This is a genomic window from Streptomyces sp. NPDC001922, assembly GCF_042891165.1.
Classification (GTDB): Bacteria; Actinomycetota; Actinomycetes; order Streptomycetales; family Streptomycetaceae; genus Streptomyces.
The window spans coordinates 167998-276074 of record NZ_JBIASV010000008.1 but is presented as its reverse complement, the minus strand read 5'-3'; the positions used below and the strand labels follow the sequence as shown (position 1 = coordinate 276074).

The window sequence follows — 108077 nt, the reverse complement described above, 5'->3', positions numbered from 1 at the left end:
GGGGGGCGGCGCCCCGGGTTTTTTTGGGGCCCCCCCCCGGCCCATTAAAATTCCGCCCCCCCCCCCCCCCCCCCCGCCCCCCCCACCCCCGAAACCCACCACACACCCGCACCCAACAAGCGAGGCCCGCACAAACGAACCGCAAGAACCCCCAGCGCACGCCGCATGGCGATCACGCCGCCTGCCCCTGCGCATCCAACCGCGCCCCGAACTCCCGCACCACCGCCTCATGCCGGAACGGCTCCAGCCGCTGCTGCAGGTCCTCCAGATACTCCGCCCCCCGGTTCGACCGCAGACCGGCCAGCAGATCCAGCGCCTGCGTACCCGTGTGGCACGCCTGCTCGACCTCCCGCAGCTGCACCTGCGCCGACGCCAGCAGCACCAGATCGATCGCCCGCCGCCGCACCCTCGACTCCGGGTGCCCGCTCAGCGCCTCCTCCGCGCGCCGCTGCGCCGGCTCCGCCTGCCCCAGGTCCCGGTGGCAGTGGGCCAGTTCGTCGGCGAGATAGGCGTGGTCGAAGTGGGCGATCCACGCCGGGTCGTCCCCCGAGGCCGACCCCTCGGCCGCACCGGACACGTCCTTCTCCACCTCCCCCGCCCGCTCCATCGCGGCGAGCGCCTGCCCCGCCACGACCTGGAAGGCGCGCCCGTCCCCCAGCAGCGCGTGCCCCCGCGCCTCCGCGGCGTAGAACATCGCCTCCGCACGCGGCGTGACCCGCCCCCGCGCCCCCTCCTGGGCTGCCCGGGCGAGTTGCGCGATCTCCCGCGGGTTGCCGAGGGACGCGGCGAGGTGGCTCATTCCGGCGGCGAGCACATATCCGCCGTAGCCACGGTCGCCCGCCGCCTGGGCCAGTCGCAGGGCCTGGATGTAGTACCGCTGTGCCAGACCGGGCTGGCCGGTGTCCACGGCCATGTAGCCGGCGAGTTCGGTCAACCGGGCGACGGCGGCGAAGAGTTCACGGCCGACGGACTCCCGGTAGGAGCCGCCGAGGAGCCCGGACACCACGCTGTTGAGGTAGTGGACGACCACGGGGCGGACCCGGCCGCTGCCGAACCGGTGGTCGAGTTCGACGAGGGCCTCGGTCATGGCCCGCACGGCGTCCACATCGGCGAGCCCGACCCGGGCCCCGGCGGTGCGCGCGACCTGTGTGTCGACACCGGTGATCAGCCAGTCGCGGCTCGGCTCGACCAGGGCCGAGGCGGCGACCGTCGCCCCGCTCAGGAAGTCGCGCCGGCCGACGTCGCTGCGCCACAGCTCGCAGACCTGCTCGATGGCGCCCAGCACGGTCGGGGCGAACTGCAGGCCCACGCCGGAGGCGAGGTTCTTGCCGTTCGCCATCCCGATCTCGTCGATGGTGACGGTCCGGCCGAGCTTCCGCCCCAGCGCCTCCGCGATGATCCCGGGGGCGCGGCCGCGCGGCTGCTGCCCGCGCAGCCAGCGGGCGACCGACGTCTTGTCGTAGCGCAGGTCGAGACCGTGCTCGGCACCGCACATGTTGACCCTGCGGGCCAGACCCGCGTTGGAGCAGGCAGCTTCCTGAATGAGCGCCTGCAACCGTTCGTTGGGCTGACGCGCTACAAGCGGCCTGGCGGCCATGGCACTACCCCCTTGGTCGACGCCCCTGTTCTCTGCCCAGTCCGAATCCTGGGAATTCGTGCTATTTCTGCTGTTCATCGTCTTGCAAGGCGATTCGGCGAGATTTCCGGAAGAAAACTGCGCGCCCCGGGGACCGCGGCGTCCCAGCCGCCGCGCACCGCCACGCGCACACCGCACACCGCCGCGCCCGGACGCCCCGCCGCACGCGGCGCCACCGCCACTGCTCCCGACCGCCCTCGCGCACGGCGCGGACCGTCGCGCGGGAATCGGCGCGCACGCCCGGTGTCCGCTGCCCGATGAGCGCGCCCGTGCCCCGCACGCGCCGCCGCGGTGGGCCGTCGCCGCGCACATCGGCCGCCGCACACACGCCACAGCGCCGGACTCACCACCGGCACACCACCGCGCACACCCCGCCGCGTATGCACTACCCCGCCCCCACACCCCTTCTTCCGCGCGCCCCCGCCGATGCGCCCATGCGCCCCGGATGCCAAAACGATGCGCCTCGGGCACGCCCGTGTGGCCCGTAACCCTTGCGGGGAGGGGGAGTTGTGCTGCGTGTGGAAGAGACCATTGGAGTGACCGGAACCGATGTCCCTCATATCCCTCAGCAGCGCGGGGACGCCCTGCTCGACACCGCCGTGCGATACGTGGAGGAGCGCCACTGGGACGTGCTCCCGGGCACCTGGCTGGAGCCCGCCGACGATGGTGCCGAGCGCTGCTCGTGCGCCGCACCGGACTGCCCCGCTCCGGGGGCGCACCCGGCCCGCACCGACTGGGCGGCGCAGGCGACGGGCAGCGCGTCGGTGGCCCGGCGGCTGTGGGGGAAGCAGCCGCGGGCTGCGATCCTGCTGCCGACGGGGCGGACGTTCGACGTCCTGGACGTGTCGGAGGCGGCCGGGTGCCTGGCACTGGCCCGGATGGAGCGGATGGCCGTGCCACTGGGGCCGATCATCTGCACCCCGGACCGCCGCATGCTGTTCCTCGTACTGGCCGGGGCGGCGCCCAAGGTGCCGGACCTGGTGAGGCGGCTGGGCATGCCGCCGCAGAGTCTGGATCTGGTGGCCCGCGGGGAGGACGACTGCGTGGTGGCACCGCCGACGCGCATCGGCTCGCGGGGCGCCGCGCAGTGGGCCCGGCGACCGACGGCCACGAACCGGTGGCTGCCCGACGTGGCAGAACTGATCAGTCCGCTGGTGTACGCCTGCGGGCGGGAGGCCGCCGAGTCGCGCGGCCACTGAGCCGAGCCGCCCGACGTCCTGGGGGCACCCGCCGCAGGGCGCTCCGGCGTCCCGGCGTCGACGTTCCGGCGTCCTGAGCCACCGGAGTCCGTGCTCCTGTGCCGGGTGCGGTGCCGCCCGGCCGATCGGCGGGCCCTGCAGGGCGCCGCACGGGCCGCGGGTAGTTATCCACAGGGTGCCGCGGCCCGTCCCCTTCGCCCGTATCGTGTTCGACGGATGGGGGGGCGCAGGGCGCTCCCACGGGGACGTCGAGAGGCACCACTGTGTCAGTGGAACGAGACGAGAAGGACCGGGCGGCGGACACCGCAGCCCGGGAGCGGGCCGACAGGCCCGCCGCCGAGACCACCGCGCCCGCCCTGGCGGAAGCGCCTGCGGACGCTCGTACCGAAGACCGCGCCGGAGCCGCGGGGGCCGTGCAGCCGCCCGCGGTGCGCGTCCAGGGCCTGTGGAAGCGCTTCGGGGAGCAGGTCGCCGTGGCGGGGATCGACCTGGAGCTGCCCGCCGGACAGTTCGTGGGCCTCGTCGGCCCGAACGGCGCGGGCAAGACCACCACGCTGTCGATGGTGACCGGTCTGCTGCGGCCGGACTCCGGCCGGGTCGAGATCGACGGTCACGACGTGTGGCAGGACCCGGTCGCGGTGAAGTCGCGGATCGGCGTGCTGCCGGAGGGGCTGCGCCTCTTCGAGCGGCTCTCCGGCCGGGAGCTGCTGGCCTACACCGGGCGGCTGCGGGGGCTGCCCGGTGAGGAAGTGGACCGGCGCGCCGCCCAGTTGCTGGACGTGCTGGATCTCGCCGGCTCACAGCACAAGCTCGTCGTCGACTACTCGACCGGCATGCGGAAGAAGATCGGGCTGGCGTCGGCGCTGCTGCACAACCCCCGGGTGCTCTTCCTGGACGAGCCGTTCGAGGGCGTGGACCCGGTGTCCGCCCAGACCATCCGCGGCGTGCTGGAGCGCTACACCGCGTCGGGCGCCACCGTGGTGTTCTCCAGCCATGTGATGGAGCTGGTGGAGAGCCTCTGCGACTGGGTGGCGGTGATGGCGGCGGGCCGGATCCGGGCCCGGGGGACGCTGGCGGAGGTGCGCGGCGACGCTCCCTCGCTGCAGGCCGCCTTCCTCGAGCTGGTCGGTGCGCACGCCGGGGCGTCGGGGCAGGATCTGGAGTGGCTCGGCGGCGCCCGGTGAGCGCCGGCACGGCGTCGGCGACGCCCGTAGCCCCCGCCCTCACCCCGGTCTTCGTCCGGCTGAAGCTGTCGCTGCTGCGCAACGGTCTGCGCCAGTCGTCCGGCCGCCGGGTCGTGTATGTGGCGTCCGTCGTGGTGACGCTGCTGTTCGCGGCACTGCAGCTGCTCGGGCTGATCGCACTGCGCGGCAACGCGCACGCCGCGGCGCTCACCATCGTCGTCGTGGCGCTGCTGGCGCTGGCGTGGGCGGCGATGCCGCTGTGGTTCCCGGGCGGTGACGAGACGCTGGACCCGACGCGGCTGGTGATGCTGCCGCTGCGGCCCCGGCCGCTCGTCAGGGCGCTGCTGGTCAGCTCGTTGATCGGCATAGGCCCGCTGTTCACCCTGACACTCGTCATCGGCTCCGTGATCGCCGTGGCGGACGGCGCGGCGGGGGTGGTGGCCGGAGTGCCGGCGGCGGCGCTGGTGGTGCTGGTGTGCGTGGCGCTGTCGCGCGCGGTCGCGGCCGCCAACATCCGGCTGCTGACCAGCCGCAAGGGGCGCGACATGGCGCTGCTGAGCGGCCTGTTCATCGCGATCGGGCTGCAGTTCGTCAATCTGGGGGCGCAGAAGCTGGCCGAGCCCGACGGGCTGAAGGTGCTGGAGCCGGCCTCCGAGGTGCTGCGCTGGCTGCCTCCGGCGTCGGCGCTGGACGCGGTCCGGGCCGCCGGGGACGGCGCGTACGGCCAGTGTCTGGCCCAGTTGCTGGCGAACGCCGTGGTGCTGGTGCTGCTGCTGCGGTGGTGGCAGCGGAGCCTGGTGCACCTGATGACCGCGCCCGACGGCTCGACGCTGCAGGCGGTGACGCAGGAGCAGCAGAAGGAGGGCCGGAGCGCGGGGCTGGCGGGGCTGTTGCCGGCAGGCCGTACCGGAACGGTCATGCTGCGCACGCTGCGGTACTCCTGGCGTGACCCCAAGTCGCGTGCCTCCTGGGCGACATCGCTCGGGATGGGACTGCTGCTCCCGTTCATCTCGGCGCTGCAGGGCAACGCCAGTGTGTACACGGCGTGCTGGGCGGCGGGCCTGCTGGGCCTGCAGATGGGCAACCAGTTCGGGCAGGACACCTCGGCGTTCTGGATGGTGGCGCAGACGATCGCCTCTCGCCGCGACGCCCTGCTGGAGCTCCGTGGCCGGGCGATGGCGCTGGGAGTCGTGGGACTGCCGTTCGTGCTGCTGGTGACGGTGGGGACAGCGGCCTTCGCCGGTCAGTGGTCGGCGCTGCCGGAGGTACTGGGCCTCTCGCTGACGCTGCTGGGCTCCCTGGTGGGGACGGGCGCGCTGGCCTCGGCCCTCTTCCCGTACTCGATTCCGCAGGACAGCGGCTACAAGAATGTTGCGCCGGGGCAAGCGGGGCTGGCCTGGCTCAGTTTCGCCGCCGGGCTGCTGGCGGGGCTGGTCCTGGGCGCGCCGGTGCTGGGGCTGACGATCTGGCTGCATCTGGCCGGCGCGCACGCCTGGCTGTGGCTCGTCCTGCCACTGGGCGCGGCGTACGGGCTGACGCTGGTGACGCTCGGACTGCGGCTCGCGGCACCCCGGGTGTCGGGGCGGCTCCCGGAGATCCTGGCGGCGGTCAGCAAGGGCTGACCGGGCACGGGGCGGGGCACGGCGCCGGCGCGTCGCGAGGGCGGCGCGCCACCTCCGGGAGCGCCACCCTCGGATCTGTGAGGTTCCCGTCCGCGTGCCGGTGTCCTTGACTGGTCATCACCGGGCACCGCGAGGGGTGGCCGGGTCGGATACCGAACGACCAGTACTACGGGGGCACATCGTGCGCTTCACGAGGAACACTTTCGCCGTCGGCATCGCCGCCACCCTGTCCGCTGTCGCCTTCGGGCTCACCGCGCCGGTGGCACAGGCGGCTGAGTCCGCCACCCCGGGCGGGGTGGACTGCGACGGCTGGACCCACGCCAACAACCCCGACCACGGCATCGCGGGCTGCACCAACAACACCGACCACCCGGTCACCTTCCGCGCGGAGATCGTCTGCGGGCGGGCCCCGGACGTCTCCGGTCAGTGGGTGACCCTGGCTCCGGGGCAGTACTCGGAGTCGCAGGGGGTCTGCGCCTTCTACAGCAGCGGCGTCGGCCGGGTCGGCTGGACCATCCAGTAGAACGGTCCGGCCCGGCGGCCACCGCACAGCCGGTGGCCGCCGGGCCCGGGCGACGCCGCTGTCCGTCCGGCGGCCGCGGCGGTCCTGCCGGGTGACGGTCCGGGCCGAGTGACGGTCGGGGCCAAGTGGCGGTCGGTGCCTAGTGGCGGTCCGAACTGGTCCCCGGCTCGGACCGGTTGGCGGCCCGGACTGCGGATCCGCCGGACCGGCTCCGCCGCACTGTCGGCGGATTCGCCGAGGGGGTGGCCCGGCGCGGTGGGGGGTTCCGCGCCGGGTGCCCACACAGCGGCTGGGGCCGGAGTCCTGTACGGACTCCGGCCCCAGCCGTGTTCTGTGGTGTTCCGCGCCGGGCGGCACGGTGTCAGCCGGTGGCCGCCTCCGTGCCGCGCCAGGACGGCAGCAGTTCGTCGAGCAGGGCCTCGGTGCGCGGCGGCAGGCCCCGCGCACCGCCGCTCAGGGCGTTGTTGTGGGCGATCAGGGACTCCACGGTGGACTCCAGCAGGGCCGGGTCACCGGTGGCGTGGGCCGCCCGGAGCTGCTCGTTCCACAGCCGCTCGTCCGACGGTGCCGACGGCAGCGCGGTGTTGAGGGCCTCGATCGCCTTCTCCGGGTGCTCGGCGCCCAGGTGGTGTTCGGAGAGCGCGAGCGCCACGTCCGCGACGAGCAGCGGCAGCCGGGCGTCGATGATCTCGTGGGAGAGCCAGCCGTAGCGGCCCGCCGGCCGGTCCGCCAGGAGCGGGCCCCGGACCAGCGCGAGGGCGTCGGTGAGCAGCCGTTCCCGCACGGAGGCCCGCCGCGAACCGCTTCCCGCGGTCGCCTCGTGGTGGAGGGTGCGCAGCACGTCCAGGTCGGAGACGACGGACTGGGCGAGCGTGAGCCGTCCGGTGTCGTCCGTGGCCAGCCGGGGGGTGCCGTCCGGGTCGTTGCCGAGCCAGCCGCGCAGCCGCTCGATGAGGGAGTCGCGGACGTCCTCGGTGGCGCCGCGCGGCCACAGCGCCGACGCCAGGACGCGCGGGTGCACGCCCTCCCGGTGCAGCAGCAGCATGGCGAGCGCCTCGTGCAGCAGCGGGCTGCGTTCGCCATCGGGGTCGTCGAGGCCCATCACCTCGTACGGGCCGACCAGGCGGGCGTAGACGGCGGGGCGGCCGTGCTCGCTGATGTCCACCATGAACGGCATGCGGGCCCGGTCGGGCTCCCGCTCCTGGCCCTCGGGTGCCGGGTCGGCGTCGGTGAACAGCTCGACGACCGCCGCGTGCAGCTCCTGCGGCAGCTGCTGCGCCTGGAGTTCCAGGCCGAGCAGCGGGGCCAGCAGCCGGCCGTCGGAGGTGATCTCCAGTTCCCAGGTGGCGCCCGGCAGGCCGGTGGACCCGGCTCCCACCAGGTAGCCGATGCCCAGCCGGCCGGAGTCGGAGGCGAGTTCGGCGATCTGTGCCGCCTCCTCCTCGCCCGGCTGCTCGGCGAGCAGCACCAGGTGCGGTGCCCACTGGGTGTGCCGGGCCGGTCCGGTGCGGCCGGTGAGGACCGAGTCGTGGCCCGCGTTGCCGAGGGCGCGGCGCCGCTGGTCGGTCTCGGCGCCCATGGTCTCCAGCAGCGCGGCGGTGTTCTCGAGGTGCCGGATGCGGGTCGGGGCCAGGGCTCCGAGCTCCTCGCCGAAGCCGACGAGGGTCACGGTCAGCCGGTCCGACCAGCCGTTGGTGGCGAGTTCGGCGGCGACGGACGCCAGGACGGCCGTACGGTCCGCGACGGCACCGGACAGCGAGACGATGCCCGGCACGGCCTCCAGGTTGAGCATCAGGCGCGCGTCGTCGAAGGAGCCGAGGCTGACCAGCCCCGGGTACGGGGCGGCGCCGTCGGCCTCCGCCCCGTCGATGTCGGAGCGCAGGATGCGCCAGAACGTCTGGTCCTGACCGAGCTGCCACGGCGCGGGCGGCTGCCCGGCGGGGTGGGCGAGCTGGAGGTGCAGTTCGCTGTCGGTGAGCCAGGCGGCGTAGACCGTGGGCAGGGTGCGGTTCTCCGCGCCGAGGGCGGCGGCGAGGCCGCGCAGGGCCCGGTCGAGGTCGCGGACGGCGTCCGGGTCGGCGCCGACGAACAGCGCGTCCTGGACGTCCGCGGCGGCGCCGGTGGGCGTCATCAGGTCCGGGGTGCGGCCGCCGACCGCGCGCATCGCCGACTGCCAGAGGGCGGCGCGGCGACGGCGGCCGAGTGCCCCGAGCAGACCGGCGGCGAGCAGCGGAGCGCCCATGAGGGCGTCGGAGAGGCCGAAGGAGGACGACTCCTGTGCGGGCGTGGCCTGTTCGGCGGCGGGCGCCGGTCCGGTCTCGGCCGGGCGCTCGACGGAACCGTCGGGTGCCTGGGGGACGACGGAGATGGGCTGGGTGATCTGGTCGCCGGCCGCGTCGAGGCCGCCGCCCTGCTGCCCCGAACCGCCCTGCTGCCCCGAACCGCCCTGCTCTGCGGCACCGCCCTGGTGTCCGGAACCGCCCTGCTGCCCCGCGCCGTCCTGCTGCGCGGTCGGGCTGGACTTGGTGTAGTCGCTGATCTGCTCGCGCACGTCCTCGGAGACCTTCGGCGATGCGTCGGGCATCTCCACGAGTTCGCCGCCGTGGGCGTCCGCGGGCATCTCCATGATCCAGCCGGGGCGGATCAGGCTGGCCTGGGAGAGCTGCGAACCGTCGGGCTGCAGCCGGTCCTTGTTGAGCTCGTAGATCTCGTGGTAGCGGCGCCCGTCGTCGAGGTGGCGCTGCGCTATCTCCCAGAGCGAGTCGTGGTGGCGGCCCTCGGGCGGCTGGATGCGGTAGAACTTCGTGCCCTGCTCGGCCGACTGGCCCCCCTTGGCCTCGGTCTGCTCGGCCTCCTTCGCGATCCGCTCCGCGGCCTGCTGGGTGGCCTGGACGGCGAGGTCGCCGGGGGTCTGCTGCGCGGCGGCGGCCACCGTCGGCCGGTGGTTGTCCTCGTAGGTCTGGCCGAGCTGGGAGAGGCCGGGCGTGAAGCTCGCGGCGGTCGCGCCGACGAGCAGCAGCGCGGCGACGAGCTGCCGGGCGAGCAGCTGGCTGGGGCCGGCGCCCGGAATGCGGGTGGGGACGCCGACCCCGGACAGCTCGGCCTTGGCCTCGACGAGCACACAGGCCGTGAACTGCGCCCATGCCACCCAGACGACCACCGTCAGGACCTTGATGAAGACCGTCGTGGTGATCTCTTGCTGGAGGGTGGCGAGAGAGGGCATCTCGTTCGGCAGCGGCCAGCCGACGAAGGACGCGAGCGCCGCCGGAACGCCGACGACGAGCCCGGCCAGCGCGATGAACGCGAGGAAGGCCTTGACGAAGTCACCGGCGGTCCGGCGGCCTCGGGGAAGGGGCCTCGGCTGGGGGGTCGAGGTGGGGCCGGTGCGGGCTGTGCGCGCCATGGCGGATGTCCTATGCCTTTGCGGGTCGCCTGGGTGGTGGGAAGTACCGACCCCCCGAGCCTAGTCAGCGGGCCCGGGGGTGTCGAAGGACGGGAGGTCTCCCGTGACCGGTGTGTGCGGTGCCGTGGTGCGCCGCCGGTCAGCGGTTGATGGCCTGGATCTCCTTGACGGTCACGTCCTGTTCGAACGTCGACAGACCGTCCGGCAGGGCCGGCTGCTGTGCCGGTCCGTCCGGGTCCGCCGAGTCGGTCCAGGTGACCTTCCAGGTGATCTGCGCCTTCAGCGGGTAGGTGCCGTCGCCCGAGGACTTGCGGTAGGTGACGTTGCAGCCCTTGTCGCCCGAGTCGACCTCGTAGCCGTCACCGTCCTTGCGCAGGTCGTAGGTGCAGGACTGCGGGTCGGCGAACTCCGTGCCGGCGTCGATCTTCAGGGCGACCGGGGTGGCCACCGTGGTGGCGGCCACGTTCACGCCGAAGTCGTCGAAGGTCGCGGTGACCCAGACCCGGTCGAGGGGCGCGTCGAACTTCACCTTGGTGTCGAGGTTCACGATCTGCCGGTTCGCCGCCGGGCTCAGCTTCACCGGCGCGGCCGGCAGCTTCATGGCCTTGAACGCGATCCCGGAGAGGATCTCCGGCGAAATGGCCTTCTGGGGCTTGGGGTCGCCCTCCGGCACCCAGACGATTCCGGGGAGGCCTGCGCAGGCCTCCATCCGCTTCGGGGTGTCCGGGTCGCCGCTCATGATCTGGTCCCGGTCGTAGGTCCGGTACCACCAGGCGCCCTTGTCGTTCTCGTGGAAGTCCTTGCCCTTGTCCCAGCCGGGCAGCGGCTTGCCCGTCTTCGGGTCGCGGAGGGCGGTCTTCTTGCTGTCCGCCTTGTACTCCTTGCCGGAGAACTTGGGCTGGGTCCAGCACAGCGGCGGGGTCCAGTTCGTGTCGGCGGGGGTGACCGGCGACGTCCCCGCCTTCGCCTTGAGGTTCGTACGGACCTTCACCCCGGCCGCGATCGTGCCGCTGCCCTGGTCGGAGGAGCCGCTCTGCTCGGTACCGCTGCCGCCCTGGGTGTATCCGGTGCCGGCGTAGGCCGGGGCCGCGAGGCCGAGCACCAGCGCGGCGGCGACCGGTATCCCGGCCAGGCGATTCCGGTGATTCAGGTGATGCAGGTGATTCGGATGCTTCACTGGCATGCGGCAGCTCCCCGTTCCGACTTCGAGGTGAGGACGCGCCAGCTTCCGCCCGTCCTCTGCAACGCCTCGGTGTACGCGATGTAGTCCTGGGCACTCGGCTCGGTCCTCTTGACCTTGCCCGTCCCGACGTTCCTGCTGAAGGCCTTCGACTGGTCCTCGCAGTAGGTGACCTGTGCGATGTCCTTCCGGACCGACGTCACCTTCCGCTGGTAATAACGGAAGGTGCCGGTGACCGTCTCATTCCGCGCGTCGGCCTGCTCCGCCTGGTCCACCAGCGGCGGGCGGGCGGTGTCGTCGACGTAGCGGCCGATGGCCGGGGACTTCGGGTCCCGGCCGGTGAGGTACTCCAGCCGTCCCATGAGGGTCTTGGCGTGCCCCTCGAGGACGGCGTCCTTCGCCTTGTCGCCCGTGGTGTCCGCCTCGACGGCCACCGTGACGTCCTTCGGCAGGTCGAAACCGGCCGTGGACACCCGGCGCTGGTCCGTCGAGTGCGAGGGAGCGGGCTCGCTCGCCCCCTGCCCGGCACCCTCGATCTTCCCCGAGCCCTTGGATTCCTCACTGCTGCAGCCGGTGAGCAGCAGCGCCGTCGCGACCGCGAGGGCCACGCCGACGCCCGTGGGAGCGATGCGTTCGATCATGTGAGGGGAGAACCTCCGTTTTCTGAACGGTGTGGGGGGAGGAGTGATGCCGGACCGTGGGGTCAGCCCGTGCGGATCTCGGCCCGGGACTCGCCGTGCACGGTGATCTCACGGTCGTAGAACAGACCCGTGAGAATCGGCCGGTACGTCAGCTGGATGTCGACCTCGACGAAGTCCACATCGCCCCCGGTGCACCGGGCCCGCGCGGCGTCCGGGCCGCTGAGCCCCGCCTCCTGCGCGAACTCGCGCACCCGCTGACCGCAGTTGGCGTAGTTGATGGGTGCGGCCCCGCCGCGGTTCTCCCGGACGGCCTCGATGTCGATGTCGTTGGCCGCGTACCGGGCGGCCTGTTCCGCGATGTCGGCCGCGCGCTCGCGCTGCGAGATGGACAGCCCGCCGTCGATGACGAAGCCGGCCAGCGCCAGGAACAGCACCGCGAAGATGATCACTGCGCCAGCGCCGGAGCCCCGGTCGTCCAGCCGTCCCGCGTACCGGGCCCGGCAGCGTGCGCGCAGCGCCGTCGGCTCTCTCATGCCGCCCTCCGGAAACGGTCGAGCGGCGAAGTGGAGGTGCCGGTCAGCTGGGTGGGAATGTCCAGGCCGAGCATGTCCAGCCCGCGGACCTGGCAGCTGACCTCGACGGTGAAGAATCCGCCCGGCTTGAAACCGGCGCTCGTCTTCCGCACCGTCACGCCGCCGGCGCACACATCGGCGAGGTCCGACTCCGCCGCCTTCCGCGCCTCGGACATCGCCAGCCCGGAGTCCTTCTGGATCGAGCCGGCGCGGGCCGCGTCGCGGGCCGCGCCGTCGACCGCGCCACGCCCGTCGACCAACTGCCCGAAGGCGACGAGCACCAGGATGAACAGGATCATCACCGGCGCCAGGATGACCACCTCGACCGTGGACAGGCCGGCGTCCCGGCCCACCGAACTCCCGCGGCGCGCACCGGTGTCCCCGGTGCGCCCGGGGAACCGGACCGCGTCCCGCGGCTGTGCCGCGGCGTGCTCCCGCGTCATCAGCCCTCCTCTTCCACGAAGCGCTCGACCGGTCCCTGCGACTGCGCGTGGACCGTCAGGTTCAGCCCGGGGAAGACCGACGGCACGTCCGCCTCGATCTCCACGCCCACCATGTTCTGCTCGGACTGCACGGCCTTCACGGCCGGTGAGGTGAGGAGCTGCGGCCCGAGCTGGTCGATGTAGCCCTGCGCCTTGGACGTCGCCTTGCCACGCCAGCCGCCCGGGTTCTCGTCCGCCTCGGCGCGCGCCTCGCGCGCGCCCGCCTGCGCCGCCGCCTGAGCGACATGATCCGCGAAGAAGTACAGCGCGAACTGCACCGAAGCGAAGATCATGAAGAACAGGACGGGCGTCAACAGCACGAACTCGATCGCGGTCATGCCCCGATCGCGGCCCGTACGCCCCCGGCGGTCGCCGGAACCGCTGTCGCCGCGCGCGGCGTCCAGCCGGCGTCGCACGCCCCGGCGCAGCGCGGTGCCGCCCGGCAGCGATCCGCGGCCGGGTGCGACGTTCGTACGTCTCATGCTGTGCGTCCCCGTGGAAGTTCGTCGGCCGGTGGACCGGCCCGTCAGCAGGTTCCGGTGGCCTTGGCGCCCTCGATGCAGTCGCCGACCTTCTTCGCGCCGTCCTTCAGCGCGGCGTTGATGAGACCGGCGACCACGCCGACGATCGCCACCACGACCGCCGAGATGATCACCCACTCGACGGCGGAGGCGCCGCGGTCGAGCTCGCCGGAGCGGGCGCGCTGGATGCGGCCCTGGAGGAAGGTCAGCAGGAAGTCGACAGCCGGGTGGCTGATCCGGGATCCGAAGTTCATGGTTGGTGTCCTCTCGAATGAGTGGGGTTGGGGAGAAGGGTCAGACCTGGAACACGCGCATCGCCGCCGGGAAGATCAGGAAGACCAGGAAGCCCGCGCACAGCAGAAGCTGCGCGACCAGCATCGACTGCGACTTCTCGCCAGCGCTGCCCTCGATCTCCGCCATCTCCCGGTGCCGCATGGTCTCGGCCCGGGAGGCCAGGGATTCCCGCACCTTCGCGCCGTCGTCGGCCACGAGCGCCAGCGACGACGAGAGGTCCTTGAGCTCTTCCACGCCCAGCTCCTCGCCGAGCCGTCCGAGCGCCTGCCACTGGCTCGTACCGGTGATCCGGGCGTCCGACAGGCAGTTGCGCACCCGTCGCAGCGCCCAGCCGTCACTGATCTCGGCCGCCGCCATCAGGGCCTCCGGGAGGCCCCGGCCGCCGGCCAGGTTCATCGACACCAGGTCCAGATACGCGCCGATGACCCGGCGGAGGTCCCGGCGCTTGTCCGCCGCGTCCCGCCGGACCTCCAGGTCCGGGAGCATGAAGAAGATGCCAGCGAAGAGCAGCGCCAGCCAGACCGGGACGATCGGGCTGCTGCCGACCCCGAGCACCCAGGCGACGGCGAAGAGCAGCGGGCCGAAGAACAGCCCCGCCGCGGCGAGCAGCACCTTCGTCGCCAGGAACGACTCCCAGCTGCGATCGAGCACCGCCAGGTCCGCGCGCAGCGACCGCTGTTCCCACCCCTGCTGGAGGTAGAAGTCCGCGACCCTGCGGCCCACGTCGGAGCGGAGCCCGCCCAGCCGGCCGGAGTCCGCGGTGGCGTTCTGCGCGCTGTGCGAGACGCCGCGCGCCCGCATCCGGTCGATCTCCGCGAGGGTGGACAGGGAGCTGCGCCGGGTGGGGACCAGGGCCCGCACCAGGATGTAGACGCCGAGTCCGAAGACCGCTCCGATCAGCACTGTCGTCGTCATCGCGACGCCACCTCCTCCTGCTCGGAACGCGGACGTACGAACGTCACCGCCGGCTGGTCCCGGGTCAGGAAGCGGGCCGGGGTGTCGATGCTGGACAGCTTGCGCAGCCACCAGAAGCCCATCGCGAACAGCCCGCACACCCCGGCCAGCACCAGCTGACCGACCGGCGAACCGTAGGGCTCGACGAACTGCGGGTTGAAGATCGACAGACCGAGCACGAACGCCACGCTGACGCCGACGACGATCTGCACACTGCGCCGGGTGCTGGAGCGCTGCGCCATGACGCGCTGGCGCATGTCGACCTCCTCACGGGCCGACTTGGCGAGCGCGCCGAGCACCTCGCGCAGACCGGGCCCGCGCAGCCGGGCGTTGAGCATCAGGGCCGCGATGATGATGTCCGCGGAGGCGTCGTCGATCTCGTCGGCGAGGTGCTGGAGGGCGTCGGGCAGCGGCGTACGCGCCCGCAGCCGGTCCACCAGGGCGTCGAGGTGGGGACGCAGGGCGGGCGTCGCGGCGCGCGCGGAGGCGGGGATGGCCTGTTCCAGGCCGACGGCGCCGGCGATGGTGTCGCGCAGCGACTCGGTCCAGGCGGCGAGCGCCTCGACCCGGCGCATGGCGGACCGTTCCTCCTTGGCGCCGCCGAACAGCCGGTCCCAGACGAAGACCAGGACGCCGGCGGCGAGGCCCGCGACCGCCCAGCGGGTGAGCAGCAGGACGACCAGGCCGACACCGGCGGCGAGCGAACCGCGGCGGCTGGCGAAGCGCGCCAGTTCCGCCGCCCGCTCGCTCGCCTTCGCCTTCTCGTGTTCGGGCTTGGCGGGCAGCCCGCGCACCGCCACGATCAGCAGCGCCACGCCGCCTCCCACGACGACGCCGGACAGCAGTGCGTACAGCACGGGCAGCGAGAAGATGCCGCCCAGGGCAGAGATTCCGTTCATACGGCCGTGGTCACCCCCAGGTCCCGGACGGCCGGTAGCCGTGGACGGTCAGTTCATCGAGACAGGCGATGGGAGCGTGCGGCACGACCCGCCCGTCGGGCATCTCGGCGAACACCTCGCTGGACAGCACGCGGCCGTCGACACCGTTGACCTCGCGGACCGAGGTCACGGTGCGGCTCAGCCGCCCGCCGCTGTGGAAGTTGTTGCGGCGCTCGATGAAGACGACGAAGTTGATGGCTCCGGCGATGAGCATCTGGCTGGCCTCGATGGGCAGCCGCTCACTGGCCTGGAGCGCGTAGGTGGAAATGCGGCTGAACACCTCGCTGGAGCTGTTCGCGTGGATCGTGGACAGGGAGCCGTCGTTGCCCTGCGACATCGCGTTGAGCATGGTGACGATCTCGTCGCCGAGGACCTCACCGACGATGACCCGCGAGGGGTTCATGCGCAGCGAACGGCGCACGAGCTCGGCCATGCTGATCGAGCCCAGTCCCTCGGAGTTGGGCAGCCGCTCCTCGAACGCCACCACGTTGGGGTGCAGTTCGGAGAACTGGTCCAGCCCGAGCTCCAGGGCGCGTTCCACGGTGATCAGGCGCTCGTGCGGCGGGATCTCGTTGGCGAGGGCCCGCAGCAGGGTGGTCTTGCCGGCGTTGGTGGCCCCCGCGATCATGATGTTCTTGCGGGCGCGCACGGCGCAGGCCAGGAAGTTGGCGACCTCCGGCGAGATGGTCCCGTTGCCCACCAGGTCGGCCATGAAGACCTTGCCCATCCTGGCCCGCCGGATGGACAGCGCCGGGCGGCGGGTGACCTCCATGACCGCGGAGAGCCGCGAGCCGTCGGGGAGCCGCAGGTCGAGCTGGGGGTTGGCCGAGTCGAAGGGGCGGGACGACAGACCCGAGTAGGCGCCGAGGACCTGGATGAGCTCGACGAGTTCCTCATCGGTCTCGGCGACGGCGTCGCCCTGCACCTCACGGCCGTCTGCGTATCCGACGAAGACGTGGTCGCAGCCGTTGATGTCGATGTTCTCGACCTCGGGGTCGTCGAGCAGCGGCTGGAGCCGGCCGACGCCGAACAGCGCCGCGTGCACGGCCGCCGCGTACGCCTCCTCGGTCTCGGCGTCCAGCGGCGACCGGCCCGCGTTGATCTCGGCCCGGGCGTACTCCTCGAGGATCTGGGCTATGACCGCGCGGGCGTACTGCCGTTCGTCCTCGGTGGACATCGGGGCGACGCCGGACGTCTGGTCCAGACGGCGCTGTTCCGCGATCCGGTCACCGGCCTCCTGCCGGAACCGCTTGACGAGGGAGTGGTCGACGACGCTGTGGGCCGGCTGCCCGGGAGAGCCCCCCAGGGTGTGTCCTCCGCCCAGGGTGCCGCCACTCACTGCACGGCTCCGGTGCCCGGCATCGCCGGCCCGGCCCACGCGGAACCGAACTGCTGGTGCAGATCGCCGACGACCTTGCGGGCGGAGCGGATCAGCAGGGACTTCTCCACCCGGCCGCGCTTGCGGCCCGACAGCTGCCCCGCGCCGACGGCGTCCTCGGCGATCACACCGACGACCCGCGCACCGGTCTGCGAGGCGACGAGCATGTCGTTGACCTGCCCGGGAAGCCGCGTGTTGCCGGGGTCCGCGATGAGCAGCACACCGATCAGCGGCAGCCCGAGCTGCGCGGCCCCGCGCTGCGCACCGTGCAGCTTGGCCGAGAGCGCGGCGGCCCGGTCCCGGACCCGGGCGAGGTGCTCGGGTTCGGTACGGGAGAGCAGCAGGACCAGCGCGGCCTGCGAGAGCATCTCGGAGACAGCCGCGTCGGGGCCGATGCGGCCGCAGTCGGCGATGACGTCGGCCGGCTGCTGGGCCGTCTCGGCGAGGCCGTTGAAGGCCCTGCCGAGCGTGGGCCAGAGGCCGGCGAGGCCGACGGCCTGCTCCGCGTTGCCGAGACCGACGACGACGTCGAGGCCGCCGGACATCGGCTGGGCGTGGTCCCAGAGCTGTTCCGCGGCGAGTCCGCGACGTGCGGTGGCCGCGATGGAGAGCATGCCGATGTTGGGGTCGAGCGGACCGCCGTGCGCGGCCGCGCTGCGGTAGACCAGATCCCCGCCTGCCGGGTCGGCCTCGGCCAGCAGCACACGGCGCGGCCAGACGGCGGAGAGTGCGACAGCCGTGGTGGTGACGCCGGGCGAACCCTTGTCCGCGGCGAGAGCGATGAGCGCCATATTCCTTTACGTCCCTACCTGCCCTGGGAGACCCGCGTGGATCGCAGGGCCAACGAGTCCGGCATCAACCGGCGTTCTTGGGCACGAGCACGACCGCGACCTGACCGCCGGCGGCCGCCTGTGCCAGCGCCTCGGCCTCGTCCTGGTTGACGAGGAGGGAGACGGGCAGGTCCGAGCTGCTGATGGTCTCACCGGTGGCGGCGGTGACGTCGTCCACCTTGGCGTTCTGCGCCAGGGGGGTACCGGCGGAGCCGGCGGAACCCGCCGAACCGGAGGAGGGCTTGGAGGCGGACGTCTCAGTGCCGACGCGGTACGCGGACACGGTGTCCCCGTTCTTCAGCCCCTTGGGGAACTGCCCGGCCTTGAGGGAGAGTCCGACGACGACCTTGCCCGCGGGAACGCCGGAGTCGTCCGACAGCATCGAACCGACGAGCAGGGAACCCTTGGTGAGATCGGTGGCGGCACGGTATTTCGTGCGAGCAAGATCGCGCTCTTCCCACTTCACGTATTGCACGCCGGAATCCTCGGCGACCATCACGGAAGCCATCGCGGACTCCGGCACCGGCTTACCTGCCGGAACATCACGCGTAATCTTCACAACTTCTATACGTTCCCCGGCTCGCAGCACGAGGACCGTCGCCCCGAGCGCACCGACGAGGATGAGAAGAACTGCGAGAGCGGCAAGCGCGGGCTTACGCTCACGAGGCGCAGAGGGAAGCCTGTCCCCCATTGGCTGACCAGCCCCCGAAGCCCTGTGGCCCCCCGCCGCCGTCCGCTCCTGGACCTTCACGCCACAACTCCCCGCACGTCGTCTTCAATTTCGGGCATTCGCGCCAAACCAGCCCCACCCGCGCGAATACGTCGCTGGCATGAAGCTGTCAAGTCATCGCACCGTATCAGCAGCCGATAAGCACCTCAAAGCCTGTCAGTGATCGTGAACTTCGGGCGAACACCCCGCAATCCACACGCAAAGCATGACTCGGGATCACTCTTCGCGTCCATGTCATCATCGATGGGCATCCAGGATCCAGACACCCGAGGTGAGTCGACACCCCCACCTCACAGGACCTTCGGGATGCTCGATGACACCACCGGACAAGCACAGCCGAGAGAGTCCGAGTAGCGTTCTGCCGACCTAAGCACCCTTCTTTGTAATGGAGTTGACACCCGTGCCCCGCCCCCTCCTGCTCACTGCAACCGCGCTCTCCGCAGGCGCTGCACTGCTACTGACCGCCTGCGGGGCCAGCAAGGATGAGCCCGAGAACGACGACAAGATCGCAGGCGCCCAACAGAACGACAAGCCATCAGGCGAGCCGACCCCAGAATCGACGAATTCCGTTCGCCGTCCGGACATCAAGATCCCCAAGAGCTTCGAGATGTCTTTCGTCGGTTGGACTTCCAGCGACGCAAGGACCCAGGCAGTCCTGCAGGACGGCAAGGAGCGCGTCCGCTCTCTCCACGCCGCCATCATGGAGGGAAACCCCGAAGCTTCGTACGTTCCCTTCTACTCCCGCGGCAGCGGCCTCTTGACGGGGCAGCAGTGGATCAAGGGCTTCGTCAAGAAGAACCTGACCCTGACCGGGTCCGCTCGTTTTTACAACCCGCAGGCGAGCGTACGCAAGGACGGTTCGGCTCAGCTCGACTACTGCGCCGACCAGAGCAAGGGCTACTCCAAGGACCTCAAAACAAAGAAGGTCAACAAGGAGCCGGCTTCGAGTGACGACTACGTTCTCTACAAGACAAAACTCGAGAAGGACCGGCAGGGAGTCTGGCAGACCACGGCTGTGATGACCATGGAAGGATCCTGCAAGCCATGAACCGGTATCTGAAGCTCGCCGCGGCTTCCCTGGCATCTGCCACCGCTCTCGCGCTCCTCCCGGTCAACCCGGCATATGCCGGGTACGGTGACGACGGCGGTTCGGGAGAATCCTCCGGGTCGGGCAGCGGAGACGAGCTGGGTGCCTCCGTGAAGCAGACACGAGTCAAGATCACTACGTCCGGCGGAAGTGCGTCGCCCGGCAAGGGGAACATCAGTTCCGTTGACCCGAATTGGACTCCGCCGGTTTGCTGGTACGAACCAGTCGCCTCTCCGAAGCAATTCAAGGCCAGTGTCGAGAATCTCAAGAAGAAGGAGAGTCTCGCTCCAGTCGCTACGTACCTGCAATGGAACTCGGACCTGTTCGAGGAACACTACGGAAAGAAGTCCGAGGAGAGCCCGTACGACAACTACAATATCGCTCAGCAAGGAAAAGGGATGTGGTGGCGGGGCGTCATCAACCCCAACCGTGAGGATGAATGGGGATGGGAGGACTGCATGAAGTTGATGTTCTGGGTTCCCAACGGAAAGACTCCTGACGCACCCGAGGCAATTTCCTCCAAAGTCCTTGCGGAGTACGCATACGACTCGGTCCGTGTGCCGGACACTCAGATCGACATGAACCCTGACGGCAAGCAGACCGTCAACGTCCCCACTTGGATATGGCTGGACAGGGCAAAATTCAAGCCGATCAAGGTCACCGCATCACTTCCTGGAACGGGACTGTGGGCCACTACCACGGCCACACCTGTGAGTCTGCACATCGATCCGGGAACGACCGACGCCGAAGTCTTTCCCAAGTCGGGCGACTGCCCGCTCAATGACGACGGAACCATCGGAACTCCCTACACCAAGGGCAAGGGGTCGCAGGATCCCCCTTGCGGAGTCACCTATCTGCGCTCGACTCAGAACTCTCAGGCGCACGACCTCAAGGCCACCCTGACATGGAAGATTTCCTGGAAGGGCTCGGGAGGCACTGGCGACGAGCTACCCGATGGCACCTTCGGAACCACGACGCCGGTCACCGTCCAAGAGTTTCAGGCGATCAACCGCTGAGTCGCACTTTCCCCTCCGCACTCCGAGTCCTTCCGGATGCGGGGGCTCCACCCCGACCTCTCCTGGGTCAGAAGAGCCGTGCCCCACCGTCGCAAATGGACCAGCCGAACCATCGAGCCCCACGGGCCAGGGAGACCGGAACGGCCCGCAGGACCCCCTCGGGCTCCGTCCGCCAGTCGACGCATTCACTGCTAAGAGTGCACGTCACGCTGTCCACCGAGCCCGTACCCCGCTGCAGAAGCCCCGGCACGGCCTGTGAGGACCTCAGCCCCCACAGGCCGCCACCACCCCTACAACGGCAACGTCACCGCGAAGAACTCCCCGCTCCCCAGGTGCATCAGCCCCCGGCCCGGGGTGACCGGGTCGCCGACGTTGCTGCGGGTGATGCGGACGCCGATCAGTTCGCCGCTCGAGGAGTCCTGCGGGGAGAGCAGCACACCGCGGCGGCCCTTCTTCATGTCGACCTGCCAGCCGCTGAAGCCGGAGCAGACGTCCTCCTCGTCACCGGCGATGACCAGGGCGAGGCCGCGTTCGTTGCCGCGCTGGACGAGCCGCTTGAGTTCGCCTTCCGCGTCGCAGTCGTCGAGCATCTCGCCGTCGTCGATCAGCACCACCACCGGCTGTTCCGGGGAGGCCGTGCTGATGGCCTCGGTGAAGTCGTCCGTCTCGATGTCGTCGTCGGTGAAGACCTGGAGCACCCCGTCGTGGCCGGCCAGTTCCCGGAGCGGGGACGGCCGCGGTGCCGCCACGACCAGGCGTACGCCGCGGGCCAGGTAGGAGCGCGCCATGTTCATCAGGACCGTGCTGCGGCCGGACTTCGCCGGGCCGGCGATGACGAACGTCGGGGTGCCCTGACCGAGGTCGGGGCCGAAGCCCATGAGTTCGTCGCCGCCGATGCCCACCAGGCTCCACAGGTTCGACCGGGCGGCCTCCTGGTCCCGCAGCCCCCAGGCCTCCTCGAAGGAGATCCGGCTGGGCAGCACGTCGACGCGGAACGGGCGCTGGGCCCGGGGCACGGCCGCGTCGCGCGCGATCGCGGTCTCGCCGATGGCGGTCAGCGCGGCCGCCTGCCCCTGGCCGGTCGCGTCCTCGGACAGCAGGGCGAACTGGGTCTCGGTCGCCGTCTCGTTCCGGAAGGCGCGGCCCGGCGGGAACTCCTCGGGCACCTTCCGGTGGTTGATGCCGAGCATCGAGAAGTCGGATCGGTCGGCGAGGCGCAGACCGTACTTGTCCTCGGTCAGCGAGCTGATCCGGCCGACGAGCAGCTGGCGGTCACCGGTGATGACGACGTGGATGCCGACGCTCGCGCCCTCCCGCATCAGCACCATGAGCTGGTCGGTCAGTTCGCCGTGGTTGAGCTCGCCGAGGGTGGGCAGCCAGCCCTCCCAGCGGTCGAGGAGCACCACGATGTGCGGCAGTCGCTCCTCGGCGGGGGCGCCGGCGCGCTGTTCGCCGATGTCCGCATAGCCGTGTTCGGCGAGGCGCTCCTGGCGGCGGGTGGCCTCGGCCATGAGCCGGTTGACCAGGCGCACCGCCCGCTCGGTCTGGTTGCGGCCGACCACGGCGCCGCAGTGCGGGAGTTTGGTGAGCGCGTTGAGCGCGCCGTTGCCGCAGTCGATGCCGTACAGATGCACATCGGCGGTCGAGTGGGTGCGGGCCAGCGAACCGGCGATGGTGCGCAGCACCTGGGAGCGGCCGGTCCGGGGCGCTCCCGCGAGCAGCAGGTGGCCGAAGGTGGCGAAGTCCACCGCGACGGGGCGCCGCGCCTGGTCCGCGGGCAGGTCCTCCATGCCGTAGGGGGCGGGCGGCAGGGCGCCGGCCCCCTGCACCGCGGGGATGTCGTCGAGCAGCAGCGTCTCGTCGAGGGCCGGGAGCCAGGGGCTGTGCTGGGACGGGATGCCCAGCTGTTCGTTGGCTTCGCGGACGGCGTCCACGAGCACCTTGAGGTCGGTGATCTCCTCTTCCTCGCGGGCCGCGGACGCGGGCTTCTTCAGCCGGGCCCGCCCGAGCGCCTCCCAGGCCAGCTGCTCGGCCCAGGGCGCGGCGACGGCCGGGTCCGCGGCGCCGGGACGGCGGCCTCCGACCCGTCCGGACTGGAACGGGATGAGCGAGGCCGCACCGGTGCGGACGTAGGCGCGACCGGGGGTGTTCTTGGAGATGTTGCCGGCCTCGGGCGAGTCGATGACATCCGCGGACTCGCCGCCGTCGGTCACCCGCAGGGCGATCCGCAGGTTGGTGTTGGCGCGGATCTCCGGCGACACGACGCCGCTGGGGCGCTGGGTCGCGAGGAGGAGGTGGATGCCGAGCGAACGGCCTCGCTGGGCGATGTTGACCAGGCCGGTGACGAAGTCCGGCAGGTCACGGACCATGGAGGCGAACTCGTCGATGACGATGAGGAGCCGCGGGACGGGCGCGTGCGAGGGGTCGCGGCGCACCAGGTCCTGGTAGTCCTCGATGTCCTTGGCGTCGGCCGCGGCGAGGATGTGCTCGCGGCGCTTGAGTTCGGCGCCCAGCGACTCCAGGGCGCGTTCGACCAGGTGGGCATCGAGGTCGGTGACCATGCCGACGGTGTGCGGCAGCTTCACGCAGTCCTTGAACGCCGAGCCGCCCTTGTAGTCGACGAGGACGAACGTCATGTTCTCGGGGGTGTTGGCGACCGCCAGCGCGGCCACGATGGTCTGCAGCAGCTCCGACTTACCGGAACCAGTGGTTCCGGCGATCAGGCCGTGCGGCCCGTCCTTGCGGATGTCGATGCCGAACGGGCCGTCGTACGACTCGCCGATCACGGCCATGGTCGACTGGCCGCCCATCCGCCAGCGCGCGGCCACCGCCGGTCCGGTCGGCGGCTCCATCTCGATGACGTCCAGCAGCCGGCTGGCACCGGGCAGCGCGGAGTCCTCGGTCTCGCCGCTGATGTCGCGCAGCGGGGAGATCATGCGGGCCAGCCGGCCGCACCAGGCAGGGGAGACGAAGTCCGGGCGCACGTCCCGGATACGTGCCTCCCCGGCCTGTTCGACACGCAGCCGCAGCGCCGGGGCGGCGGTCTCGGTCCCGGCGCCCGGGGTGTTCCCGGCCGGCGCGGCGTGCCAGGCCTGGAAGGACGGGAATCCGCCGGCCTGCTCGGCCGCGGCGCCGACGGCGGCCGCTCCGTGGTCGGTGAGGTGGTCCCGGGCCGGCTCCTCGGCGATCACGAACGCCTTGCACTCACCGGGCAGGAAGCGCTCCTCGGCGTCGAGGCAGAGCGCGTACATGGCGACGGCCGGCCCCTCCTGGAGCAGCCGGACCACACCGGGCATGGAACGGAGCCGGCGCGAGCCGTCCCAGACCACCACGATGTCCGGGTCGGAGAACGACGTCCCCTGCGCCCGGCTCTCCTTGGCCGCCTTGATGCGGGCGTCGAGGACCTGGGTCAGCTCACCGATGCGGGCCGCGACGGTCTCCGCGTCGGTGCCGATGAGGAGGTTGGCGTCGGCGGCGCCGGAGGGGCGGGAGTGCGGCAGCCAGCGGGTCCACTCCCAGCTCTGCCGCCCCGACGCCTCGGTGAGCACGTAGAACTGCACGTCCAGCGGGCTGTGCAGGACCGCGGTCTGGGCGACGGCCCAGCGGGCGAGCGCCTGGGGCGAGTCCCCGGGGCCGGCCATGCCGATGACCCCGTACTCGGCGAGCGAGAGCGAGACCGGGGCGTCCTCGATGTGCCAGGTGACCTGGCGCCGGTGCTCGTCCTGCTCGGGGTCGTCGAGGACGACGGCGGACGGCAGCTGTCCGGTACCGACGCGCAGTTGCAGATGGTCCGCGTCGGTGCGCCGGCGCTCCCAGAGCCGGGTGCGGGGGCCGGTGCCCAGGCCGAGGACGGTCGCGGGGTCGGGCGCGCCGTGCCGCCGGTCGAGGCGCTCGGTGACGAGGGCGTCCCGGGCGTCCTTCTCGATGCGTTCCTTGTGCTCCTGGTATTCCTTGACGAGCTTGGCGTGCGACTTCCGCCCGTGCTTCTTGTCCATGAAGTAGTTGGCGAACAGCAGGACCGGGCTGAACACCGCCATGATCAGGTAGTACCAGCGCCCCATGACCATGGCCATGGTGACGGCCATGACCAGCGGGGACAGCGCCATCAGCCAGGGCAGCGGCCGGGCTTCGTTCTCCCGCGGGGGCGAGGGCAGCCGGAAGTGCGTGGTGCGGTCCGGCGGGCGGAGCCGCGGCGGACGGTTGTAGTCCAGGCCCGCTCCGTCGTCGGACCACTTCAGGGCCGCGTCCGGCGGGGTGTAGCGGGTGATCTCCAGCAGCGTGTTGCCGACGGCCAGTTGCCCGCCCAGCGGCCAGTCGTCCCCGTCCAGGGCTTCGCCGTCGAGCGTCGCGCCGTCCTTGTCGGCGTGCACGGCGACCTGGCAGGTGCCGTTCGCCGCCACCGAGAGCGTCACGGCCCGGTCGGCCAGCTCGGGGTCGTCGACCCGGACGTAGGAGGCCGCGCCGCGGCCGATGTCGTACCGGCCGACGCCCAGCCGGTGCACGGCGCCGGCGCCGGGGCCTCCCGCGACCCGCAGCTCGATGAGCCCCACGGGCTCGCCGGGGATGCAGCCGGCCGGGTCACGGAGGCTGACGACGGCGCCGTCGCGCAGCGGCGAGCCGGCGAGGGTCGCCGCGGGGTCCAGCGGATGCCCGTCCACGTACACCGTGGGCGGACCACTCGCCGCGCCGCGCTGGCTCCCGATGGGAATGATCTGTGCGCCGCCGTGCCCACCGACATGACCGGCCAACTCACCTGCCACCGAGTGGATCGGGGACTCGGGCTCGGCATCGAGTACGACGTCGGCACTGGCGCCACCGAGCGGGTCGACGACGGTCAGAGTCAGGCGCACAGTCATCCTCCAGGTGGGGGGACCGGGGCCTCCCCCACAAACGCAGGCCTCGGAACACAGCGACAATATCTGCCTCGTCCGGCCCCGCCGAAGACGGACCGAAGACGGGCTGAGCGTTTGTCACGCTTCGCCCCGGAGCGCGAATCGGGGCCCGGGAACCGCGGCTGCGCTGATTGCGACTTCCCCCTAAGCTGCAACATCAGCGGATCTTCACACCGTCCGCTGGACAGGAGCCACGGGGGTCGGCCCTGGGGCATGACATAAGGGGTTGAACGATGTCCAAGGACGTTGACGTCACATATGACGAGATGCGGCGTGCCGGTAAGCACCTCAAGACCGAGCGCACCAAGATCGACGACAAGCTCGACAAGCTCAAGGACTACGTCGACGGTCTCGTCAGCAACGGCTACGTGACCAAGCGGTCCTCGAAGGAGTTCCAGACCTCCTTCGAAGAGTTCAAGAAGGGCGCCTCGCAGGCAATCGAGGGCCTCGAGGGCATGGCCAAGTTCCTCGAGACCGCTGCCGACAAGTTCGAGCAGCTCGACGAGGACCTCGCCAAGGGCGTCAAGGGCGGCTGACCGCCTCCCGGCGCTTTTTCTCGCATGCGTCTTCTCGCACCTGGCTCCGCGACTCGCTATTCTTCGCGTTCGCGGCGCCGGGTGCGCGGCGCGCCATTCCCTCCGCGGTCGGGGAGACCACTGGGGGGCGGGTCCTGGCCGACAGGACTTGCTGCACCCACCGCTTTCCGACTCGAGGGGGGGAGTGTCATGGGGAAAGACATCGTCTCGGACACCGAGCGCATCAAGGAGTTCGGCTCCGCGTTGAGCAGGATCCACAAAGAGTTCACCAAAGCGGCTAATCCGGCCGACGGTTACGGTGTGAAGGATCTGGGCTCACAGTCCGTCATCGACAAGTTCGGGGAATTCAGCTCGAACTGGAAGATTCACCGCGAGCGACTCACGGACGAGCTGGAGAAGCTCGCCAAGATCGCCACCGAGGCGGGGAAGTCGTATCAGGAGATCGACTCGTCTCTGGCGGACGCCCTGCGCGGCGAGGACGCCAAGCACAAGAAGTCCGGGACGGGCAAGAGATGACCGCGCGCCCTCCCGTTCACGAATGGGAAGTACTCGGCGAGTCCTCCGACCCGGTACCGGGCGCCCCCTACACCGTCGCGGCGCTGGGGAAGAAGCTGCGCGCCACCGCGGACTCCCTCAAGCGCCAGGCCGACGAGATCAAGGCGGTCGGCTCCGTCGAGGCCTGGAAGAGCAAGGCCGCGGAGCGATGGCCGGTGCAAAGGCCGCGGCATCGGGACCAAGTCCCTGGCTCGTTCATCCATTGTCCGGACCGAGACGGCAGACATCAGCCGCAGTGGTCTGAAGAGGGGTTCGAAGGCATGGCACAAGGCCAAGCAGGAGGCCTTCCGAGCCGGTAACCGCGGCAGCAGTGGCGCCCTGCGCGGTAAGGCCGCCGCCGAGGCGATGGAAAACACCCCGAAGGGGTGGTACCCCGGCAAGTCGGCTATTCGTGAAGCGATGAACCCCAAGGCTATCTTCAAGGAGGGCGTGGAGAGCTTCAAGGACCTGAAGGCCCTCAAGGACGCATCGCAGCTCACTCGGTCTGCAACTCGCTCTGAGGCGTGGAGCGGCGCAAGGTTCAACGTGAAGGATTCCGGCCTGAGTTCCCTCAAAGCGGAGATCGACGGAATCGACAGCGCAGCGCGCAATGACGATCTCGTCAAGGAAGGCCTCAAGGGATTTCAGTCCCAGACACGTATCTGGGCCGGATCCACGGGCTTCGCCACGGCCCTCGACGGCGCGGACAAGGCCGGGGCCGGGGACGCGCTCGGGCTGAAAGACGCCACCACGACAGGGAATGGATGGAGTCATGAGCGGAACACTCGTTCCCCACCTGGCGTCCCAGGTACCGGAGCCTGCGCTGCGCCCATGCGCACAGCGCACCCCCAACCTCAATGTCGTACGGAACTCCCGGATCTACTGGGACGACGGAGCACTGGCGTTCCGGCAGCCCGACGGCAGCGTTACGCGCTATCCGACCGGAAAGGGAGGCATTGCGCGCGCTGTCCACGTCAATCTCTTCGGCGCTGAAGCCATGAAGCGCATGCCTCCTGCGGGGCAGTGGGGAGTGCTGGAGTTCCAGAACGATGAGGGGCGGCGCATTCTTCGGGTCCCGCTGGTGGAATGGCTCCCGGAAGCCCCGTCTCCGGGGTCCCGTCCGAACGAGGGTGCAGCTCTTCTGGAACTGACGGGCATGACCGCGCTCCTGAAAAAGGCGAGAATTCCCCTCGAGACGGTGACACGTCTCGATGATCCCTTGCTCAGCAACTCGACGCGAGGGCCCGGCACAGACCCGTACTTCGGCCGCCTGCTCCCGGTCTGGCACTCCGTTCTCCGCGGCACGACGGTGTTCAGTTGGCTGGCGTTCCTCCTCTGCGCGGTCGCCTGGAAGGACAGCGCGCCGTGGTTGAACGTGGTTGCGGCAACCGCATTCGTCATCTCTCCGATCTCCGACGTGGCCTTGCGGCTGGCCGCACGGCGGGGCGAGCGGGAAGGGCTGCCCGCCGCCGAAACGGTCCTCACTCCGTCCCCGGCCCCTGGAGCCGGCGCCACACGGCGCTTCTGCGCGACCGCTGCGATCCGAGTCCAACCATCCGACATCGTCCTCGTCGATTCATTGGGGCGTGAGCGCTGGCTGCCCCGGAAGGGCCCGCAGGCTCCGAAGCGGCTGGTGCGGATCCGTGCCGTGCACGGCGGGCCCCCGGTGGGTGTCGAAATGCGGACCCGGGACGGGAGGCTGCGCGCAGCTCTGCCATGGCCGTCCTGGTTCGGAGGGCCCGATGGCGAAGCCCGATGGACTGAGCTCGGTACGGCTGCGGACCTGGTTGTCGAAGACCGTGTCGTTGAGGCAACCGAGGGCGCTGACGGCTGGCCGTCGGTCCGGTCCCTCGCACGAGCAGACGTCGACTCCCTGGGACCGCTCGATGGGAAGACGGCCCGGAGTGAATCGGACTTCGTGCGCGCCGTCCTCGGTGACGCGAGCTCGCTTCCGCTCTCGCTGTTCGGCTTGCTGACCGTCCTCTCCGGCCTGCTCTCTGTCGACACCCACCCGGTATCCGGCGCCCTCACCATGGTTCTCGCAACAGCAGGGCTGTGCTGCTATTCGGGTCCGGGCCTGGCCCACCAGTGGAACAGCCGTCTCCGGCTCGACCGTCCGGCCCCCGGTCAGGAAGCGACGTCATGAGCGACACCGACACCGACAGACGTACGGACACGGGTGCCGCCGCACCGCCCAGCGACTACCGGCTGCTGCACTCCTGGAGGTGGACTTCATCCACCCCGACGACACCGTCGCCCGCACCACCCTCGACTGGATCGCCGAGCGCTTCAGCACCGACGACTTCGGCGCCCCGGACATCACCCACGCCCATGTGCCCCTGGGGGAAGCGGTCCGGCCGACAGAACTTCGCCGCCGGCGACAGCGGACCGGACAGTGAGCGGGTGCTCATGGAGACCATCACCTACGGTGTAGTGCCTCCGGGGAGCGACAGCGCGGTGATCATGCTCGTCTCCTGGACCTACCCCGGGGTGAGCGACATCGTGGAACGGATGGCCGACGACATCGTCGGCACCCTGACCGTCGAGTCCGAGGCCTGAGGACACGCCTTCAGCGATCCCCGAGGATCACCGGACATCCTGCATCACCGGACATCCGCGGACCCCTGCCGCAGCCGAGCTGCCGGAAAGCCGAGCCTGCCGCAGAGCGGACCGCCGCCGTAAAGCAGTGGACCACCGGCCCCCGAGTGGCCGTCGGTTGCAGTACTAAGGTCTTTCGTTTGGATCAGCCACCGTCCTGTGCCAGTCCGACGACGGCTGGGTCACGAACGAGTACGCGGCAGCGCGCCCGAAATGCCTCTCCTCAACCGGAAATCACCAGCTTCACTCATGAGGAAAAGGCCATAAACCCGACGTCGTCCCCACGGGCCCCCCGTGACTCTCCTTCTCGCATGAGTGGCATGATCATTTCTGCCTGGCACGGCCTGTGGCCGGAGAATCCGCATCGGGCGGCCCTTGAGTCGACCAAGGGGCGTCCGTAATGCCAGGCGGGATCCATCCGAATGCATCCCGTGTGCGAGTGAATTTCCGCCCAGCGGTGCACCGCACCACCAAGTCCGCATTTCTCCTCACGCAAGGAGCAATCCTGTGAAGCTTCGAATCGGCCGCATGCTCGTCGGCGCGACCGCGCTGGCCTCCGCCGCCCTCGCGATGACCGCGGGCGGCGCCTCCGCGGCCGGCTGGGACCACAGCTTCGGCCCCAACATTTCCGGCTCGTCCGGCGTGCGCGTGTACGTTCAGGAGCGCGGCGACATCGTCAAACTGTGCGACACCAAGAAGGACGGCTATTCCGCCGAGCTTGAGGTCGGCGAGGACGGCTACAGCGGCTCCTCGTACGGCATGTCGGTCACGACGGGCGCCGGCACGTGCAAGACGCATCGCGCCGCGGACGGCGCGAAGTACAACCTGGACGAGAACAACGGCGTCTCCTTCGGATTCTGGGCCAAGGGCCCCAACAGCAGCGCTTACTGGGAGAACGACCGCTGATCGGTCATCCCCAACGATCGCGGCGGCAGGGAGACGGCGAGCAAGCCGTCCCCGCCGCCGTCGTCGTGTTCGGTGCTACGCGAAGGGTTCCCTTGAGCGTCCCGGAGATCCGCAGGTTGATCGGGCACGTCGTCATCACGCCCCACCACCACACCAACGAACACCATCTGCACTGGTCACACTTCCGCAGACGCAGCCAAGCCCGCGCCCGCCGCTCCCACTGCAAATGCCGCGGCCACAATCCCCAGATGCGGTTGCAGTATTAATGATCGACGGACAGCGGACGACGGACAGCGGCGCGCCGTCAGTGATGCGCGTCGGCCCGGTGGGGGACGGCGTTCCCAGGGAGGCAGGCAATTTCATGGCGGGCAGACCCCGTTCGGTGGCCGAGGTGGTGGAGGCCGCCCGGCTCGGTCCTCGGCTGAAGTACGTGTGCTTCTGGGGGCACCACCCCCGGCGCGACGGGACCGTCGGCTCAAGTTGTCTCAGCCAGTGGTGGCATGCGCCGTTCACGGTGGACGGCGTGCGCTACCCCACCGCCGAGCACTGGATGATGGCGGGCAAGGCGCGGCTGTTCGGTGACGACGAGGCCCTGGAACGCGTCCTGCTGGCCGGCCATCCCCACGAGGCCAAGACGGTCGGGCGCTCGGTGCGCGGCTTCGACGAGGAGCACTGGCGGGAGCACCGGTACGAACTGGTCGTGCGGGGCAGCGTCGCCAAGTTCGCGCACCGTCCGGACCTGCGGGCCTTTCTCCTCGGGACGCAGCACCGCATCCTGGTCGAGGCCAGCCCGGTCGACCCGGTGTGGGGCATCGGACTGGCGGCCGACGACGAGCGAGCGCAGGACCCCGCCCGGTGGCGTGGCCTGAACCTGCTCGGCTTCGCGCTGATGGACGCCCGTGACGCGCTGGCCGCGGATGGGGACGCGGACGGGGCGGCAGAAGGGGCCGCGGACGGCGCCGCGGAGAGGGCCGCGGAAGGGGCCTGAGGGGTTGCCCGGTGACCCGCCCCGGGCCCGGGGCCCCCGCCGCCCACCGGCCCGCTACGGCGCCCGGCGCATCGCCGCGTAGAGCACGCGCAGCGTGAGGACCGCGCTCACCGCGAGCAGGTTGTAGCCGAGCAGCGGGTAGAGCTCCAAGTGCTTGGTGACGCGCGGCCCTTCGCCCGTGCCCAGGACCAGCATCAGCACGGCCATCAGGCCGGTGCCCGCCGCGAGCAGGGTGACCAGGAGCTGGTGGACCAGGCCGGAGACGAAGCGCCGGTCGCGTTCGTCGGCCAGCAGCCGTACCCGCGCGGAGAGCCGGCCCTGTTCCAGCGAGGCGCTGACGCGTTCCGCGCGGCGCGGCAGCCGGCGGAGCATCGGGAGCAGCGGCAGCAGCTCCTGGGCGACGGTACGGGCCAGGGCCGCGCCGTCCACCGGATCGGCGCCCGCCGGGTCCGCGGAGCCGTGCTCCGAGGAGCCCGCCCAGCGAGCGTAGCTGCGGCCGGCGTACGCCGCGAGACGGCCCGCCGGTCCGACGGACAGCCGGTCGGTGACCAGCGCCGTGGCCACCCGCCGGGCCTCCTCCACCAGCTCGAACCCCGGCGAGAGCCGGCTGAGCGTGCCCTCCAGAGTGGCCAGGGCGCGGAAGACCGCCGCGACCTCCGGCGGCACGGTCAGGCCGAAGCGGGTGAGCAGTTGGAACAGCGCGGTGAACATCTCCGCGTCCGGCCGGCTCGACGGGCCGAGATGGCGGGCCATGAACCGGCCCAGCTCCCGCTCCAGCACCAGGGCGTCGAGGGCGGGCGCGTCGTGGGTGTCCGGGCGCGGGCCGAGGAGTTCCAGCAGCGCGTCGCACATACCGGCCGGGTCGCCCCGGTCGACGGCCAGCAGCAGGTACTGGATGGCGTCCCGCACCGTGGCGTCGATCCTGCCCACCGAGCCGAAGTCGAGCAGCCCGATCCGGCCCTTCCCGATGCCGCCGTCGGCGAGCAGCAGCATGTTGCCGGGGTGCGGGTCCGCGTGGAACACGCCGTCGCGCATGATCTGCCGCAGCATGGCGGCCAGCACGGTACGGGCGAGCGCGTCCCGGTCCAGGCCGCGGGCGTCGGCGTCCGCGCCGGCCCGGTCCAGCGTCACCCCGTCCAGCCACTCCTGCACCATGACCCGCGCCGTGGACAGCTCGTGGTGCACCGCCGGTACCCGGACGGGGGCGTCCGGGGCGCGCCCGTCGCAGGCCGCGGCGACCGCGTCGGCGTTGCGCGCCTCGGTGCGGAAGTCCAGTTCCTCGCGGACGGCGACGGCGAACCCGTCCGCCAGGTCCCGCAGGCCCAGCCCCTGAACGGCGCGGGCCCGGACGTGCAGGCCCTGCGCCATGGCGAGCACGATGTCGAGGTCGCGTTCGACGGACTCGCGGATGCCGGGCCGCTGCACCTTGACCACCACGGTGGAGCCGTCGCGGAGGGTGGCCCGGTGCACCTGGGCGATGGACGCGGCGGCGAGCGGCTCGTGGTCGAAGTCGGCGAAGACCTCGTCCACCGAGGCGCCCAACTCCTCCCGCAGGACGGTCTCCACCTCGCGCCAGGGCGCCGGCGGCACGTCGCTCTGCAGCCGGCTGAGCTCGTCGACGATGTGCGGGGGCAGCAAGTCGCGGCGGGTGGAGAGGACTTGGCCGAGCTTGATGAACGTCCCGCCGCACTCCTCCAGCGCGAGGCGGAGGGAACGGGCCGCCTCCCGGCCCGCCTCGTCGGCGTGGGCGGCACGGTCGACGCTGGCCCGCCCGCGGACGTACCGGCCCAGGCCGTGGCGCATGAAGATGCGGCTGATCTGCGAGTAGCGGCGGGCGCGGGAGAGCCGGCGGCGCACGGCGCGGGCCCACTGCACGGGGCGCGGCCAGCTCCCCGAGGGGACCGCGATCTCGACCACGACCAGAACGGCCATCGCGGCCAGCAGGGAGACGGTGACCGAGACGGTGGAGAGGGCGGCGCGGCTGTCGGTGTCGGCGAGGGAGCGGTTGAACAGCTGGAAGGTGGTCATGCCCACGGCGCAGGCCATGAGCGTGCGCAGGGCGCCGATCCGGATGCCGAGCAGGCGGCGGGCGCCCACGGAGATCCCGGTGAAGAACACGCCGACGGTGACGAGGACCAGCAGCGAGGTGAGGATCCAGTGGGTGGCCTGGTCCAGGGCGCTGGCGGCCAGTGTCGGCGGCATTGCGGGTCCCTCCCGGCGGGAAGCGGCTTCGGTCGGTGAGGGCGACCGGGCGGGTCGGTGCGGAGTATGCGGCGCGGGCCGGTGCGGCCGTGGGCGCCCACGGGGTTACGGCGTGTGCCGGCCGACGCCCGCCCCCTCGCGCCGCCCGAGTGTCACGGAGCCTATGGCATCACACGGCCCGGCCAGCGAACCAGGCTGGCTGCGCGGCGATCGCCGGCAGGGGCTGGGGGGCGGTCACCGGCAGGGGCTGGGGGCGATCGCCGGTACGGCCCGGGGCCGGTGACGAGGAGGACGGCGGTGGCGACCCGGCCGACCACGGATGAGCCTCCAGCGGACGGGACCGGGCCGGACGAGGCCCACGGGACGGGCCTGGGCGGACGGGGGGGACGAGCGGACAGGACGGGCGGACGGAGACTGCGCGACCGGCACCACCCGGCCACGGACCGTAGGGGAAAGGGCACAGGAACCACGCGGCTGCGGCACCGCCCGCAGTCCGCGGGCCCTTGTCCGCGGAGTGAGATGTCCGGAACTCGCGCGTCCACGACACCGCGGAGAGCAGCGTCCGGCACCTGCCCGATGACGGTGACCACGCCGGGTGACCGTCCGGGGTCCGGGGTCCGGGGTCCGGGGTCCGGGGTCCGGGGTCCGGGGTCCGGGGTCCGGCGGCGAGGCTGTGGTCCGGCTGACCGGCTCCACCACTAGGCCGGGAGTGCCGCCTCCAGGAATGGCTCGATCGCGGCGCGCCAGTCGTCGGGCCGGTCGTAGTGGACCAGGTGACCGGCGTCCGGGACCTCCGCGTACTCCCCGCGGGGCAGCACGCGGACCATCTCCTGGGCCTCCGCGCGCCCCAGCTCGCCGTCGACCCCGCGCACGACCAGCGCGGGGCACTGGACGAGGGCCAGCTCCTCCCAGTGGGCGTCGTACACCCAGGTCTCACGGGACATCAGCATCTGCCGCCGGGAGAACACCGGGCGCCAGCCGTCGGCCCGCTCGGCCATCACCTCGGCGTAGAACTCGCCGCGGGACGGGCGCGGCCGCTCCAGCGTGGGGTCGTCCTCGCCGAACCACCGGCGGACGTCGCGGAGCGTCGCGAACGGCAGCGGCCAGGTCCTGAACCACTCCTCCCACTCCCGCTGCGACTGCGCCCCGAGCGCCGAGGCCCGCATGTCACAGACGACGAGCGCCCGCACCAGATCGGGGCGGCGGGCGGCCAGCTGCCAGGCCGTCAGGGCACCCATGGAGTGGCCGATCAGCGTGACGGGGGCGAGGTCCAGTTGCTCGATGGCGGCCGCGGCGTCGGCCACATACGCCTCGCGGGTGTACGGCCCGTCGGCGGGCTTGTCACTGCGCCCGTGTCCTCGCTGGTCGAGACCGATCGCCCGGTACCGGCCGGAGAGCCACCGGGCGGTACCCGCCCAGTGCGCGGCGCGGCCCATCAGGCCGTGCAGTAAAAGGATGCCGGGGGCCTTCGCGTCGTCCCGGCCCCCCTTCGGCGGATCGCCGTACTCCCAGGCGGCGAGCCGCACGCCGTCGGCTCCGGTCACATCGATGCGCCGCACCATGTGTCCTGGCACCCCCAATCCTTCCGGCCGCTCCGCGTCGTCAGCTGCTGAGTCCTCACATACGTACCCGAGTGCGGGGTGGAACACGGCCACATTATCGAACCCCCATTCGATTGGGTGGTTCTGGAACGCAACACCCCACTTTTGAGTGACTGCACTCAAGGGTTGGTGCTCCGCGCCGAGGGGAGACAGCTACCGGGAGGCGGACCCTTCGGGGAAGGGGGTCCGCGGGGAACGACCCTGAGAGCTCGGGGCTCCGGGTCACCACGGGGGGACATGGGGAGGCAGGGCCCCGGTTGCACAGCGCACCGGGGCCCTCGCTCCCGAATCTTCCGCCCCCGCTCCGTACGGCCATCGCAGCCCCCTCCCCTGCCTGCCGGCCGCCCCGTCGGACGGCCGTGAAAGCCCCCGTGCCATATGCCTCAGCGACAGCGTCGCACGAGCCGGAGCGGATCGCTGCCATTCCGGAGCCATCTTCCGGGAAACCGGAGAAGTCCGGCCGACCGCACTCCCCGCCGCACGCCCGACATGCCGCCCGTACCAACCGCGCCCGACGGAGCGGCAGTCGGAGCGAGGACGGCCCCACGGCACCCCGCTCTGCCGGACGCCCGGGACAGCGGCACTCACGGTGCGGGGGCGGAACCGACGGACGCGAGGCGCCCCTGTCGGAGGGCAGCCGATGCCGGGCAGGTGGTAACCGGGGCGACTGGCACTGGGTAACGGGTACAGGGCAACGGGTACAGGGCCATGGGCGCAGGACCATTGATGCAGGGCCATTGACGCAGGGCAGCGCCTCGACCAGGACCCAACGCCCCGAACAGGAACCGGGGCAGGACCCGGCTCCACTGCGACGCGGGCCCCCGAACGCGAAAAGCCGCCCGGAGGGCGGCAGTTCGCGGCGTCGCGTCGGAACACGACGCCGATACATGGCCCCGGCACCGACAAGACGATGCCGCGGGCGGCGTCAGCGCTTGGCGACGAAGACGTGCGAGGCGATGTCCGAGTGCAGCTCCGCGGCCTCACCGCTGCTGCCGACCAGGACTCCGCCCGCCGCCTCCGTCACGCTCACCACCGCGCCCGGCTGCACACCGGCCCGGCGGAGCGTGTACATCAGCTGCGCGTCCGTCTGGATGGGCTCGCCGATCCGGCGCACCACCGCGGTGGTGCCGTCCGCCCCGGGGTCGAGGTCCATCAGGCTGACCATGCTCTCGTCGAGGAACGGGTCGGCCTCGGCCTTCTCCCCCAGCTCCTCCAGGCCCGGAATCGGGTTCCCGTACGGCGACTCGGTGGGGTGCCGGAGCAGCTCGAGCACGCGGCGCTCCACCGCCTCGCTCATCACGTGCTCCCAGCGGCAGGCCTCGGCGTGCACCTGCTCCCACTCCAGGCCGATCACGTCGACGAGCAGACACTCGGCGAGCCGGTGCTTGCGCATCACGCGGGTCGCCAGCCGGCGGCCCTCGTCGGTCAGCTCCAGGTGGCGGTCCCCGGCCACGGTGACCAGGCCGTCACGCTCCATGCGCGCCACGGTCTGGCTGACCGTCGGGCCGCTCTGGTCGAGCCGCTCGGCGATCCGGGCGCGCATGGGGACCACGCCTTCTTCTTCCAGCTCCAGAATGGTGCGGAGATACATCTCCGTGGTGTCGATGAGTCCCGACATGCGTGCCCCTCGATCTCTACGTGCGTGGCCCTGACTTCAATTCTGACGCATCCCACCGACAACCGGGGCCCGTCCGCCCCTCGCGGTATTGACAGTCGGCCGCCGCGGGCCCCAACGTGATCCGCGCCACCGGGTACGGACCTGTGGAATTCCTGCGGAAAGGACCTGAGCGGCCATGAACGACAAGGCGGCGGATGCGGGCACGGACCTCGCCGGCCGGTTCCTCGACGCCGCCGCCGACCTGCTGCGACGGGTGCGGTACGAGGAGACCGGGGCCATCGCGGCGGCCGGTTCCGCGATCGCCGGCACCGTCGCCGCCGGCGGGCGGCTCTTCGCCTTCGGCGCCGGGCACTCCTCGCTGCCCGCGCAGGACGTGGTCTACCGGGCGGGCGGGCTCGCCCTGATGAATCTGCTCTCCGTGCCCGGCGTGGTGGGGGTCGACGTCGTTCCGGCCACGCTCGGCAGCGCGCTGGAGCGCGTGGACGGTCTGGCCGCCGCGGTCCTGGACACCAGTCCCGCGCGGGCCGGGGACCTGCTGGTGATCATCTCGTTGTCCGGGCGGAACCCGCTGCCCGTCGAGATGGCGATCAACGCCCGCGCCCTGGGGCTCACCGTGATCGGCGTGACGTCGGTGGCCTACGCGGACGGCACCCGGTCCCGGCACTCCTCCGGTGCCCACCTGCGGGACCACTGCGATCTCGTCCTGGACAGCAAGATCGCGGTCGGGGACGCGGAGCTGACGGCCGAGGGCATCGACGCGCCCTTCGCCCCGGCCTCCACCGTGGTGACGAGCGCGATCCTGCAGGCCGTGATGGCCGCGGCCGCGGGGGAGCTGGCGGCCCGCGGGATCACCCCGCCCCTGCTGCGCTCGGGCAATGTGGACGGCGGGCACGAGTGGAACGGGCAGGTGCTGGCCGAGTACGCGGACCGGATCTTCTTCCGGCACCCGTAGAGCCCGCCGTTCGGACCAGGGCGGGGTCCCTGCCGGTCGGCGCAGGCCGGTCCGGGTCAGCGCAGGGCCGACTCGGATCAGCGCAAGGTCGGCTCGGGTCAGCGCAAGGCCGGTCCGGATCAGGCCCGGCCCCGGCCCCGGCGGTCCAGCTGTTCGGCGAGGTCCAGGGCTCCCCCCACCCGGCAGGCGACGTCCTCCGCGTACGAGGCGTCCGTGCGCTCGAAGGCGTTCCGGCCGCCCGCCCGCAGGAACGTCGCCACGCCCAGCGTCCGGCCGCGGCTGCGCAGCACGACGCAGAGCGCGTGCACCGAGTCCTCCGGCCACTGCCGCGCCGCGGCCCACTGCCGCGCCTGGTCGCCGGCCCCGGCGGCGGGTTCGGCGCTCGCAGCGCCGACCCCGGCCGCCGTCGGTCCGGCCGGTCCACGGTCCGTACCGCTCCCGGCCCCCGCCGCGCCCCGCGGGGACTGCCCGGCGCGGTTCCGCCAGCTGGCCCGGACCGATCCGGCGCGCTCCACCGCCAGCAGCGCGGGGTGGCCCTCGATGTACCGCAGCGGGATGCCGCCGGGCACGACCGGTGAGCAGGGGCCGCCGGAGCCGGCGGGGGTGGCGGCGGCCCGGACGAGGCGGACCGGTTCGCCGTCCGACGCCAGGTCCAGCAGGGCGTGGTCGGCGAACCCCGCGAGGGCGAAGTCCAGGAAGACGGTCGCCGCCTCCAGCGGGTCCTCGCACTCGGCGGCGGTCCGGGCCGCGCGGTGCAGCTGATTGCCGCGGAAGCGCAGCAGCGAGCTCTCCCGTTCGGCCTGCCGGACGTCGGTGACGTCGTGGAAGAACCAGCCGACGCCCAGCGGGACCGGCTCCTCCGCCAGGGGCGACGCCAGCCGCAGGAAGCCGCACCGCCAGCAGCGCCGCTCCTCCGCGCCGCCCGCACCGGCCCGGAGGGTCACCCACACGTCGGCCGGAGCGGGCGGCGCCCCCTCGGCCAGGACGTGCTGGAGGGCGCTCTCCAGCTCCTCGACGCCCTGGGAGAGCAGCTCGCCCAGGGGCCGGCCGAGCAGGGCGGAGCGGTCGGTGCGCAGGGCCCGCGCGGCCTGTTCGTTGGCGACGGCCGGGCGCAGATCGGCGTCGACCAGGACCAGCCCCCAGGCCGCGTCCTCGAAGAGCGCCTCGCTCAGCGCGATGGACCGCTCCAGGTCGATCTGGGCGTGCACCTCGCTGAACGCGCAGTACACCCCGGCGGGGCGGCCGTCGGCGCCGCGGACGCCCGCCGACTGGGTGCGGACGAGCACCCGGCCGCCGGCCTTGGTGACGAGGGCGAACTCGTGGACCTGCCGGCCCTCGGCCGCCATGACGCCGAGCAGCCGCCCCTGGACCTCGTCGGCGTCCGCCTCGCGGACCGCCCAGCCCGCGAGGCCGTGGCGGCCCACGGCCTCCTCCGCGGTCCAGCCGAGGATGCGCTGGGCCTCGCGGTTCCAGTGGGTGACGACCCCGTCCGCGTCGAAGGCGCAGAGGGCGGCGTCCATCCCCTCCAGGAGGGCGGCGAGCAGGTCGGAGTCGTCGCAGTCGGCGGGCGGAGGGAGGTCGTTCCGCGCGGCGGTGTCCTCCTCGCTCGGGGTGTCCGCGGCGTCGTCCGGGCGCTCCGGGCCCGGGCGCGCCGGCCGGGTGGGGCCGGAAGGCCGGGAAGCAGTCACCTGGCACCTCCTGCTGGACGTGGCTGCATGTGCTGCACGCCCGATCATTCAACTGGAACGTGACGCAACCCACAGCGTGTTCCCGGAAATCGGTGCGCACTGCGCGGCGGACGGATCCAGTGACCGCGTGCCGCTCCGGGGACCGGTTCCGTGACCGGCGCGGCACGCGGCGAAGTCGCCGGAGGAGCCTGTGAAAAATGGCTTGTGGGGCTCCCGGGCGGTGCCTAGCGTGTGGGGTACACGAGAAGGGAGGTGGTTCGGCAGATGTATGCAATCCGGACGCGTGAGGTGACTGCGGGCTAGTCAGTCCGTCGTCGCGCTCTGCGCATCGCCGGACGCGCGCACGCCTTCGCGTGTGGCAGCCGGCCTATTCCCAAGCAGTCACCCGACCCGCGAGCTGCCGGTACGTCCGACCGGCCCCCGAGCGCCCCTGGGCGCCGGGGAACAGGCTCGCGGGTCGTCTGCGTTCCGGCCCACGCCGGGCGGCTCGGCGCCCCGGCGCCGCGGGCCGCCCTCCGCTCACCTCCGCCCCGCCGCTACGGGCAGAGGCGGTCCACCTGCCAGCCGGACCCGGTCCGGACGTAGCGCAGCCGGTCGTGGAGCCGGTTCTCCCGGCCCTGCCAGAACTCGACCGTCTCCGGGCGCACCCGGTAGCCGCCCCACTCCGGCGGGACCGGGACCTGCTCCTCGGGCGGGTAGCGGTCCGCCAGCTCCCCGTACAGCCGGTCCAGCTCGGCGCGCGAGGCGACGGTCGAGGACTGCTCGCTCGCCCAGGCGCCCAGCTGGGAGCCGTGCGGCCGGGTCCGGAAGTACGCGGCCGTCTCGTCACGGCCGGTCCGCTCCGCCACCCCGCTGACGATCACCTGCCGGGCGATCGGGTGCCAGGGGAAGAGCAGCGAGACCGACGGGTTGCCGGCCAGCTCGCGGCCCTTGCGGGAGCCGTAGTTCGTGTAGAAGACGAAGCCCCGCTCGTCGTACTGCTTCAGCAGGACGGTGCGCGAGCTGGGCCGGCCGGTCTCGGGGTCGGCGGTGGAGACGATCATGGCGTTGGGTTCGAAGATTCCGCTCGCGGCGGCCTGCTCGAACCACCGGGCGAACTGTTCCATCGGCTCGTCGGCCAGCTCGGCCTCGGCCAGTCCTTCGGCCCGGTAGTGCTCGCGCATGGCGGCCGGGTCGAGGGCACGCCTGGTCGGTGGGACTACCGGTTGCTGCGGATCGATGTCGGGCACCCGCTCATCTTGACGCATGCGCCGTCCGGCCCGATCGGCCACCCGAGTTTGCCCAGCGCACAGCCGTCGTAACCCTGATCCGCCGAACCCGGCACTGTGCCGGATCTCACGCTTCCCCCGCGCCTGCCCGACCCGCGAAAATCATCCGCTGGGCCCCTGTGGCGCCCGGACACCGAGAACCGCGTGTCCGGCCCGCGCTGCCCACAGAACCGTAGTGACCTGCAACGACCGGTGAACCACCCTCGGCGCTCGCGGCCCGACCGACCGCAGGGCCCGCTTCCGTCGGGCCGGCTTTCCGCCGCGACCGGGGTGACCGGCGCCCGCGCGGGGCATCACCGGGGTGACGGAACGGACGCGAGTCGCAGTGTCGCGGCAGCGTGCAGTCTCGGCACCGCACAGAAGTGACATTGAGGTCACAAGCCGCATGTCGACGTATCTTGAGGAGCCGCCTGATGTCCGACTTCGTCCCCGGACTCGAAGGAGTCGTCGCGTTCGAAACGGAGATCGCCGAACCCGACAAGGAAGGCGGCGCGCTGCGCTACCGAGGGGTCGACATCGAAGACCTGGTCGGCCATGTCTCCTTCGGCCATGTCTGGGGTCTGCTGGTCGACGGCGCGTTCAACCCCGGTCTGCCGCCCGCCGAGCCGTTCCCGATCCCGGTGCACTCCGGCGACATCCGCGTGGACGTGCAGTCCGCGCTCGCCATGCTCGCGCCGGTCTGGGGCCTCAAACCGCTGCTGGACATCGACGAGGCACAGGCCCGTGACGACCTGGCCCGGGCCGCCGTCATGGCGCTCTCCTACGTCGCACAGTCCGCGCGCGGCCAGGGCCTGCCGATGGTGCCGCAGAAGGAGATCGACAAGGCGGAGACCGTCGTCGAGCGCTTCATGAAGCGCTGGCGGGGCGAGCCCGACCCGAAGCACGTCAAGGCCGTCGACGCGTACTGGACCTCGGCCGCCGAGCACGGGCTCAACGCCTCCACCTTCACCGCCCGGGTGATCGCCTCCACCGGCGCCGACGTGGCCGCGGCCCTGTCCGGCGCGGTCGGCGCCATGTCCGGACCGCTGCACGGCGGCGCGCCGTCCCGCGTGCTCGGCATGATCGAGGAGATCGAGCGCACCGGCGACGCCACGGCCTACGTCAAGCAGGCCCTGGACAAGGGCGAGCGGCTGATGGGCTTCGGGCACCGCGTCTACCGCGCCGAGGACCCTCGGGCGCGGGTGCTGCGCCGGACGGCCAAGGAGCTCGCCGCCCCGCGCTTCGAGATCGCCGAGGCACTGGAGAAGGCGGCGCTGGAGGAGCTGCACAACCGGCGTCCGGACCGGGTGCTGGCCACCAACGTCGAGTTCTGGGCGGCGATCGTGCTGGACTTCGCGGAGGTCCCGGCGCACATGTTCACCTCGATGTTCACCTGCGCCCGCACCGCCGGGTGGAGCGCGCACATCCTGGAGCAGAAGCGGACGGGGCGGCTCGTCCGGCCGTCGGCCCGCTACATCGGCCCCGCGGCCCGCAACCCGCGCGAGGTGTCGGGCTACGAGGCCATCGCGCACTGACGCGAGCGGCGCGGAGCGGCGGGTATGCCGCACGGACTCCGCCTCGGGCGCCGGACGGTTCGACCGTCCGGCGCCCGAGGGCGTTCAGCGGGTCCGCGCGCCGGGGCGGCTCCTGCGGGGAGCCGGGGCACCCGCGCCGGGGCGGCTCCTGCGGGGAGGCGGCGGCACCCGCGCCGGGGCGGCTCCTGCGGGGAGGCGGCGGCACCCGCGCCGGGTGGCCTGGGGCGTACGTGCCGGTGGGCGCGGGGGTACGTGCCGGTGGGCGCGGGGGTACGTGCCGGTGGGCGCGGGGGTACGTGCCGGTGGGCGCGGGCCCGTGCCCCGTACGCCGCCCTACGCCTCGGGGGTCAGCGCCTCGTCCAGGACGCGGGCCCACTGCTCCACCACCCGGTCGCGCCGGGGCTTGTCGTCGGTGAGCAGGTTGGCCAGCCCCAGGCCGCGGGCCATGTCGAGCAGCCCCTGGACGGTCTCCCGGACGCCGGGGCGGCTCTCGTCCGCGCCCAGCAGCTCCACGGCCATCCGGTGGGTCTCCCGGCCCACCCGGGCCTCGATCGCCACCACCCGGCGGCGGAGCTCCTCCTCGTGCGAGGCCGCCACCCAGAGCTGGAGCGCCGCGCGGAACAGCGGACCGGTGTAGAGGTCGACCAGTTCCTCGACGATCACCCAGGTGCGGGCGACCGAGCCCGGCGGCGGCAGGCTCCGGGTGACCGCGCGCAGCGCCCCCGACCGCTTCTCCGCGACGTGCTCGACCGCCGCGGTGAACAGGTCCTCGCGGGTGGGGAAGTGGTGCTGGGCGGCGCCGCGGGAGACCCCGGCCCGCTCGGCGACCACCGTGACCGTGCTGCCGCTCCAGCCGTGCTCGGCCAGGCAGGCCACGGCGGCCTCCAGCAGCCGGAGGCGGGTGGCCCGGCTGCGGTCCTGTTGGGGACCGCGCTCCTGCCGTCCGTGGCCGCGGCGTTCCCGGCCCGGCCGGCCGCGGGACGGGGTGCGGACGCCGGGCTCCCGCTCCGGGTCCCGGTGCCCCGCCGGGGCCTGGTCCCCGTCCGGGCCGTGCTCCCCTTCCGGACCGTGTTCCCCTTCCGGACCGGGCTCCTCCGCTCCGGGGCCGCTCGTCGGGCCGGGGCCACTCACCCGGGACGCCGGGCGGGGCGCCCGCCGCGGGGCCGGGCCCCGGCCCGCGCCGGACGACGTCACCGCGCCCACGCCGGGGCCCGCCGCTCCAGGAACGCCGTCATGCCCTCCCGCGCCTCGTCGGAGGCGAACAGCCGGGCGGACTGCTCGGCCAGGGCGTCGGTGTCCCGGTCGAACCCGCGCAGCACCTCGGCGGTGACCAGTCGCTTGGACTCCGCCAGCCCCTGCGGGGAGGTCCGTCGCAGGCCGTCGAGGACCGGGGCCAGCGCCTCGTCGACCTCGTGGCCGCTGCCCGCGGCCACCGTCACCAGACCGATCCGGGCCGCCTCCTCGGCGTCGAACCGCTCCCCGGTCAGGTAGTAGCGGGACGCGGCCCGCGGGTCGAGGCGCGGCAGCAGCGGCATCGAGATCACCGCCGGGGCCAGGCCGAGCCGTGCTTCGGTGAAGGCGAAACTCGCGCCGGACCCGGCCACCGCGATGTCGCACGCGCCCAGCAGGCCGAGCCCGCCGGCCCGGACATGGCCGGTCACCCGGGCCACGACGGGCTTCGGCAGCTCCACGATGGTCCGCAGCAGCCGCGCCAGGCCCAGCGGGGCCGACGCCCCGGAGCCGTCCGGACCCTTCGGACCGCCCGGTGCCGCCTCCCCTTCGGGGGACTGCGAGGCCGGGGGCGCGGCGGCGGTCGCCTCGGCGAGGTCCGCGCCCGCGCAGAACGTGCCGCCCGTGTGGGTCAGCACGACGGCCCGGATCTCCGGGTCCTTCGCCGCGGCGTCCAGGCCGTCGTACAGCTCCTGGACGAGCCGCACCGACAGGGCGTTGCGGTTGTGGGGCGAGTCGAGGGTGAGGGTGGTGACGCCGCGCTCGGAAGCGCGGCGCACCAGCCGTTCGGCATCGGTCATGAGGGTGCTGAACTCCTTTCCCGGTCCCGCAGTTCACGCCGGAGGATCTTGCCGCTGGCGGCGCGGGGCACGGTCTCCAGGAACGCCACCCGGCGCACCTTCTTGTAGGGGGCGACCCGTCCGGCAACGTACGCCATGACCTCCTCCTCGGTGATCTCCGCCCCCGGCTGCGGAACGACGAACGCCTTGGGGATCTCGTTGCCGTTCCCGTCGGTGACCCCGATGACCGCGGCGTCGGCGATCCGCTCGTGGGAGAGCAGCACCGCCTCCAGATCCGCCGGAGCCACCTGGTAGCCCTTGTATTTGATCAATTCCTTGACCCGGTCGACCACATACAGCCAGCCGTCCGCGTCGACCCGGCCGATGTCGCCGGTGTGCACCCAGCCGTCCGCGTCGATCATCTCGGCGGTCGCCTCCGGATTGCCGAGGTACCCCTTCATGCGCTGCGGGCCCCGGATGACGATCTCGCCCTCCTCGCCCGCCCCGAGATCCTTCGCCGGGTCGTCGAGGCTCACGATGCGCATCTCGGTGCTGGGCAGCAGCTTGCCGACGGTGCCGGGCGGCGGGACCGGGGCGCCCTCGACGGGACGCGGCACCGCGTGCGTCCCCGGGGAGAGTTCCGTCATGCCGTAGGCCTGCATGACGGGCGGCACCCCGAGGCGGCGGGAGCACGCTTCGGCCAGGTCCTCGTCGAGCGGGGCCGCCGCGCTCACGATGTACTGCAGGGACGACAGGTCGTGCGACGCCACCGCCGGGTGCTTGGCCAGCGCCAGCACGATCGGCGGCGCCACGTAGAGGGCGGTGACCCGGTGCTTCTCGATCGTCGCCAGGAACTGCTCGAGGTCGAAGCGCGGCAGTACGACCACCGTCGACCCGTTGCGCAGCGGGGCGTTCATCAGGGCGGCGAGACCGTAGATGTGGAAGAAGGGCAGTACTGCCAGCACCGTGTCCGCCGGGCCGCTCTCGACCAGGGCGTGCAGCTGCGACAGGTTGGTGGCCATGCTGCGGTGGGTCAGCATGACGCCCTTGGGGGTGCCGGTCGTCCCGGAGGAGTACGGCAGCGCGGCCACGTCCTCGGCGGGGTCGAAGGCCACCACGGGCTCGGGAGCGGTGGAACCCAGCAGGTCCAGCACGGAACGGTGGCCCTCGGCGCGGTCGCAGACGAAGATCTCCGCGATGGCGCCGCCGCCCGCCGCCTCGGCCGCGGCACGGGCGGTGTCCAGCAGCGGGGAGACGGTGACGATCCACCGCGCCCCGCAGTCCCGGAGCTGCCGGCCGAACTCCTCGGCGGTGGCGAGCGGATGGATGGTGGTGACGGTCGCTCCGGCGCGGGTGGCCGCGTAGAAGACGACGGGGTAGGCGAGCGTGTTGGGGCTGTGCAGGGCCAGCACGTCCCCCTTGCGGACGCCCGCCTCGGCCAGGCCGGCCGCCACGCGGCGGTGAAAGCTGTCGAGCTGGGCGTAGCTGAGGGTGGTGCCGTCGACGCCGTCGATCAGCGCGGGCAGTTCGCCGAACTCGGCGGCCCGGCCGAGGACGACGTCGTGGATGGGCCGGTCGACGACGGGGATGTCCGCGTACTCGCTGTGGAACACCATGGCGGTCCCTTCTGGGGCTGTCGTTCCTCCATCGCTGTGGCCCGGGGGTGCGGCGGGGGCCTGGGGCGGCCTTGGGGCCCTGGTCCGGAGCGTCTTCGGTTCCGGACGGTCCGGTCCGGTCCGTCTGTCCGGTCCGTCTGTCCGGGCTGTCCGTCCGGGCGGTCCGTCCGTCCCGCAGGGCCCGCCGCGTGGTGGGCACAGCCCTTCAGGGTCGCGTGTTTCAGTACGACTTGGGGAGACCCAGGGACTGATGGGACACGAAGTTGAGGATCATCTCCCGGCTGACCGGCGCGATCCGGGCCACCCGCGACGCGGTGATCATCGACGCGAGGCCGTACTCCCGGGTGAGACCGTTGCCTCCGAGCGTGTGGACGGCCTGGTCGACGGCGTGCGCCGCGGCCTCGGCGGCCGCGTACTTCGCCATGTTCGCCGCCTCCCCCGCCGCCATGTCGTCGCCCGCGTCGTAGAGGTGGGCGGCCTTCTGCGTCATCAGCCGGGCCAGTTCGATCTCGATGTGGACCTGGGCGAGCGGGTGCGCGATGGCCTGGTGGGCACCGATCGGCTCCTTCCACACGGTGCGGGTCCGGGCGTAGTCGACGGCCTTGGCGAGCGCGTACCGTCCCATGCCCAGCGCGAAGGCGGCCGTCATGATGCGCTCGGGGTTCAGGCCGGCGAAGAGCTGGAGCAGGCCCGCGTCCTCTCCGCCGCCGGCGTGGGAGGGGCCGCCGCCGACCAGCGCGTCGGCCGGGAGCCGCACGTCGTCGAGGACGAGCTCGAACTGCTTCTCCGGAGCGGAGAGTTCCATGTCGATCCGGTTGCGCGCGAAGCCGGGGGTGTCCCGGGGGACGATGAACAGGCAGGCCTTGAGCCTGCCGGTCCGGGCGTCCTCCGTGCGGCCGACGATCAGTGTGGCGTCGGCGATGTCCACCCCCGAGACGAACACCTTCCGGCCGGTCAGCAGCCAGTCGCCGGTCGCCGGGTCCCGGCGGGCCGTGGTGGTGATCCGGTGCGAGTTGGAGCCGGCGTCGGGCTCGGTGATCCCGAACGCCATCTTCCGGCTTCCGTCCGCGAGGCCGGGCAGCCACTGCTGCTTCTGCTCGGTGGTGCCGAAGCGGGCGATGACGGTGCCGCAGATGGCGGGCGAGACGACCATCATGAGGAGGGGGCAGCCGGCGGCGCCCAGCTCTTCGAGCACGATGGAGAGTTCGGTGATGCCACAGCCCCCGCCGCCGTACTCGGTGGGGAGGTTCACTCCGAGGTAGCCGAGCTTGGCCGCCTCGGTCCAGAGCTCGTCGGTCTGCCGTCCGTCGCGGGCGACGGCGGCGAAGTACTCGCGGCCGTAGCGGGCGCCCAGGGCGGAGACGGCGGCGCGGAGGTCGCGGTGGTCCTGGGACTCGATGACGGGGGCGGTGACTGCGGCGGCTGCGGGGTCGACGGGGGTCATGGCGGGGCCTCCTCGGGCGCGGGTGTCTGTGCGGGGTGGGGGCGGGGCGGGTCCTTCTGGGTTCAGTGGGGCGGTTTTCCGCTGTTTGCGGTTTTCCGGTGGGGCGGGGTGCTGGTGAGTGCAGGTCTCGCCCCGGTGCGGCCGTGTGGGACAGGTGCGGATCGCCGGTGGGTGCGGGTGCGAGGCTTCCGGGATGGGGGGTTCCGGAACGTATATTTACGGCCCTGGCGGGCCACAAATACACGGCAGCTTCCGGAACCCCCCACCCCTACAGCCCCGCCCCCTCCCGCCGGTGGCCCGCCTCGGGCTTCCCGTGGCCGGTGTCGACCGGCCGGGGCGCCGCCTCGGGATTCCGCTGGTCGGCGTCCTGTTCCCGGTGGTCTGTCCCGTCCTCGGTCACGACCGCCAGGAGCGTGCCCAGTTCGACCTGGGTGCCGGGGGTGGCGTGGAGTTCGGTGAGGGTTCCTGCGGTGGGGGCGGAGATGCGGTGTTCCATCTTCATCGCCTCCAGCCAGAGGAGAGGCTGGTCCGCCGTGACCCGGTCGCCGATCGTCAGGCCGGCGACGCGGATCACCGTGCCCGGCATCGGGGCCAGGAGGGAGCCCGGTTCGGTGTGGGCCGTGGGGTCGGGGAAGCGGGGCAGGGCGGTGAAGGTGTGGGCGCCCAGCGGTGAGTCGACGTGGACGCGGTCGCCGTAGGTGGCGATCTCGAAGGTGCGGCGGATGCCGTCCAGTTCGAGGACTACGTGGTCTGCGGTGGTTCGGAGTACGCGGATGCCGCCGTCCTCGGGGACCGGGCCGCCGCGGGTGTGGCGGTAGCGGACCTCGTGTTCGGTGCCGTCCGGTTCCGAGCGGTAGGTCTTGGTGTGCGGCTGGGACGGTACATTGCGCCAGCCGCCGAAGCGGGAGCGGCCCGAGGAGTCGGCGAGGGCCGCGGCGAGGGCCGAGATTTTGCTGTTTTTGTCGGTGGGTGCGGTCAGGTCGGGGAGATGGCGGTCGTAGAAGCCGGTGTCCAGGTGCGCCGCGGTGAAGTCCGGGTGGCGGAGGGAGCGGACGAGCAGGTCGCGGTTGGTGACCGGGCCGTGGATGCGGGCCCGTTCGAGGGCGCGGGCCAGTTTGCGGACGGCTTCGGCGCGGGTCGGTGCGTGGGTGATGACCTTGGCGAGCATCGGGTCGTAGTGGACGCCGATGTCCATTCCGTCGGCCACTCCGGAGTCCAGCCGGACGCCCGGGATGTCCAGGCGGTGCAGGGTTCCGGTCTGGGGCTGCCAGCCGCGGGCCGGGTCCTCGGCGTAGAGGCGGGCCTCGACGGCGTGGCCGGACGGTGCGGGGAGTTCGGTGAGTTCCTCGCCCTCGGCGATGCGGAGCTGGAGGGCGACGAGGTCGACGCCGTAGACGGCCTCGGTGACCGGGTGTTCGACCTGGAGGCGGGTGTTCATCTCCAGGAAGTACGGGCGTCCGTCGGCCGAGACCAGGAACTCGACGGTGCCCGCGCCGGTGTAGCCGACGGCGCGGGCCGCGTCGGTGGCGGCGTTGTGGAGGGTGCGGCGCAGTTCGTCGTCCAGGCCGGGGGCCGGGGCCTCCTCGATGACCTTCTGGTGGCGGCGCTGGAGGGAGCAGTCCCGGGTGCCGAGGGCCCATACGGCGCCGTGGTGGTCGGCGAGGATCTGGACCTCGACGTGCCGGCCGCGTTCCACGTAGGGCTCGGCGAACACCTCGCCGTCGCCGAACGCGGAGGCCGCTTCGGTGCCCGCGGCCGCCCAGGCGTCCGGGAGCTCGGCGAGGTCGCGGACCAGGCGCATGCCGCGGCCCCCGCCACCCGCGGCCGCCTTGATCAGCAGGGGCAGGTCCGCGCTGGTGGCCTTGTCGGGGTCGACGGGCGCGAGGAGCGGCACCCCGGAGGAGGCCATGAGGTCCTTCGCGCGGGTCTTCGACGCCATCGCCTCGATGACCTCGGGCGGCGGCCCGACCCACAGCAGTCCGGCGTCGAGGACGGCGCGGGCGAACTCGGCGTTCTCGGAGAGGAAGCCGTAGCCGGGGTGCACGGCGTCCGCGCCGGAGGCCAGGGCCGCCTTCACGATGAGGTCGCCGCGGAGATAGGTGTCGGCCGGTGCGTTGCCGGGGAGCCGGACGGCCGCGTCGGCCTCCCGGGTGTGCGGGGCGTCCGCGTCGGCGTCGGAGTGCACGGCGACGGTGGCGATGCCCAGCTCGCGGCAGGTGCGGAACACGCGGCGGGCAATCTCTCCGCGGTTGGCGACCAGGAGCGATTCCATGTACGTCCTCACATCCGGAAGATGCCGAAGCTGCGGGTTCCCTCGACCGGGGCGGTGTGGATCGCCGACAGGCAGAGGCCCAGCACGGTGCGGGTGTCGCGGGGGTCGATGACGCCGTCGTCGTAGAGCCGGCCCGAGAGGAACGCGGGCAGCGACTCGGACTCGATCTGCTGCTCCACCATGGCGCGCAGTGCGGCGTCCGACTCCTCGTCGTACGGCTTGCCCTTGGCGGCGGCCGAGGAGCGGGCGACCAGGGAGAGCACCCCGGCGAGCTGCTGCGGGCCCATGACGGCGGATTTGGCGCTGGGCCAGGCGAAGAGGAACCGCGGGTCGTACGCCCGGCCGCACATGCCGTAGTGGCCCGCCCCGTAGGAGGCGCCCATGAGGACGGAGAGGTGCGGGACGGTCGAGTTGGAGACCGCGTTGATCATCATGGCGCCGTGTTTGATGATGCCGCCCTGCTCGTACTCCTTGCCGACCATGTAGCCGGTGGTGTTGTGGAGGAAGAGGAGGGGGATGTCCCGCTGGTTGGCGAGCTGGATGAACTGGGCGGCCTTCTGCGACTCGGGGCTGAAGAGGACGCCCTGGGCGTTGGCGAGGATGCCGACCGGATAGCCGTGCAGGGTGGCCCAGCCGGTGGCGAGGCTCGGGCCGTAGAGCGGTTTGAACTCGTCGAAGTCGGAGCCGTCGACGATCCGGGCGATGACCTCGCGCGGGTCGAACGGCACCTTGAGGTCCCCGGGGACGACGCCGAGGAGCTCCTCCGCGTCGTACTTCGGCGGCTCGGCCGGTGCCGGGTCGGGGTGCGCCTTGCGCCAGTTGAGGCGGGCGACGACCCGGCGGGCGAGGCGCAGCGCGTCCGGCTCGTCGGCGGCGAAGTAGTCGGCGAGGCCCGAGGTGCGGGCGTGCATTCCGGCGCCGCCGAGGGACTCGTCGTCGCTCTCCTCACCGGTGGCCATCTTGACCAGGGGCGGGCCGCCGAGGAAGACCTTGGAGCGCTCCTTGACCATGATCACGTGGTCGGACATGCCGGGGACGTACGCCCCGCCGGCCGTGGAGTTGCCGAACACCACGGCGACCGTGGGGATTCCGGCGGCGGAGAGCCGGGTCAGGTCCCGGAAGATCGCCCCGCCCGGGATGAAGATCTCCTTCTGGCTGGGCAGGTCGGCGCCGCCCGACTCCACCAGGCTGACCAGCGGCAGCCGGTTGGCGAACGCGATCTCGTGGGCGCGCAGCGCCTTCTTGAGGGTCCACGGGTTGCTGGCCCCGCCGCGTACGGTCGGGTCGTTGGCCGTGATCAGGCACTCGACGCCCTCGATGACGCCGATCCCGGTGACCATGGACGCCCCGACGGGGTGGTCGCTGCCCCAGGCGGCCAGCGGGGACAGCTCCAGGAACGGGGTGTCGGGGTCGACCAGCAGCTCGATGCGCTCCCGGGCGAGGAGCTTGCCCCGTTCGCGGTGGCGGGCGACGTACTTCTCGCCGCCGCCCGCGGTCGCCTTGGCGTGCTCGGCCTCCAGGGCGGCGAGCCGGTCGAGCATCGCCGTGCGGTGGGCCGTGTGGTCGGGGCTCGTGGGGTCGAGGGCGGACGCGAGCACGGTCACAGCAGCATCTCCGGAATCTCCAGGTGACGGGAGCGCAGCCACTCCCCCAGGGCCTTGGCCTGCGGGTCGAAGCGGGCCTGTGCGCCGACGCCCTCGCCGAGCAGGCCGTCGACGGTGAAGTTCAGCGCGCGGAGGTTGGGCAGGACGTGGCGGGTGACGGTCAGCGGGCGGGTCTCCGGGAGGAGTTCCTGGAAGCGGCGGACGGTGAGGGTGTGCGCCAGCCAGCGCCAGGCGTCCTCACCGCGGGCCCAGAGGCCGACGTTGGCGCTGCCGCCCTTGTCGCCGCTGCGCGCCCCGGCGACCGTGCCCAGCGGCACGCGGCGGGTGGGCCCCGGCGGCAGCGGCTCGGGCAGCGGGGGTTCGGGCAGTTCGGTGAGCTCCGCGGTCTGTGTCGGGGGCGGGACGGGGATCCGGCGGCCGTCGTCCAGCACGGCCGTGTGCGGCACGCTCCCCGCGGCGACGTACGCCGCCTCGAACACCCCGTACGGGGCGCCCTTGCCGGGCGGCGCGGTGAGGTGGAAGCCGGGGTAGCCGGCGAGGCCGAGTTCCACGGCCGCGCTGCTGACCGCCCGGCCGACGGCGTCCGGGTCCGGGTCGCGCACCACCAGCCGCAGCAGGGCGCTGGCCTCCTCCTCCACCGCCGCGTCGGCGCGGTCGGTCCGGGCGAGGGTCCACCGGACCTCGGCGGGGCGGGACTTCGCGAGGGCCCGCTCCATCTGCTCCCGGACCAGCGCCGCCTTGGCCTCGATGTTCAGCCCGGTGAGGACGAAGACCACCTCGTTGCGGTGGCCGCCGAGCCGGTTCAGCCCCACCTTGAGGGTGGGCGGCGGCGCCTCGCCGCGCACCCCGTCGATCCGCACCCGGTCCCGGTCGAGCCGGGTGAGCCGGGCGGTGTCCAGGCGGGCGGTGACGTCCGGGCCCGCGTACCGTCCGCCGGCCGTCTCGTACAGCAGTTGCGCGGTCACCGTCCCGACCGTCACCGCGCCGCCGGTGCCGGGGTGTTTGGAGATCACCGAGGAGCCGTCGGCGTGGATCTCCGCGACCGGGAAGCCCGGATGGACGATGTCGTGCTCGGTGAAGAAGGAGTAGTTGCCGCCGGTGGCCTGGGTGCCGCACTCCAGGACGTGCCCGGCGACGACCGCCCCGGCGAGCGCGTCCCGGTCCTCGGCGGTCCAGCCGAAGTGGGCGGCGGCCGGGCCGGTGACCAGCGCGGCGTCGGTGACCCGGCCCGCCACCACCACGTCGGCGCCGGCGCGCAGGCACGCGGCGATGCCCGCGCCGCCGAGGTAGGCGTGGGCGGCCACGACGCCCGGGCCCCAGCCGCGGTCCAGCAGGTCGTCGCCCTCGACGTGCGCCACCCGGACGGGGACGCCGACCCGGTCCGACAGCTCCCGCACGGCGTCGGCGAGCGCGGCCGGGTTGAGGCCGCCCGCGTTGGTGACGATCCGCACCCCGCGCTCGGCCGCCAGCCCGAGGCCCTCCTCCAGCTGGCGGAGAAAGGTGCGGGCGTAGCCGAGCCTCGGGTCCCGGGCCCGGTCCCGGCCCAGGATGAGCATGGTCAGTTCGGCGAGGTAGTCGCCGGTGAGGACGTCGAGGGGGCCGCCGGTGAGCATCTCCCGGACGGCGTCGAACCGGTCGCCGTAGAAGCCGGAGGCGTTGCCGATGCGCAGGGTCACGCCGCACCTCCCGAGGGCGCCCGGCCGGGTCCGGGCGGGCCGGCGAAGGACTGGGCGATGTCCAGCCAGCGGTCCGCGTCCGGTCCCTCGGCGCGTACGGCGAGGTCGCCGCGGTGGGCGCGCTGGGTGACCAGCAGACAGAAGTCGAGGGCGGGGCCGGTGACGCGCTGCGCGGCGTCCGGTGGGCCGAACTCCCACATCTCCCCGTCCGGGCCGGTGAGTTCGACCCGGAACCCCTCGCCCGGCGCCGGCAGCCCGCGGGCCAGGTAGGCGAAGTCCCGGGCGCGCACCCCGATCCGGGCCACGTGCCGGAGCCGGGCCGTCGGGGTGCGCTGCACCCCGAGCGCGTCGGCGACGTCCTGGCCGTGTGCCCAGGTCTCCATCAGCCGCCCGGTCGCCATCGACGCGACGCTCATCGGCGGCCCGAACCAGGGCAGTCGCGCGCCCGCGGGCTGCCCGGCGAGGGCCTGCTGCACGGCTGCCCTCCCCTCCCGCCAGTGCTCCAGCAGTGCGGCGGGCGGCCGGGCCGCGCCGCGCTCGGCGGCGTCGTCGACGAAGGTGTCCGGGGCGTCCAGGGCCTGCGCGGCCTGCCGGGTGAAGGCCTCGGGGTCGGTGGCGGAGAGCACCGCCTGCTCGTCGGTCCAGGCCAGGTGGGCGATCTGGTGGGCGATCGTCCAGCGGGGTGCGGGAGTCGGGGTCGCCCAGGCCTCCGGCGGGAGTCCGGCCACGAGCCCGTCGAGCTCCTCCCCCTCGCTCAGCAGGTCGTCGAGCACGGCACCGGGATCGGCCACGGTGCGCTCCCTTCATGGGTTGACGTGTCGTCAGCGCGTTCCGAGCCCTCCGAGCGTGGCAGCGGCCACAGAAACAATCAAGCGTGCCTGCATGATTTCTTGCCACGGTCCCGGGGGCCGGGGATCCCGTCCTGGGGGCTCGCGTCCTCGGGGCTCGCGTCCTCACGGCCCCCGTCCTCACGGCCCCCGTCCTCGGGGCTCGCGCCCTCGGGGCTCGCGGCGAGGTCGCCGCGCTCGCGGTCGCTGCCGCCGTGCTCCCCGCCGCAGCCGCGCAGCCGGCGGCGCAGACTGCCGCGCACCCGGTCACGCGCCCGGTCGCGCCGGTCCGGCATCCCGACCGCCCCGGCGCTCGCGGCGACGACCAGCGCGATGGCGAGCCCGTCGGTGAGGGTGAGCTCCTGGCCGAGGACCAGGTATCCGGCGAGGGCGGCGACGGCCGGCTCCAGGCTCAGCAGGACGGCGAAGGCGGCCTCCGGGAGGCTGCGCAGGGCGAGCAGTTCGAGGGTGTAGGGCAGCACCGAGGAGAGCAGGGCGACCGACGCGGCCAGGCCGAACAGCACGGGGTCGGTCAGCGCCACCCGCGCCTGCCCGGCGCCGAACGGCAGGGCGAGCAGGGCCCCGACGGCCATGGCGATGGCGAGGCCGTCGGCCCGCGGGAAGCGGCGGCCGGTACGGGCACCCAGCAGGATGTACCCGGCCCACAGCACGCCCGCGGCCAGCGCGAAGCCGACTCCGGCCGGATCCAGCCGGTCGAAACCGCCCCGGCCGAGCAGGAACACCCCGCCCAGCGCCAGCGCCGCCCACAGCAGACTCGCCACCCGGCGGGAGGCGAGCACCGACAGCGCGAGCGGGCCGAGCACCTCCAGGGTGACCACGGTGCCCAGCGGCAGGCGGTCCAGCGCCTGGTAGAAGAGCGTGTTCAGGCCCGCCAGCGCGGCACCGAAGCCGCACACCACGGCCCAGTCGGCGCGGCTGTGACCGCGGATCCGGGGGCGGCACACCACCAGCAGGACGACCGCGGCGACGACGAGGCGCAGCGTGACCATCCCGAGCGGCCCGGTCCGCGGGAACAGCAGCGCGGCCACGGCGGAGCCGAGCTGGAGCGAGACCGCTCCGCCCGCCACCATCGCCACCCCGGCCGACCGGGACAGCCGGGACGCCGGAGCGGATGCAGGGCCCTCCGCGGCGGACGCGGGGGCCGACGGAGAGGGGGCGGGGACAGAGGGGGCGGGGGCTACGAGGGTCCGGTCTTCGCTCACCCCTGCACGCTAAGGAGGCGATCTTCGCCCCGTGAAATGCCGGATTCCCTGTTGTTATGCTTCGAACGCATGACCGTCGAGCTGCGTCATCTCCGCTGCTTCCTCGCCATCGCCGAGGAGGGGAGCATCACGCGCGCCGCCGCCCGGCTCCACCTCACCCAGCCCGCGGTCTCCCGCACCCTGAGCCGGCTGGAACTCGCGCTGGGCGTGCGCCTGGTGGACCGGTCGACCCACCATCTGGAGCTCACCACCGAGGGCCGGGCGTTCCGCGACAAGGCCGCGGCGGCCGTCGCCGCCTTCGACGAGGCGGTCCTCCCGGCCCGGCTGCGGCAGTGGCCGCTGCGGCTGGGGCACCCCTGGTCGGCGGCGGGCGAGTACACGACACCGCTGCTGCGCCGGTGGAGCGAGGCGCACCCGGAGACCCCGCTGGAGCTGCTGCGCATCGACGACCGGACGGCCGGGCTGACCCGGGGCGCGGTCGACATCGCGGTGCTCCGCGGCCGGGTCGACGCGCCGGGGGTGATCACGGAGCAGCTGTACACCGAGCCGCGGGTGGCGACCGTGCCCTCCGACAGCCCGCTGGCCGCCCGGCCGGAGCTGACCCCGGCGGACATCGCCGGGGAGACGGTCGTCCTGAACAGCGTCTCCGGCCTCACCACCCCGGACCTGTGGCCCGGCGGCCCGCGCCCGGCGGCGACCCTGACGGTGGCCAACACCGACGACTGGCTGGCTGCCATCGCGGCCGGCCGGGGCGTGGGCGTCACCGCGGCGGCCACCACCAGCATCCATGCGCACCCCGGGGTGACCTACGTCCCGGTCACCGGCGCACCGGACGTCCCGGTCTTCCTGGCCTGGCGGGACACCGCGGGCCACCCGGCCATCCCGTCCCTGGTGGCCCTGGCCCGCGAGGTGGTGGCGGAGAGCGGAGGGTGAGGACGGGGCCGCGTTCGCGCGGTGGGGCGGTGCCGCGGTGACGCCGGGGGCGGCTCCGGTTGCGCGGGATCCTCGGAGCCCGGAAGCCCGAACCCGAACGGCACCATGCACCCATTTCCGCCTCCCGCTCCCTCGGAAAGGAATGCGGAAAACGTGAAACGGCCCGTCGGAAATTCCGACGGGCCGTCACCACGGAAGCAATGGCCGAAGACTATCCGGCCGGCGCATCAGGCGTGGCGGAAGAACTTCACGTAACCGCCGTTGTCCGGGCGCTCCCACAGGCCCTTGAAGGCCCAGTTGATGTAACCGCCGTCGCCGGTGTTGGTGAATTCGCCGTCCTCGAAGACCCAGATGCCGTAGACGACACCGTCGTAGGTGGCCGAGCCGTAGCCCTGGACCCCGTTGAAGTGCTCCTCGTAGCCCTGGCTGAGGTTCATCACCATGACGTTGTACTTCTGGCCGCTGGCGTAGTACGCCGACTCCATCAGGTTCTTGACGAAGCCCTCACGGTTCTGGGCGGTCTTGATCGACGCCTCGATCTTGTTGGCGATGCCGAGAACGTCGACGTTCATGTTCAGGTTGGCGTTCGCGCCGACGCTGACCGGCGACTCGCCGGCCGCGGCGGCCGCCACGGCCGGGGACGCCGAGGCAGTCGCCGGGAAGGCGACGGCGGTCGCGGTGAGCGCGGCGCACAGCGTCACGGCGGCGAGGCTCTTCTTCACAATGCTGCGGGGGGACATGGTTCTCCTCGTTCTCTACGGGACTGCGGAGCCATTTATCCGACTCACCGGTAACACAACTGGCGAGTAACGGAGATGGGTCCGGAATCGTGCGGGATTCGTCCGCTCGGTCCGGACGGAAACGATGCTTCGGCGCCCCGCTCATGATCGGCTCACAGCCCGCTCACACCACCCCGAAAGGCCTTCTTCGACGTTCCGCTTACGATGTCGTCCAGATGGTGAGATAACCGGGTACCCCGAAGCAACCCTGCTCTCTCCGGAACGTCTTCCGAGGCACAAGACCGTTTCGGCGCAAGCCTGTTCAGCAAGAGGGAACCGAGGCACGATGGTTCAGTTTCGGCTACTGGGGCCGGTTGAAATCGAGATGAACAATGGCCGGCTGATCCCTCTGGGTTCGGGGCGGATCCGCACCGTGGCGGCGGTGCTGATGAGCGAGGTCAATCAGGTCGTCCCGGTGGGCCGGCTGATCGACCTCGCCTGGGACGCGGAGCCGCCGGCCCGGGCGCGGGGCGTCGTCCACAACCATGTGCACCGGCTGCGGCAGTTGCTGGCCGGGCACGCCGAACTCGTCACCCGGGGCACGGGATACGCGCTGGCGGCCGACCCGGTCACGGTGGACGCCACCCGGTTCCGGCACCTGGTGACCGCCGCGCGCGGGGCCGAGCCGCACCGGGCCGTGCCGGTGCTGCGCCAGGCCCTCGGGCTCTGGCGCGGGGACGCCCTGGCCGACGTGCCCGGCGAACGGGTGCGCCGGATGCTCGGTGTCGGCCTGGCCCAGTCGCGGGTCGCGGCCCTCCAGGACCTCGGACGGCATCTGCTGTTCCTCGGCCGGCACGGCGAGCTGATCACCGAACTCACCGCGGGAGTGGCGGAACACCCGCTGCACGAGGAGCTGACCGCGCTGCTCATCCGCGCCCTGCAGGCCGACGGACGGCAGGCCGAGGCGCTCGACCAGTACTACCGCGCGAAGCGGCAGCTCAACGACGAACTCGGCATCGACCCCGGCCCCGCACTGCACGGCGCCTACCTCGCGGTGCTCGGCGGGGAGACGGTGCCGGCGCGGCCGGTACCCGCCCCCGGGCGCAGGGCGCCGGTCCGCGCCGCGTCCGGCGGCCCGTCGGCCGTACGCGGCGGGCCCGCTCCCGGCGGGCCGTGGCACGACCGGACCACCGGCGTCCGCAGCGGGCCGGCCCCCGCCGACGACATCTGGCGCCCGCCGGCATCCCTCGCCGCCGCCGCACCGCTGCCCGGCCCGGTACCGGATTTCTGCGGCCGGGAGCGGGAGCTCGCCGCCCTGGACCGGGCCGCCGCGCCGCCCGGCGCCGGCTGTGTGGTCCTGGCGGGCGGGGCCGGGACGGGCAAGACCACCCTGGCGGTGGAGTGGGCGCACCGGCGGCGGCCGGACTTCCCCGACGGGCAGTTCTTCATCGGCCTGCGGGGGCTCGGCCCGGAGCCCGGCGAGCCCGGGGCGGCCCTGTCCCTGCTGCTCACCGCCCTCGGCGTGCCGGATGAGGCGATTCCGCCCGCGCCGGCGGACCGTTCCGCTCTGTACCGCTCGCTGGTCGTCGGCCGCCGGATCCTGGTGGTCCTGGACGACGCGGGCACCGTCGGCCAGGTACGCCCCCTGCTGCCCGCCGCCCCGGGCTGCCTGACGGTGGTCACCAGCCGCAGACGGCTGACCCCGCTGGCGGTCCGGGACGGCGCCACCCTGGTGACGGTGTGCCCGCTCGCCCCGGACGACGCGCTGGAGATGCTGGGCTCCGCGCTGGGCCGGCCGCGGATCGCCGCCGAGGAGGACGCGGCCCGGCGGGTCGTCGGCCTCTGCGACCGGCTGCCGCTGGCGCTGCGGATCTCCGCCGCCCGGCTCATGGCCCACCCCGACTGGAGCCTGGAGTGCTGGGCCCTGCGGCTGACGGACGAGCGGCGGCGGCTGACCGAACTGTCCGCGCCCGGCGAGGACTCGGCCATGGACGCCGCGCTCCGCGTCAGCCACGACGCGCTCTCGCCCGGCGCCGCAGGGCTGTTCCGCGTCCTCGGGCTGCTCCCCGGCCCCCGGATCGAGGTCTCCCGGGCCGCCGAACTCGCCGGGCAGGACCTCGACCGCACCCGGCGCGAACTCGCCGAGCTGTGCGACGCGCACCTGCTCCAGGAACACGTCACGGGCCACTACCTCCGGTCCGACCTGGTCCGGATCTATGCACGGCAGCTGGCCGTCCCCGGCCCGGCCGCATGAGGGCCGGGCCGGGGACGGAGCGTCAGATGCCGCCGCTGCTGCGGCCGGGGACGGAGCGTCACGTGCCGCCGCCGCGGCCGGCGAGAGGCCGGCGACCGGGATGCGCGAACGCCGGCCGCCCGACCCGGGCGGGTCAGCGGCCCAGGTTCTCCTTCAGCCGCTTCCCCTCGGCGGACTCGCCCAGCGTCTTCCACAGCTTGGCGGAGCTGAGGGAGGTGTAGACGCCGGGAGCGCCCTGCGCCGCGCAGCCGTCGCCGTAGGAGACGATGCCGGTCTGGATGGGCTCCTCGCGGCCGGGCACCGTGCGGAAGATCGGGCCGCCGCTGTCGCCCTGGCAGGAGTCCTTGCCCTCCACGCCGGCACAGAAGTTGACCTTGGAGTTGTACTCCTTGTAGCTCACCTGGCACTCGGCGTGCGAGAGCACCGGAACCTTCACCTCACGGAGCCGGTCCGGGGTGTGCGGGACGTCGGTGTCGGTGTTGCCCCAGCCGATGACGGTGGCCTTGGCGCCCGGGCGGATCAGCGCGTCCGTGCCCGGGGTCGGCATCTTGGCGGGGACGATGCCCTTGACCGGCTTCGCCAGTTCGATGAAGGCCATGTCGTAGGCCGCGTCGCCCTTGGTGTAGCGGGGGTGCACCACGAGACCGGAGTCGCCGGGGCCCTCGGACTTCCGGACGTTCCGGACCTGGCCCTGCTCGGAGTTGGAGAGCACCGTCCGGCCGACGGCGACCTGGAGCTTCTTCGGGTTCTCGCCCTCGACGCAGTGCGCCGCGGTCATGACGACGTTCGGCGCGATCAGGCTGCCGCCGCAGAACTGTCGCTTCAGCGCGTTGCCGGAGCCCTTGTGCAGCAGGGCGGCCATGAAGGGGTACGCGTCGTTGGACGCGCCGCCGCCGCCGATGATCCGCGTGCTGGGGCGGGAGCGCTCGCCGGACGGGGCGTCGGCCTGGGCCGCCGGTGCGGCGGTCGCGACCAGGGCCGCGACCGCGGCGGACGCCATACCGGCGGCGGCTATTCTCCGGGCGTTGCGACGGGAGGAAGAAATGCGCATGGGGGGTCTCCTCTGTGCGTAACGAAACTCCGGCAAGCAGAAAGAGGGCTCGCGGAATCGAGCCCGACTTGCTTGGGGAGAAGCGACGTTGAGCAACCCTAGAAGTCGCCCGGCGGTCGCGTCAAAGAATTCCCGGAGGAATTCCGGTTGTTCGGCACAGGGAATGCGGCGGGAACACGAAGGGCCATTCTTCACGCCGCTCACTCAGACGCGGAACCGGCTCCCGAGGTTGATCCGGAATCCGAAGTTCTTGGTGCGGGGCGGGTTTGTACGGGGCAGAGGCGGCCGGTGACCGGCGGACAGCGGAGCGGCCGTACGGGATTCCCCCAGGAGTCCGGCGGGAAGCCCCGGCCGTTCGGCGTGGGACCGCCCCGGACGTCCGTGGGAACAAGTCCCCGCCCGCCCCTCACAGGTGCTCCGCGAGCACCTCCGCGAGGTGCCGCCCGCGGCGGCCGGACAGCTGGTCGAGCTGGGTGCGGCAGGAGAACCCGTCCGCGAGGATCTCCGTCCCGGCGGGCGCGGACCGCACCGACGGCAGCAGCTGTTCCTCCGCACAGGCCACCGACACGTCGTAATGGCCGCGTTCGAAGCCGAAGTTGCCCGCCAGGCCGCAGCAGCCGCCGCTCAGTTCACCGGTCAGCCCGGCCCGTTCCCGCAGCCGCCGCTCCGCCGCGTCCCCGAGGACCGCGTGCTGGTGGCAGTGGGTCTGGCCGGCCACCGGGCGGTCCACCCGCGGCGGCTCCCAGTCCGGCGCGTACTGGTCCAGGGCCTGCGCGAAGGTCCGCACCGACGAGGCGAGTTCCGCGGCGCGCGGATCGTCGTCCACCAGCTCCGGGAGGTCCGTCTGCAGGGCCGCCGCGCAGCTCGGCTCCAGCACCACGAGCGGCAGCCCCGAGCCGAGCACCGGCGCCAGCGCGCCCAGGGTGCGCCGCATGACCTTGCGCGCCCGGTCGAGCTGCCCGGTCGACACCCAGGTCAGCCCGCAGCACAGCGCCCCGCGCCGGGGCGCGGGCGGCAGCACGACCCGCAGCCCGGCGGCCTCCAGCACGGCCACCGCCGACCGGCCGACCGACGGCGCGAGGTGCTCGGTGAAGGTGTCCGGCCAGAGGACGACCGTCCGGCCCCGCTCCGCCCCGGCCGGTCCGCCGCCGGACGGGCCCTCCCGCCTGCGCCACCACCGGGTGAACGGCTCGGGCGCCAGCTCCGGAACGCTCCGCTCGGGCGCGATGCCGCCGAGCCGTTTGCCGACACCCCCCAGCGGGCCGCGCGCCGCCGCGTTGAGCAGCGGGGCCGACCGCAGCGCCGCGGCCGAGCGCAGCCACACCGGCAGCCACCCCATCGCGTAGTGGGCCGCCGGGCGCACCCGCCCCTCGTAGTGGTGGTGCAGGAACTCCGCCTTGTAGGTGGCCATGTCCACCCCGACCGGGCAGTCGCTGCGGCACCCCTTGCAGCTCAGGCAGAGGTCCAGCGCGTCCCGCACTTCGGTCGAGCGCCAGCCGTCGGTGACGACCTCGCCCGCGAGCATCTCGTGCAGCAGCCGGGCCCGGCCGCGGGTGGAGTGCTGCTCCTCGCCCGTCGCCCGGAACGACGGGCACATCACCCCGGCCCCGGCGACCGCGGTGGTACGGCACTTGGCGACGCCCACGCACCGGCGCACCGCCGCGGAGAAGTCCCCGCTGTCGTGCGGGTAGCCGAACTCCACGTCGACCGGCTTCCGGGGCAGCGACGCGAAGCGCAGGTTCTCGTCGAGCCGGTCCGGCCGGGCGAGGATGCCCGGGTTGAGCCCGCCCGCCGGGTCCCACAGGTCCTTGAACTCCTCGAACGCGCCGACCAGTTCGGGCCCGTACATCCGCGGCAGCAGCTCGGCCCGCGCCTGCCCGTCGCCGTGCTCGCCGGACAGCGAACCGCCGTGCTCCACCACCAGGTCGGCGAGGTCCTCGGAGAAGTGCCGGAAGCGCCGCACGCCGTCCCGGGTGAGCAGGTCGAAGTCGATCCGCACATGGATGCAGCCGTCGCCGAAGTGCCCGTACGGCGTGCCGCGCAGCCCGTGCTCGGCCATCAGCCCGCGGAAGTCCCGCAGATAGCCGCCCAGCCGGGCGGGCGGCACCGCGCAGTCCTCCCAGCCCGGCCAGGCCTCGCTGCCGTCGGGCATCCGGGTCGCGGTCCCCGAGGCGTCCTCGCGGATCCGCCACAGGGCGCGCTGCCGGGCCGGGTCGGTGACCACGTCGCGGTCGGTGGTGCCGTCCGCCGCGGCCCGGCACAGCGCGTCGGCCCGCGCCCGCGCCTCCTCCGCGTCGGCGCCCCCGACCTCGACGAACAGCCAGGCGCCGCCCTTGGGCAGCCGGGCCGCCGCGGCGCCGGGCACCAGGTCGGAGGCCATGCCCTCGACGGTCAGCGGCCCGTGCGGCAGCAGGGTGTGCGCGGCGTCGGCGGCCGCGCCCTCGTCCTCGTAACCCAGCACCGCCAGGACCCGCGCGCCGGGCGCCTCGACGAGCCGGACCGTCGCCTCGGTGAGCACCCCGAGCGTGCCCTCGCTGCCGGTGAAGGCCCGCGCCCAGTCGGCGCCCTTCTCCGGCAGCAGCTCGTCCAGGGCGTAGCCGGAGATCCGGCGGGGCAGCTCGGGGAAGCCGGTGCGCAGCAGCGCGAGGCGCGCGGCGACCAGGGCCTCGGCGCCGTCCCGCAGCCGCGCCGGGAGCCCCGTGGTCCGCTCACCGCGGCCCAGCCGGACGCGCTCGCCGCCGTAGGCCAGGACGTCCAGCTCGTGCACGCTGTCGGCGGTGGTGCCCCAGGCGACGGAGTGCGAGCCGCAGGAGTTGTTGCCGATCATGCCGCCGAGGGTGCAGCGCGCGTGCGTGGACGGGTCGGCGCCGAAGGTCAGCCCGTGCGCGCCCGCCGCCCGGCGCAGCTCGTCGAGGATCACCCCGGGCTGGACGACGGCGGTCCGGTGCTCCGGGTCGACGGACACGATGCGGTTCATGTGCCGGGTGAAGTCCAGCACCACGCCCACCCCGGTGGCCTGCCCGGCGATCGACGTCCCGCCGCCGCGCGGGACGACCGGCAGCCGGTGCTCGCGGCAGACGGCGAGCACGGCGGCGACGTCCTCGGCGTCCCGCGGTGCGACGACGGCGTCCGGGACCCGCCGGTAGTTCGACGCGTCCATGGTCATCAGTGCCCGGCTCGTGGAGTCGAAGGAGACCTCGCCACGGACCGCTGTCCGCAGCGCGTGCGCCGCGTCCGGGGAGAGCTCGCTGTCCCTGCGCCTGTCCATGGGCCCAGCCTGCCCGAAACCCGGCCGCCTTCACCTGTGCGGGCGGTGAAGGATCCGTAGTGCGGACGGGTGAAGGTGCAGTTGTGGGGATGGCGAAGGGGCCGTCGAGGCGGGCGGTGGAGGGGCCGTCGCGCGGACGGCGAAAGGGCCGTCGGAACCGCGCCCGTCCGGCCGCACGGTGCCCCGGCCTGCGCGTCCCCCGCCGGCGCGGGGGCCCGGACCCGCGCCCTCCGCACGGCGCCGCGCCCCCGGAGGCCCTTCGCGAAGCGGAACGGTATGTCTCATCCGCTGGACTCCGCCCTGCCACCCCGCTCCGACGGACTAGGCTGCCCACCGTGGCTGAGATCCAGATTCCCGCTGACATCAAGCCCGCCGACGGTCGTTTCGGCTCGGGCCCGTCCAAGGTGCGTACGGAGGCGCTCAGCGCCCTGGCGGCCACCGGAGACTCCCTCCTCGGCACGTCCCACCGCCAGGCCCCGGTGAAGAACCTGGTCGGCCGGGTGCGCGACGGCGTCCGCTCCCTGTTCTCCCTGCCCGAGGGCTACGAGGTGGTGCTCGGCAACGGCGGCTCCACCGCCTTCTGGGACATCGCGACCCACGGACTGATCGAGAACAAGTCCCAGCACCTGTCCTTCGGCGAGTTCTCCTCCAAGTTCGCCAAGGCCGCCAAGCTCGCCCCCTGGCTGGCGGACCCCACCGTCATCGCCTCCGACCCCGGCACTCACCCCGAGCCGCGGGCCGAGGCCGGTGTCGACGTCTACGGCCTCACCCACAACGAGACCTCCACCGGTGTCGCGGCCCCCCTCAAGCGGGTCGCGGGCGCCGACGAGGGCTCCCTGGTCCTGGTGGACGCCACCTCCGGCGCCGGCGGCCTGCCCGTCGACATCACCGAGACCGACGTCTACTACTTCGCACCGCAGAAGTCCTTCGCCGCGGACGGCGGCCTCTGGCTCGCCGCCTTCTCCCCCGCGGCCCTGGAGCGCGCCGCCCGGATCCACGCCTCCGGCCGCCACATCCCCGAGTTCTTCTCGCTGCCCACCGCGATCGACAACTCGCTGAAGAACCAGACGTACAACACCCCGGCCCTGGCGACGCTCTTCCTCCTCGCCGACCAGCTGGACTGGATCAACGGCAACGGCGGCCTGGACTGGGCCGTCGAGCGCACCGCCGACTCCTCCTCCCGCCTCTACGGCTGGGCCGAGAAGTCGCCGTACGCCACCCCGTTCGTCACGGACCCGGCCAAGCGGTCCCAGGTCGTCGGCACGATCGACTTCAACGACGACATCGACGCCGCCGCCATCGCCAAGGTGCTCCGCGCCAACGGCATCGTGGACACCGACCCCTACCGCAAGCTGGGCCGCAACCAGCTCCGGGTCGCGATGTTCCCCGCCGTCACCCCCGCCGACGTCGAGGCCCTGACCGCCTGCATCGACTACGTCATCGACAAGCTCTGAGGCGTCACCCCACCTCGTTTCCGCCGTACGGCCCCCGGAACCCGCGTTCACCGCGGGTTCCGGGGGCCGTATGCGTACGCGCGGCCACGGGCCGCACGGCTACCCCGGCTCGCAGGGAAGCTCAGCGGCTGTCCCGTCGGTCACAGCCCGACCGGGTTGAGGTAGGTGGCCGGGTGGGTGGCGCCGTCCTGCTTGAGGATCTGGCCGCCGAACGGCCACTTCAGGGTGAAGTGCTCCGTCTCGTTCGGCGGGGTGACCAGGAACTTCGCCGGAACGAACTTCTCCTTCTGCGGCGTGGACCCGGCCACGGGGAGCAGGGTGATGCTGAAGTCCACCGTGTCCCCCTTCTCCAGGGTCATCTTCTCGGACCTCTGGGAGGAGCGCGCCAGCGACCAGGTGCCGTCGGTCCCCTGAGCACCGACCATGTCGACACCGGCGAAGCCGGACAGGGTGCAGGTGCGGTTGCTCCGGTTGCTGAACCAGATGTGGGCCTGGGTCTGCTTCTCGGTCTGCTCCATCTCCGGCCTCGCGTCCTCCCCCATGGCGAAGCCGGCCTTCAGGTCGGCGGTGTGGCAACGGGTCGGCTGGGCCTTGGCCGGGGCGGCCGAGGCCGGGACGGCGGTAGCGGCGGTGCCGGCGACGACGACGGCCGCAAGGGCCACGGCGGTCAGCTTGCTCTTCATGCTGGTTTCCCCCTCCGATACGCATCGGCGCGCGAGGTCGGTGCGCGCCCTACGCACCTGAAGATGCGCAAGGCCCGGGGGAGGTTCGGTGCGCCGGGGAACCTTTTCAGGACAAACCGGGGAACCTTTTCACGACAAAGGGGTCGCGGCTCACGACACAGGGGGGGCGCGGCCGTTGCGGCGTCGCGGGGAGGGGCGCCGTGATCACTTACCTTGCCATCCCGGGCACGCCGACCCGGTTCACCGCGGACTGAGCGACCGACGCCGCGTCGAAGCACACCGGCGCAGCGGTGCACGGGGCTGCGCCGGCCCTCCGGATGACGTCCGCACCGCGCTGTGCCTCCATGGAGTCATGGCCACACCGGGACTCGCACCGTTCGTGCGGCAGGGCTGCGTCCTGCTGACCACACACAAGCGGGACGGCACGTCCGTGGGGACGCCCGTCCACATCGCCGTCGAGGGCGACCACGCCTATATCCGCACCTTCGGCAAGGCCGGCAAGGTCAAGCGGATGCGCAACTTCCCCGAGGTGGAGATCGCCCCCTGCACCCGCTTCGGCAAGCCGACCGGACGCACCCGCCGGGCCCGCGCCCGCCTGCTCGACGCCGGAGGCGGCGAGAACGCCCACGCCGGCGCCCTGATCGAGCGCAAGTACCCGGTCGTGCAGCGCTACCTCGTCCCGGCGGCCCACCGCATCCAGCGCGACCGGACGCTCCACTACGAGCTGCGGCTGGTGGAGGACGGACCGGAGGCCGCCTGACCTGGCCATTCGGGCTGTCCGAGCGGTGTTCCGGGCGGCCCACCGGCGCCCGTCCGCCGAAGCCGGACCCGACCCGGGACGGTCCCGGCGCCCGCTCGGGACACCCCGGCCTACCCCCGGCCGCGGCCCGGAAACTGGTGTCCCGTACTCATGACAGCGCCGCGGCCCACCCCTGATGCTGGCGTGGCCCGGCGCTCCGCGCGCCGGACCGGTACCGATGTCTCCGTCCGTACCGATGTCTCCGTCCGCACCGATGTCTACGAGGGCTGATCGAATGGGTTCCGTGTCCGTCCCCCGCGTGCTGCCCCCGGCGCTGGCCGCCGGCGTGCTCTGTGCGCTGGTCCTCTCCGGGCTCCAGCCGCACGACCGGCTGACCTGGGCCATGGAGACGTTCTGGGTGATCGTCGGCCTTCCGGTCCTCGTGCTGCTGTGGAAGCGGTTCCCGCTCACCACGCTGCTGTGCTGTCTGCTCGCCGCGCACGCGCTGGTCCTGATCGTCGGCGGGCACTACACCTACGCCGAGGTCCCGTTCGGGAACTGGCTGCAGGACACCCTCGGCCTGGAGCGCAATCCGTACGACCGGATCGGCCACCTCACGCAGGGCTTCGTGCCCGCGATCCTCGTCCGCGAACTGCTGGTCCGCACCTCGCCGCTGCGCGGCAGCGCCTGGCTGGCGCCGCTCACGGTCTGCGGCTGCCTGGCGTTCAGCGCCTTCTTCGAGATGATCGAGTGGTGGGCGGCGCTGGCGGGCGGTGCCTCGGCCGACGCCTTCCTCGCCACCCAGGGGGACCAGTGGGACACCCAGTGGGACATGGCCTGTGCGCTGATCGGGGCGGTTCTCGCACTGACCCTGCTCAGCCGGTTCCATGACCGCGGGCTCGCCCGCCTCACGGCTCCCGCCGCAGCCCCGGGGGCCTCGCCCGCGGTCCCGGCCTGAGCGCAGCACGGCCATCGTGGCCGTGTCACCACCGGGCGGCGGCGCCGCGCTGGTCACGGTCACCGCCCCCGCGTCGGCGACCGCGACCACGGTCCAGGTGCAGGTGGTCACCGTCGGCTGGGTGTCGAACGCCGAGCTCTACACGTACAACGCCGAGCTCTCCGCGTACGGGGCCTGACGGCTTCCGCACCGGCGAAGCCCGGCGACTTCTCCGCTTCTCCCCGTACGGGGCCTGACGCCGCCCTCGCCCACCCCGACGGCCGGGACGGCGTCGGGCCCGTCCAGGCCGTCACCGTCGGCGGAAGATCCGCCCCAGCCCCAGCAGCAGCACGGCAGCCCCCGCCACCACCAGTGCACCCACCACCAGGTTGAGGTCGGTTTCCAGGCCGTTGTCGCTCTCGTACCGGTCCCGGGCGGAGGAGGAGCCCTTGCCGTCCTCGGACTCCTCCTGCGCCGCCGAGTCGGGCAGCAGCTCGCTCCGCAGATCCACCCGCGACACCCGGGACCGGGCGCCCTCCGTGCCGTACATCAGCGCCCGGCCGTCGGGCGTGAAGGTCACCGACTCGCCCTGCCGCTGTATCGGCAGGCTGGGCTGCCCGAGCCGCACCGGGGCGCCGTCCTTCCAGCGGTACTCCAGCGCAGAGAAGTAGCTGCGGACGGCGAGCCGGCTGCCGTCGGGCGAGAAGGCGGCGTCGGTGGCCCACAGGTCGATGTCGGCGATTCGCTCGAAGGTGTTCACCCCGGACGCCGACATCCGCTTCGGCCCCGCGAACAGCCCACCGCCGTCCTCGTGCTTGCTGATGATGTAGACCCGGCCGGTCTTCGGGTGGACCAGCAGCGACTCCGCGTCGCGCGGTCCCCCGTCGTAACGGACGGTGTAGCGCACCGGGGTGACCGTGGTGTCCCGCAGCTCCTTCGGCTCCTGGAACTGGTAGATCCACACCTCGGGCCAGCCGCCGCCCAGGTTGTCGCCGATGTCCCCCACGTAGACCCGGCCGCCGGGCCCGACGGAGATCGCCTCGACGTCCCGGGTGTCGATGCCGCTGAGCGTGACGGTGGCGACGGTGCGGCCCGTGGCGCTGTCGACCGCGTAGACGTACGGGCCGTCGTCGCTGTCGTTGTGCGTCCAGTAGATCCCGGGGTGCTCACGGCTGGCGGCCAGCCCGCTGGACTCCGTGATCCGTTGGTCCTCGATGCTGAACGAGGACGGGCCGTCGGGACCGGCGGCCGCCGCGGGCACGGCGGCCGGAACCACGACCAGGGCAGCGGCGCCGAGGGCGCACAGAAGCGAACGCATCCCTAAAGATTGCCACCTGCCGGACACGGGCGATGCCACGCGAACCGGCCGGAGAAGGCCGGGAGCCCCGTCGCGGGCCGGTCCATCCGGTCGAGTCCCCCTCGGCGGTCCGGGCGAGTAGCGTCCGCAGCACACCGTCAGGACGGAGCCGCCATGCCCGACGAGCCCACGATCGGTCAGAACCTCGCCCGCCTCCGTGGCCAGACCGGGCTCACCCAGCAGGAGCTGGCCGACGCTTCCGGCGTCAGCGTCGCCACCATCCGCAAACTGGAGCGCGACGGGCGCTCCACGGCGCTGATGGGCACCCTCGCCAAGCTGGCTCGCGCCCTGGACGTCAAGCCCTCGGCGCTGCTCGGCCAGCCCCAGGCGCTCCGTCAGGAGGACGGGGAACGCAACGCGAGCGTCGCCGTCCTCCGCCGGAGCATCCACGCGCTGGACGAGATGCCAGGCGTCCCGCTGGCCGTCGAGGAGCGCGAAGGCCCGGCCCTCGACGAACTGCGGCGCACTGTACGGCTCCTGTGGCAGGCGTACCACGACGGGCGGCACGCCCTCCTGATCGGCGGTCTCCCCGACCTCATCGGGGGCGCGAAGGCGGCCGTGCGCAGCCTCCGCGGAGAGGGCGCCCGCGAGGTGGCTGCCGCTCTCAGCCGCGGCTACCAGCTCGCCGCCCACGCCGCCGTTCACCTCGCCCAGGACGACCTGGCCCGGTCGGCGCTGGACCGGGCGATGCTCGCGGCCGACGCGGCGGAGGATCCGCTCCTCGTGGCCGCGGGCTGCACCGGCCTCTCCTGGGTGCTGCTCCGCCAGAACGAGCCGGAACTGGCCGCCCGGATCGCCGTGGCGAAGGCGGCCGAGCTCAACCCGCGTGTCTCGCCCTCCGATTACCCGGCCCTGCGCATGTGGGGACGGCTGATGCTCTGCGCGGTGACGGCCGCCTCGCGTCAGGGGGACCACGACGGGGCGAAGGAGTTGCTGGAGGAGGCCCGCCGCTGCACCACCGTGGTCCGGGACGACACCACCGACTACACGAACGGCGGCAACTACGCCTTCTTCGGCCCGGCGAAGATCGACATGATCGCGGTCGAAGTCGCCATGTCCCAGGGCAGATCCGGTGAAGCACTCCGCCTGGCGAAACGGGTCACCCCCTCCCGCCGCGTCCCACCCACCGGCCGCAGCCGCCACCTGCTGGACGTGGCGCAGGCACAAGACCTGGGAGAACCAATTCACCGCCGCGGTATCGACGTTGACCCGGGTCAGGGAAGCCACACCGGAGTGGATGCGGTACCAGGTGCTCGCGCGCGTGATCGTCCGGCAGATCGTGGAGGGCAAGGGGCGGCGCCGGATCGGCGGATTACTGCCCCTGGCCGAGCATCTGAACGGGCGCACCGGCTGACCGGACGGCAACTGATACACGGCGTATCACTGCGCGCCGAGTAATCCGTCCGACACCGTCCGTCCCCATGTCCCGGCGCCCACGGTCGCGGTCGGCGGCCGGGGACCATCGGCGGGCGGGGCCACTCGCTACCTGAGCGGGTCCTTCATCATCACCGCGTAGACCGGAGAGTCCGAAAAGGGCTGCTGGTCCCCGATATGCTCATAGCCCCACTCCTCGTACAGCGCCTTCACCTTCGGGTGCTCCGGATCCACCAGGAGCACGACCCGCTCCTCGCGCCGGCCGTCGAGCAATGCGTCGTGGATGCGCTTGGCCTCCCCGGTACCACGCCACTGTTCCCGGATCATCAGTTCGAAGAGGGCCAGGGTGCGTGACCCGGTCTCCTCGATGTACTCGGCCGGCAGCGGTTCCCTCATGACGGTCCACCACTTGGCCTGCGGCCTCAGCGGTGCCGCATAGGTGAAACCGACCGGCTCCCCGGCGTCGTACCCGATGAGGACTTCCCACCCCGGGGCGGCGGAGTGCGAGGTGAGCCGGTCGTCGAAACGGGCAGTGGCGTGGAAGGCGTCGGTGCCTTCATAGACCTCCGCATAGGTGTCCAGGATGACCTGCCGGACGTCGGGCAGTTCGGTCTGCGCGAATCGGCGGAACTCGATCAACGGGAATCCTTCCGGCTGCGTTCGGTGTCGCGGCGGAACTCACGCCATCTGCGCGCGCTGTCCGCGTCTCCACACGTCCTGGCCAACGTGGCGTCGAACTCTGCGAGGACGATGCTCGTCCGTCCGGACGGGTGGGACAAGGCCGTTGCGGCGGTGTCACAGGCGAGCTCGACGTCTCCCTGACCGAGCTGAGCGAGAGCCAGGTATGCGGTGTAGTAGACCCTGTTGCGCTCCAGCTGCGGACGTATCGCGCTCAGCGCTCGGTGCGCGTGCGCTTCGGCCTGAGCCGCGTTCCCCATGCGTAAGTGCGCGATGGTGGACAACCCGTCGAGTTCCGCCCGGTCGTAGAACTCCATCCAGCTCGGCAGTCCGCCGTCCGGACGGGTTCTCTCCCAGGCGGATTCGGCGAATGCGAGGCTCCGGAGAGCGGCGGTGCGGTCTCCGGTCGTCGCGTTGATCCCCGCACTTCTCGCATGGATCAAGGAGGCGAACGCCGGTTCCCGGCGGACCACCGCGGCACTGCGCGCGACCGTCGCCGCGGCCGAGGCCTCCGGCCATCGCTTCCGCTGGAGCGCGAGGATCGCCGCGTGGCTCCAGATCCGGTACTGGATGGCGGAATCCCCGGAGAGCCCCGCCAGGGTCACGGCCCGTTCGAGATGCCGCTGCGCCTGGTCGGGACGGTGCGCGTCCACAGCCGCCCACATCGCCGTACTGGTGAAGGCAGCGGCGAGTTGGTAGAGACCGGACCGGATGCGCTCGGATGCGGAACCGGTCTTCTGGAGGTCCATGGCGCGCTGGGCGAAAGCGAGGGAGCGCCGCTCCAGGGCTTCACCACCGCCGTTGCGGTCGTCATCGGCCACCAGGGCATCGAACTCCCGCTGAAGCCTCGCGAGGTCCGAGACGCCGATGCGGTGAAGCGACCCCGATGCGGCGACAGCGCCTGTGGTGACGATGAAAGTACGGCGCTTCACGCGCAGTTCGGGACGGGTTTCCGCAGCCCCGGGGGTCGGCCTACGGAAGCCGAGCTCCTCACATGTACATCCGAACACAGCCATCAGCGCCCGCCGCGTCTTCGCCTGCGGCCATGCGGTCGCGCCGCTCAGCAGGTTGTACACGGTGCGCTCGGTGAACGTGCCGAAACCACCGGTGAGTTGCTCCACCTCCCGATTCATCCGATCGGCCAGCTCGGCCTGCGTCAGACCCCAGTCGTCCATTCGCTTTCGCAGCATGGAGTTATCGGCCACACACTCACCGTAGCCCCGATCGTGACTCGGGCCAGGGCCCTGTGGATAACCGTGTACTCAAATCTTCCGGTCGGCTGCGAGAAGAGCACGGGCACTTCTTCGTGGCCCCGGCCACCTCACCGAACGTTGACTGGGCACGTGCCGCTCGGCGTCCCGGCCGGGCAACAGCCCCGGCCCGCCTGGGGAAGAGGGCTCCGAGCGGCATCCCAGCAACGCCCCGCCCGCGCGGCCCACCGGCGCGCGCGGACCGGGCACCGAGCCGAGGAGATGGCCCGCCCCATGCCCACCGCCCGCTTCCTGGTCACCGGAGTTCCGTGCGCCGTCGCCCCCGCACGGCACCGCATCCTCGACACCGCCCGTCGCTGGATACAGCTCACCCCGGAACTCGCGGACGCGGTGGAGCTGGTGACGTCGGAACTGCTGACCAACGCCGTGGTGCACGCGGGCGGGCTGATCTCCGTCGGGCTCTTCGCAGAGCACGGACGCCTGCTCGTCGAGGTCTTCGACGGCTGCCCGGCCGGCCCACGGCCCCGCGCCGCGACCGGCGTGGACGAGACGGGCCGCGGCCTGGAACTCGTCGCGCTCCTCTCCGCACAGTGCGGCTGGGAACCGACGCCGCGCGGCAAGAAGGTCTGGGCGGAGTTCGCCGTGGCCCCCGACCGCGCGGGGCACGGAAGCGGAACGCCCCCGCGTGGCCATCGTCACGTCGCAGGCCGGGGCCGCCATCCGGGATGATGGCCCGATGCGAATCATGTTCGTCGGCGACTCGATGACCATCGGAAGCGCCGGCGAGCACACCTGGCGCTATCGGATGTGGCAACACCTCAACCGGGAGTTCGGCGGCCCGTACCGCATCGTCGGGCCGCGCACCGGGCTGCACGACCCGTACTCCGGCGCCGCCGACTCCCAGGCCTACGCCGACCCGGACTTCCCCGAGCGCGCCCGGTGCCACCTGGCGGGCTGGGGCGAGGGCTGGCTGCACATGGCGCCGCTGATCCGGGAGACGGTCGCCGAGCACCGCGCCGATCTGCTGCTGGTCTCCCTCGGCCTGATCGACCTCGGCTTCTACACCGACGCCGAGCAGACCGCGGCCAACGTCCGCGCCTTCGTCGCGGAGGCCCGCGAGGCCAACTCCCGTATCCGCATGGTGCTGCTGCCCGTGATACCCAACATCCGCGCGGAGTCCGACCCGCCGTTCGCCGAGCAGTGCCGCCGCTTCAACGAGCTGCTGGCGAAGACCGTCGCCGACCTGGACTCGCCCACGTCCCCGCTGCTGCTGGCGTCCCGCCCGGAGGGCTACGACACCCAGCGCGACACCTACGACGGGACGCACCCCAACGCCTCCGGCGAACACCGGCTGGCCGCGGCCTACGCCGACGCGATGCACCAGGCGTGGGACCTCGGCGGCCCGTACGAGCCCCGGTAGGACGTGGCCGGGCGATCGGGTGACCACTCCCGGGGCGGTCGACGGCAGCCTTCGCCATCCGCCGACAACGTTGGACCAGCAGCCGCCTGCCATGAACGGTCAGCCGGGCATTACGGTGGGACACGAAGACCTCCGTTGCGGTGAGCCTAGACACCTCCACCACACCGGAGGTCTTCGCCATGGATCAAACCGAGCAAGCTGTTGACAACGCTCGTGATCAATACACCTAGCCGGCCACCGCGTCCGCGCCCGCCTGCGCGAACTTCTCGTCCAGCGCCCCGGACGGAGCGCCGGCGACGCCGATGCCGGCGATCGGCGCCTTCTCGGCGGTGACGGGGACACCGCCCGCCAGGAACAGGGTGCCGGGGATGTCCTTCAGGTTCGGGGCCTGCTGCAGGCGCTCCGCCAGCTGGGAGGTGGGGGCGTTCCAGGCGGCCGCGGTGAACGCCTTGCGCTCGGCGGACGCGTAGGACTGCGGGCCGGCGCCGTCGCCGCGCAGGGTGACGATCGTGTTGCCGTTGCGGTCGACGACGGCGACCGTGACCCGCTGGTTCTCCTTCTCGGCGGCGGCGAGCGCGGCCTGCGCGGCCTTGGTGGCGGCGTCGATCGTCAGATGGGTGGAGGTGGTGGTCGCCCGGGCCGGGACGGAGGCCGGGGCGGCAGTGGCGGACGTCGCGGCGGGTGCGGAGGCGTTCGCGGACACCGCGCCGAAGCCCGACAGGGCGACGGCGGTGAGCACGGCACCACCGACGGCGAGGCGGGCACGGCGGGAGAACTTCCGGTGCACGGGGTTCATGGCCTTCATGGTCGGTCGACTCCTCAGGTGGGCGGGCGTCAGGTGGGCGGGCGGCCCGGTTGCCGCCCCTGCTGCGTCCGCTCTCCACCCTCGGCCCGGACCCCGGCCCGGACGGTCGGCGTTCCGGCTGCCTCGGCGCTGCGGAACGGACGACACCGGGGTCATCCGATCGGTTGACCGCCCGGCCCCCGCGCACGGTCACAATGGAGGCGTTTGCCCAGTTCGACGCCGCTCGGCGGGTCGCCGGGCACATCGACACACGCGTGAGGGGAGCAGGATCCGGATGCGGAACGGGCCGTACGAACCGAGCGCCGTGGACACCCGGTGGCTCCGCGCCGTGATGCACGCGGCGTTCTTCCTGCTGCTCGGCGGAGCACTCGCCCGATTCCTGCTGCGCCATCCCGGCGAGCCGCGCACTCCATGGATCATCGCGCTGTGCGTCGCGCTCGCCGCACTGCACCTGCTGGGCCCCGGGATGGGCGACACGGGCCGGCGCCCCGCCCGGCGGCGCTCGGCCTGGCTGGCGCTGGTCGTCGTGGTGTGGATGGTGCTGGTCCTGCTCGCGCCCAGTTTCGCCTGGTGCGCGGTGCCCCTCTTCTACACCGGCCTGCGCACGCTGCCGCCCCGCGCGGCCCTCGTTCTCGTGGCGGTCCTGACGGCGCTCGTCGTCGCCGCGCAGGTCCGGCTCGCCGGGCGCTTCGACCCGAACCTGGTGCTCGCGCCACCCGCCGTCGCCGCCCTCGCCACCGCCGTCTTCCTGCAGATGGAACGGCACACCGCCCGCCAGCGCGCCCTGATCGACGACCTGATCCGCACCCGCCGCGAACTCGCCGCCGCCGAACGCCGCGAGGGCACCCTCGCCGAACGCCAGCGGCTCTCCATGGAGATCCACGACACGCTCGCCCAGGGCCTGTCCAGCCAGCGGATGCTGCTCCAGGCGGCGGACCGGGTGTGGGACACCGAGCCGGACAAGGCCCGCGCCCACGTCCGCACCGCCGCGTCCGTCGCCGAGCACAACCTCACCGAGGCCCGGCGCTTCGTGCACGACCTGGCCCCCACCGACCTCGCCCGCGGCGGCGGCCTCGATCAGGCGCTGCGCGCCCTGGCCGCGCGGGAGTCCGGGGCGCACCTCACCGTACGCGTCCACGTCGACGACGACGGCCGGCTCCCCCGGCTGCCCGACCGCGTCCAGTCCGCCCTGCTCCGCATCGCTCAGGGCGCCCTGGCCAACGTCCGCGAGCACGCCGCCGCCGGCCACGCCACCCTCACCCTCACCCTCATCGACGACGAGGTCGTCCTGGACGTCTCCGACGACGGCCACGGCTTCGACCCCGCCGCGCTGCCCGGCCTCCCCGGCAGCGGACGTGGCCACGGGCTGCCCGCCGCACGAGCCCGGCTGCGCGCGCTCGGTGGCACCCTGACCGTCGAGTCCACGCCCGGCGAAGGCACCGTCCTGTCCGCCGCCGTCCCCCTGGAGCTGCCCCGATGACCCCCGACCGCGCTCCCGTGCGCATCCTGGTCTGCGACGATCACGCCGTCGTACGGGCCGGGCTGCTCGCCCTGCTCGACAGCGCCCCGGACATCGAGGTCATCGGTGAGGCCGGAACCGGCGAGGAGGCGCTCGCGCTGGCCGCGAAGCTCGCCCCGGACGTGGTGCTGATGGATCTGCAACTGGGTGAGGGGATCGACGGCGTGGAGACCACCCGCCGCCTCACCGACGCCCCCGGGACCTCCCTCCACGTCCTGGTCCTCACCACCTACGACACCGACGCCGACATCACCCGCGCCATCGAGGCGGGCGCCACCGGCTATCTGCTCAAGGCCGAGCGCCCCGATGAGCTCTTCGCCGCGATCCACGCCGCCGCCGAGGGACGTACCGCCCTGTCCCCGCCGGTGGCCGGCCGCGTCATGGCCCATCTGCGCCGGCCGCGGACCACCCTCACCGACCGCGAACGCGACATCCTGGCCCAGCTCGCCCGCGGCATCGGCAACCGGGACATCGCCCGCGCCCTGTACATCAGCGAGGCCACGGTCAAGACCCACCTGCGCCGCATCTACGACAAGCTCGGTGTGGAGACCCGCGCGGGCGCCGTGGCGGTCGCGAAGGAACGGCGACTGGTGCCATGAGGGCGGCCCCGCGCAACCGGCGACCGCCCCCGCACCGCCGGGTGAGCACGGCGGACCTCTCAATTCCGGGCCGGGAGCTCTCCCGCGCGAGGGGCCTTGCTTCGAGCGCGCTCCGGGGCGTTGGCTGGTGAACCATGAAGTACACGCAGCTCGGACGCACCGGACTCAAGGTCAGCCGACTGGTCCTCGGCACGATGAACTTCGGGCCCGTCACCGACGAAGCCGACTCGCACGCCATCATGGACGCCGCGCTCGGCGCGGACATCAACTTCTTCGACACAGCCAACCGGCAATTTTGACGCCGAACTGCATCGTAGCGTGTCGCCAGCGCGCATGCGGCACCACGGAGAGCGCCGACCGCCACCCCCAACTCGCCCTACACGCAGAGCAGGAGGCAGCGGTCCACATGCAGATTTGTTACTTCACCATGCGAAAGCTTCGGGGGACGGTCCCGGCCCCGGGAAGATCTCGTCGAGAGCCGCAAGAAGCTCCGCGCCCAGGTCCAGGTCGAGGGCGCGCAGCGCCGAGTCAAGCTGCTCCTGCGTGCGCGGGCCGACGATCGGTCCTGTCACGCCGGGGCGGGTGAGCAGCCAGGCCAGGGCGGCCTCGCCCGGTTCGATGCCGTGCTTGTCGAGCAGGTTCTCGTACGCCTGGATCTGCTCGCGCGTGCGGGCGTCCTTGAGTGCGTCGGCGGCCCGTCCGCTCGCCCGGCGCCCCTCCGTGGCCTCCTTCTTGAGGACTCCGCCGAGCAGCCCGCCGTGCAGCGGCGACCACGGGATGACGCCGAGGCCGTAGTCCTGCGCGGCAGGGATGACCTCCATCTCGGCGCGGCGCTCGGCGAGGTTGTACAGGCACTGCTCGCTGACGAGCCCGACCCGGCCGTGTGTCTTCGCGATCTCGTTTGCCTGGGCGATCTTGTAACCGGGGAAGTTCGAGGAACCGGCGTACAGGATCTTCCCTTGTTGGATCAGGACGTCGATCGCCTGCCAGATCTCCTCGAACGGCGTCGACCGGTCGATGTGATGGAACTGGTAGACGTCGATGTAGTCGGTCTGGAGCCGCTTGAGGGAAGCGTCCACGGCGCGGCGGACGTTCACGGCGCTGAGCCGGTCATGGTTGGGCCAGGCCGGTCCGTCGGAGCCCATGTTCCCGTAGACCTTGGTGGCCAGGACCGTCTTGTCACGACGCCCGCCGCCCTTGGCGAACCAGGTACCGACGATCTCCTCGGTGCGCCCCTTGTTCTCGCCCCATCCATACACATTTGCAGTGTCAACGAAATTCAGCCCCGCATCGAGCGCCGCATCCATGATGGTGTGGCTGGTGGCTTCATCCGTCTGAGGCCCGAAGTTCATCGTGCCGAGCACGATGCGACTGACCTTGAGTCCGGTACGTCCCAGCTGCGTGTATTCCATGGACGCCAAGCGAACCCCTTCGAGTCCACTCCACGCAAGGCGGCGGGCGGCGGGTACGCCCGCCTCAGGCGCCCTCGCCGATGTGCCGGTACAGCGTGGCGCGTGAGACGCCCAGGGCCCTGGCGATGGCGTTGACGCTCTCGCCCTTCACGGATGCGCCGGTAGCCCCCGCCGGACGGCGGGACATGTGCCTCCCTTTCTTCGCGGGGGTGGACCGGCGCCGGACGGCGCGGTCTCTCATCACAGGTGGCGCCCGAGGCGTAATGCCCGGACTCGGTCTCGTGCGGTCGGGAGCGACGGCGACGACCTGGCAGGCAGCTTGCAAAGGCCGAGAGGGCCCCGGCACAGGGCCCCCTCACTCTCTCTCGCCCCTCGTCAGTCTTCGCTGCGGACCGCCGCCATGTTGCGTACACGCTGCTTGAAGTCCATCGGGATCAGAACCTGAACCCGTCCGACAGGGTGCTGCCACATCCCGTCATGGCCTTCGGCGGACATGAGTTGCGCGACGGTCATCCCCCGGAGCGGCTCGGCGTGGATGACGGCCTTGACCCCTGCGGCGCGAAGCTCCTTGCCCTTTTCGTGCTGGGTCGACAACGTGCTCCACCGTTCCCGGTAGGTCTCTCCTGTCGGGATCTCCTCCCAGGTGTCCGGGCGCGTGGGCTGTGCGATGAGCTGTTCACGTCGCGCGTCCAACCGCTTGTACGCCTCCCGGTACTCCTGCTTGCCCAGCTCACTGGAGTAGAGGCCCGCCTCGCGGTCCTCCCTCAGGTCCGAGAGGGCGCGGTTCACTTCCTCGATGTCGCGCGTGTAGTCCACGCCCGGCCGGAAGACCTTCCGGACGATCTCGACGTCCCCGGCAGCGAGGAGGAACGCCTTTCCCACGGCGTCCTCCAGCGTGTGCGCCGCGATGCCCTTGCTTCCGGTCGGACACGGCTTGTGCGTGGTACGGGAGGCGCAGCGGTAGTAGGGCCAGTTACGGCCAGGGCCGAGATACGCCGGCTCCCCACATGTGCAGAACGCGACCCGGAGCAAGGGCGACCCACCCTTGCGGTTGCCGTTGCGCTTGCTGGTGTTCTCGTCCAGCTTCTTGTTGGCCAGCTCCCACTCCTCGTGCGTGATCAGAGGCTCCGCGCGCTGAAGCGGCTGACCGTCCGCGTCCCGGACGACCCGGCGTTGTGTCGTCTTCTTCCCGTCGACCATCACCTCCTCGGACACCTCCATCTGCCCCAGGATGCAGCGGGAACGTACGACCTTGGCCGTGTTCGCGGCGGTCCAGCGGCTGCCCTTCGGGGTCTTGCCGCTACGGATCATCTGGGCGTCGAGTGAGGTCGGGGTCTTCGACACGTCCTCGTTGAGCCACTGCGCGATGCTGTTCGCCGACTCGCCCGTGAGGAGACGGCGGACGATCTCACGGAGCGTGCCGGCAGTGTCGGTCCCGTAGTCGTCCGGGACGAGCTTCCATCCGTCGCCGGTCTCCTGTTTCTTCTCCCGGTAGCCGTACGGAGTGCGGCCGCCGCGCCAGCGCCCCTCCTTCACGAGGTGGTTGTACGAGGACTTGGCCCGCGCCTTGATGGCTTCGAGCTCCCCTTCCGCGAAGGACGCGATCAGGCTGAGGAGGAGCTTCCCCATCTGCGTGTTGAGGTTGATCCCGTCCTCGACGGTGGCGACCTCCTTGCGCCAACGTCTACGGCTGGGGCGAGAACAAGGGCCGTACCGAGGAGATCCTCGGCTCGTGGTTCGCCAAGGGAGGCGACCGCCGGGACAAGGTCGTCCTCGCCACCAAGCTGTACGGCCACATGGGCGCCCGTGAGCCCTGGCCCAACGACGACAAGCTGTCCGCCCTCAACATCCGCCGCGCCGCCGACGCCAGCCATCCGAACCGCATACCGCCACCCCTTGTGCGCGATGCGTGACACAGGGGAGAGGGAGAACGAGCATGGCGAGAGTTCTGGGTGTGGTCCGTCTGTCGAGGGGAAGCGGCTGGGCACCGACCACATCGACCTGTACCAGTTCCACCACGTCGACCGCTCCACCCCCTGGGACGAGATCTGGCAGGCGATGGACGTCCTCGTCCAGCAGGGCAAGATCCTCTACGTCGGGTCGAGCAACTTCGCGGGCTGGAACATCGCCCAGGCCAACGAGACCGCGCGCCGCCGCCACTCCTACGGCCTGGTGAGCGAGCAGTGCCTGTTCAACCTCGCCGAGCGCCGCGCGGAGATGGAGGTCATCCCGGCGGCGCAGGAGTACGGCCTGGGCGTCATCGCCTGGTCACCGCTGCACGGCGGCCTGCTGGGCGGGGCGATCCGCAAGGAGCGGGAGGGCAGTGCGCGGCGCGGCGCCACGGGCCGGTCCGCCGAAGCGCTGGCCAACAGCGGGCAGCGCGAGCAGATCCAGGCCTACGAGGACCTGCTCGACAAGCACGGGCTGGAGCCCGGCGAGACGGCGCTCGCCTGGCTGCTGACCAGGCCGGGCGTCACCGGCCCGATCGTCGGTCCGCGCACCGTGGACCAGCTGGCGTCGGGGCTGCGCGCGACGGAGCTGGAGCTGTCGGAGGAGCTGCTCGCCTCGCTCGACGAGATCTTCCCGGGGCCGGGCCCCTCGCCGGAGGCCTTCGCCTGGTGACGGCCGACGGAGGCCTTCGCCCGGTGCCGCCGAGCGGAGGTCTTCATCCGGTGCCACCGGACGGAGATCCGCGCAGGGTGATGGCGGCCCGGCAGGGGCCGCGCCACGCCCTCGCCCGCCGCTCTCCCGCCCGGGTGCGGAGCGGCGGGGACGCGAGAGCGGCGGCCGTGCTCAGCCGAGCGCGGCCGCCACGGCGACGACGACGAGTATCAGCACGAGCGCGCCGCTGACGATCCGGGTTCTAATCTTCGGGTCCACGCTTCGAGGTTAGCGGGGCCGGAGCCCGCAGCTCCGACCACCCCTCGCCCGCCTCTCACGCGCCCCTCGCTCCGGTCACTCCCCGACCGGTCCGGCCCCACCCCGGTGACCGCCCCCGCCGAAGGGCCGCACTCCGGTCACTCCCCGAGCGGCCACGCCCCCACCGTCTCGTACCGGGGCTGCTGCCCCGCGACCCCCGCCACCGGCGGATGGCTGCGGACCAGGCACAGCTCCCGGACGGTCCACGGGCTGCCGGCGAACTCCGCCAGCTCCGCCACGTACGGGCGCAGATCCGCGTCCCCGCGGTTGCGGGCGATGGTGAGGTGCGGGGTGAAGTGCCGGTGGTCGTCGAAGCGGACCCCGGCCCGGCGACCGGCCGCGGAGGCCGTGTCCGCCAGGTGCCGCATGGCCTCGCGGTCGCCGTCGGCGCCCGCCCAGAGCGCGCGGGACCCGAACCGTCCGCCGCCCGCGAGCCGCAGCTCGTACGGGCCGTGCCGGTGTGCGGCGCGGGCCAGCCGCTCGCGGAGCTCCGGCACGACGTCCTCCGGTACCTCCCCGTAGAAGGCGAGGGTGAAGTGCCAGCTCTCGTGGCCCGTCCAGCGCAGCTCACCGGCGGTGGGCAGCGCGTGCAGGGTGCGGACCTCGTCGGCGAGCTCCGCGACGGCCTCCTCGGGCGGCAGCACAGCGGCGAAGAGTCTCATCGAGTCAGTCTCGCGCATGGGAACGACACCGGTGAGCGGTTCGCGGACAGCTTCCGACCGACTCCGCCCCGCTCAGGCAGCCGCCGCCAGCTTCTCCTCCGGCGAGGGCGCGCGGGCCACGAACTCCAGATGCCGGTGTCCGCGCCGCAGGTCGACCTTGAGGCGCAGCCCGCCGACCCGGGCCAGGATCAGGCCGACCCCGACCGCCGCGGCCAGCGACACCAGACCGCCGGCGACGAAGCCGACGCGGGCCCCGTAGACGTCCGTGAGCCGGCCGACGATCGGCGCGCCGACCGGCGTACCGCCCATGAAGACCATCATGAACAGGCTCATCACCCGGCCGCGCATGGCCGGATCGGTGGCGAGCTGCACACTGCTGTTCGCGGTGACGTTGATCGTCAGGCCGAAGGCGCCGATCGGCACCAGCAGCGCGGCGAAGACCCAGAAGGTGGGCGCCAGGGCCGCGGTGATCTCCAGCAGGCCGAAGAGCACCGCCGCTCCCACGAGCAGCCGCAGCCGTGAGGTGCCGCGGCGGGCCGCGAGGAGGGCGCCGATCAGCGAACCGGCCGCCATCAGCGTGTTGAGCAGGCCGTAGGTGCCGGCGCCGGCGTGGAAGATGTCGTCGACGAAGGCGGTCAGCCAGATCGGGAAGTTGAAGCCGAAGGTGCCGATGAAGCCGACCAGGACGATCGGCCAGATCAGGTCGGGGCGGGCCGCGACGTAGCGCAGGCCCTCCCTCAGCTGTCCCTTGCCGCGCGGGGCGGTGTCGACCCGGTGCAGTTCGGCGGTGCGCATCAGCAGCAGGCCGGCGATGGGCGCGATGAACGACAGCCCGTTGAGCAGGAATGCCCAGCCGCTGCCCACGGCGGTGATGAGGACACCGGCGACGGCGGGGCCCACCAGCCGGGCGGACTGGAAGTTGGCGGAGTTCAGGCTGACGGCGTTGCGCAGCTCGGCCGGCCCGACCATCTCGGCGACGAAGGCCTGCCGGGCCGGGTTGTCGACCACGGTGACCACACCGAGGAGGGTGGCCATCAGATAGACGTGCCAGACCTGGACCTGGCCGCTGAGGGTGAGGACGGCGAGCGCGAGGCCGGTGAGGCCCATCGCGGTCTGGGTGATGAGGAGCAGCTGCCGCTTGGGGAACCGGTCGGCGATCACACCGCCGTAGAGCCCGAGGAGCAGCATGGGCAGGAACTGCAGGGCCGTGGTGATGCCCACGGCCGCCGAGGATCCGGTGAGGCTGAGCACCAGCCAGTCCTGGGCGATGCGCTGCATCCAGGTACCGGTGTTGGAGACCACCTGTCCGGTGGCGAAGAGCCGGTAGTTACGTATCTTCAGGGAGCTGAAGGTGGAGCCGCGCGGCTTCGCGGTGACGGTGTCGTCTTCGGGGGTGTTCGGTGCGGGTGCGGAGTCTGCTCCGGGTCCCGTACTCAACGTGGGTTCGCCTCCTCGTCGTGCGTGCGGTCGTCGTCTCACCCGTGCACGGCCTGCCGACGCGGGCTCCGCGCCGCGCTGCTACAGGTGCGCGAGTTTCTCCAGAACGGGCGCTGCGGCACGCAGCGCGGCCCATTCCTCATCGTCGAGCCGCCCCGCCAGCTCCGCGAGCCAGGCATTCCGCTTCCGGCGGCTCTCTTCGAGCATGCTTTCGGCCCGCTCCGTCTGGGTCACCACCTTCTGGCGGCGGTCCTCCGGGTGCGGCTCCAGCCGGACCAGCCCCTTGGCCTCCAGCATCGCCACGATGCGCGTCATCGACGGCGGCTGCACGTGCTCCTTGCGCGCCAGCTCGCCCGGTGTCGCGGAGCCGCAGCGGGCCAGGGTGCCCAGCACCGACATCTCCGTCGGGCTCAGCGACTCGTCGACCCGCTGGTGCTTCAGCCGGCGGGACAGGCGCATCACGGCGGACCGCAGTGCGTTCACGGCTTGGGCGTCGGCTGCGGCGACGTCCGGGGCTCCCCCCGCCGTAGGAAGGGGGCGGGCAGGTTCCGACATGTCTTTAGCCTAACTCATTACCCATGCTAAGGACCAAGGGAATGCGGTGTGACTCCAGCCGCACTCACCCGAACGAGTGACGTGGGGCCGGAAACCGCCCCCACTCCGCCCCGGCCGTCGGGACCGTACGGGGATGGGATCAGATGTGCTCAGCCTGCGACTGGACGGTGAGCTGCTCGACCGGATCCGGGAGCACGCCGCGAAACGCGGCATGAGCGTCCAGGACTACGTGATCCGGACGCTCATGCGCGACGACTTCGACGAGCGGTTCAGAACGGCGGTCGACGCCACCGCCCGCTTCTACGGCGGGGAGACCCCCACGGGCCGGATACCGCCGCCTGCCCGGATACCGCCGCCCATGGAAGGGACCGACGGACTGCCGGGATCACGTGATCGGCGGAGGGATCACGAGACGCCGAGGGCCTCCTCGATCGGGCCGAGCAGGAAGTAGACGAGGAAGCAGAACCCGACGGCGTTCAGCAGCCACGGCACCGTACGGAACCGGCCCGTCGCCGCGCGGAACAGGATGAACGACAGCACGCCGATGCCGATGCCGTTGGTGATGCTGTAGGTGAACGGCATCGAGATCATCGTCAGGAAGGCCGGGGCCGCGACGGTGTAGTCGCTCCAGTCGATCTCCCGGACGTTCGCGGCCATGATCAGGAAGCCGACCACCAGCAGCGCCGGGGTCGCCGCCTGCGACGGGACGACCGTCGCCAGCGGAGTGAAGACCAGGGCCAGCAGGAAGAGCCCGCCGGTGACCACGTTGGCCAGGCCGGTGCGCGCCCCCTCGCCGACGCCCGCCGTGGACTCCACGAAGCAGGTCGTCGCCGAGGCGGAGCCGAGACCTCCCGCCGCGACCGCGGCGGAGTCCACCATCAGGACCTTGCCCATGCCCGGCATCTGGCCGTTCTCGTCGGTCAGTCCGGCCTCCTCGCCGACGCCGATGATCGTGCCCATCGCGTCGAAGAACGCCGACAGCAGCACGGTGAAGACGAACAGGCAGCCGGTGATGACGCCGACCTCGTGGAAGCCGCCGAAGAGACTGACGTCACCGATCAGCCCGAAGTCCGGGGTGTCCACGATCTTGCTCGGCACCTCGGGGACGGTGAGACCCCACGCCTTGCCGGGGATGTCCTCGACGGCGTTGACCACGATCGCGATCACGGTCATCGTCACGATGCCGATGAGGATGGCGCCCTTGGCCTTCCGGATCACCAGCACGAAGGTGAACGCCAGCCCGATCACGAAGATCAGGACCGGCCAGCCCTCCAGCCGGCCGCCGGTGCCCAGGCCGAGCGGGACGGTGGTGTGCGCGGCGTCCGGGTTGCGGGTCACGAACCCGGCGTCGACCAGCCCGATCAGCGCGATGAACAGACCGATGCCGATGGCGATCGCCCGTCGCAGCCCGGCCGGGATGGCGTCCAGGACCCGCTGCCGCAGCCCCGAGGCGACCAGGATCATCAGCACCAGACCGGCCAGGACGACCATGCCCATCGCGTCCGGCCAGCTCATCTTGGGGGCGAGCTGGAGCGAGACGACGGCGTTGATGCCGAGGCCGGCGGCGAGCGCGATCGGGACGTTGCCGATGACGCCCATGAGGACGGTCGTCAGACCGGCCAGCAGCGCGGTCGCGGTGACCAGCTGCGCCGTGTCCAGGTGGTGGCCGTACTTGTCCACGCCCGAGCCGAGGATGATCGGGTTCAGCACGATGATGTAGGCCATCGCAAAGAACGTGGCCAGCCCGCCGCGGATCTCCCGGGAGATCGTCGAGCCCCGCTCGGAGATCTTGAAGAACCGGTCCAGCGGATTCTCCGGCGACGGGTGGTGGTGCGGGGGCGGGGAGTCGACCGGGGTCGAGGCCGAGGAGGGCATACGGGACCTCAGTGGTACGGGCCGGGAGGCGGGGAGTCGGCCGAAGAGGCCGGGAGCACGACCGGGCGCGACTTGGATGAATGAACGAACAAATCAAGTCGAATCCTGGAACCGGGTCAGTATGAATGCATAACCCAAAGATCACCATCTCCGCGCGTAGACCCAAGGGGCACGTGCCGTCGGGCCCCGCGGCAGGGGCCCGTAAGCTGTGCGCATGACGAAGTGGAGACCCAGGCACGAGGCCCCGGAGCCGCTCGAGGGCAACGTCGTCGGGACCGTTCTGGGCGGCACCGTCCTGTGGTTCGTCCTCTTCCTCGTCCAGCTCCCGTTCTACGGCTGGTTCGACGCGCACGGGTCTCTGTGGTGGCTGTGGACCTGCCTGGCCGGTGCCGGGCTGGGTCTCATCGGCCTCTGGTACGTGCGCCGGCGGGAGGCCGCCATCCAGCGGGCGGAGTCCGAACGGGCCGGACAGGACCGGGGCCCGGACGGCACCACGGCGGCCTGAACCGTCCGCCGGGCCGCGGCACGGCCCGGCGTCCTTCCACCGCTCTCCGAAGGGTGGCGGGCCCGTTCCCCCCGTACGGTCGTAACCATGACCGAGCGGTCGCCGACCGGCAGCGCGCGGCCGGAGCCGACCGGGGACCCGGGGGCGCGGCGGACCATCGACGCGGGGCCGGAACTCGACCCCGTCCACCCCGTCTCCCCGCCCGGAACCGGGCGCCCCGCCGGCTCCGCGCGCGGACTGACCGCCGCCGAGGTCGCCGAACGGGTGGCGCGCGGCGAGGTCAACGACGTCCCGGTGCGTTCGTCCCGGTCCACCGCGGAGATCGTCCGCGCCAATGTGTTCACCCGCTTCAACGCGATCATCGGCACGCTGTTCCTGATCATCCTGGTGGTCGGCCCGATCCAGGACGGCCTCTTCGGCTTCGTCATCGTCGCCAACACGGCGATCGGCATCGTCCAGGAGCTACGGGCCAAGCGGACCCTCGACCACCTGGCCGTGATCGGCGAGGCGCGGCCCGTCGTCCGCCGGGACGGCGCCTCCACCCCCATCCCCACCGCGGCCATCGTGCTGGGGGACCTCGTCGAGCTCGGCCCCGGCGACAAGGCGGTCGTCGACGGCGTGGTGGCCGAGGCCGACGGCCTGGAGATCGACGAGTCGCTGCTCACCGGTGAGGCCGACCCCGTGCTCAAGCACCCCGGCGACCGCGTGATGTCGGGCAGTTTCGTGGTCGCGGGCGGCGGCGCGTTCACCGCCACCCGGGTCGGCCGCGAGGCCTACGCCGCCCAGCTCGCCGAGGAGGCGTCCCGCTTCACCCTGGTCTCCTCGGAGCTGCGCAGCGGCATCGACCGGATCCTCAAGTACGTGACCTGGATGATGGTGCCGACCGCGATCGGCCTGATCATCAGCCAGAGCGTCGTCCAGGAGCACGACTGGCGGGAGGCCGTGCGCCGGATGGTGGCGGGCATCGTGCCGATGGTCCCGGAGGGCCTGGTGCTGCTCACCTCGGTGGCGTTCGCGATCGGTGTGGTCCGGCTGGGGCGGAAGCAGTGCCTGGTCCAGGAGCTGCCCGCGATCGAGGGGCTGGCCCGGGTCGACGTGGTCTGCCTGGACAAGACCGGCACCCTCACCGAGGGCGGGATGGACGTCGCGGCGCTGCGGCCGCTGGGCGACGCCGACGAGGGGTATCTGCGGCGGGCGCTCGGCGCGCTCGGCGCTTCCGATCCGCGGCCCAACGCCAGCCTGCGGGCCATCGCCGAGGCCTACCCGGACGGGCAGGGCTGGCGGTGCACCGGGGCGCTGCCGTTCTCCTCCGCCCGCAAGTACAGCGCCGCCCGCTTCCGCGAGGAGAACGGGCGGACCGGCACGTGGCTGCTGGGGGCGCCCGATGTGCTGCTGCCCGCCGGTGACCCGGTGCTCGCCGAGACCGGGCGGCTGGATGCCCAGGGCCTGCGGGTGCTGCTGCTGGCCCGCTCCGAGCGGGAGCCGGACGACCCGGAGGCCGCCCGGGACGTGGTGCCCGGCGCGCTGGTCGTCCTGGAGCAGCGGCTGCGGCCCGACGCCGGGGACACCCTGCGCTACTTCGACGAGCAGCGGGTCGACGCGAAGGTGATCTCCGGGGACAACGCGGTGTCGGTCGGCGCGGTGGCCGGGAAGCTGGGCCTGCCCGGCTCCGACGCCCCGGTGGACGCCCGCGAACTGCCCGGGGAGACGGACCGGATGGCCGGGGCGCTCGACGACGGCACCGTCTTCGGCCGGGTCACCCCGCAGCAGAAGCGGGACATGGTGGGCGCGCTCCAGTCGCACGGGCACACCGTGGCGATGACCGGCGACGGGGTGAACGACGTGCTGGCCCTGAAGGACGCCGACATCGGGGTCTCCATGGGCTCCGGCTCCGAGGCGACCCGGGCGGTCGCGCAGATCGTGCTGCTGAACAACAGCTTCGCGACCCTGCCGTCGGTGGTGGCCGAGGGCCGCCGGGTGATCGGCAACATCACCCGGGTCGCGACCCTGTTCCTCACCAAGACCGTGTACTCGGTGCTGCTGGCGATCCTGGTGATCTGCTCCCAGGTGCCGTACCCGTTCCTCCCCCGGCATCTGACGCTGCTGTCCACGCTCACCATCGGCGTCCCGGCGTTCTTCCTGGCCCTCGCCCCGAACCGGGAGCGGGCGAAGCCGCACTTCGTCCGGCGGGTGATGCGGTACGCGGTGCCGGCGGGCCTGATCGCCGGGGCGGCCACCTTCGCCACGTATCTGCTGGCCCGGCACTACTACACCGGCCCGGACACCCTGCCCGCCGAGACCAGTACGGCGACGCTGACCCTGTTCCTGATCGCCCTGTGGGTGCTGGTGATCATCGCCCGGCCGTACACCTGGTGGCGGGTGGTTCTGGTGCTCGCGATGGCGGCGGGCTTCCTGGTCGTGATCATCACGCCGTGGCTGCAGACGTTCTTCCAGCTGAAACTGGTCGGCACGGCGATGCCCTGGACCGCCGTCGGCATCGCGGCGCTGGCGGCGGTGGCTCTGGAGGCGGCCTGGTGGGTGGTCCGCCGCAAGCTCCCGGACTGAGCCGGGCGGCGGGCGGCGCTCGCCCCGCCGCCTCCGCGGCCTGCGCTACCGGTCGAACCAGCGGTCCCGCGCCAGTTCCTCCGTCCGCGACGGGTCCTCCAGCAGCGCCGCCACCTCGAACCGGCGCGGCCACTCGCCCGCCGCCCAGGCCAGGCCCGCCGCCACGCCCTCCAGCGTCGCCGCGTGCAGCACCCCGTCCGGGGTGTGCCGCCAGTCGGTCTCCACGCCGTCGACGACCAGCTCCTCGTGCTCGACGTAGCTCTCGGGGGTCGCCGGGCCGAGCAGCGTGCGCACCGCCTCGGGCACCTCGTGGGTCTCCCCCGCGCCGGAGCCGACCCGGCCCTCGTACGCCTCGCTGAGCCGCGACACCTGCAACAGCTCCGCCAGGTCCGCCGCCCGGGTCGGCCGGACCGGCAGCAGTGCCCGGCCCGCGGCGAGCGGCATCAGGTCGGGGGCGTCGGCGATCAGCGCGTCGGCCGCGTCCACGACCCGCACCTCGCCGTCCGCCACGGCCCGCAGCTCGTCCGGGAGCGTGACCTGCTCCGGGTCGAGGCCGGCGAGCGCGCTGTACAGGGCGTGCAGCTGGGCGGCCGTCACCGGACGGTCCGGGTCGGCGAGCCGGCCGAGGAGTTCGGCGGCGCCGCCCGGCTCGTCGAGCAGCGCCGCGACGGAGGTGCGGACGCCCAGGGCGCGCAGCACCTGCTCGTCCTCGAAACCGTGCGCGTCGGCGGACTCGTAGAGCCCGGCGAGCAGCGGGTCCCCGCCCGCGGCCCGGAGTCCGGCCGGGCGGCGGCCGTCCAGCACCGGGTGGCCGCGGAGCCACCAGGCGGTGTACGGGCGGACGGACTCGGTCGTACCGTCCGGCAGCAGCACCCGCACGGGCGCGGTCAGCGCGTCCCGCAGCGGCGGCTGCGCGAGCAGGGCGAGCGCCTGGGGCCAGGCCTCGTCGTCGACCAGGTCGAGGTCGCGGACGGCGACGATCTCGGTGGCGACGGGCGGCACCGGGGTGTCCGGCAGCCGGTCGAGCACGTCCTCGCACCAGACGTCCACGGAGTCCAGCAGCCCGGCGTCGTCGGGCTCGGCGAAGTCGCCGTCGCGGGGCTCCAGTTCGTCCGGGTCGAGCACCACGTCCGTGGCCCTGACCAGGGCGAAGTTCGCCAGCACCCCGACGGCCGTGAGCGGCTGTTCGCCCCAGCGCTCGGCCAGCTCCGGGTCGCAGGCCGCCAGCTCGCCCTCCCGGATGATCTGCTCGAACGGGCTGCCGGGAAGGACGAGTTCACCGGCCGGGGCCGGCTCGCCCTCGTCGTCGGGGAGCGCGAGCGCCGCCAGCCAGGGCTCGTCGCCCGGTTCGAGCCGGGCGTCCCGCACCAGCCCGAGCACGGCCTCGGCCAGCTCCTCGGCGTCCAGGGCGTCCTCGTCCCAGATCTCCCCGCTGTCGAGCGACCCGGCGACGGCGGCCCGCACCTGCGCGGTGGTGAGCACGGCCCGCGGGGTGGCCGGGGTGGCGCCCAGCTTCTCCAGGAGCGGGTGGGCGGCGTCGGGGTGAGCGACCTTCAGGCCGAGCCGGGCGAGGGTGGCCGCGCTGGTCGGCCCGGCGGTGGAAGCGTCGGCCGGGGTGCCGGACGCGGGGATCCGGGTCGCGCCGACGACCACGTCGGCGAGGTCCGGACGGCGCTGTTCCGCCGCGCTGTCGTCGGCGCCCGGCAGCGGCAGCAGCACCTGCCGGGGGCCGATGGTGGTCCGGCCGTCGGCCAGCGGCACGGGCAGGCCACTGAGCCGGTCCGGGTCGGTGCCGGCGAGGCTGTCGTAGAGCCGCCGCCACCAGGCGGGGGCGCGCTCGACGCCGGCGAGCCGGTCGATGGCCTCGCCCAGCGGCACCCGGGCGACCCCGAGCGCCCGCAGTTCGGGCCGCCGTTCCAGACCGGCGGGCAGCAGGCTGGGGAACAGCTCGGCGAGGACGCGCACCGTGGCGTCCCCGGCGCCCTCGACGATCTCGGCATCGGTCGCGCGCAGCGCGTGCGCCTCGGCGCGCGGGCCGCCGGGCGCCTCGCCGTCCCAGCCGGTGTGCCGGGTGCCGCGCTCCTCGGGCCGCAGGTCGGCGGCGTCCCAGGCACCGGCGGGACCGTCCTCCTCCGCGTCCGGGGCGAGCGGCGCCGCGCTGGGCAGGAACGGGACACCCGGCAGCAGCCGCAGCACGGAGTCCCGGAGCCGGCTGTCGAGCTCGCCGCGGCCGAGCGGCCCCGGGACCAGGTCGATGGTGCCGGTGCCGACGGGGTGCCAGTCCCGCAGCAGCTCCGCGTACGCCTCGGCCGCCCGCTCCACCAGGAAGTCGGTGAGCGGCCCGGGCGCGGCGTGCCGGCGGGTCGGCTCCAGCGGCAGGGAGGCGATCAGCAGAGCGGGCAGGCCGAGGGGCTCGTCGGTGGGGGTGGGCGCGTGCACCACGGGGGCGGTGCCGGGCCGGGCCGGTGCGCCGTCCGCCGCGTCGTCGACGGGCACCGCCCAGGTCACGGACCAGGCGGGGCGGAGCCGTTCCTCCAGGGGGCGGTCGGCGAGGAGCTTCTCGTCCAGCCGGCCGCCGGCGGCGGTGGTACGCCAGCGCGTGGTCCGCGCGGCCCCGGAGCCGGAGCTGTCCTCGATCACCACGTACGGGCCGTCCCGACGGCTCGTCAGCGTCCGTACCCCGTCGGGGGTTTCCGTGATGATCTCGGACAGGCCCGGCAGGGTGAGCAGGGTCGCGTCGTCGATCCCGGCGAGCAGCCGGGCCGCGAGGTCCGCGGCGGCGCCGTCGCGCAGCGGCAGGACCACGGCCGTGTCGTAGCCGACGGGCGCGCTCCCCTCCGCGGGCATCGGCAGCCGCAGCAGCGGCACGTGGCCGTCGCGGCGGCGCAGTTCGTCGCCGAGGCCGGGCCCGGCGGCCGCGGCCCGCGCCGCGAGTTCCCGCGCCTCGGCGAGGGACCAGCGCACGCCTCCGGTCCGGCCGACGACGGCCGGCTCGTCGCTGACCGCGAGCACCGCCGAGAAGCCGACGCCGAACCGGCCGACGGAGCGCGCGTCGTCCTCGTCCCGCTTGGCCGAGGCCCGCAGGGTGGACAGCGACTCCACGCCGGCGGCGTCGAGCGGGGCGCCGGTGTTGGCGGCGGCGAGCACGGCGGGGGCGTCGCCCTCGGCGGGGCGGAGCGTCAGCCGGAGCCGGCCGGGCACCCCGGCGCGGGCGGCGGCGTCGGCGGCGTTCTGGGCCAGTTCGACGACCAGCCGGTCGCGGTAGCCGCCGAGGACCAGGTCCTCCTCGGCGTTGGCGTCCTCCCGGAACCGGGCGGGCGAGGCGGCCCACGCGTCCAGCACACCGCGTCGCAGCCGCGCCGTCCCGAACGGGTCCGCCCCGTCGTCCGTCGCCTGCACCATCGCCGTGCCGCCCACGTGTCGCTCCCTCTCCCGGACCACCGACTGTCAGCGCCGAACGTACCGCTATCCGGGCCGGAAGGACGTCCGCACCCCCTGCCGGTGCTCCGGGACGCGCCACGGCGGCCGGAAGCGGCGGCTCGGGGGCGGTGGCGGTGGGGCCGACGGCGGCCCGGCCGGTGGCGGACGTGACCGACGGCACAACGTCCGGGGCGCCCGGGCAGCCCGGGCAGTCGCGGAAGGGTCCGGTCGCCGCCCCGGAGAGGATTCCGGAGGCGGCCGGAGGGAACGGGCCGGGTCGTCCCGACCTGCCGGAGAGAACCCGTCGGACCTACAGGGAAGAACCTGCCGGCCCAGGAAGAGCCCCGCCGCCCCTCAGGAGTGGCCGAGTTCTTCCTCCGGAGCGGTCTCCTCCACCGAGCCGCCCGCCCGTTCCGGATGCAGCGGCATCGGGTCGACCTTCGTCTCGTCGATCACCGGCGGCGCGGGGCGCGACGGCTGCGGCATCACCGCGGCCTCCGAGTGGGCGCCGCAGCCGTACGAGAGGGAGACCACCCGGCCGTCGGCGGGCGCGAACTCGTTGGCGCAGACCCCGAACGCCTGCCGCAGCGAACCGGCGAGCGGCACCAGGAACGCGCAGGTCGAACAGGAGGCGGGCGCGGCCTGCGCCATCGGCGTCCTGGCGCCGTACGCCTCGTCCCAGCGGTCCGCCGCGGTGTGCAGTCCGTAGCGGGAGAGGACCCGTGCCCGCCGCATGCCGAGCTCCTCGGCAACGGCCGAGATGCTGCCCCGGGCCGGCGGGACGACCGGCGGCGCCGCGGTGGCCGCCGCCCCGTCGGTCGCGGCCGCTTCCGGTGCGGCGGGCTCGGCCGCGTCGCGCGCCTGCTCCTCGGAGACCACGGAGTTGGGCGGCGGGGCGTCCTCGCCGGAGAAGCCGGGCTCCAGCCGCAGATCCTCCGCCTCGGTCGGCAGGAGGTCGCCGGGGCCCAGGTCGCCGGGCCGGAGCCGCTCGCTCCACGGCACCCACTCCGGTGCCAGCAGGGCGTCGGAGCCGGGCAGCAGCACCGTTTCGTCGAGCGTGACGGACTTGGCGCGCGAGGCGCGGGCGACCGTCACCGCCCAGCGCCAGCCCCGGTACGCCGGTTCCCGGCAGGCGAAGAAGTGCGTGACCACGCGGTCGCCGTCCGCGACGACACCGAGGTGCTCGCCCACGGAGTCCTCTCCGGCGGCCTCCACGGCCGCGGCCAGGGCGAGGTCGACCGCCTCGGCGCACAGGCGGTCTGGGGTACGGCTTCGCATCGTCGCAGCACTCACAAGAATCGATTCTCTCCTACGCCGTCTGACGAGTGCGCCGGACGGACCGGCCGCGGAACCGAGGGGCACGGGCGGAGCGGACCGGAGGACCGCGTCGACGTCCGCGCCCGATCGGCCTGGGCGCACCTGTTCTCCCCATTCTGCGGGATCGCGGACAGGCGCGCGGCCAAGAACGACCGCCGTTGGCGCGCTGGTGCTGTGACCGGGAAGGTCTACCGGGATCTCACGGTGTCCGGTCACCTCCCGGCCCGGAGGCCGGGGAGTACCGGGGCGAACCCCCTCGTACCGGGCGAAGCAGGGCGACGCCGGGACGCGGTCAGGTGTCGTACCGGACGCCGCGAGCCGGTGAACCTTCCCGGTCACAGCACTGCGCACGCTACCCCCATCGGGCGCTCCGGTCCCACCCTCCCCCGACTTCGTCCCGCGAGGAGTCCGCATCCGCGCCGCCGTCCGGCGGAAAGACCCGGCGGCGTCCGGGCACCGGCGGTCTGGGAACGCCGAGTCGGGGCAGTATGACGGAGTGGCAGCCGACTGGTCGTCCGACGGCAGGGGTCCGCTCCGCCGCGTGGGCGCGGCGGTCGGCCGGGCCCTGCATCTGCCGTTCACCGCCACGGCCCGCGGCATCCGGCGCGCCACCCATGCGCACGGCGCGGGCGAGTCCGGCCTCGGCAAGCTGATCGAACTGCACGCGGTGAACGCCGCCGGGGACATGATGATCACCGTCGCCCTGGCGTCCACCGTCTTCTTCTCGGTCCCCACCGATGAGGCGCGGGGGCGGGTCGCGCTCTATCTCGCCGTCACCATGGCCCCGTTCGTGCTGCTGGCCCCGGTCGTCGGCCCGCTGCTCGACCGGCTGCCGCACGGCCGCCGCGCCGCGATGGCCGGCTCGATGCTGACCCGGGCGGTGCTCGCGCTCACCATGTCCGGCGCCGTCGCGACCGGCGGTCTGGAGCTCTATCCGGCGGCGCTCGGGGTGCTGGTGGCGTCCAAGGCGTACGGCGTGGTCCGCAGCGCCGTGGTGCCGCGGCTGCTGCCGCCCCGGTTCGCGCTGGTCAAGGCGAACTCCCGGGTCACGCTGGCGGGCCTGCTGGCCACCGGCGTGGCGGCGCCCATCGGCGCCGGACTCCAGGCGATCGGCCCCACCTGGCCGTTGTACGGGGCCTGCGCGGTGTTCTCGCTGGGCGCCTTCCTGGCGTTCACGCTGCCGCCCAAGGTGGACTCGGCGAAGGGCGAGGCGAAGGCCCGCTTCCTCACCCATGCCCACGGGCGCGCCCCGGGCGCCGGCGAGGAGCACGAGCCGGGGGTGGTGGGCGCGGGGGCGACCCGGGTCCGCCACGGCCCGCTCGGGCTTGCCCGGCTGCGCCGCGGCCGGGGTGCGGAGCCGAGGCCCCGGCGGCCGGGGCTGCGCACCGTCGGGCCGTCCGTGCTGCACGGCCTGCAGGCGAACGCCACCCACCGGGCGCTCTCCGGATTCCTGATCTTCTTCCTGGCGTTCCTGCTGCGCGAGCACCCGCTGGGCGGGCTGAGCGCCGCCTTCTCGCTGGGACTGGTGGGCGTCGCGGCGGGCACCGGAAACGCCCTGGGCACCGCCGTCGGGGCGTGGCTGAAGGCCCGCGGGCCGGAAGTGATCATCGCGACGGTGCTGGGGCTGGCGCTGGGCGCGACCGTCACCGCCGCCGTGTTCTTCAACCCCGTGACGCTGGCCGTGGTCACCGCGACGGCGGGCTTCACCCAGGCGCTGTCCAAGCTGTCGCTGGACGCGCTGATCCAGCGGGACGTGCCGGAGGAGGTGCGGACCTCGGCGTTCGCCCGCTCCGAGACGCTGCTCCAGATGTCCTGGGTGGTGGGCGGCGCGATCGGCATCTCGTTGCCGCTGAACGGTGTGTTCGGGATGGCCGTGGCGTCCGCGATGGTCGCCGCGGGGGTGATCGTCACCGTCCGGGGGCTGCTCGCGGCCGCGCGGCGCGGCACGCCGCACCCCCGCGTGGCGTGAGGAGAGCGGCCCGATAGCCTTCGCGCATGAGCATTGCCACGCGGCGGAGCCGCCTTTCGATGCAGACCACGGGCCGGACCGTCCGCACCGTCGCCGCCGTCGGCGCTGCGGTCTTCGGGCTCGTGGCCCTCTCCGCCTGCGAGAAGCCGACCCCGCTCGCCACCGTCACGGTGGGCTCGGAGTCGGTGCACAGCGAAGCCGCCTGCTACAACGACGGCAAGGCGCTCTCCCCGAAGGACCTGCGCCACTGCATCAGCGCCAAGTCCGACAAGAAGCTCACGGTCAGCGAGGGCCAGCGGATCAGCGTGGGTGTCGACCCGGACATCGCCGAGTCCGGCTGGGCCATGGTGGTCAACGGCCAGGGCACGATGTCCGAGGCCAGCAAGGACACCTACCGGAGCTTCGACTTCGACCAGATCTTCGCCCCGCAGCAGAGCCCCACGGGCGCCGCGGCGGCCCCGAAGACCGCGCAGGTCGCGATCATCGAGGTGGGCAAGGGCGGCAAGGCCAAGGGCGCCTGGCAGTTCACCCTGAACCGGGCGTCCTCCTGACGGACGCTCCTCCCCGGCCGAAGGGCACAGCCTGATGCGCGTCCTCGTCGTCACCGCCGTCCCGGCGGAGTCCGAGGCCGTCACGGCCGGCCTCCGCGCAGCGCACCCCGCGCCGGACACCTCCGACGCCCCCGAGTCGGTTCCGCTGCCGGGCCGCACCCTGCTGCGGGTGCCGTGCCCGGCGCCGGGCGGCGGCGCTCCGGGTGCCGGGCTCGTGGTGGACGTCCTCGCGGGCGGGGTCGGTCCGGGCGCATCCGCCGCCGCGACGGCCGGCGCCGTCATGGCCGCTGCGCTGCACGGCCACCCCTACGACCTGGTGGTCTCCGCCGGGATCGGGGGCGGGTTCGCCGGGACCGCGCCCGTCGGCTCGGTGGTGGTGGCCGACACGATCGTCGCCGCCGACCTCGGCGCCGAGACCCCGGAGGGCTTCCTGCCCGTCACCGAGCTGGGCTTCGGCACCAGCGCCCACCGGCCGCCCGCCGCACTCTCGCGCGCCCTGGCCGCCGCCGCGCCCGCCGCGTCCGGCCCGGTGCTGACCGTGTCGACCGTCACCGGCAGCGCCGCGCGCGCCGCCGAGCTGGCCGCCCGGTGCCCCGGCGCCGCGGCGGAGGCGATGGAGGGCTTCGGAGTCGCCGAGGCCGCCGCCGCGCACGGCGTCCCGGTTCTGGAGCTCCGGGCCGTCTCCAACCCGGTGGGTCCGCGGGACCGCGCCGCCTGGCGGATCGGCCCGGCGCTGACCGCGCTCTCCGGCGCCTGCGGCGCCCTCGTGTCCGTACTCCACGCCTGGGAGGGGCCCGTCTCATGAGCGAAGCACTGCGGATCGCGTACTCGCCGTGCCCGAACGACACCTTCGTCTTCCACGCCTGGGCCCACGGCCTCGTCCCCGGGGCGCCCGGGCTGGACGTGACCTTCGCCGACATCGACATCACCAACGGCATGGCCGAGCGCGGCGAACTGGACGTGCTCAAGGTGTCGTACGCGGTCCTGCCGTGGATCCTCGACGACTACGCGCTGCTGCCGTGCGGCGGTGCGCTCGGCCGGGGCTGCGGGCCGCTGGTGCTGACCCGGGCGCCGGACGGCGAGGACGGGGGCGTGACCGGGCCGGCGGCGCTCGCCGGACGGACGGTCGCCGTGCCGAGCGAGCGGTCCACCGCCTATCTGCTGTTCCGGCTGTGGGCGGCGGCCGAGGTGCCCGGCGGGGTCGGGGACGTCGTCGTCCTCCCGTTCCACGAGATCATGCCCGCCGTGCGGGACGGCAAGGTCGACGCCGGACTCGTCATCCACGAGGCCCGCTTCACCTACCCCGACTACGGGCTGCACCGGCTCGCCGACATGGGCGAGCACTGGGAGGCCACGACCGGGCTGCCGATCCCGCTCGGCGCCATCGTCGCCAAGCGGTCACTGGGCGAGGAGCGGCTGCGCGCACTGGCCGAGGCCGCGCGGGCCTCGGTGCGGATGGCGTGGGCCGACCCGGAGGCCTCCCGCGGTTACGTCCTGGAGCACGCCCAGGAGATGGACCCGTCCGTGGCCGACCGGCACATCGGGCTGTACGTCAACGAGTTCACCGCCGGTCTCGGCGAGGACGGCTACGCCGCCGTGCGCGGGCTGCTCACCCGCGCGGCGGCCGAGGGGCTGGTGCCGCCGCTCGGCCCGGACGCGCTGGACTTCGTCCCGTCCGCCGGCTGACCGGTCGTTCCGGAGCGGGGAAACGGCTCCGGAACGACACCGTGGACCGGTCCCCACGGGACCGGTCCACGCACATCACGTCGTCGGGGCGCTCAGACGTCCAGCTGGTCGGCGACTGCCCGGAGCATGCCGGCGATCTTGTTGCCGTGCGCCTTGTCCGGGTAGCGGCCCCGCTCCAGCTGCTGGGAGACGCTCTCCAGCAGGGTGGTCAGGTCCTGGACGATCGAGGCCAGCTCGTCCGGTTTGCGGCGCTGTGCGGCGGCGATGGAGGGCGCCGGGTCGAGCACGCTCACCGACAGCGCCTGATCCCCGCGGTTACCCGCCACCACGCCGAACTCGACGCGCTGTCCCGGCTTGAGAGTGTCCACTCCGGGCGGGAGCACGGAGGAGTGCACGAAGACATCGCCGCCGTCGTCGCGGGAGAGAAAGCCGAAGCCCTTCTCGCTGTTGAACCACTTGACCTTGCCGGTAGGCACGTCCGTCCTCGTCCTCGTACTCGTCGGGGAAACACACACAAAACAGCTCTGGATAGCATGAGAGCGGGCCGTGAGACCCGCCACGTCCAAGGCTAATGGTCCCGTGCCTGGTGACAAGACGTCGCCGGGTGGTTCCTCAGCGCTCCTGACGCCGATCTACCCTGGACCCATGAGCGGTACTCCTTCTTCCGCGGGTGACCGGCTGGTCCGGGCCGGCGCGATCGTGTTCCTCGTCGGCGCCCTCGCCACCGTCGCCACCATGGCTCCGCTGTTCCTGGGCGCGGATCCGCTGCCCGCGCCCGCGTACTTCGTGTGCATGCTGATGGGCGCCGGCTTCGTGATCGCCGGCGCCGGGGTGCTGCGGTCGATCGCCGCCGGACGCCGTCAGGCGCGCTCGGCCCGGTAGCCCTCCAGCCACGCCGGGAACGCGGTGAGGTCCGGCAGGACCACGTCCGCACCGGCGGCGCGGAGTTCGTCCTCCCCGAACGGGCCGGTGGCCACCGCCACGGACAGCGCGCCCGCGGCCCGGGCGCCCCGGATGTCGCCGGTGTGGTCCCCGACGTAGACGGCCGCGCCGTGCTCGCGCAGCGCCTCCGCCTTGGCCTCCGCCCACAGCCACCCGATGACCGCGTCGGTGTCGATGCCGAGGTGCTTCAGGTGCAGTTCGGCGTTGGGCTGGTGCTTGGCGGTGACCACGATCGCCCGGCCGCCCCCGCCGCGCACGGCGGCTATCGCCTCCCCCACGCCGGGCAGCGCGAGGGTCGGGGCGATCGCGTGGTCCGGGTAGATCGCACGGTACCGGTCCGCCATGGCCGGGATCCGGTCGTCCGGGAACCAGTACGCCAGCTCCTCCTCCAGCGGCGGACCGAGCCGGGTGATCGCGAGGTCGGCGTCGATGTGCGTCCCGGTCTCGGCGGCCAGCGCGAGGTACGCGGCCTTGATGCCGGGGCGGGAGTCGATGAGGGTCATGTCGAGGTCGAAGCCGACCGTCAGGGGATGCGTGGGCATGGCAGCCATTGTGCCGTCGCCCCGGCGGAGCACCCCCCGGACTTTCCCCCCCGACCTCACCGGCCCCGCGGCCGTTGCCTCGCCCGCCACACCAGGAAGAGCGCCGAGGCGACGGCCGCCGTGCGCAGCGCCACCGGCCAGGTCTCACCGAGCGCCGCGGCCATCCCGTCCTTCGGGACGGGCTCCCCCCAGCGCCCCTCGACCCGCCCCCACAGCCAGACGACGGCACTCGCCGCGACCAGCCCCGGCAGCCCGAGTGCCGCGAACTTCGCCTCGATCCGGGACAGTCGGCGCGTGCCGTACGCAACGACCCACCCCAGGCCCAGCAGCACCAGATTCCCCAGCACGGCCCCCGCCACCAGCAGCCCGGCGGCGATCAGCAGCAGCGGACTGAGCGGCGCCCGCGTCTCCTCCCGGCGCCGCGCGAACACCTTCCGCACCAGCCCGGCCCCCCGGGCCCGCGGGGCCGGCTTCTCCTCCGCCTTGGCGGGCTCCGGGGCGCTCTCCACCGCGGCGCGCTCCGGCGGTTCGAGCATCTCGGGGATCTCGATCCCCCCGCTGAACCCCGGAACGGACTGCCCCGGCCCGCCGAACGGCCCCGGCTCGACCCGCCACCAGTCGGTGACCGGCACCCGCGGCCCGAGCTCGTCCTCCCCCGCCAGATGCGGCGGCGCGGCGCCGGACGCCTGCCGCTGCGCGGGCACATGGGGCTTCACCAACGGCACGGCGGCCGGCGACGGAACGTCGGGCGACTCCCGCACGCCCCCGGCCGCGCCGCCCACCACCTCGTCCGGCGTGCCCAGCTTCCCCAGGATCCGCTTCACCGCCGCGGGACTGTCGGCCCCGCCGGCCCGCTGCTGCTCGATCTCCGCGCGCAGCCGGGTGACCAGCCGCATCCGGTCCCCGGACGGCATCTGCTGCTGCTGAGCCAGGTCCCCGACCTTGCTCAGATAGTCGAAGACGACCCGATCGCTCTCGATCCCCACCAAATCCCCTGCGGGCGCGCACTGGTTGACGACCTCCTCGACGGTACCGGCTACACCGCCGATTGCCCCCATGGCACACACCCCGGGACAACGAAGGTCCGGAACCACTCGCACACTCACCGGCACACGAGGGGACGGGGTGAAGGCAATGGCACTGACCAGCGGGGTGGCCGCCGCACGCAAGGGACGGGGCTGCAAGCAGCCGGGATGGGGACACAGAACCGCAGGGACGCGACGGCGCGGTGCCACCGCCCCAGTGATCCGGACCGGCGCGGTGCCACCGGGCCGGTGGTCCGGTGGTCCGGTGATCCGGACGCAAGGAGGTAGGGGCGGCGCAGGGCCGGGTGAACGTCAGGGGGTGGGGGCGCAGGGGTGGGGGGTTCTGGAAGCTGCCGTGTATTTGTGGGCCCCCAGGGCCCGTAAATATACGTTCCGGACCCCCCCCCCCCCCCGGGGCGCCCCCCCCCCCCCCCCCCCCCCCCCCCCCCCCCCCAAACACCCCCCCCCCCCCCCCCCCCCCCCCGGCCCCCCCCACCCCCGAAACCCACCCCACACCCACACCCGCACCCGCACCCGCACCCGCACCCACACCCGAGAACCACGACGCCCGCACCGGGAAACCGCACCCCACCCCCCACGCACCCCCACCGCGCCACGCGACGAGCCCACAACGCCACCCCCGTCCCCACCCCCGCGGAGCGGCTATCGTGGGGCGGATGGCCGACAAGCGGAACCGGGAGGAGCGCGTGCCGACAGACCCCCGCCGCCGCAGCACGGGCGCCGCCACGGGCAGCTCCACCAGGACCGGAACCCCCGCCACCGGTACCCCCGACTCCACGGACGCCCCGGGCACCGGCACCCCCGGCACCGGCACCGGCACCGGCACCCCCAGCGACAGCGGCACCCCCGGCACCCCGGACAACACCACCACCCCCCGAACCCCCCGCACCCTCGCCGAAGAACTCCGCACCCGCCCCGACCCCGCCCTCGCCACCCTCCTCCGCACGCGCCCCGACCTCCTCTCCCCCGTCCCGGGCGACCTCACCCAGCTCGCCACCCGCGCCGGCACCCGCGCCTCCGTCGTCCGGGCCCTGGAACGGCTCGACCGGTTCGCGCTGCAGACCGCCGAGGCGCTGGCGATCGCCCCGGACCCCTGCCCGTACCCCGCCCTCCTCGGCCTGATGGCGGGCGACTCCGGCGACGAGGTCATCGAACGGGAGCTGCCCCGCGCGCTCACCACGCTCCGCGCCCAGGCCCTGGTCTGGGGCGGGGAGGAGCGGCTGCGCCTCGTCCGCACCGCACGCGAGGTACTGGCGGGCGGCACCGCGCTCGCCTCGTCCGGCACGGCCGCACACACCCTCCCGGGCCACGCCTCCCCCACCGGACGGCCCGCCACCAACGCAGGACGGTCCGCCGGCGCGGCACGTCCTCCCGCCGGCCCGGCGCGGACCAGCCCCACCGGCCTGGGCCCGACCGTGGCCGAGGCCGCCACCGGGATGTCCCCCGGCCGGCTCCAGGAGATCATCGCCACGGCGGGGCTGCCCGCCACGCACGACCCGGTGACCGCGGTCGACGCGCTCACCGCCCTGTTCGAGGACCGCACGCGGATGGCGGCGCTGCTCGCCGAGGCCCCGGAGGAGTCCCGGGAGACGCTGGCCCGCCTCGTCTGGGGCCCGCCGTACGGCACGGTCCCGGCGAACCCGTCGCCGCAGGTCCGCTGGCTGACGGCCCGCGGGCTGCTGCTCCCCACCGGCTCCGGCACCGTCGTCCTGCCGCGCGAGGTCGCCCTGCACCTGCGGGACGGCCGGGCCCACCGCGCCCCGGAGCCGCTGCCGCCCGCACTGGAGCCGGTGGCCGAACACCGGCCGGGCGTGGTGGACGCGACGGCGGCGGGCCAGGCGTTCGCCGCGCTGGGCGTCGTCGAGGACCTGCTCAAGGAGTGGGAGCTCGGCGGACCCGGTGTCCTGCGGGCCGGGGGCATGAGCGTCCGCGATCTCAAGCGGACCGCGACCGCGCTGGACACCGACGAGCCGACGGCCGCGTTCTGGCTCGAACTCGCCTTCGCCGCCGGGCTCCTGGCCTCCGACGGCGAGGCCGACGAACGGTTCGCGGCCACCCCCGCGTACGACGAGTGGCTGCGCCGGCCCGCGGAACAGCGCTGGTCCGCGCTGGCCGCGGCCTGGCTGACCGCGACCCGTACGGCGGGCCTGGTCGGCGGCCAGGACGCCAAGGGCCGCACGCTCTCCGCGCTCGGCCCGGGGCTGGACCGTTCCCCGGCCCCGCACTTCCGCCGCCGCACCCTCGAACTGCTCGCCACGCTCCCGGACGGCGGAGCGCCGCAGCCGGACGCGGTCCTGGCGCGCCTGCGCTGGGAGCACGGCGCCCCGGCCCGTCCGAGCGAGGCCGACCCGGGTCAGGAGGCAGGCCCCGGCCCGGCCGGGCACCCGCACCCGCACCCGCACCCGCACCCGCACCCGGACGACCTCCGCTCCCGGATCGCGCGGTGGACCCTGGCCGAGGCCGAACGCCTCGGGGTCACCGGCCGCGGCGCGCTCTCCACCCACGGCCGGGCCCTCCTGGGCACGCCGACGGCACCGGGAGAGCCGGGACCGGAAGCATCGGTCCTGGGAGAGCCCTCCCCAGGCCGGCCCGCTCCGGGCCGACCCGCCCCGGAGCCGGCGGATCCGCCCACCGGCGCACCCACCACAGCCGCCCCCACCACCACGAGCCCCACCACCATCGTGACCGGCACGTCCCCGGCGCCCGGCACGGACGGCACGGCGGCCGCCGCCCCCACCCCGGGCGACGCCGACGGCCGCATCCCACCCCAGCCGACCACCGCAAGCACCCCGGCCACCGGCCCCACCGCCACCCCGGGCACCGGCACACCCGGCCCCGGCACACCCGCGGCCACCGGGACGCACCCCGCCGAAGTGCACGCCGCCGCGGCCATCGCCGCCGCCCTGCTCGCCCCCAAGCTGCCCGAACCGCTCGACCACGTCCTCCTCCAGGCGGATCTGACGGCCGTGGCGCCGGGCCCGCTGGAGCGACCGCTCGCCGAGATGCTCGGGGTGCTCGCCGACGTCGAGTCCAAGGGCGGCGCGACGGTCTACCGGTTCACCCCGGGCTCCGTCCGCCGCGCCCTGGACGCCGGACAGACTGCCTCCGACCTGCACGCCTTCCTCACCGAGCACTCCCGGACGCCCGTCCCGCAGCCGCTCAGCTATCTGATCGACGACGTGGCCCGCAAGCACGGGCACCTGCGCGTCGGAGCGGCGTCGGCGTACATCCGCTGCGACGACGACGCCCTGCTCGCGGAGATCCTCGCCGACCGGCGGTCGTCGGGGCTGCGCCTGCGCCGGCTCGCCCCCACGGTGCTGGCCACCCAGGCACCGCCCGACCAACTCCTGGAGTGCCTGCGGGACATGGGCTACGCCCCGGCCGCCGAGTCGGCCGAGGGCGACGTGGTGATCACCCGGGCCGACGCGCACCGCACGCCGCCGCGCACCGCGCCCGCCCCCGTCCAGGGCGGCCCGCCCGTCCCCGACGCCACGCTGCTCACGGCCGCGGTCAAGGCGATCCGCGCGGGCGACCTCGCCGCCACGGCCGTACGCAGGCCGGCTGCGGCTCAGGCGCCGGAGGCCCGGGAGGGCGCCGCAGCCCCGTCCGACGGCGGCCGGCTGCCCCGCACCACCTCCGCCGAGACGCTCGCCACGGTGCAGGCGGCGGCTCTCACCAGCAGCGCGGTGTGGATCGGCTACGTGAACGCCGACGGCGCGGCCAGCCAGCGGGTCATCGCCCCGGTGCGGGTGGAGGGCGGCTTCGTCACGGCCTACGACCACACGGCCGACGAGATCCGCACCTACCCCCTGCACCGCATCACGGGCGTCGCAGAACTCGCCGACGACCCGACCTGACCCCCCGGCCCGGGGGCCGGATCACCGTTTCCCGGCTCTCCCGTTCCGCGCGTCCCGCAGGGCCTCGACCAGGACGTCGACATCGGTCCAGGGGTTGACCGTCCGGGGGTTCACCGCCCTCGGATTCCCCTCGCTCTCCGCCTCCGCACGGGACCGCAGACGCTGGGCCCTGGACTGCGCCACGCCGTGGAGTGCCCGGAGCGACGCGTAGTCCAGATGCTTCCGGGCCGTCGAATACCCGGCGCAGCCCGGTTCGTTCTCCAGCAGCCGCTGTGCCTGTCCGGACGTGAGGTAGGCGGTGATGTCCTTGAAGTGCAGCAGGATCCATATCTCGAAGCAGGGATTGCTGAGCGCGACATTGACCGCGCCACCCCGGGCGAGCCGTAGGGCATCCGCCAGTCCGGGGTGCGGCACCGGCGCTTCGACATCCACGACGCACCACACCTCGTCGTACGCGGTGTAGCGGTCCTTGGCGCTCCTGGGCGCTCTCGCCTGGTGCTCGATGGCGGCCTGCGCCAGGGACTTCGGCTCGCCGTGCACTCCGCCCATGCACAGCTCCACCGGCAGGGCCCGTAACTCCGCTTTCAGCCCCTTGAAGTACTGGGTCTCCGTGCACTCACCTTCGCAGTAGATCAGGAATCTCCGCTGCTCCGGCCGGTTCCCCTGCTTCCGGCCGAGAGGCTTCCCCCGTCGCACCGTCACCCCCGCTTCCCTTCCCACTCGCCGCGGGTTCTTCGCTCCCCGCGGGCCCTTCACCCGGCGCGGCCCCCTCACTCGCCGCGGCAAGGCCCGCCAGCAGATCGCTGTCGAAGTGGGGAACCGCTCCGTAACGGCCCCCCAGATACCGCTTCTCCAGGTTCTCGATCGAATCCCGCACCGAGAACTCCGTCAGCGGGAAGAGCCGGGTCGCACCGGTGTCGTAGTCCTTCTCCGTGAACCACAGCTGATCCCGGAACAGTTCGGTGCGGGAGTTCCTCCCCAGGAGCGACGACTCATGGGTGCTGAAGATCAGTTGTGCGCCCCGGCGGTTGGTCTCCGGCGACTGGAACATCCCGACCAGGGCATCCGTGAGGTGGGGGTGGAGCCGCGCGTCGAGTTCGTCCACGCACAGCACCGCACCGCGGATCAGCGCCGTGACGACGGGGCCGAGCAGCCCGATCCAGGTGCGGGTGCCGCTGGACTCCTCGCGGAGCCGGAGCGTGAACGTCCCGTCGGCGGTCCGGTGCTCCACCCGTACGCGGTCGCCGAGCGGCGCCTCCACCTTCACCCGGTCGCCGAGCACCTCGCGCAGCGCCGCGAGCACGCGCTCCTGCTCGTCGACGACCTCTTCGCCGAGCTCACGGATCTCCAGCCCGCCGACGCCCAGGTCGGCGAAGCGCAGCAGGTCCATGAGCGGCGCCCGGTCGCCCCGCTCCCGCTCGGCCAGGCACAGGCTGACCGTGTGGTCCAGCCGGTGCTGGAAGTCGCTGTCGGTGGCGACCGTCAGATCGTTCCGGAACCACGCGTAGATCGTGCGCAGCAGTTCGTGCCCCTGGGCCGCCGCGACCGAGAGATAGAGACTGTTCGGCCGCAGGAGGTCGGCGATGACCTTCCGCCGTCCGGTGAGCCCGCGGCCGAAGCTGACGGGCTCGTCCCCGCGCCGTTCGTAGAGCCGCCGCGGCTTGCCCTCGGGGTAGGCGTAGAGCCACTCCTCCAGTACCCGGTCGTCGTCCACGGTGAATCCGAAGGCGTAGCGGACGCCGTCCAGCACGAATTCGACCTCGTAGCCGCTCGGCGGGAGCGAGGCGCCGCTCCGGAAGGCGAAGGGACGTCGGGGCACTCCGCCGGAGGGGTCCCAGCGCTGGAACGACGACAGGACGGCGGTGCGCATCCACACCAGGGCGTCGATGACATTCGACTTCCCCGAGGCGTTCTGCCCGTAGATCGCCGCCACCGGTACGACCCGGTGGCGGCTGCGGGGCACCTCCTGCTCGGCCCGCTCGTCGTGCCGGTCGTCCGCGACCAGGGTGAGCTCCTGCTCCTCGCGGAGCGACGCATGGTTGGTCACCTGGAAGCGCAACAGCATGCCGGCCTCCCCGGGCTCGATGGAACGTGTCGTTTCGCTGTCTGTATCGTCAAGTCTTGACGATACAGACAGCGAAACGCCTTGTCTGCGCGCATTCACTCGGTCGTGGACGGCAGGCGCGCCCCGCACGATCCGCCCCCACGCTCGGCTCCGCACTTCGGGCGATGAGGGACACTGGAGGCTTGTCCCCCGGAGACGCACGAAAGGCGCCAGGCGTGAGTGGCCCCCTGATCGTCCAAAGCGATAAAACTCTGCTCCTGGAAGTCGACCACGAGCAGGCCGACGCGTGCCGCCGCGCCATCGCCCCGTTCGCGGAGCTGGAGCGCGCCCCCGAGCACATCCACACCTACCGGGTGACCCCGCTCGGGCTGTGGAACGCCCGGGCCGCCGGGCACGACGCGGAGCAGGTCGTCGACGCGCTCGTCGAGTTCTCCCGCTACCCGGTGCCGCACGCCCTGCTCGTCGACGTCGCCGAGACCATGGCCCGCTACGGCCGGCTGCGGCTGCTCAAGCACCCCACCCACGGTCTCGTCCTGGAGTCCACCGACCGCCCGGTCCTGGAGGAGATCCTCCGCTCCAAGAAGATCCAGCCGCTGGTCGGGAACCGGATCGACCCGGACACCGTGGCCGTGCACCCCTCCGAGCGCGGGCAGATCAAGCAGACCCTGCTGAAGCTCGGCTGGCCCGCCGAGGACCTCGCGGGCTACGTCGACGGCGAGGCGCACCCGATCGAGCTGCACGAGGACGGCTGGGCGCTGCGGCCCTACCAGCAGCAGGCCGTCGAGGGCTTCTGGCACGGCGGCTCCGGCGTCGTGGTCCTCCCCTGCGGTGCGGGCAAGACGCTGGTCGGCGCGGGCGCGATGGCGACCGCGAAGTCGACCACCCTGATCCTGGTCACCAACACGGTCTCCGCCCGTCAGTGGAAGCACGAGCTGGTGAAGCGGACGTCCCTCACCGAGGAGGAGATCGGCGAGTACAGCGGCACCCGCAAGGAGATCCGGCCGGTCACCATCGCCACGTACCAGGTCCTCACCACCAAGCGGAAGGGCGTCTACCCGCACCTGGAGCTGTTCGACTCCCGCGACTGGGGTCTGATCGTCTACGACGAGGTGCACCTGCTCCCGGCGCCGGTCTTCAAGTTCACCGCGGACCTCCAGGCCCGGCGCCGGCTCGGGCTCACCGCGACCCTCGTCCGGGAGGACGGGCGCGAGTCCGACGTCTTCTCCCTCATCGGCCCGAAGCGCTTCGACGCGCCCTGGAAGGAGATCGAGGCGCAGGGCTACATCGCTCCGGCGGACTGTGTCGAGGTGCGGGTCAACCTGACCGAGACCGAGCGTCTCGCCTACGCGACCGCCGAGACCGAGGAGAAGTACCGCTACTGCGCCACCACCGCGTCCAAGCAGCGGGTCACCGAGGCGCTGGTGGAGCGGCACCGGGGGCAGCAGACGCTGGTCATCGGGCAGTACATCGACCAGCTCGACGAGCTCGGCGAGCACCTGGGCGCCCCGGTGATCAAGGGCGAGACGACCAATGCCCAGCGCGAGAAGCTCTTCGACGCCTTCCGGCAGGGCGAGCTCGGGGTCCTCGTGGTGTCCAAGGTGGCGAACTTCTCGATCGACCTGCCCGAGGCGACGGTGGCGATCCAGGTGTCCGGCACGTTCGGCTCCCGGCAGGAGGAGGCACAGCGCCTCGGCCGGGTGCTGCGGCCCAAGGCGGACGGCCACCCGGCCGTCTTCTACTCGGTGGTGGCCCGGGACACGATCGACCAGGACTTCGCGGCGCACCGGCAGCGGTTCCTCGCGGAGCAGGGGTACGCGTACCGGATCGTGGACGCGGACGATCTGCTGGCGTCGGACGAGGCGTAAGGCGGGGCAGCCGGGGCGGGGCGGGGGCGCACGGGGCGGGGCGTAGGCGCGGGACGGGGCCTGCGGACGCCCGGCCGTCCGGCGCAACGCGCCTGCGCCGCACGGTGCACGGCCGCAAGCGGCGGCGTAGGGCTCAGCGGCGGCGGGTCACCAGCGCCGGCTCGTCGAACTCGCCCAGGACGGCCACCCGGAACGCGGTGTCCGCGTACACGTGGATCGCGCGCAGGACGTTGCCCAGCAGGTGCCGTGGGTGCGGGGGAGCCGCGATGCCGAGCGCCGTGCTGCCTCGGACGGGGGACGCGGGGACCGGAGTGAGGGATGCGGCGTTCATGTCTCCATGATGCGTTTCATCCGCTTGGAGTACATCGGTCCAGCGGCTGAGGCCATCGGCCCTCTCCTCACCCCTCCGGCGCACCCGCCGCCCGCCCAGGGGCGGAGCTCCCCGGGACACGACCTACCGAGCCTTCCGCAGCCACCATCACCATCAGGGGCTGAGTACGCCGAACACCTGGGAAACCAAGGCCTGCCGACCCGCACGGACAGGACCCGCAGGCCGGATGCGATCGGTTCCGATGGCCGAAACAAACCGTTCGACCGGCCTCGTCCCGCTCATTACAATCGCCCGTCTGCCGCCTCCCGACCTGCCCCGAGCAGGAGCGCCTCCGCGGGCGCCCGGGGAGCCACCGCCCGGACGGCAACCGGCCGGTATCTCGTTCACCCGATCACCCCCGGAGGCAACGTCGTGCCCGCGCAGTCGCGCCCATCCCCCCATCGCGCCCGAACCGAGGACGCCACGGGCCCCTCGCCGGAACCGGACAGCGACGGTCCGCTCGCCCGCGAGCGCGCCCACCTCGCCGAGTCCCGCGCCGCACTGCGCGCCATGCGCACCGATGTCGAAGCGCTCGACATCTCCAACGTCACCGCGAACTGGGTGAACGCCACGGTCCTCCAGTCCCAGATCGACTCCCGCATCAAGGCGCTCGCGGATCACGCCCACACGCCGCTGTTCTTCGGCCGCCTCGACTATCTGCACGCGGGCGCGCAGTACGGGGACACTCCCCGGCCCGGCCCGGGCGGTCCGGGCGCGGCGGACCCGGCCCGCCCCGGAGACGCAGCGGCCGGCACCGGACCGGACGGGGCCACCGGCACCGACGACGGGGCCGAGGAGCCCGGCGACCGCTGGTACATCGGCCGGCGCCACGTCCACGACGCGCACGGCGACCCGATGGTCGTCGACTGGCGCGCCCCCGTCTCCCAGCCGTTCTACCGGGCGTCCAAGAAGGCGCCGATGGACGTCCGGCTGCGCCGCCGCTTCGGCTACACCGGCGGTGAGCTGACGGCCTACGAGGACGAGCACCTCACCGATCCCGACGAGGCCGCGGTCGGCACCGCCAGCAAGCTGCTCCAGGCCGAGATCGAACGCCCCCGCGTCGGCCCCATGCGGGACATCGTCGCGACGATCCAGCCCGAGCAGGACGAGATCGTCCGGTCCGGCCTCGACCGGACGGTCTGCGTCCAGGGCGGCCCCGGCACCGGGAAGACCGCGGTCGGCCTGCACCGGGTGGCGTATCTGCTCTACGCGCACCGGGAGCGGCTGGCGCGCACCGGGACGCTGGTCATCGGGCCGAACCGTTCCTTCCTCCACTACATCGAGCAAGTGCTGCCCACCCTGGGCGAGCTGGAGGTCCAGCAGGCGACGGTGGACGACCTCGTGAAGCAGGTGGAGGT

At 72.9% G+C, this 108077-nt stretch carries 87 protein-coding genes and 3 pseudogenes (1 of these 90 running past the window's edge); 39 read left to right on the top strand and 51 right to left on the bottom strand.

Annotation, left to right across the window (positions count from 1 at the left end):
• Window positions 1-172: 172 nt before the first annotated feature.
• Window positions 173-1597 carry a transcriptional regulator gene (locus ACFYYR_RS17085; protein ID WP_388853196.1) on the bottom strand — a complete coding sequence of 475 codons (1425 nt, stop codon included), beginning with the start codon at window positions 1595-1597 and terminating at the stop codon, window positions 173-175.
• Window positions 1598-2154: 557 nt separating this feature from the next.
• Between ACFYYR_RS17085 and ACFYYR_RS17080 the strand changes: the two genes are divergently transcribed.
• The 4 genes from ACFYYR_RS17080 (at window position 2155) to ACFYYR_RS17065 (ending at window position 6164) form a co-directional block, all read left to right on the top strand.
• Entirely contained in the window at window positions 2155-2835 is a 681-nt protein-coding gene (locus tag ACFYYR_RS17080) for a bifunctional DNA primase/polymerase (protein WP_388853193.1), read from the top strand.
• 356 nt (window positions 2836-3191) lie between these two features.
• Window positions 3192-4019, top strand: coding sequence for an ABC transporter ATP-binding protein (locus ACFYYR_RS17075; RefSeq protein ID WP_388853566.1), 828 nt, complete (start codon window positions 3192-3194; stop codon window positions 4017-4019).
• Window positions 4016-5641: a transporter gene (locus ACFYYR_RS17070; protein ID WP_388853190.1), complete on the top strand. Its 1626-nt coding sequence runs from the start codon at window positions 4016-4018 to the stop codon at window positions 5639-5641. Before ACFYYR_RS17075 ends, ACFYYR_RS17070 begins: the two co-directional genes overlap by 4 nt.
• A 181-nt stretch (window positions 5642-5822) precedes the next feature.
• Window positions 5823-6164, top strand: coding sequence for a hypothetical protein (locus ACFYYR_RS17065; protein WP_388853187.1), 342 nt, complete (start codon window positions 5823-5825; stop codon window positions 6162-6164).
• 361 nt (window positions 6165-6525) lie between these two features.
• On the opposite strand, the gene ACFYYR_RS17060 is transcribed toward ACFYYR_RS17065, so the two are convergent.
• The 12 genes from ACFYYR_RS17060 to ACFYYR_RS17005 all read right to left on the bottom strand — a co-directional run bounded on the left by ACFYYR_RS17060 (window position 6526) and on the right by ACFYYR_RS17005 (window position 17865).
• A complete protein-coding gene (locus ACFYYR_RS17060; RefSeq protein WP_388853185.1) occupies window positions 6526-9567 on the bottom strand; it encodes a BTAD domain-containing putative transcriptional regulator in 3042 nt (1013 codons plus the stop codon).
• Window positions 9568-9706: 139 nt separating this feature from the next.
• Entirely contained in the window at window positions 9707-10750 is a 1044-nt protein-coding gene (locus ACFYYR_RS17055) for a hypothetical protein (protein ID WP_388853182.1), read from the bottom strand.
• On the bottom strand, window positions 10741-11388 hold the full coding sequence (locus tag ACFYYR_RS17050) for a hypothetical protein (protein WP_388853179.1): 648 nt from the start codon (window positions 11386-11388) through the stop codon (window positions 10741-10743). The genes ACFYYR_RS17055 and ACFYYR_RS17050 overlap by 10 nt, the downstream gene beginning before the upstream one ends.
• 62 nt (window positions 11389-11450) lie before the next feature.
• Entirely contained in the window at window positions 11451-11921 is a 471-nt protein-coding gene (locus tag ACFYYR_RS17045; RefSeq protein WP_388853176.1) for a Tad domain-containing protein, read from the bottom strand.
• Window positions 11918-12403 carry a TadE/TadG family type IV pilus assembly protein gene (locus ACFYYR_RS17040; protein WP_388853173.1) on the bottom strand — a complete coding sequence of 162 codons (486 nt, stop codon included), beginning with the start codon at window positions 12401-12403 and terminating at the stop codon, window positions 11918-11920. Before ACFYYR_RS17040 ends, ACFYYR_RS17045 begins: the two co-directional genes overlap by 4 nt.
• A complete protein-coding gene (locus ACFYYR_RS17035) occupies window positions 12403-12924 on the bottom strand; it encodes a TadE family protein (protein WP_388853170.1) in 522 nt (173 codons plus the stop codon). Before ACFYYR_RS17035 ends, ACFYYR_RS17040 begins: the two co-directional genes overlap by 1 nt.
• 44 nt (window positions 12925-12968) lie before the next feature.
• Entirely contained in the window at window positions 12969-13217 is a 249-nt protein-coding gene (locus tag ACFYYR_RS17030) for a hypothetical protein (RefSeq protein ID WP_351513963.1), read from the bottom strand.
• A 40-nt stretch (window positions 13218-13257) separates the two neighbouring features.
• Window positions 13258-14172, bottom strand: a complete 915-nt coding sequence (locus ACFYYR_RS17025) for a type II secretion system F family protein (protein ID WP_388853167.1) — start codon at window positions 14170-14172, stop codon at window positions 13258-13260.
• Window positions 14169-15110 carry a type II secretion system F family protein gene (locus ACFYYR_RS17020; RefSeq protein ID WP_388853164.1) on the bottom strand — a complete coding sequence of 314 codons (942 nt, stop codon included), beginning with the start codon at window positions 15108-15110 and terminating at the stop codon, window positions 14169-14171. The genes ACFYYR_RS17025 and ACFYYR_RS17020 overlap by 4 nt, the downstream gene beginning before the upstream one ends.
• A gap of 10 nt (window positions 15111-15120) precedes the next feature.
• On the bottom strand, window positions 15121-16455 hold the full coding sequence (locus ACFYYR_RS17015; protein WP_388853563.1) for a CpaF family protein: 1335 nt from the start codon (window positions 16453-16455) through the stop codon (window positions 15121-15123).
• Between the two features lie 29 nt (window positions 16456-16484).
• Complete coding sequence (locus ACFYYR_RS17010) at window positions 16485-17318, bottom strand: hypothetical protein (protein WP_388853161.1); 834 nt, start codon at window positions 17316-17318, stop codon at window positions 16485-16487.
• A gap of 64 nt (window positions 17319-17382) precedes the next feature.
• Window positions 17383-17865, bottom strand: a complete 483-nt coding sequence (locus tag ACFYYR_RS17005) for a hypothetical protein (protein WP_388853159.1) — start codon at window positions 17863-17865, stop codon at window positions 17383-17385.
• A gap of 607 nt (window positions 17866-18472) precedes the next feature.
• On the opposite strand from ACFYYR_RS17005, the gene ACFYYR_RS17000 reads away from it, so the two are divergent.
• Entirely contained in the window at window positions 18473-19135 is a 663-nt protein-coding gene (locus tag ACFYYR_RS17000; RefSeq protein ID WP_388853156.1) for a hypothetical protein, read from the top strand.
• Entirely contained in the window at window positions 19132-20190 is a 1059-nt protein-coding gene (locus tag ACFYYR_RS16995; protein ID WP_388853153.1) for a hypothetical protein, read from the top strand. The genes ACFYYR_RS17000 and ACFYYR_RS16995 overlap by 4 nt, the downstream gene beginning before the upstream one ends.
• A gap of 290 nt (window positions 20191-20480) precedes the next feature.
• Here ACFYYR_RS16995 and ACFYYR_RS16990 read toward each other — a convergent pair whose 3' ends face one another.
• The gene (locus tag ACFYYR_RS16990) at window positions 20481-25040 is read right to left on the bottom strand and encodes an FtsK/SpoIIIE domain-containing protein (RefSeq protein ID WP_388853150.1); all 4560 of its coding nucleotides are present in this window, start codon (window positions 25038-25040) and stop codon (window positions 20481-20483) included.
• 275 nt (window positions 25041-25315) lie between these two features.
• Between ACFYYR_RS16990 and ACFYYR_RS16985 the strand changes: the two genes are divergently transcribed.
• The 7 genes from ACFYYR_RS16985 (at window position 25316) to ACFYYR_RS16955 (ending at window position 30644) form a co-directional block, all read left to right on the top strand.
• Window positions 25316-25618: a WXG100 family type VII secretion target gene (locus ACFYYR_RS16985; RefSeq protein WP_388853147.1), complete on the top strand. Its 303-nt coding sequence runs from the start codon at window positions 25316-25318 to the stop codon at window positions 25616-25618.
• A 189-nt stretch (window positions 25619-25807) separates the two neighbouring features.
• On the top strand, window positions 25808-26134 hold the full coding sequence (locus tag ACFYYR_RS16980) for a hypothetical protein (RefSeq protein ID WP_388853144.1): 327 nt from the start codon (window positions 25808-25810) through the stop codon (window positions 26132-26134).
• Between the two features lie 790 nt (window positions 26135-26924).
• The gene (locus ACFYYR_RS16975; RefSeq protein ID WP_388853141.1) at window positions 26925-28298 is read left to right on the top strand and encodes a hypothetical protein; all 1374 of its coding nucleotides are present in this window, start codon (window positions 26925-26927) and stop codon (window positions 28296-28298) included.
• A 79-nt stretch (window positions 28299-28377) separates the two neighbouring features.
• A complete protein-coding gene (locus tag ACFYYR_RS16970) occupies window positions 28378-28551 on the top strand; it encodes a hypothetical protein (RefSeq protein WP_388853138.1) in 174 nt (57 codons plus the stop codon).
• 10 nt (window positions 28552-28561) lie between these two features.
• Complete coding sequence (locus ACFYYR_RS16965; RefSeq protein ID WP_388853135.1) at window positions 28562-28711, top strand: hypothetical protein; 150 nt, start codon at window positions 28562-28564, stop codon at window positions 28709-28711.
• A 546-nt stretch (window positions 28712-29257) separates the two neighbouring features.
• Window positions 29258-29656 (top strand): hypothetical protein, encoded by a 399-nt coding sequence (locus ACFYYR_RS16960; protein WP_388853132.1) that lies wholly within the window; start codon window positions 29258-29260, stop codon window positions 29654-29656.
• Between the two features lie 361 nt (window positions 29657-30017).
• Window positions 30018-30644 (top strand): NADAR family protein, encoded by a 627-nt coding sequence (locus ACFYYR_RS16955; protein WP_388853129.1) that lies wholly within the window; start codon window positions 30018-30020, stop codon window positions 30642-30644.
• A 54-nt stretch (window positions 30645-30698) separates the two neighbouring features.
• Here ACFYYR_RS16955 and ACFYYR_RS16950 read toward each other — a convergent pair whose 3' ends face one another.
• The 3 genes from ACFYYR_RS16950 to ACFYYR_RS16940 form a co-directional block, all read right to left on the bottom strand.
• Complete coding sequence (locus tag ACFYYR_RS16950; protein WP_388853127.1) at window positions 30699-32846, bottom strand: ABC1 kinase family protein; 2148 nt, start codon at window positions 32844-32846, stop codon at window positions 30699-30701.
• 698 nt (window positions 32847-33544) lie between these two features.
• Window positions 33545-34408, bottom strand: coding sequence for an alpha/beta fold hydrolase (locus ACFYYR_RS16945; RefSeq protein WP_388853560.1), 864 nt, complete (start codon window positions 34406-34408; stop codon window positions 33545-33547).
• 964 nt (window positions 34409-35372) lie between these two features.
• Window positions 35373-36065 (bottom strand): iron dependent repressor, metal binding and dimerization domain protein, encoded by a 693-nt coding sequence (locus ACFYYR_RS16940; protein ID WP_388853124.1) that lies wholly within the window; start codon window positions 36063-36065, stop codon window positions 35373-35375.
• Between the two features lie 175 nt (window positions 36066-36240).
• Between ACFYYR_RS16940 and ACFYYR_RS16935 the strand changes: the two genes are divergently transcribed.
• Window positions 36241-37017 carry an SIS domain-containing protein gene (locus ACFYYR_RS16935; RefSeq protein WP_388853121.1) on the top strand — a complete coding sequence of 259 codons (777 nt, stop codon included), beginning with the start codon at window positions 36241-36243 and terminating at the stop codon, window positions 37015-37017.
• Window positions 37018-37136: 119 nt separating this feature from the next.
• Here the strand turns inward: ACFYYR_RS16935 and ACFYYR_RS16930 are convergent, their stop codons facing one another.
• Window positions 37137-38705, bottom strand: coding sequence for a PAS domain-containing protein (locus ACFYYR_RS16930; RefSeq protein WP_388853118.1), 1569 nt, complete (start codon window positions 38703-38705; stop codon window positions 37137-37139).
• 536 nt (window positions 38706-39241) lie between these two features.
• Window positions 39242-39868, bottom strand: coding sequence for a pyridoxamine 5'-phosphate oxidase (pdxH, locus tag ACFYYR_RS16925; protein ID WP_388853557.1), 627 nt, complete (start codon window positions 39866-39868; stop codon window positions 39242-39244).
• 518 nt (window positions 39869-40386) lie between these two features.
• Between pdxH and ACFYYR_RS16920 the strand changes: the two genes are divergently transcribed.
• Window positions 40387-41487, top strand: a complete 1101-nt coding sequence (locus tag ACFYYR_RS16920) for a citrate synthase 2 (protein WP_388853115.1) — start codon at window positions 40387-40389, stop codon at window positions 41485-41487.
• Window positions 41488-41820: 333 nt separating this feature from the next.
• Here the strand turns inward: ACFYYR_RS16920 and ACFYYR_RS16915 are convergent, their stop codons facing one another.
• From ACFYYR_RS16915 to ACFYYR_RS16875, 9 genes and pseudogenes are all read right to left on the bottom strand, one after another.
• Window positions 41821-42378, bottom strand: coding sequence for a TetR/AcrR family transcriptional regulator (locus tag ACFYYR_RS16915; protein WP_388853554.1), 558 nt, complete (start codon window positions 42376-42378; stop codon window positions 41821-41823).
• A 299-nt stretch (window positions 42379-42677) separates the two neighbouring features.
• On the bottom strand, window positions 42678-43517 hold the full coding sequence (locus ACFYYR_RS16910; RefSeq protein WP_388853112.1) for an enoyl-CoA hydratase family protein: 840 nt from the start codon (window positions 43515-43517) through the stop codon (window positions 42678-42680).
• Window positions 43514-45112, bottom strand: coding sequence for a 4-coumarate--CoA ligase family protein (locus tag ACFYYR_RS16905; RefSeq protein ID WP_388853109.1), 1599 nt, complete (start codon window positions 45110-45112; stop codon window positions 43514-43516). The genes ACFYYR_RS16910 and ACFYYR_RS16905 overlap by 4 nt, the downstream gene beginning before the upstream one ends.
• Before the next feature lie 220 nt (window positions 45113-45332).
• Window positions 45333-46556, bottom strand: a complete 1224-nt coding sequence (locus ACFYYR_RS16900) for an acyl-CoA dehydrogenase family protein (protein ID WP_388853106.1) — start codon at window positions 46554-46556, stop codon at window positions 45333-45335.
• Between the two features lie 268 nt (window positions 46557-46824).
• Window positions 46825-48828 (bottom strand): acetyl/propionyl/methylcrotonyl-CoA carboxylase subunit alpha, encoded by a 2004-nt coding sequence (locus ACFYYR_RS16895; RefSeq protein WP_388853103.1) that lies wholly within the window; start codon window positions 48826-48828, stop codon window positions 46825-46827.
• Between the two features lie 8 nt (window positions 48829-48836).
• Window positions 48837-50432, bottom strand: a complete 1596-nt coding sequence (locus ACFYYR_RS16890) for an acyl-CoA carboxylase subunit beta (RefSeq protein ID WP_388853100.1) — start codon at window positions 50430-50432, stop codon at window positions 48837-48839.
• Window positions 50429-52108 (bottom strand): acyclic terpene utilization AtuA family protein, encoded by a 1680-nt coding sequence (locus tag ACFYYR_RS16885; RefSeq protein ID WP_388853097.1) that lies wholly within the window; start codon window positions 52106-52108, stop codon window positions 50429-50431. Before ACFYYR_RS16885 ends, ACFYYR_RS16890 begins: the two co-directional genes overlap by 4 nt.
• Window positions 52105-52899, bottom strand: a complete 795-nt coding sequence (locus ACFYYR_RS16880) for a TIGR03084 family metal-binding protein (RefSeq protein ID WP_388853094.1) — start codon at window positions 52897-52899, stop codon at window positions 52105-52107. Before ACFYYR_RS16880 ends, ACFYYR_RS16885 begins: the two co-directional genes overlap by 4 nt.
• Window positions 52900-53204: 305 nt before the next feature.
• Window positions 53205-54158, bottom strand: a pseudogene (locus ACFYYR_RS16875) (DMT family transporter); the annotation flags it as partial.
• Window positions 54159-54227: 69 nt separating this feature from the next.
• Between ACFYYR_RS16875 and ACFYYR_RS16870 the strand changes: the two are divergent.
• On the top strand, window positions 54228-55091 hold the full coding sequence (locus ACFYYR_RS16870; protein ID WP_388853092.1) for a LysR family transcriptional regulator: 864 nt from the start codon (window positions 54228-54230) through the stop codon (window positions 55089-55091).
• A gap of 227 nt (window positions 55092-55318) precedes the next feature.
• Here the strand turns inward: ACFYYR_RS16870 and ACFYYR_RS16865 are convergent, their stop codons facing one another.
• Window positions 55319-55831 (bottom strand): stress protein, encoded by a 513-nt coding sequence (locus ACFYYR_RS16865; protein WP_388853089.1) that lies wholly within the window; start codon window positions 55829-55831, stop codon window positions 55319-55321.
• Between the two features lie 364 nt (window positions 55832-56195).
• On the opposite strand from ACFYYR_RS16865, the gene ACFYYR_RS16860 reads away from it, so the two are divergent.
• Window positions 56196-58064, top strand: a complete 1869-nt coding sequence (locus ACFYYR_RS16860) for a BTAD domain-containing putative transcriptional regulator (RefSeq protein ID WP_388853086.1) — start codon at window positions 56196-56198, stop codon at window positions 58062-58064.
• Window positions 58065-58197: 133 nt separating this feature from the next.
• Here ACFYYR_RS16860 and ACFYYR_RS16855 read toward each other — a convergent pair whose 3' ends face one another.
• Together ACFYYR_RS16855 and ACFYYR_RS16850 are read right to left on the bottom strand one after the other, a co-directional pair.
• Window positions 58198-59115 (bottom strand): S1 family peptidase, encoded by a 918-nt coding sequence (locus tag ACFYYR_RS16855; protein ID WP_388853083.1) that lies wholly within the window; start codon window positions 59113-59115, stop codon window positions 58198-58200.
• 406 nt (window positions 59116-59521) lie between these two features.
• The gene (locus ACFYYR_RS16850; RefSeq protein ID WP_388853080.1) at window positions 59522-62383 is read right to left on the bottom strand and encodes an FAD-binding and (Fe-S)-binding domain-containing protein; all 2862 of its coding nucleotides are present in this window, start codon (window positions 62381-62383) and stop codon (window positions 59522-59524) included.
• Between the two features lie 335 nt (window positions 62384-62718).
• Here ACFYYR_RS16850 and serC point away from each other — a divergent pair, with 335 nt between their 5' ends.
• Complete coding sequence (serC, locus tag ACFYYR_RS16845; RefSeq protein ID WP_388853077.1) at window positions 62719-63837, top strand: phosphoserine transaminase; 1119 nt, start codon at window positions 62719-62721, stop codon at window positions 63835-63837.
• Window positions 63838-63977: 140 nt separating this feature from the next.
• On the opposite strand, the gene ACFYYR_RS16840 is transcribed toward serC, so the two are convergent.
• Window positions 63978-64520 (bottom strand): DUF4232 domain-containing protein, encoded by a 543-nt coding sequence (locus tag ACFYYR_RS16840; RefSeq protein WP_388853074.1) that lies wholly within the window; start codon window positions 64518-64520, stop codon window positions 63978-63980.
• Between the two features lie 352 nt (window positions 64521-64872).
• Between ACFYYR_RS16840 and ACFYYR_RS16835 the strand changes: the two genes are divergently transcribed.
• The 3 genes from ACFYYR_RS16835 to ACFYYR_RS16825 all read left to right on the top strand — a co-directional run bounded on the left by ACFYYR_RS16835 (window position 64873) and on the right by ACFYYR_RS16825 (window position 66395).
• Window positions 64873-65280, top strand: coding sequence for a PPOX class F420-dependent oxidoreductase (locus ACFYYR_RS16835; protein ID WP_388853071.1), 408 nt, complete (start codon window positions 64873-64875; stop codon window positions 65278-65280).
• Window positions 65281-65554: 274 nt separating this feature from the next.
• Window positions 65555-66217, top strand: coding sequence for a DUF2238 domain-containing protein (locus ACFYYR_RS16830; RefSeq protein ID WP_388853068.1), 663 nt, complete (start codon window positions 65555-65557; stop codon window positions 66215-66217).
• 16 nt (window positions 66218-66233) lie between these two features.
• Entirely contained in the window at window positions 66234-66395 is a 162-nt protein-coding gene (locus ACFYYR_RS16825; protein ID WP_388853063.1) for a hypothetical protein, read from the top strand.
• Window positions 66396-66506: 111 nt separating this feature from the next.
• On the opposite strand, the gene ACFYYR_RS16820 is transcribed toward ACFYYR_RS16825, so the two are convergent.
• On the bottom strand, window positions 66507-67514 hold the full coding sequence (locus tag ACFYYR_RS16820; protein ID WP_388853060.1) for a hypothetical protein: 1008 nt from the start codon (window positions 67512-67514) through the stop codon (window positions 66507-66509).
• A 153-nt stretch (window positions 67515-67667) separates the two neighbouring features.
• On the opposite strand from ACFYYR_RS16820, the gene ACFYYR_RS16815 reads away from it, so the two are divergent.
• Window positions 67668-68951 carry a helix-turn-helix domain-containing protein gene (locus ACFYYR_RS16815; RefSeq protein WP_388853057.1) on the top strand — a complete coding sequence of 428 codons (1284 nt, stop codon included), beginning with the start codon at window positions 67668-67670 and terminating at the stop codon, window positions 68949-68951.
• A gap of 84 nt (window positions 68952-69035) precedes the next feature.
• On the opposite strand, the gene ACFYYR_RS16810 is transcribed toward ACFYYR_RS16815, so the two are convergent.
• Complete coding sequence (locus ACFYYR_RS16810) at window positions 69036-69566, bottom strand: GNAT family N-acetyltransferase (RefSeq protein WP_388853054.1); 531 nt, start codon at window positions 69564-69566, stop codon at window positions 69036-69038.
• Window positions 69563-70795: a hypothetical protein gene (locus ACFYYR_RS16805; protein WP_388853051.1), complete on the bottom strand. Its 1233-nt coding sequence runs from the start codon at window positions 70793-70795 to the stop codon at window positions 69563-69565. The genes ACFYYR_RS16810 and ACFYYR_RS16805 overlap by 4 nt, the downstream gene beginning before the upstream one ends.
• 294 nt (window positions 70796-71089) lie before the next feature.
• Here ACFYYR_RS16805 and ACFYYR_RS16800 point away from each other — a divergent pair, with 294 nt between their 5' ends.
• Entirely contained in the window at window positions 71090-71545 is a 456-nt protein-coding gene (locus ACFYYR_RS16800; protein WP_388853049.1) for an ATP-binding protein, read from the top strand.
• A 7-nt stretch (window positions 71546-71552) separates the two neighbouring features.
• On the top strand, window positions 71553-72236 hold the full coding sequence (locus ACFYYR_RS16795) for a GDSL-type esterase/lipase family protein (protein WP_388853046.1): 684 nt from the start codon (window positions 71553-71555) through the stop codon (window positions 72234-72236).
• 226 nt (window positions 72237-72462) lie between these two features.
• Here ACFYYR_RS16795 and ACFYYR_RS16790 read toward each other — a convergent pair whose 3' ends face one another.
• Window positions 72463-73041, bottom strand: a complete 579-nt coding sequence (locus ACFYYR_RS16790) for a heme-binding protein (protein ID WP_388853043.1) — start codon at window positions 73039-73041, stop codon at window positions 72463-72465.
• Window positions 73042-73315: 274 nt separating this feature from the next.
• On the opposite strand from ACFYYR_RS16790, the gene ACFYYR_RS16785 reads away from it, so the two are divergent.
• The 3 genes and pseudogenes from ACFYYR_RS16785 to ACFYYR_RS16775 form a co-directional block, all read left to right on the top strand.
• On the top strand, window positions 73316-74521 hold the full coding sequence (locus ACFYYR_RS16785; protein WP_388853040.1) for a sensor histidine kinase: 1206 nt from the start codon (window positions 73316-73318) through the stop codon (window positions 74519-74521).
• Window positions 74518-75159, top strand: coding sequence for a response regulator (locus ACFYYR_RS16780; RefSeq protein WP_388853037.1), 642 nt, complete (start codon window positions 74518-74520; stop codon window positions 75157-75159). The genes ACFYYR_RS16785 and ACFYYR_RS16780 overlap by 4 nt, the downstream gene beginning before the upstream one ends.
• A 134-nt stretch (window positions 75160-75293) precedes the next feature.
• Window positions 75294-75446: pseudogene (locus tag ACFYYR_RS16775) on the top strand (aldo/keto reductase); the annotation flags it as partial.
• 135 nt (window positions 75447-75581) lie between these two features.
• Here the strand turns inward: ACFYYR_RS16775 and ACFYYR_RS16770 are convergent.
• The 3 genes from ACFYYR_RS16770 to ACFYYR_RS16760 form a co-directional block, all read right to left on the bottom strand.
• A complete protein-coding gene (locus ACFYYR_RS16770) occupies window positions 75582-76571 on the bottom strand; it encodes an aldo/keto reductase (RefSeq protein WP_388853034.1) in 990 nt (329 codons plus the stop codon).
• Window positions 76572-76635: 64 nt separating this feature from the next.
• Complete coding sequence (locus ACFYYR_RS16765) at window positions 76636-76758, bottom strand: helix-turn-helix domain-containing protein (protein ID WP_388853031.1); 123 nt, start codon at window positions 76756-76758, stop codon at window positions 76636-76638.
• Window positions 76759-76946: 188 nt separating this feature from the next.
• Window positions 76947-78200 (bottom strand): recombinase family protein, encoded by a 1254-nt coding sequence (locus tag ACFYYR_RS16760; RefSeq protein WP_388853029.1) that lies wholly within the window; start codon window positions 78198-78200, stop codon window positions 76947-76949.
• A gap of 92 nt (window positions 78201-78292) precedes the next feature.
• Here ACFYYR_RS16760 and ACFYYR_RS16755 point away from each other — a divergent pair.
• A pseudogene (locus ACFYYR_RS16755) lies at window positions 78293-79193 on the top strand (aldo/keto reductase).
• Between the two features lie 395 nt (window positions 79194-79588).
• Here ACFYYR_RS16755 and thpR read toward each other — a convergent pair.
• From thpR to ACFYYR_RS16740, 3 genes are all read right to left on the bottom strand, one after another.
• Window positions 79589-80152, bottom strand: a complete 564-nt coding sequence (thpR, locus tag ACFYYR_RS16750) for an RNA 2',3'-cyclic phosphodiesterase (protein ID WP_388853026.1) — start codon at window positions 80150-80152, stop codon at window positions 79589-79591.
• A 72-nt stretch (window positions 80153-80224) separates the two neighbouring features.
• A complete protein-coding gene (locus ACFYYR_RS16745) occupies window positions 80225-81589 on the bottom strand; it encodes an MFS transporter (protein ID WP_388853023.1) in 1365 nt (454 codons plus the stop codon).
• 81 nt (window positions 81590-81670) lie between these two features.
• Entirely contained in the window at window positions 81671-82144 is a 474-nt protein-coding gene (locus ACFYYR_RS16740) for a MarR family winged helix-turn-helix transcriptional regulator (protein WP_388853020.1), read from the bottom strand.
• A 133-nt stretch (window positions 82145-82277) separates the two neighbouring features.
• Between ACFYYR_RS16740 and ACFYYR_RS16735 the strand changes: the two genes are divergently transcribed.
• A complete protein-coding gene (locus tag ACFYYR_RS16735) occupies window positions 82278-82595 on the top strand; it encodes a hypothetical protein (RefSeq protein ID WP_388853017.1) in 318 nt (105 codons plus the stop codon).
• Here ACFYYR_RS16735 and ACFYYR_RS16730 read toward each other — a convergent pair.
• On the bottom strand, window positions 82550-84019 hold the full coding sequence (locus ACFYYR_RS16730; protein ID WP_388853014.1) for an NCS2 family permease: 1470 nt from the start codon (window positions 84017-84019) through the stop codon (window positions 82550-82552). The two genes, ACFYYR_RS16735 and ACFYYR_RS16730, sit on opposite strands and share 46 nt — an antisense overlap.
• 214 nt (window positions 84020-84233) lie before the next feature.
• On the opposite strand from ACFYYR_RS16730, the gene ACFYYR_RS16725 reads away from it, so the two are divergent.
• Complete coding sequence (locus tag ACFYYR_RS16725) at window positions 84234-84524, top strand: DUF2530 domain-containing protein (protein ID WP_388853011.1); 291 nt, start codon at window positions 84234-84236, stop codon at window positions 84522-84524.
• 87 nt (window positions 84525-84611) lie between these two features.
• Window positions 84612-87089, top strand: a complete 2478-nt coding sequence (locus ACFYYR_RS16720) for a cation-translocating P-type ATPase (RefSeq protein ID WP_388853008.1) — start codon at window positions 84612-84614, stop codon at window positions 87087-87089.
• 45 nt (window positions 87090-87134) lie between these two features.
• Here the strand turns inward: ACFYYR_RS16720 and ACFYYR_RS16715 are convergent, their stop codons facing one another.
• Both ACFYYR_RS16715 and ACFYYR_RS16710 read right to left on the bottom strand, forming a co-directional pair.
• Window positions 87135-90491 carry a sacsin N-terminal ATP-binding-like domain-containing protein gene (locus ACFYYR_RS16715; RefSeq protein WP_388853551.1) on the bottom strand — a complete coding sequence of 1119 codons (3357 nt, stop codon included), beginning with the start codon at window positions 90489-90491 and terminating at the stop codon, window positions 87135-87137.
• 372 nt (window positions 90492-90863) lie between these two features.
• Window positions 90864-91787, bottom strand: coding sequence for a DUF3027 domain-containing protein (locus ACFYYR_RS16710; RefSeq protein WP_388853005.1), 924 nt, complete (start codon window positions 91785-91787; stop codon window positions 90864-90866).
• A 535-nt stretch (window positions 91788-92322) separates the two neighbouring features.
• On the opposite strand from ACFYYR_RS16710, the gene ACFYYR_RS16705 reads away from it, so the two are divergent.
• Genes ACFYYR_RS16705 through ACFYYR_RS16690 form a run of 4 tightly spaced genes read left to right on the top strand, consistent with a single transcriptional unit; the run spans window position 92323 to window position 96032 of the window.
• The gene (locus ACFYYR_RS16705) at window positions 92323-93795 is read left to right on the top strand and encodes an MFS transporter (RefSeq protein WP_388853002.1); all 1473 of its coding nucleotides are present in this window, start codon (window positions 92323-92325) and stop codon (window positions 93793-93795) included.
• Between the two features lie 26 nt (window positions 93796-93821).
• Entirely contained in the window at window positions 93822-94346 is a 525-nt protein-coding gene (locus ACFYYR_RS16700; RefSeq protein ID WP_388852999.1) for a hypothetical protein, read from the top strand.
• Between the two features lie 34 nt (window positions 94347-94380).
• Window positions 94381-95151, top strand: a complete 771-nt coding sequence (locus tag ACFYYR_RS16695; RefSeq protein ID WP_388852996.1) for a futalosine hydrolase — start codon at window positions 94381-94383, stop codon at window positions 95149-95151.
• Window positions 95148-96032 carry a 1,4-dihydroxy-6-naphthoate synthase gene (locus tag ACFYYR_RS16690; protein ID WP_388852993.1) on the top strand — a complete coding sequence of 295 codons (885 nt, stop codon included), beginning with the start codon at window positions 95148-95150 and terminating at the stop codon, window positions 96030-96032. The genes ACFYYR_RS16695 and ACFYYR_RS16690 overlap by 4 nt, the downstream gene beginning before the upstream one ends.
• A 92-nt stretch (window positions 96033-96124) precedes the next feature.
• Here ACFYYR_RS16690 and ACFYYR_RS16685 read toward each other — a convergent pair whose 3' ends face one another.
• Entirely contained in the window at window positions 96125-96508 is a 384-nt protein-coding gene (locus ACFYYR_RS16685) for a cold-shock protein (RefSeq protein WP_351513270.1), read from the bottom strand.
• A 169-nt stretch (window positions 96509-96677) separates the two neighbouring features.
• On the opposite strand from ACFYYR_RS16685, the gene ACFYYR_RS16680 reads away from it, so the two are divergent.
• Entirely contained in the window at window positions 96678-96914 is a 237-nt protein-coding gene (locus ACFYYR_RS16680) for a hypothetical protein (RefSeq protein ID WP_388852989.1), read from the top strand.
• Here the strand turns inward: ACFYYR_RS16680 and ACFYYR_RS16675 are convergent.
• Together ACFYYR_RS16675 and ACFYYR_RS16670 are read right to left on the bottom strand one after the other, a co-directional pair.
• On the bottom strand, window positions 96893-97525 hold the full coding sequence (locus tag ACFYYR_RS16675) for an HAD family hydrolase (protein WP_388852986.1): 633 nt from the start codon (window positions 97523-97525) through the stop codon (window positions 96893-96895). The two genes, ACFYYR_RS16680 and ACFYYR_RS16675, sit on opposite strands and share 22 nt — an antisense overlap.
• A gap of 47 nt (window positions 97526-97572) precedes the next feature.
• Window positions 97573-98502, bottom strand: a complete 930-nt coding sequence (locus ACFYYR_RS16670) for a hypothetical protein (RefSeq protein WP_388853548.1) — start codon at window positions 98500-98502, stop codon at window positions 97573-97575.
• 716 nt (window positions 98503-99218) lie between these two features.
• Here ACFYYR_RS16670 and ACFYYR_RS16665 point away from each other — a divergent pair.
• Entirely contained in the window at window positions 99219-102419 is a 3201-nt protein-coding gene (locus tag ACFYYR_RS16665) for a helicase-associated domain-containing protein (protein WP_388852983.1), read from the top strand.
• A 21-nt stretch (window positions 102420-102440) separates the two neighbouring features.
• On the opposite strand, the gene ACFYYR_RS16660 is transcribed toward ACFYYR_RS16665, so the two are convergent.
• Together ACFYYR_RS16660 and ACFYYR_RS16655 are read right to left on the bottom strand one after the other, a co-directional pair.
• On the bottom strand, window positions 102441-103115 hold the full coding sequence (locus ACFYYR_RS16660) for an RloB family protein (protein WP_388853545.1): 675 nt from the start codon (window positions 103113-103115) through the stop codon (window positions 102441-102443).
• Entirely contained in the window at window positions 103036-104484 is a 1449-nt protein-coding gene (locus ACFYYR_RS16655; RefSeq protein WP_388852980.1) for an ATP/GTP-binding protein, read from the bottom strand. The genes ACFYYR_RS16660 and ACFYYR_RS16655 overlap by 80 nt, the downstream gene beginning before the upstream one ends.
• 215 nt (window positions 104485-104699) lie before the next feature.
• Between ACFYYR_RS16655 and ACFYYR_RS16650 the strand changes: the two genes are divergently transcribed.
• Window positions 104700-106349 (top strand): DNA repair helicase XPB, encoded by a 1650-nt coding sequence (locus tag ACFYYR_RS16650; protein ID WP_388852977.1) that lies wholly within the window; start codon window positions 104700-104702, stop codon window positions 106347-106349.
• Between the two features lie 133 nt (window positions 106350-106482).
• On the opposite strand, the gene ACFYYR_RS16645 is transcribed toward ACFYYR_RS16650, so the two are convergent.
• A complete protein-coding gene (locus ACFYYR_RS16645; RefSeq protein WP_388852974.1) occupies window positions 106483-106680 on the bottom strand; it encodes a hypothetical protein in 198 nt (65 codons plus the stop codon).
• Between the two features lie 411 nt (window positions 106681-107091).
• Between ACFYYR_RS16645 and ACFYYR_RS16640 the strand changes: the two genes are divergently transcribed.
• Window positions 107092-108077 carry the 5' portion of a HelD family protein gene (locus tag ACFYYR_RS16640; protein ID WP_388852971.1) on the top strand. Its footprint extends 1246 nt past the window's final position, so the window shows 986 of its 2232 coding nt (coding positions 1-986); its start codon is at window positions 107092-107094; its stop codon lies beyond the right edge, outside the window.

Coding starts and splice junctions, on each gene's coding strand:
- ACFYYR_RS17035 (WP_388853170.1), bottom strand. CDS start 12,924: ATGAGACGTACGAACGTCGCACCCGGCCGCGGATCGCTGCCGGGCGGC.
- ACFYYR_RS16725 (WP_388853011.1), top strand. CDS start 84,234: ATGACGAAGTGGAGACCCAGGCACGAGGCCCCGGAGCCGCTCGAGGGC.
- ACFYYR_RS16830 (WP_388853068.1), top strand. CDS start 65,555: ATGGGTTCCGTGTCCGTCCCCCGCGTGCTGCCCCCGGCGCTGGCCGCC.
- ACFYYR_RS16700 (WP_388852999.1), top strand. CDS start 93,822: ATGAGCATTGCCACGCGGCGGAGCCGCCTTTCGATGCAGACCACGGGC.
- ACFYYR_RS16680 (WP_388852989.1), top strand. CDS start 96,678: ATGAGCGGTACTCCTTCTTCCGCGGGTGACCGGCTGGTCCGGGCCGGC.
- ACFYYR_RS17020 (WP_388853164.1), bottom strand. CDS start 15,110: ATGAACGGAATCTCTGCCCTGGGCGGCATCTTCTCGCTGCCCGTGCTG.
- ACFYYR_RS16695 (WP_388852996.1), top strand. CDS start 94,381: ATGCGCGTCCTCGTCGTCACCGCCGTCCCGGCGGAGTCCGAGGCCGTC.
- ACFYYR_RS16645 (WP_388852974.1), bottom strand. CDS start 106,680: ATGAACGCCGCATCCCTCACTCCGGTCCCCGCGTCCCCCGTCCGAGGC.
- ACFYYR_RS17045 (WP_388853176.1), bottom strand. CDS start 11,921: ATGAGAGAGCCGACGGCGCTGCGCGCACGCTGCCGGGCCCGGTACGCG.
- ACFYYR_RS16655 (WP_388852980.1), bottom strand. CDS start 104,484: ATGCTGTTGCGCTTCCAGGTGACCAACCATGCGTCGCTCCGCGAGGAG.
- ACFYYR_RS17010 (WP_388853161.1), bottom strand. CDS start 17,318: ATGGCGCTCATCGCTCTCGCCGCGGACAAGGGTTCGCCCGGCGTCACC.
- ACFYYR_RS16665 (WP_388852983.1), top strand. CDS start 99,219: ATGGCCGACAAGCGGAACCGGGAGGAGCGCGTGCCGACAGACCCCCGC.
- ACFYYR_RS16900 (WP_388853106.1), bottom strand. CDS start 46,556: ATGACCCCCGTCGACCCCGCAGCCGCCGCAGTCACCGCCCCCGTCATC.
- ACFYYR_RS16855 (WP_388853083.1), bottom strand. CDS start 59,115: ATGCGCATTTCTTCCTCCCGTCGCAACGCCCGGAGAATAGCCGCCGCC.
- thpR (WP_388853026.1), bottom strand. CDS start 80,152: ATGAGACTCTTCGCCGCTGTGCTGCCGCCCGAGGAGGCCGTCGCGGAG.
- ACFYYR_RS16955 (WP_388853129.1), top strand. CDS start 30,018: ATGGCGGGCAGACCCCGTTCGGTGGCCGAGGTGGTGGAGGCCGCCCGG.
- ACFYYR_RS17005 (WP_388853159.1), bottom strand. CDS start 17,865: ATGGCTTCCGTGATGGTCGCCGAGGATTCCGGCGTGCAATACGTGAAG.
- ACFYYR_RS16690 (WP_388852993.1), top strand. CDS start 95,148: ATGAGCGAAGCACTGCGGATCGCGTACTCGCCGTGCCCGAACGACACC.
- ACFYYR_RS17060 (WP_388853185.1), bottom strand. CDS start 9,567: ATGGCGCGCACAGCCCGCACCGGCCCCACCTCGACCCCCCAGCCGAGG.
- ACFYYR_RS16985 (WP_388853147.1), top strand. CDS start 25,316: ATGTCCAAGGACGTTGACGTCACATATGACGAGATGCGGCGTGCCGGT.
- ACFYYR_RS16820 (WP_388853060.1), bottom strand. CDS start 67,514: ATGCGTTCGCTTCTGTGCGCCCTCGGCGCCGCTGCCCTGGTCGTGGTT.
- ACFYYR_RS16815 (WP_388853057.1), top strand. CDS start 67,668: ATGCCCGACGAGCCCACGATCGGTCAGAACCTCGCCCGCCTCCGTGGC.
- ACFYYR_RS17000 (WP_388853156.1), top strand. CDS start 18,473: ATGGAGTTGACACCCGTGCCCCGCCCCCTCCTGCTCACTGCAACCGCG.
- ACFYYR_RS17030 (WP_351513963.1), bottom strand. CDS start 13,217: ATGAACTTCGGATCCCGGATCAGCCACCCGGCTGTCGACTTCCTGCTG.
- ACFYYR_RS16850 (WP_388853080.1), bottom strand. CDS start 62,383: ATGGACAGGCGCAGGGACAGCGAGCTCTCCCCGGACGCGGCGCACGCG.
- ACFYYR_RS16720 (WP_388853008.1), top strand. CDS start 84,612: ATGACCGAGCGGTCGCCGACCGGCAGCGCGCGGCCGGAGCCGACCGGG.
- ACFYYR_RS16735 (WP_388853017.1), top strand. CDS start 82,278: ATGGGATCAGATGTGCTCAGCCTGCGACTGGACGGTGAGCTGCTCGAC.
- ACFYYR_RS16905 (WP_388853109.1), bottom strand. CDS start 45,112: ATGGTGTTCCACAGCGAGTACGCGGACATCCCCGTCGTCGACCGGCCC.
- ACFYYR_RS16940 (WP_388853124.1), bottom strand. CDS start 36,065: ATGTCGGGACTCATCGACACCACGGAGATGTATCTCCGCACCATTCTG.
- ACFYYR_RS16790 (WP_388853043.1), bottom strand. CDS start 73,041: ATGAAGGCCATGAACCCCGTGCACCGGAAGTTCTCCCGCCGTGCCCGC.
- ACFYYR_RS16980 (WP_388853144.1), top strand. CDS start 25,808: ATGGGGAAAGACATCGTCTCGGACACCGAGCGCATCAAGGAGTTCGGC.
- ACFYYR_RS16865 (WP_388853089.1), bottom strand. CDS start 55,831: ATGTCCCCCCGCAGCATTGTGAAGAAGAGCCTCGCCGCCGTGACGCTG.
- ACFYYR_RS16910 (WP_388853112.1), bottom strand. CDS start 43,517: ATGACCGATGCCGAACGGCTGGTGCGCCGCGCTTCCGAGCGCGGCGTC.
- ACFYYR_RS16800 (WP_388853049.1), top strand. CDS start 71,090: ATGCCCACCGCCCGCTTCCTGGTCACCGGAGTTCCGTGCGCCGTCGCC.
- ACFYYR_RS16935 (WP_388853121.1), top strand. CDS start 36,241: ATGAACGACAAGGCGGCGGATGCGGGCACGGACCTCGCCGGCCGGTTC.
- pdxH (WP_388853557.1), bottom strand. CDS start 39,868: ATGCGCGAGCACTACCGGGCCGAAGGACTGGCCGAGGCCGAGCTGGCC.
- ACFYYR_RS17025 (WP_388853167.1), bottom strand. CDS start 14,172: ATGACGACGACAGTGCTGATCGGAGCGGTCTTCGGACTCGGCGTCTAC.
- ACFYYR_RS16965 (WP_388853135.1), top strand. CDS start 28,562: ATGGAGACCATCACCTACGGTGTAGTGCCTCCGGGGAGCGACAGCGCG.
- ACFYYR_RS16805 (WP_388853051.1), bottom strand. CDS start 70,795: ATGCTGCGAAAGCGAATGGACGACTGGGGTCTGACGCAGGCCGAGCTG.
- ACFYYR_RS17085 (WP_388853196.1), bottom strand. CDS start 1,597: ATGGCCGCCAGGCCGCTTGTAGCGCGTCAGCCCAACGAACGGTTGCAG.
- ACFYYR_RS16715 (WP_388853551.1), bottom strand. CDS start 90,491: ATGGTGCAGGCGACGGACGACGGGGCGGACCCGTTCGGGACGGCGCGG.
- ACFYYR_RS16740 (WP_388853020.1), bottom strand. CDS start 82,144: ATGTCGGAACCTGCCCGCCCCCTTCCTACGGCGGGGGGAGCCCCGGAC.
- ACFYYR_RS16765 (WP_388853031.1), bottom strand. CDS start 76,758: ATGTCCCGCCGTCCGGCGGGGGCTACCGGCGCATCCGTGAAGGGCGAG.
- ACFYYR_RS16860 (WP_388853086.1), top strand. CDS start 56,196: ATGAACAATGGCCGGCTGATCCCTCTGGGTTCGGGGCGGATCCGCACC.
- ACFYYR_RS16760 (WP_388853029.1), bottom strand. CDS start 78,200: ATGGGGAAGCTCCTCCTCAGCCTGATCGCGTCCTTCGCGGAAGGGGAG.
- ACFYYR_RS16710 (WP_388853005.1), bottom strand. CDS start 91,787: ATGCGAAGCCGTACCCCAGACCGCCTGTGCGCCGAGGCGGTCGACCTC.
- ACFYYR_RS17055 (WP_388853182.1), bottom strand. CDS start 10,750: ATGCCAGTGAAGCATCCGAATCACCTGCATCACCTGAATCACCGGAAT.
- ACFYYR_RS16770 (WP_388853034.1), bottom strand. CDS start 76,571: ATGGAATACACGCAGCTGGGACGTACCGGACTCAAGGTCAGTCGCATC.
- ACFYYR_RS16895 (WP_388853103.1), bottom strand. CDS start 48,828: ATGGAATCGCTCCTGGTCGCCAACCGCGGAGAGATTGCCCGCCGCGTG.
- ACFYYR_RS16840 (WP_388853074.1), bottom strand. CDS start 64,520: ATGAAGAGCAAGCTGACCGCCGTGGCCCTTGCGGCCGTCGTCGTCGCC.
- ACFYYR_RS16780 (WP_388853037.1), top strand. CDS start 74,518: ATGACCCCCGACCGCGCTCCCGTGCGCATCCTGGTCTGCGACGATCAC.
- ACFYYR_RS16675 (WP_388852986.1), bottom strand. CDS start 97,525: ATGGCTGCCATGCCCACGCATCCCCTGACGGTCGGCTTCGACCTCGAC.
- ACFYYR_RS16835 (WP_388853071.1), top strand. CDS start 64,873: ATGGCCACACCGGGACTCGCACCGTTCGTGCGGCAGGGCTGCGTCCTG.
- ACFYYR_RS16995 (WP_388853153.1), top strand. CDS start 19,132: ATGAACCGGTATCTGAAGCTCGCCGCGGCTTCCCTGGCATCTGCCACC.
- ACFYYR_RS17040 (WP_388853173.1), bottom strand. CDS start 12,403: ATGACGCGGGAGCACGCCGCGGCACAGCCGCGGGACGCGGTCCGGTTC.
- ACFYYR_RS17050 (WP_388853179.1), bottom strand. CDS start 11,388: ATGATCGAACGCATCGCTCCCACGGGCGTCGGCGTGGCCCTCGCGGTC.
- ACFYYR_RS16945 (WP_388853560.1), bottom strand. CDS start 34,408: ATGGTGCGGCGCATCGATGTGACCGGAGCCGACGGCGTGCGGCTCGCC.
- ACFYYR_RS16920 (WP_388853115.1), top strand. CDS start 40,387: ATGTCCGACTTCGTCCCCGGACTCGAAGGAGTCGTCGCGTTCGAAACG.
- ACFYYR_RS16975 (WP_388853141.1), top strand. CDS start 26,925: ATGAGCGGAACACTCGTTCCCCACCTGGCGTCCCAGGTACCGGAGCCT.
- ACFYYR_RS16785 (WP_388853040.1), top strand. CDS start 73,316: ATGCGGAACGGGCCGTACGAACCGAGCGCCGTGGACACCCGGTGGCTC.
- ACFYYR_RS16870 (WP_388853092.1), top strand. CDS start 54,228: ATGACCGTCGAGCTGCGTCATCTCCGCTGCTTCCTCGCCATCGCCGAG.
- ACFYYR_RS16730 (WP_388853014.1), bottom strand. CDS start 84,019: ATGCCCTCCTCGGCCTCGACCCCGGTCGACTCCCCGCCCCCGCACCAC.
- ACFYYR_RS16950 (WP_388853127.1), bottom strand. CDS start 32,846: ATGCCGCCGACACTGGCCGCCAGCGCCCTGGACCAGGCCACCCACTGG.
- ACFYYR_RS16795 (WP_388853046.1), top strand. CDS start 71,553: ATGCGAATCATGTTCGTCGGCGACTCGATGACCATCGGAAGCGCCGGC.